Origin of the sequence: Haloferax sulfurifontis ATCC BAA-897 (genome assembly GCF_000337835.1) — an archaeon.
In the GTDB taxonomy this organism is placed as follows: Archaea; Halobacteriota; Halobacteria; order Halobacteriales; family Haloferacaceae; genus Haloferax; species Haloferax denitrificans.
Map to the genome: position 1 here is coordinate 1 of NZ_AOLM01000003.1, position 109,217 is coordinate 109,217.

The 109,217-nt window shown below is 68.0% G+C and carries 119 protein-coding genes, 1 tRNA gene, 1 other RNA gene and 1 pseudogene (1 of these 122 running past the window's edge); 50 read left to right on the forward strand and 72 right to left on the reverse strand.

All coding sequences use genetic code 11. The features are described from left to right. Both C441_RS00830 and C441_RS00835 read right to left on the reverse strand, forming a co-directional pair. A partial coding sequence (locus tag C441_RS00830; protein ID WP_007273353.1) for a phospholipase D-like domain-containing protein occupies positions 1-1,006 on the reverse strand: 1,006 nt, incomplete at its 3' end. A 123-nt stretch (positions 1,007-1,129) separates the two neighbouring features. Continuing rightward, complete coding sequence (locus C441_RS00835; RefSeq protein WP_007273354.1) at positions 1,130-2,389, reverse strand: HEAT repeat domain-containing protein; 1,260 nt, start codon at positions 2,387-2,389, stop codon at positions 1,130-1,132. A gap of 120 nt (positions 2,390-2,509) precedes the next feature. On the opposite strand from C441_RS00835, the gene C441_RS00840 reads away from it, so the two are divergent. The 3 genes from C441_RS00840 to C441_RS00850 all read left to right on the forward strand — a co-directional run bounded on the left by C441_RS00840 (position 2,510) and on the right by C441_RS00850 (position 5,307). After that, the gene (locus C441_RS00840; RefSeq protein WP_007273355.1) at positions 2,510-3,274 is read left to right on the forward strand and encodes a carbon-nitrogen hydrolase family protein; all 765 of its coding nucleotides are present in this window, start codon (positions 2,510-2,512) and stop codon (positions 3,272-3,274) included. A gap of 63 nt (positions 3,275-3,337) precedes the next feature. Beyond that, complete coding sequence (locus C441_RS00845; RefSeq protein ID WP_007273356.1) at positions 3,338-4,426, forward strand: NADH:flavin oxidoreductase/NADH oxidase; 1,089 nt, start codon at positions 3,338-3,340, stop codon at positions 4,424-4,426. Between the two features lie 74 nt (positions 4,427-4,500). Then, positions 4,501-5,307, forward strand: coding sequence for a DUF7547 family protein (locus tag C441_RS00850; RefSeq protein WP_007273357.1), 807 nt, complete (start codon positions 4,501-4,503; stop codon positions 5,305-5,307). Between the two features lie 29 nt (positions 5,308-5,336). Here the strand turns inward: C441_RS00850 and C441_RS00855 are convergent, their stop codons facing one another. The 3 genes from C441_RS00855 to C441_RS00865 are packed head-to-tail and all read right to left on the reverse strand — an operon-like array spanning position 5,337 to position 7,376. Continuing rightward, positions 5,337-5,810, reverse strand: coding sequence for a hypothetical protein (locus C441_RS00855; protein ID WP_007273358.1), 474 nt, complete (start codon positions 5,808-5,810; stop codon positions 5,337-5,339). Between the two features lie 40 nt (positions 5,811-5,850). Further along, positions 5,851-6,225 (reverse strand): OB-fold domain-containing protein, encoded by a 375-nt coding sequence (locus C441_RS00860; protein ID WP_049918202.1) that lies wholly within the window; start codon positions 6,223-6,225, stop codon positions 5,851-5,853. Next, positions 6,225-7,376, reverse strand: coding sequence for a thiolase family protein (locus C441_RS00865; protein WP_007273359.1), 1,152 nt, complete (start codon positions 7,374-7,376; stop codon positions 6,225-6,227). Before C441_RS00865 ends, C441_RS00860 begins: the two co-directional genes overlap by 1 nt. Positions 7,377-7,469: 93 nt before the next feature. Here C441_RS00865 and C441_RS00870 point away from each other — a divergent pair, with 93 nt between their 5' ends. Both C441_RS00870 and ffs read left to right on the forward strand, forming a co-directional pair. Continuing rightward, complete coding sequence (locus C441_RS00870) at positions 7,470-7,883, forward strand: DUF7548 family protein (RefSeq protein WP_007273360.1); 414 nt, start codon at positions 7,470-7,472, stop codon at positions 7,881-7,883. Positions 7,884-8,005: 122 nt separating this feature from the next. After that, an RNA gene (gene ffs, locus C441_RS18770) (signal recognition particle sRNA) lies at positions 8,006-8,317 on the forward strand. Between the two features lie 174 nt (positions 8,318-8,491). On the opposite strand, the gene tatA is transcribed toward ffs, so the two are convergent. The 10 genes from tatA to C441_RS00920 all read right to left on the reverse strand — a co-directional run bounded on the left by tatA (position 8,492) and on the right by C441_RS00920 (position 18,194). Then, a complete protein-coding gene (gene tatA, locus C441_RS00875) occupies positions 8,492-8,752 on the reverse strand; it encodes a twin-arginine translocase TatA/TatE family subunit (protein ID WP_007273361.1) in 261 nt (86 codons plus the stop codon). 109 nt (positions 8,753-8,861) lie between these two features. Next, on the reverse strand, positions 8,862-9,632 hold the full coding sequence (locus C441_RS00880) for an SDR family oxidoreductase (protein WP_007273362.1): 771 nt from the start codon (positions 9,630-9,632) through the stop codon (positions 8,862-8,864). A 113-nt stretch (positions 9,633-9,745) separates the two neighbouring features. Next, positions 9,746-9,816, reverse strand: a tRNA-Gly gene (locus C441_RS00885). A gap of 177 nt (positions 9,817-9,993) precedes the next feature. Further along, positions 9,994-11,241, reverse strand: a complete 1,248-nt coding sequence (locus C441_RS00890; protein ID WP_007273363.1) for a DUF4382 domain-containing protein — start codon at positions 11,239-11,241, stop codon at positions 9,994-9,996. 122 nt (positions 11,242-11,363) lie between these two features. Then, positions 11,364-12,392, reverse strand: coding sequence for an NAD(P)/FAD-dependent oxidoreductase (locus C441_RS00895; RefSeq protein WP_007273364.1), 1,029 nt, complete (start codon positions 12,390-12,392; stop codon positions 11,364-11,366). Between the two features lie 134 nt (positions 12,393-12,526). After that, positions 12,527-13,180, reverse strand: coding sequence for a class I SAM-dependent methyltransferase (locus tag C441_RS00900; RefSeq protein WP_007273365.1), 654 nt, complete (start codon positions 13,178-13,180; stop codon positions 12,527-12,529). Between the two features lie 129 nt (positions 13,181-13,309). Next, positions 13,310-15,436, reverse strand: coding sequence for a type II secretion system F family protein (locus tag C441_RS00905; protein ID WP_007273366.1), 2,127 nt, complete (start codon positions 15,434-15,436; stop codon positions 13,310-13,312). 1 nt (position 15,437) lies between these two features. Further along, a complete protein-coding gene (locus C441_RS00910) occupies positions 15,438-17,132 on the reverse strand; it encodes a type II/IV secretion system ATPase subunit (RefSeq protein ID WP_049920353.1) in 1,695 nt (564 codons plus the stop codon). Between the two features lie 101 nt (positions 17,133-17,233). Beyond that, positions 17,234-17,731: a DUF7549 family protein gene (locus C441_RS00915; RefSeq protein ID WP_007273368.1), complete on the reverse strand. Its 498-nt coding sequence runs from the start codon at positions 17,729-17,731 to the stop codon at positions 17,234-17,236. A 97-nt stretch (positions 17,732-17,828) separates the two neighbouring features. Next, positions 17,829-18,194: a cupin domain-containing protein gene (locus C441_RS00920; protein WP_007273369.1), complete on the reverse strand. Its 366-nt coding sequence runs from the start codon at positions 18,192-18,194 to the stop codon at positions 17,829-17,831. Positions 18,195-18,403: 209 nt separating this feature from the next. On the opposite strand from C441_RS00920, the gene C441_RS00925 reads away from it, so the two are divergent. Then, complete coding sequence (locus C441_RS00925) at positions 18,404-18,877, forward strand: DUF5793 family protein (protein WP_004970981.1); 474 nt, start codon at positions 18,404-18,406, stop codon at positions 18,875-18,877. 121 nt (positions 18,878-18,998) lie between these two features. Beyond that, positions 18,999-19,625, forward strand: a complete 627-nt coding sequence (locus C441_RS00930) for a uracil-DNA glycosylase family protein (RefSeq protein ID WP_049920354.1) — start codon at positions 18,999-19,001, stop codon at positions 19,623-19,625. Between the two features lie 412 nt (positions 19,626-20,037). Here the strand turns inward: C441_RS00930 and C441_RS00935 are convergent, their stop codons facing one another. Both C441_RS00935 and C441_RS00940 read right to left on the reverse strand, forming a co-directional pair. Beyond that, positions 20,038-20,712 carry an MBL fold metallo-hydrolase gene (locus C441_RS00935; protein WP_007273371.1) on the reverse strand — a complete coding sequence of 225 codons (675 nt, stop codon included), beginning with the start codon at positions 20,710-20,712 and terminating at the stop codon, positions 20,038-20,040. A 61-nt stretch (positions 20,713-20,773) separates the two neighbouring features. Beyond that, positions 20,774-21,886 carry a J domain-containing protein gene (locus C441_RS00940; protein WP_007273372.1) on the reverse strand — a complete coding sequence of 371 codons (1,113 nt, stop codon included), beginning with the start codon at positions 21,884-21,886 and terminating at the stop codon, positions 20,774-20,776. A 160-nt stretch (positions 21,887-22,046) separates the two neighbouring features. Here C441_RS00940 and C441_RS00945 point away from each other — a divergent pair, with 160 nt between their 5' ends. Both C441_RS00945 and C441_RS00950 read left to right on the forward strand, forming a co-directional pair. Continuing rightward, the gene (locus tag C441_RS00945) at positions 22,047-23,045 is read left to right on the forward strand and encodes an MBL fold metallo-hydrolase (RefSeq protein WP_007273373.1); all 999 of its coding nucleotides are present in this window, start codon (positions 22,047-22,049) and stop codon (positions 23,043-23,045) included. Between the two features lie 26 nt (positions 23,046-23,071). After that, positions 23,072-23,362, forward strand: a complete 291-nt coding sequence (locus tag C441_RS00950; RefSeq protein WP_004970976.1) for a DNA-directed RNA polymerase subunit L — start codon at positions 23,072-23,074, stop codon at positions 23,360-23,362. 51 nt (positions 23,363-23,413) lie between these two features. Here C441_RS00950 and C441_RS00955 read toward each other — a convergent pair whose 3' ends face one another. Together C441_RS00955 and hisF are read right to left on the reverse strand one after the other, a co-directional pair. Next, on the reverse strand, positions 23,414-23,974 hold the full coding sequence (locus C441_RS00955; protein WP_007273374.1) for a DUF1684 domain-containing protein: 561 nt from the start codon (positions 23,972-23,974) through the stop codon (positions 23,414-23,416). 157 nt (positions 23,975-24,131) lie between these two features. After that, entirely contained in the window at positions 24,132-24,944 is an 813-nt protein-coding gene (gene hisF / locus C441_RS00960) for an imidazole glycerol phosphate synthase subunit HisF (protein WP_007273375.1), read from the reverse strand. Between the two features lie 176 nt (positions 24,945-25,120). On the opposite strand from hisF, the gene C441_RS19760 reads away from it, so the two are divergent. From C441_RS19760 to C441_RS00965, 3 genes are all read left to right on the forward strand, one after another. Continuing rightward, a complete protein-coding gene (locus C441_RS19760) occupies positions 25,121-25,276 on the forward strand; it encodes a hypothetical protein (RefSeq protein ID WP_007273376.1) in 156 nt (51 codons plus the stop codon). 119 nt (positions 25,277-25,395) lie between these two features. Next, the gene (locus C441_RS19765; protein ID WP_007273377.1) at positions 25,396-25,563 is read left to right on the forward strand and encodes a DUF7550 family protein; all 168 of its coding nucleotides are present in this window, start codon (positions 25,396-25,398) and stop codon (positions 25,561-25,563) included. Between the two features lie 84 nt (positions 25,564-25,647). Then, entirely contained in the window at positions 25,648-26,619 is a 972-nt protein-coding gene (locus tag C441_RS00965; protein WP_007273378.1) for a quinone oxidoreductase family protein, read from the forward strand. Between the two features lie 45 nt (positions 26,620-26,664). Here C441_RS00965 and purL read toward each other — a convergent pair whose 3' ends face one another. Then, positions 26,665-28,773, reverse strand: a complete 2,109-nt coding sequence (gene purL / locus C441_RS00970) for a phosphoribosylformylglycinamidine synthase subunit PurL (RefSeq protein WP_007273379.1) — start codon at positions 28,771-28,773, stop codon at positions 26,665-26,667. Between the two features lie 97 nt (positions 28,774-28,870). After that, on the reverse strand, positions 28,871-29,305 hold the full coding sequence (locus C441_RS00975; protein WP_049920355.1) for a CBS domain-containing protein: 435 nt from the start codon (positions 29,303-29,305) through the stop codon (positions 28,871-28,873). Between the two features lie 304 nt (positions 29,306-29,609). Between C441_RS00975 and C441_RS00980 the strand changes: the two genes are divergently transcribed. Beyond that, positions 29,610-30,293 carry a PHP domain-containing protein gene (locus tag C441_RS00980; RefSeq protein ID WP_007273381.1) on the forward strand — a complete coding sequence of 228 codons (684 nt, stop codon included), beginning with the start codon at positions 29,610-29,612 and terminating at the stop codon, positions 30,291-30,293. Beyond that, positions 30,293-31,384, forward strand: coding sequence for an asparagine synthase-related protein (locus C441_RS00985; RefSeq protein ID WP_007273382.1), 1,092 nt, complete (start codon positions 30,293-30,295; stop codon positions 31,382-31,384). Before C441_RS00980 ends, C441_RS00985 begins: the two co-directional genes overlap by 1 nt. A 38-nt stretch (positions 31,385-31,422) precedes the next feature. Here C441_RS00985 and C441_RS00990 read toward each other — a convergent pair whose 3' ends face one another. Continuing rightward, on the reverse strand, positions 31,423-31,905 hold the full coding sequence (locus tag C441_RS00990; RefSeq protein WP_007273383.1) for an NUDIX hydrolase: 483 nt from the start codon (positions 31,903-31,905) through the stop codon (positions 31,423-31,425). Positions 31,906-32,036: 131 nt separating this feature from the next. Beyond that, positions 32,037-32,993 (reverse strand): transcription initiation factor IIB, encoded by a 957-nt coding sequence (locus tag C441_RS00995; RefSeq protein WP_004970965.1) that lies wholly within the window; start codon positions 32,991-32,993, stop codon positions 32,037-32,039. Positions 32,994-33,256: 263 nt separating this feature from the next. Between C441_RS00995 and gatC the strand changes: the two genes are divergently transcribed. Continuing rightward, positions 33,257-33,535 (forward strand): Asp-tRNA(Asn)/Glu-tRNA(Gln) amidotransferase subunit GatC, encoded by a 279-nt coding sequence (gatC, locus tag C441_RS01000; protein WP_004977559.1) that lies wholly within the window; start codon positions 33,257-33,259, stop codon positions 33,533-33,535. Then, positions 33,536-34,807, forward strand: a complete 1,272-nt coding sequence (gene gatA, locus C441_RS01005; protein ID WP_007273384.1) for an Asp-tRNA(Asn)/Glu-tRNA(Gln) amidotransferase subunit GatA — start codon at positions 33,536-33,538, stop codon at positions 34,805-34,807. A 78-nt stretch (positions 34,808-34,885) separates the two neighbouring features. Here gatA and C441_RS01010 read toward each other — a convergent pair whose 3' ends face one another. Both C441_RS01010 and C441_RS01015 read right to left on the reverse strand, forming a co-directional pair. Beyond that, positions 34,886-35,545 carry a potassium channel family protein gene (locus C441_RS01010; protein WP_007273385.1) on the reverse strand — a complete coding sequence of 220 codons (660 nt, stop codon included), beginning with the start codon at positions 35,543-35,545 and terminating at the stop codon, positions 34,886-34,888. An 89-nt stretch (positions 35,546-35,634) separates the two neighbouring features. Further along, the gene (locus C441_RS01015) at positions 35,635-37,020 is read right to left on the reverse strand and encodes an APC family permease (RefSeq protein ID WP_049920369.1); all 1,386 of its coding nucleotides are present in this window, start codon (positions 37,018-37,020) and stop codon (positions 35,635-35,637) included. A gap of 274 nt (positions 37,021-37,294) precedes the next feature. Here C441_RS01015 and C441_RS01020 point away from each other — a divergent pair, with 274 nt between their 5' ends. Both C441_RS01020 and C441_RS01025 read left to right on the forward strand, forming a co-directional pair. Continuing rightward, positions 37,295-37,975, forward strand: a complete 681-nt coding sequence (locus C441_RS01020; protein ID WP_004970962.1) for a potassium channel family protein — start codon at positions 37,295-37,297, stop codon at positions 37,973-37,975. Next, entirely contained in the window at positions 37,975-39,636 is a 1,662-nt protein-coding gene (locus tag C441_RS01025) for a TrkH family potassium uptake protein (RefSeq protein WP_007273387.1), read from the forward strand. The genes C441_RS01020 and C441_RS01025 overlap by 1 nt, the downstream gene beginning before the upstream one ends. A gap of 967 nt (positions 39,637-40,603) precedes the next feature. Here the strand turns inward: C441_RS01025 and C441_RS01030 are convergent. The 3 genes from C441_RS01030 to C441_RS01040 all read right to left on the reverse strand — a co-directional run bounded on the left by C441_RS01030 (position 40,604) and on the right by C441_RS01040 (position 44,314). Continuing rightward, entirely contained in the window at positions 40,604-42,208 is a 1,605-nt protein-coding gene (locus C441_RS01030) for a TrkH family potassium uptake protein (RefSeq protein WP_049920357.1), read from the reverse strand. A gap of 146 nt (positions 42,209-42,354) precedes the next feature. Continuing rightward, the gene (trkA, locus tag C441_RS01035) at positions 42,355-43,692 is read right to left on the reverse strand and encodes a Trk system potassium transporter TrkA (RefSeq protein WP_004970959.1); all 1,338 of its coding nucleotides are present in this window, start codon (positions 43,690-43,692) and stop codon (positions 42,355-42,357) included. Between the two features lie 85 nt (positions 43,693-43,777). Further along, entirely contained in the window at positions 43,778-44,314 is a 537-nt protein-coding gene (locus tag C441_RS01040) for a type II toxin-antitoxin system RatA family toxin (protein WP_007273389.1), read from the reverse strand. Between the two features lie 120 nt (positions 44,315-44,434). Between C441_RS01040 and C441_RS01045 the strand changes: the two genes are divergently transcribed. The 3 genes from C441_RS01045 (at position 44,435) to coaBC (ending at position 47,547) form a co-directional block, all read left to right on the forward strand. Beyond that, positions 44,435-45,418, forward strand: coding sequence for a DUF7551 domain-containing protein (locus tag C441_RS01045; protein ID WP_007273390.1), 984 nt, complete (start codon positions 44,435-44,437; stop codon positions 45,416-45,418). Between the two features lie 92 nt (positions 45,419-45,510). Then, positions 45,511-46,290 carry an FAD-dependent oxidoreductase gene (locus C441_RS01050; RefSeq protein ID WP_007273391.1) on the forward strand — a complete coding sequence of 260 codons (780 nt, stop codon included), beginning with the start codon at positions 45,511-45,513 and terminating at the stop codon, positions 46,288-46,290. 96 nt (positions 46,291-46,386) lie between these two features. Next, positions 46,387-47,547, forward strand: coding sequence for a bifunctional phosphopantothenoylcysteine decarboxylase/phosphopantothenate--cysteine ligase CoaBC (gene coaBC, locus C441_RS01055; RefSeq protein WP_007273392.1), 1,161 nt, complete (start codon positions 46,387-46,389; stop codon positions 47,545-47,547). Positions 47,548-47,562: 15 nt separating this feature from the next. On the opposite strand, the gene mnhG is transcribed toward coaBC, so the two are convergent. From mnhG to mbhE, 7 genes are read right to left on the reverse strand one after another with little or no spacing between them, the layout of a single operon-like run. Beyond that, on the reverse strand, positions 47,563-47,982 hold the full coding sequence (gene mnhG / locus C441_RS01060) for a monovalent cation/H(+) antiporter subunit G (RefSeq protein WP_007273393.1): 420 nt from the start codon (positions 47,980-47,982) through the stop codon (positions 47,563-47,565). Next, on the reverse strand, positions 47,979-48,272 hold the full coding sequence (locus C441_RS01065) for a monovalent cation/H+ antiporter complex subunit F (protein ID WP_007273394.1): 294 nt from the start codon (positions 48,270-48,272) through the stop codon (positions 47,979-47,981). The genes mnhG and C441_RS01065 overlap by 4 nt, the downstream gene beginning before the upstream one ends. Then, entirely contained in the window at positions 48,265-48,867 is a 603-nt protein-coding gene (locus C441_RS01070) for a Na+/H+ antiporter subunit E (protein ID WP_007273395.1), read from the reverse strand. Before C441_RS01070 ends, C441_RS01065 begins: the two co-directional genes overlap by 8 nt. Then, complete coding sequence (locus C441_RS01075) at positions 48,867-50,564, reverse strand: Na+/H+ antiporter subunit D (RefSeq protein WP_007273396.1); 1,698 nt, start codon at positions 50,562-50,564, stop codon at positions 48,867-48,869. The genes C441_RS01070 and C441_RS01075 overlap by 1 nt, the downstream gene beginning before the upstream one ends. Beyond that, positions 50,561-50,902, reverse strand: a complete 342-nt coding sequence (locus tag C441_RS01080; RefSeq protein WP_004970950.1) for a sodium:proton antiporter — start codon at positions 50,900-50,902, stop codon at positions 50,561-50,563. Before C441_RS01080 ends, C441_RS01075 begins: the two co-directional genes overlap by 4 nt. Next, positions 50,899-51,372, reverse strand: a complete 474-nt coding sequence (locus tag C441_RS01085; RefSeq protein ID WP_007273397.1) for an MnhB domain-containing protein — start codon at positions 51,370-51,372, stop codon at positions 50,899-50,901. The genes C441_RS01080 and C441_RS01085 overlap by 4 nt, the downstream gene beginning before the upstream one ends. After that, complete coding sequence (gene mbhE, locus C441_RS01090; RefSeq protein ID WP_007273398.1) at positions 51,369-53,774, reverse strand: hydrogen gas-evolving membrane-bound hydrogenase subunit E; 2,406 nt, start codon at positions 53,772-53,774, stop codon at positions 51,369-51,371. The genes C441_RS01085 and mbhE overlap by 4 nt, the downstream gene beginning before the upstream one ends. Before the next feature lie 471 nt (positions 53,775-54,245). Between mbhE and C441_RS01095 the strand changes: the two genes are divergently transcribed. From C441_RS01095 to C441_RS01115, 5 genes are all read left to right on the forward strand, one after another. After that, positions 54,246-54,584 (forward strand): winged helix-turn-helix domain-containing protein, encoded by a 339-nt coding sequence (locus tag C441_RS01095; RefSeq protein ID WP_007273399.1) that lies wholly within the window; start codon positions 54,246-54,248, stop codon positions 54,582-54,584. A gap of 265 nt (positions 54,585-54,849) precedes the next feature. Then, positions 54,850-55,251 (forward strand): hypothetical protein, encoded by a 402-nt coding sequence (locus C441_RS01100; protein ID WP_049920358.1) that lies wholly within the window; start codon positions 54,850-54,852, stop codon positions 55,249-55,251. Positions 55,252-55,418: 167 nt separating this feature from the next. Continuing rightward, positions 55,419-55,985, forward strand: a complete 567-nt coding sequence (hpt, locus tag C441_RS01105) for a hypoxanthine/guanine phosphoribosyltransferase (RefSeq protein ID WP_004970945.1) — start codon at positions 55,419-55,421, stop codon at positions 55,983-55,985. Positions 55,986-56,090: 105 nt separating this feature from the next. Further along, complete coding sequence (locus C441_RS01110; protein ID WP_007273401.1) at positions 56,091-56,765, forward strand: type 1 glutamine amidotransferase domain-containing protein; 675 nt, start codon at positions 56,091-56,093, stop codon at positions 56,763-56,765. 80 nt (positions 56,766-56,845) lie between these two features. Next, positions 56,846-57,691: an HNH endonuclease gene (locus tag C441_RS01115; protein ID WP_007273402.1), complete on the forward strand. Its 846-nt coding sequence runs from the start codon at positions 56,846-56,848 to the stop codon at positions 57,689-57,691. A gap of 9 nt (positions 57,692-57,700) precedes the next feature. Here the strand turns inward: C441_RS01115 and C441_RS01120 are convergent, their stop codons facing one another. Next, positions 57,701-58,000 carry a transcriptional regulator gene (locus tag C441_RS01120; RefSeq protein WP_007273403.1) on the reverse strand — a complete coding sequence of 100 codons (300 nt, stop codon included), beginning with the start codon at positions 57,998-58,000 and terminating at the stop codon, positions 57,701-57,703. 113 nt (positions 58,001-58,113) lie between these two features. Here C441_RS01120 and C441_RS01125 point away from each other — a divergent pair, with 113 nt between their 5' ends. Beyond that, a complete protein-coding gene (locus C441_RS01125) occupies positions 58,114-59,082 on the forward strand; it encodes a sugar phosphate nucleotidyltransferase (protein ID WP_007273404.1) in 969 nt (322 codons plus the stop codon). A gap of 24 nt (positions 59,083-59,106) precedes the next feature. On the opposite strand, the gene C441_RS01130 is transcribed toward C441_RS01125, so the two are convergent. The 12 genes from C441_RS01130 to C441_RS01185 form a co-directional block, all read right to left on the reverse strand. After that, positions 59,107-59,817, reverse strand: coding sequence for a diphthine--ammonia ligase (locus C441_RS01130; RefSeq protein WP_004970939.1), 711 nt, complete (start codon positions 59,815-59,817; stop codon positions 59,107-59,109). A gap of 78 nt (positions 59,818-59,895) precedes the next feature. Continuing rightward, entirely contained in the window at positions 59,896-60,849 is a 954-nt protein-coding gene (locus tag C441_RS01135) for a phosphoadenosine phosphosulfate reductase family protein (protein WP_007273405.1), read from the reverse strand. A 122-nt stretch (positions 60,850-60,971) separates the two neighbouring features. After that, positions 60,972-61,949 (reverse strand): phosphoadenosine phosphosulfate reductase family protein, encoded by a 978-nt coding sequence (locus C441_RS01140; RefSeq protein WP_004970937.1) that lies wholly within the window; start codon positions 61,947-61,949, stop codon positions 60,972-60,974. Between the two features lie 137 nt (positions 61,950-62,086). Next, complete coding sequence (locus C441_RS01145; protein WP_004043858.1) at positions 62,087-62,653, reverse strand: DUF7110 family protein; 567 nt, start codon at positions 62,651-62,653, stop codon at positions 62,087-62,089. Between the two features lie 168 nt (positions 62,654-62,821). Beyond that, the gene (locus C441_RS01150) at positions 62,822-63,166 is read right to left on the reverse strand and encodes a glutaredoxin family protein (protein WP_007273406.1); all 345 of its coding nucleotides are present in this window, start codon (positions 63,164-63,166) and stop codon (positions 62,822-62,824) included. A gap of 85 nt (positions 63,167-63,251) precedes the next feature. Next, entirely contained in the window at positions 63,252-63,884 is a 633-nt protein-coding gene (gene gfcR, locus C441_RS01155; protein ID WP_004970934.1) for a transcriptional regulator GfcR, read from the reverse strand. Continuing rightward, entirely contained in the window at positions 63,881-64,954 is a 1,074-nt protein-coding gene (locus C441_RS01160) for a glucose 1-dehydrogenase (RefSeq protein WP_007273407.1), read from the reverse strand. Before C441_RS01160 ends, gfcR begins: the two co-directional genes overlap by 4 nt. Positions 64,955-65,279: 325 nt before the next feature. Further along, on the reverse strand, positions 65,280-66,671 hold the full coding sequence (purB, locus tag C441_RS01165) for an adenylosuccinate lyase (protein ID WP_007273408.1): 1,392 nt from the start codon (positions 66,669-66,671) through the stop codon (positions 65,280-65,282). A gap of 198 nt (positions 66,672-66,869) precedes the next feature. Further along, a complete protein-coding gene (locus tag C441_RS01170; protein WP_007273409.1) occupies positions 66,870-68,003 on the reverse strand; it encodes a DUF5305 family protein in 1,134 nt (377 codons plus the stop codon). Continuing rightward, entirely contained in the window at positions 67,996-68,295 is a 300-nt protein-coding gene (locus tag C441_RS01175) for a hypothetical protein (RefSeq protein WP_007273410.1), read from the reverse strand. The genes C441_RS01170 and C441_RS01175 overlap by 8 nt, the downstream gene beginning before the upstream one ends. 39 nt (positions 68,296-68,334) lie before the next feature. Next, positions 68,335-68,961, reverse strand: a complete 627-nt coding sequence (locus C441_RS01180; protein ID WP_083874830.1) for a signal peptidase I — start codon at positions 68,959-68,961, stop codon at positions 68,335-68,337. 120 nt (positions 68,962-69,081) lie between these two features. Further along, entirely contained in the window at positions 69,082-69,744 is a 663-nt protein-coding gene (locus C441_RS01185; protein WP_007273412.1) for a hypothetical protein, read from the reverse strand. Between the two features lie 367 nt (positions 69,745-70,111). On the opposite strand from C441_RS01185, the gene C441_RS01190 reads away from it, so the two are divergent. The 6 genes from C441_RS01190 to C441_RS01215 all read left to right on the forward strand — a co-directional run bounded on the left by C441_RS01190 (position 70,112) and on the right by C441_RS01215 (position 77,064). Next, complete coding sequence (locus C441_RS01190; RefSeq protein WP_007273413.1) at positions 70,112-70,744, forward strand: DUF7344 domain-containing protein; 633 nt, start codon at positions 70,112-70,114, stop codon at positions 70,742-70,744. Between the two features lie 128 nt (positions 70,745-70,872). Beyond that, on the forward strand, positions 70,873-72,450 hold the full coding sequence (gene purH, locus C441_RS01195; RefSeq protein ID WP_007273414.1) for a bifunctional phosphoribosylaminoimidazolecarboxamide formyltransferase/IMP cyclohydrolase: 1,578 nt from the start codon (positions 70,873-70,875) through the stop codon (positions 72,448-72,450). 317 nt (positions 72,451-72,767) lie between these two features. Further along, positions 72,768-73,193, forward strand: coding sequence for a universal stress protein (locus C441_RS01200; protein ID WP_007273415.1), 426 nt, complete (start codon positions 72,768-72,770; stop codon positions 73,191-73,193). Positions 73,194-73,352: 159 nt separating this feature from the next. Beyond that, positions 73,353-75,866 carry a dihydropteroate synthase gene (gene folP, locus C441_RS01205; protein WP_007273416.1) on the forward strand — a complete coding sequence of 838 codons (2,514 nt, stop codon included), beginning with the start codon at positions 73,353-73,355 and terminating at the stop codon, positions 75,864-75,866. Positions 75,867-75,932: 66 nt separating this feature from the next. Next, positions 75,933-76,685 (forward strand): NRDE family protein, encoded by a 753-nt coding sequence (locus C441_RS01210; RefSeq protein ID WP_007273417.1) that lies wholly within the window; start codon positions 75,933-75,935, stop codon positions 76,683-76,685. Positions 76,686-76,710: 25 nt separating this feature from the next. Continuing rightward, positions 76,711-77,064, forward strand: a complete 354-nt coding sequence (locus C441_RS01215; RefSeq protein ID WP_004970927.1) for a helix-turn-helix transcriptional regulator — start codon at positions 76,711-76,713, stop codon at positions 77,062-77,064. Positions 77,065-77,232: 168 nt separating this feature from the next. Here the strand turns inward: C441_RS01215 and psmA are convergent, their stop codons facing one another. The 11 genes and pseudogenes from psmA to dapA all read right to left on the reverse strand — a co-directional run bounded on the left by psmA (position 77,233) and on the right by dapA (position 86,301). Further along, entirely contained in the window at positions 77,233-77,991 is a 759-nt protein-coding gene (gene psmA, locus C441_RS01220; protein ID WP_007273418.1) for an archaeal proteasome endopeptidase complex subunit alpha, read from the reverse strand. A 6-nt stretch (positions 77,992-77,997) separates the two neighbouring features. Then, a complete protein-coding gene (locus C441_RS01225) occupies positions 77,998-78,477 on the reverse strand; it encodes an Rpp14/Pop5 family protein (RefSeq protein WP_007273419.1) in 480 nt (159 codons plus the stop codon). A gap of 9 nt (positions 78,478-78,486) precedes the next feature. After that, positions 78,487-79,110, reverse strand: a complete 624-nt coding sequence (locus C441_RS01230; protein ID WP_007273420.1) for a class I SAM-dependent methyltransferase — start codon at positions 79,108-79,110, stop codon at positions 78,487-78,489. Continuing rightward, on the reverse strand, positions 79,094-79,789 hold the full coding sequence (locus C441_RS01235) for an RNase P subunit p30 family protein (protein WP_007273421.1): 696 nt from the start codon (positions 79,787-79,789) through the stop codon (positions 79,094-79,096). Before C441_RS01235 ends, C441_RS01230 begins: the two co-directional genes overlap by 17 nt. Before the next feature lie 153 nt (positions 79,790-79,942). After that, positions 79,943-80,500: a BGTF surface domain-containing protein gene (locus C441_RS01240; protein WP_007273422.1), complete on the reverse strand. Its 558-nt coding sequence runs from the start codon at positions 80,498-80,500 to the stop codon at positions 79,943-79,945. Positions 80,501-80,550: 50 nt separating this feature from the next. Further along, positions 80,551-81,660, reverse strand: a complete 1,110-nt coding sequence (locus tag C441_RS01245; RefSeq protein WP_007273423.1) for a M20 family metallopeptidase — start codon at positions 81,658-81,660, stop codon at positions 80,551-80,553. After that, positions 81,657-82,522, reverse strand: a pseudogene (gene dapF, locus C441_RS01250) (diaminopimelate epimerase). The gene C441_RS01245 and the pseudogene dapF overlap by 4 nt, the downstream one beginning before the upstream one ends. A gap of 20 nt (positions 82,523-82,542) precedes the next feature. Continuing rightward, positions 82,543-83,790, reverse strand: coding sequence for a diaminopimelate decarboxylase (gene lysA / locus C441_RS01255; RefSeq protein WP_007273424.1), 1,248 nt, complete (start codon positions 83,788-83,790; stop codon positions 82,543-82,545). Further along, positions 83,787-84,629: a 2,3,4,5-tetrahydropyridine-2,6-dicarboxylate N-succinyltransferase gene (locus C441_RS01260; protein WP_007273425.1), complete on the reverse strand. Its 843-nt coding sequence runs from the start codon at positions 84,627-84,629 to the stop codon at positions 83,787-83,789. The genes lysA and C441_RS01260 overlap by 4 nt, the downstream gene beginning before the upstream one ends. Further along, on the reverse strand, positions 84,626-85,387 hold the full coding sequence (dapB, locus tag C441_RS01265; RefSeq protein WP_007273426.1) for a 4-hydroxy-tetrahydrodipicolinate reductase: 762 nt from the start codon (positions 85,385-85,387) through the stop codon (positions 84,626-84,628). Before dapB ends, C441_RS01260 begins: the two co-directional genes overlap by 4 nt. Next, entirely contained in the window at positions 85,384-86,301 is a 918-nt protein-coding gene (dapA, locus tag C441_RS01270; protein ID WP_007273427.1) for a 4-hydroxy-tetrahydrodipicolinate synthase, read from the reverse strand. The genes dapB and dapA overlap by 4 nt, the downstream gene beginning before the upstream one ends. Before the next feature lie 389 nt (positions 86,302-86,690). Between dapA and C441_RS01275 the strand changes: the two genes are divergently transcribed. After that, positions 86,691-87,188 (forward strand): LabA-like NYN domain-containing protein, encoded by a 498-nt coding sequence (locus C441_RS01275; protein WP_007273428.1) that lies wholly within the window; start codon positions 86,691-86,693, stop codon positions 87,186-87,188. Between the two features lie 10 nt (positions 87,189-87,198). Here C441_RS01275 and C441_RS01280 read toward each other — a convergent pair whose 3' ends face one another. Together C441_RS01280 and C441_RS19770 are read right to left on the reverse strand one after the other, a co-directional pair. Continuing rightward, the gene (locus tag C441_RS01280; RefSeq protein WP_007273429.1) at positions 87,199-88,119 is read right to left on the reverse strand and encodes a DUF7847 domain-containing protein; all 921 of its coding nucleotides are present in this window, start codon (positions 88,117-88,119) and stop codon (positions 87,199-87,201) included. Positions 88,120-88,207: 88 nt separating this feature from the next. Beyond that, positions 88,208-88,375, reverse strand: coding sequence for a hypothetical protein (locus tag C441_RS19770; protein ID WP_167321005.1), 168 nt, complete (start codon positions 88,373-88,375; stop codon positions 88,208-88,210). A 119-nt stretch (positions 88,376-88,494) separates the two neighbouring features. On the opposite strand from C441_RS19770, the gene C441_RS01285 reads away from it, so the two are divergent. From C441_RS01285 to C441_RS20660, 3 genes are all read left to right on the forward strand, one after another. Further along, positions 88,495-88,974, forward strand: coding sequence for a PUA domain-containing protein (locus C441_RS01285; protein ID WP_007273431.1), 480 nt, complete (start codon positions 88,495-88,497; stop codon positions 88,972-88,974). A 179-nt stretch (positions 88,975-89,153) separates the two neighbouring features. Next, the gene (locus C441_RS01290; protein WP_049920370.1) at positions 89,154-89,414 is read left to right on the forward strand and encodes a type II toxin-antitoxin system HicB family antitoxin; all 261 of its coding nucleotides are present in this window, start codon (positions 89,154-89,156) and stop codon (positions 89,412-89,414) included. Positions 89,415-89,506: 92 nt separating this feature from the next. Continuing rightward, on the forward strand, positions 89,507-89,659 hold the full coding sequence (locus C441_RS20660; RefSeq protein WP_239640801.1) for a type II toxin-antitoxin system HicA family toxin: 153 nt from the start codon (positions 89,507-89,509) through the stop codon (positions 89,657-89,659). Between the two features lie 199 nt (positions 89,660-89,858). On the opposite strand, the gene C441_RS01295 is transcribed toward C441_RS20660, so the two are convergent. The 4 genes from C441_RS01295 to C441_RS01310 all read right to left on the reverse strand — a co-directional run bounded on the left by C441_RS01295 (position 89,859) and on the right by C441_RS01310 (position 92,671). Next, positions 89,859-90,872 (reverse strand): presenilin family intramembrane aspartyl protease PSH, encoded by a 1,014-nt coding sequence (locus tag C441_RS01295; protein WP_007273432.1) that lies wholly within the window; start codon positions 90,870-90,872, stop codon positions 89,859-89,861. Between the two features lie 48 nt (positions 90,873-90,920). Beyond that, complete coding sequence (locus C441_RS01300; RefSeq protein ID WP_007273433.1) at positions 90,921-91,145, reverse strand: H/ACA ribonucleoprotein complex subunit GAR1; 225 nt, start codon at positions 91,143-91,145, stop codon at positions 90,921-90,923. After that, the gene (srp19, locus tag C441_RS01305; protein ID WP_007273434.1) at positions 91,145-91,423 is read right to left on the reverse strand and encodes a signal recognition particle subunit SRP19; all 279 of its coding nucleotides are present in this window, start codon (positions 91,421-91,423) and stop codon (positions 91,145-91,147) included. Before srp19 ends, C441_RS01300 begins: the two co-directional genes overlap by 1 nt. A 96-nt stretch (positions 91,424-91,519) precedes the next feature. Beyond that, positions 91,520-92,671 carry a PGF-CTERM-anchored ABC transporter substrate-binding protein gene (locus C441_RS01310; protein WP_007273435.1) on the reverse strand — a complete coding sequence of 384 codons (1,152 nt, stop codon included), beginning with the start codon at positions 92,669-92,671 and terminating at the stop codon, positions 91,520-91,522. Positions 92,672-92,731: 60 nt separating this feature from the next. On the opposite strand from C441_RS01310, the gene btuC reads away from it, so the two are divergent. The 4 genes from btuC to C441_RS01330 all read left to right on the forward strand — a co-directional run bounded on the left by btuC (position 92,732) and on the right by C441_RS01330 (position 97,339). After that, positions 92,732-93,826, forward strand: a complete 1,095-nt coding sequence (btuC, locus tag C441_RS01315; RefSeq protein ID WP_007273436.1) for a vitamin B12 ABC transporter permease BtuC — start codon at positions 92,732-92,734, stop codon at positions 93,824-93,826. 83 nt (positions 93,827-93,909) lie between these two features. Then, the gene (locus C441_RS01320) at positions 93,910-95,313 is read left to right on the forward strand and encodes an ATP-binding cassette domain-containing protein (RefSeq protein WP_449271539.1); all 1,404 of its coding nucleotides are present in this window, start codon (positions 93,910-93,912) and stop codon (positions 95,311-95,313) included. An 83-nt stretch (positions 95,314-95,396) separates the two neighbouring features. Beyond that, positions 95,397-96,566, forward strand: a complete 1,170-nt coding sequence (gene cetZ3, locus C441_RS01325) for a tubulin-like protein CetZ3 (RefSeq protein WP_004970904.1) — start codon at positions 95,397-95,399, stop codon at positions 96,564-96,566. A gap of 74 nt (positions 96,567-96,640) precedes the next feature. Then, complete coding sequence (locus tag C441_RS01330) at positions 96,641-97,339, forward strand: RNA ligase partner protein (protein WP_007273438.1); 699 nt, start codon at positions 96,641-96,643, stop codon at positions 97,337-97,339. A gap of 27 nt (positions 97,340-97,366) precedes the next feature. On the opposite strand, the gene C441_RS01335 is transcribed toward C441_RS01330, so the two are convergent. After that, positions 97,367-97,567, reverse strand: coding sequence for a DUF7511 domain-containing protein (locus tag C441_RS01335; RefSeq protein ID WP_007273439.1), 201 nt, complete (start codon positions 97,565-97,567; stop codon positions 97,367-97,369). Then, entirely contained in the window at positions 97,567-97,914 is a 348-nt protein-coding gene (locus C441_RS01340; RefSeq protein ID WP_007273440.1) for a winged helix-turn-helix domain-containing protein, read from the reverse strand. The genes C441_RS01335 and C441_RS01340 overlap by 1 nt, the downstream gene beginning before the upstream one ends. Before the next feature lie 183 nt (positions 97,915-98,097). On the opposite strand from C441_RS01340, the gene C441_RS01345 reads away from it, so the two are divergent. Further along, complete coding sequence (locus tag C441_RS01345) at positions 98,098-98,739, forward strand: helix-turn-helix domain-containing protein (protein WP_007273441.1); 642 nt, start codon at positions 98,098-98,100, stop codon at positions 98,737-98,739. Positions 98,740-98,833: 94 nt separating this feature from the next. Beyond that, positions 98,834-98,968 (forward strand): DUF7560 family zinc ribbon protein, encoded by a 135-nt coding sequence (locus C441_RS20450; protein WP_004970899.1) that lies wholly within the window; start codon positions 98,834-98,836, stop codon positions 98,966-98,968. An 89-nt stretch (positions 98,969-99,057) separates the two neighbouring features. Here C441_RS20450 and C441_RS01350 read toward each other — a convergent pair whose 3' ends face one another. Continuing rightward, positions 99,058-99,579, reverse strand: a complete 522-nt coding sequence (locus tag C441_RS01350; RefSeq protein ID WP_007273442.1) for a halocyanin domain-containing protein — start codon at positions 99,577-99,579, stop codon at positions 99,058-99,060. Positions 99,580-99,652: 73 nt separating this feature from the next. Between C441_RS01350 and C441_RS01355 the strand changes: the two genes are divergently transcribed. The 3 genes from C441_RS01355 to C441_RS01365 all read left to right on the forward strand — a co-directional run bounded on the left by C441_RS01355 (position 99,653) and on the right by C441_RS01365 (position 101,481). Next, the gene (locus C441_RS01355) at positions 99,653-100,027 is read left to right on the forward strand and encodes an Htur_1727 family rSAM-partnered candidate RiPP (protein WP_394295360.1); all 375 of its coding nucleotides are present in this window, start codon (positions 99,653-99,655) and stop codon (positions 100,025-100,027) included. Next, the gene (locus C441_RS01360; protein ID WP_007273444.1) at positions 100,024-101,232 is read left to right on the forward strand and encodes a TIGR04347 family pseudo-SAM/SPASM protein; all 1,209 of its coding nucleotides are present in this window, start codon (positions 100,024-100,026) and stop codon (positions 101,230-101,232) included. Before C441_RS01355 ends, C441_RS01360 begins: the two co-directional genes overlap by 4 nt. Before the next feature lie 63 nt (positions 101,233-101,295). Further along, the gene (locus tag C441_RS01365; protein WP_004043815.1) at positions 101,296-101,481 is read left to right on the forward strand and encodes a hypothetical protein; all 186 of its coding nucleotides are present in this window, start codon (positions 101,296-101,298) and stop codon (positions 101,479-101,481) included. 59 nt (positions 101,482-101,540) lie between these two features. Here C441_RS01365 and C441_RS01370 read toward each other — a convergent pair whose 3' ends face one another. After that, entirely contained in the window at positions 101,541-102,590 is a 1,050-nt protein-coding gene (locus C441_RS01370; protein ID WP_007273445.1) for an NAD(P)/FAD-dependent oxidoreductase, read from the reverse strand. A gap of 141 nt (positions 102,591-102,731) precedes the next feature. Here C441_RS01370 and C441_RS01375 point away from each other — a divergent pair, with 141 nt between their 5' ends. After that, positions 102,732-103,016 carry a DUF357 domain-containing protein gene (locus tag C441_RS01375; protein ID WP_007273446.1) on the forward strand — a complete coding sequence of 95 codons (285 nt, stop codon included), beginning with the start codon at positions 102,732-102,734 and terminating at the stop codon, positions 103,014-103,016. A 66-nt stretch (positions 103,017-103,082) separates the two neighbouring features. Further along, positions 103,083-103,556 (forward strand): hypothetical protein, encoded by a 474-nt coding sequence (locus C441_RS01380; protein ID WP_007273447.1) that lies wholly within the window; start codon positions 103,083-103,085, stop codon positions 103,554-103,556. 9 nt (positions 103,557-103,565) lie between these two features. On the opposite strand, the gene cysS is transcribed toward C441_RS01380, so the two are convergent. The 3 genes from cysS to C441_RS01395 all read right to left on the reverse strand — a co-directional run bounded on the left by cysS (position 103,566) and on the right by C441_RS01395 (position 107,540). Further along, entirely contained in the window at positions 103,566-105,050 is a 1,485-nt protein-coding gene (gene cysS / locus C441_RS01385) for a cysteine--tRNA ligase (RefSeq protein WP_007273448.1), read from the reverse strand. Positions 105,051-105,167: 117 nt separating this feature from the next. Beyond that, positions 105,168-106,979, reverse strand: coding sequence for a globin-coupled sensor protein (locus tag C441_RS01390; protein WP_007273449.1), 1,812 nt, complete (start codon positions 106,977-106,979; stop codon positions 105,168-105,170). A gap of 66 nt (positions 106,980-107,045) precedes the next feature. Then, positions 107,046-107,540 carry a DUF7523 family protein gene (locus C441_RS01395; protein ID WP_007273450.1) on the reverse strand — a complete coding sequence of 165 codons (495 nt, stop codon included), beginning with the start codon at positions 107,538-107,540 and terminating at the stop codon, positions 107,046-107,048. 189 nt (positions 107,541-107,729) lie between these two features. Here C441_RS01395 and C441_RS01400 point away from each other — a divergent pair, with 189 nt between their 5' ends. After that, entirely contained in the window at positions 107,730-108,608 is an 879-nt protein-coding gene (locus C441_RS01400; protein ID WP_007273451.1) for a CbiX/SirB N-terminal domain-containing protein, read from the forward strand. Continuing rightward, on the forward strand, positions 108,608-109,217 hold the 5' portion of the coding sequence (locus tag C441_RS01405; protein WP_007273452.1) for a DR2241 family protein. 572 nt of this gene lie beyond the right edge of the window; the window shows 610 of its 1,182 coding nt (coding positions 1-610); it begins with the start codon at positions 108,608-108,610; its stop codon lies beyond the right edge, outside the window. The genes C441_RS01400 and C441_RS01405 overlap by 1 nt, the downstream gene beginning before the upstream one ends.

Genomic DNA, 109,217 nt, shown 5'->3' on the forward strand with positions numbered 1-109,217 from the left:
CGAACGTGGCCGCGAGGTCGGCCGCGACGGTCGGCGAGCGCGCGACGACGCCCCAGCCGCGGCTCTTTCGCCCGCCCGTCCCCGCGGGCTTCCAGTTTTCGGTCATGACGAGCGCCGCGTCGTCGACGACGGCGTACTTCGGGTGGTGAAACGAGTGGGGGTCGCCGACGACCCGGACCGAGACGCCGGCGTCGGCGAGACGGTCGAGGACGCGCGCGGACCGCCGCGGGAAGCCGCCGACCGGGCTGTCTTCGACCAGTACCGAGACGGCGACACCGCGTTCGCGCGCGGCGACGAGTTCGTCCGCGACGCGCGCGGAGGAGACGACGTAGCCCGCGAGCAGAATCCGCTCGTCGGCCGCCCGGAGCGTCGCTATCGGGCGGTCCGGCGAGTCGGGGAGGACGAACAGCGTCGCGTTCGCGGGGCCGTGGGTCGTGACGTTCCGCCGCGGGAGCGCCCGCGGCCACCACGACCACGCGCCGTCTCGCCGTTCGAGGAGCGCGCCCTCGCGGCTTCGCTCGTAGCTGAGGCGGTCGGCGACGACGCCGTTTCCGCCCTCGCCGTCGTCACCGACGACGCGGAGCGTGACCGTCTCGCCGCCGTTCGCGAGGTCGAGACCGGACGCGACGACGGGGCGGTCGGTCAGGTTCGACGCCGCGGCCGGGTCGGTGGCGACGGCGACCGTGCCGCCGGGCGCGACGAACGAGACGGTCTCCTCGCCGTCGGACAGCGAGAGTTCGGTTCCCGCGGGCGCGGCGACGGCGACGAACTCGCCGCGGTCGTCGGGCGTCGCCGGGTCGGGGAGCGCGGAGACGATGCGCGGTTCGCCCGATGCCGATGGGTCGGCGGTGGTGGTGGGGGCGGTAGAGGCGGTGGTGGGAGTGGCCGAGTCGGTCGCGTCCTCCGTTCCCGGCGCGGCCGCTATCGGCGCGGGGACGACGGCCGCGGCCGCGAGCAGGACGACGAGCGAGGCGGCGAACGCGGCGGTGAGTGGCCGGCGGGACACACCCCGCGGTGGTCGCGTTCGCCTACAAAAACGTTCGCGACCGGGGACTCAGCGCGGGTGACTGCGAGAGAAATGGAACTAAAGGGGACCGCAGAACCGCCGGGGTGCCGCGTCGGTCGCGTCTCAGACGGTCGCTTCGGCCTCGACGTCGTCGCCGAGGAACTCGGCGGCGAGCTCGGCCTCGCGCTGGACGAGGAACGAGCGGTCGTCGGTGTAGCCGGCGGCCGCTTCGAGCGCGTCTTGCGTGCCGATCTGCCGGAGCGCCCACGCGGCGCTGGCGCGGACGGAGTCCACGTCGTCGTCGCCGACGACGTCCGAGAGCGGCTCGACGGCGCGGGTGTCGCCGATGAGGCCGAGCGCGCGCGCGGCGGCCGAACGGACGTTGTCGTTCTCGGTGACGAGCTTGTTCGCGATGGGCTGGGTCGCCTCCTCGGAGCCGATTTCGCCGAGCGCCTTGAACACGACCTTCTGGAGCGCGGGGTCGCTGTCGGTGTCGACGTAGTCGACGAGCATCTCGACGCCCTCCTCGGCGGCCATCTTCCCGATGGCCTTGATGACGCCCTTGTCGCGGCGCTTGGCCTGCCCCTCGATGGTCTCGTAGGCGCGGTCGTCGTTCATCCGCGTGAACGCCTCGATGCAGTACTCCTGCATGAAGTCGGACTGGAAGCTCTCGAAGGCGAGGGCAATCATCTCGACGTTGCCGCGCTTTTCGTGTTCCTTCAGCGCCGACAGCTCCGGCGGGTAGTCCTTGTAGTGGCCGAGCACGTCGTAGAAGCCCTGCACTTGGAGCTTCTCTCGCGTTTCGAGGTCGTCCCACTCCTGGGCGTCGTCGAGGCCGTCCGCGAGGCCGTCGGCGACCCCGATGAGGTCCGCGATGGTCTCCGCGTCCTCGTCGGCGTCGAGGTCGGCGGCTTCGACGGCCGCGATGGCGTCGTCGACGGCGGCGGTCAGCGCGTCCTCGTCGTCGCCGTCGACCGAGACGCCCGCGTCGAGCACGCCGTTGAACTCGTCGGCGAACGTCTCGACCGCGGCGACGATTTCGCCTTCGCCCTGCTCGGTCCACCGGGTGTCCGTAATCGTGGACTTGGCTTCTTCGAGCGTCTCGACGGCGTCTTCGGCGTAGGGGCCGCGCTGGGATTCGAGGTCGTCGCGCAGGTCGGACAGGCGCGACTCGAGCTCCTCGGCGGGGTCCTCTTCGTCTTCGTCGTCCGGTTCGGGCAGGTCCGCGGCCTCCACGTCGGCCTCGATGCCGTCGAGCGTGGCCTCGACCTCGTCGAGGTCGGCTTCGGTCTCGGCCGCGTCGAGAGCCTCCTCGGCCTCGGTCAGGCGCTCGTCGAAGCTCTCGGGCGAGAGTTCTGTCGTATCGTCGTCCCCGTCACTCATATGCCGGAAGTCCGTTCGACTGTAAAAAGAGCGTTTCCCTTCGCTCCGCGTCTCCGGACCGGGGACCGACCGTCGATTCCATCCGGGTCACTTTTTCTCGACCCGCCCGTTCCACCGAGCGTGACCGGTCCAACCATCGCCGTGCCACAGCGCGCCGCGTTCGACCTCGACCCGGCGCGAAACGAGGCGGACGTGCGCGCCCGCGCCGCCGACCTCCCCGAGTCGGTCGATGTCGCGCTGTTCTCCGAGTACGCGCTCACGGGGTTCGTCGCCGACACTCGCGCGTTCAGCGGCGCGATACCTCGGGAGCGCGCGACCGACTTCCTCGCCTCGGTCGCCGCCGAAAACGCGTTCGACGTGCTCGCGGGCTACCTCGAACGCGACGGCGAGACGCTCTACAACGCGGCCGCCTACGTCCGCCCCGACGGCTCGGCGACCGTCTACCGCAAGCGACACCTCTGGGGCGGCGAGGCCGCGGTCGTCACGCCGGGCGACGAACTTGTCGTCGCGGACACGCCCGCGGGACGGACGGGACTCCTCACCTGCTACGACCTGAACTTCGTCGGCGACAGCGCCGCGCTGACCGACGAGCGAGTCGACGCCCTGTTCGTCGTCGGCGCGTGGCCCGCCGCCCACTCGACGAACTGGCGACTGCTCTGTCGCGCCCGCGCCCTCGACGGGGTCCGATGGCTCGTCGGCGCGAACCGGACGGGAAGCGGGTCGATTTCGGGGACTGCGGGCACGGAGTACGCGGGTCGCTCGCTCGTCGTCAGGCCCGACGGCGTCGTCGCGGCGGCGCTGAACCGCGGCGAGCGCGACCTCGTCTGGACGCTCGACCGCGACCTGCTCGCCGAACAGCGCGCGTTCGTCGGGTCGGTAGAGTAGCCGGAACCGGACTGCATCACCGGAACCGAGGGGGGTTTTTCCGCCCCCGCCCAATCGGGGTCGATGACGGACACGCTCTTTACGCCGCTTTCGCTCCGCGAGACGGAGGTCCGAAACCGAATCATGGTCTCGCCGATGTGCCAGTACTCCTCGACCGACGGCTTCGCCGAGGACTGGCATCTCGTCCACCTCGGCAGTCGCGCCGTCGGCGGCGCGGGCATCGTGATGTCCGAGGCGACGGCCGTCTCCCCCGAGGGGCGCATCACGCCGAACGACCTCGGCATCTGGTCGGACGACCACGTCGAGAAGCTCAGCCAGATAACCTCGTTCGTCTCGTCGATGGGAAGCACGCCGGCCGTCCAACTCGCCCACGCGGGCCGGAAGGCGAGCAAGTCCCGGCCGTGGGAGGGAAGCGAGCCGGTCGCGCCCGAAGGCGGCGGGTGGACAACCGTCGCACCCAGCGACGCGCCGTGGCCCTACGAGGGCGAGGCCCCGCCGACTCGAAAGCTATCGACCGACGGCATCGCGGGCGTCGTCGACGACTTCCGCGCCGCGGCCGAGCGCGCCCTCGACGCCGGCTTCGAAATCGCCGAGGTTCACGCGGCCCACGGCTACCTCCTCCACGAGTTCCTCTCGCCGGTCACGAACCGGCGCGACGACGAGTACGGCGGTTCGTTCGAGAACCGCACGCGGCTCGTCCGCGAGGTCACGGAAGCGGTCCGCGAGGTCTGGCCCGACGACAAGCCCGTCTTCGTCCGCATCTCGGCGACCGACTGGCTGGACGACCGCGAGTCGTGGGACATCGAGCAGTCGGTCCGCCTCGCGGCCGCCCTCGACGACCTCGGCGTCGACCTCGTCGACGTGAGCGCCGGCGGCATCCACCCCGACCAGCGGATTCCGAACACCGGCCCCGGCTATCAGATTCCCTTCGCGGAGGTCATCCGCGAGGAGACCGACGCGACGGTCGGCGCGGTCGGCGGCATCCGAACCGCGCGCCACGCCGACGAGGTCGTCCGAAACGGCCGGGCCGACCTCGCCATCGTCGGCCGCGAGCACCTCTACGACCCGTACTTCGCGCTCCACGCCGCGGACGAACTCGCCGCAGACGCGGAGTGGCCGCCGCAGTACCAGCGCGCCGTCCCGCGTCGGTAAGGAAGCGACTCTCGGACCGAACTGATTTTCCACTCCCTCGAACGCTTATCCCCGCGGCGGCCCAACCGTGGCCCATGAGCGACCGACGACGCGACGACGACATCCTCGACTTACTCGACGAACTCGGGGACACACTCGACGAACTCGGCGCGGAACTCCGCGAGGAGCGCGACCGCAACCGGGGCCGCGACCGCGGCCGACGCGTCACCGGCGACGACCGATTTCGGCCCCCGCGTCCCCCGACGTTCGGCGAGGTCCTGCGGTTCACCGAGTCGTACACCATCCCGACGGTCATCGCCGTCCTCGAAGCGACTATCGCCTCTCTCGAACTGCTCCGCCGCCTCATGCGGGTTTCCGACCCCGGCCGCGCGATGGAAGACGCCCGAGGCGAGACGGAGTCCCGGATGCGAAACGTCCCGAAGAGCGCCGTCTCCGGCGTCGACCGCGCCCTCGACGAACTCAGAAACGCGCTCTCGGAGGCCGACTTGCCCTCGAACCCCGAGGCTCGGGACGTGATGGACCGCGCCCGCTCGCTGGCCGACGAACTCGACGCCCGAATCACCGAGGCCGAACGCGAGCGGACCTCCCGCGAGCGCCGCTGGCGCGAGGACGAGCGCACGTTCGAATCCGAGTGGCAACGGCGCGACGAGAGCCGGCGCTCCCGCGACGAAACGCCCTCCCGCGACCCCGAACCGGTCGGCACGGGGCCGGTCCGAATCGACGTGACCGAGGAGGCCGACCCGGACGTCGACGACGGCGGGAGCGGCGAGCCGACCGTCGACGTCGACGCCGAACTGGAGTCGATTAAGCGCGAAGTGAAAGGCGACGACGAGGGCGACGGAACCGACGCGGACGCGGGCGACGAACCGAGCGACCGCTGAGCGCGGCACCCCCGAGCTCTGCGTTCGACTCAGCGCGTCGGTCGCACGGCCACGCGGACCACGTCGCCGACCCACGCCGAAAGCCCGAGGAGCGCGCCGCCCGCGCCGCCGGCCACGAGGACGGGCGTGAACTGCACGCCGCTGACGAGGACGAAAAGCGCGAACAGAAGCGAGATGACGCCGACGAGCGCCAGCGCCGCCGCCGCGCCGAGTCGCCACCACGCGAGGTCGGTCGCCTTCGAAGTCTCGCGGACGACTCGGGCCACGCCCGCGGCGACGACGCCGAGGCCGACGAGATAGGCGGCGAACAGCACGTCGTAGCCCGCACCCGCGGACCCGAACGCGACTTCGAGGGCGTCGAAGCCGACGACGAGCAGGTACGTCGGCAGTTGGAGCGGTTGGAACTGGACGCCGTAGCCGAGGCCGTACAGCCCGGCCAGTACCGCCGTGGCGACCGCCGCGTCGCGCGCGAAGGAGACGGAGACGCCGCTGGTGCGGTTCATACCCGAGATAGAAGGTGTAGTTATATCAACACTCGCCCGCTCAGAGCGGTTCGAAGCGGTAGCCGTCCCACTCTTGACTCGCGGGCTCGCGGATGCCCGCGCCGGGCTCGCGGAGTTCCTCGCAGTAGACCGGTCGCACCTCGTCGCCGATGTCGACCTCGTCCTCACCAGTGACCTGCCCGATTGCGCGGACGGGTTCGCCGTCCACGTCGAACTCGACGATGGCGAGCGTGTTGGGCTGGCGGACGCCCGGCGGCGTCGCCGTCGATTTCGTCCACGTCAGCACCGTCGCCGTGTAGTCGCTGAGGTCGACCGTGCCGACCGGCTCCTCGCCGCCGGGGCCGACCGGGTGGCCGGGGTAGGTGATGCTCCCGTCGGGGTAGCGGTACGCCTCCATTGGGGGATTGTCGGACATTATCGGGACTCCATGATGGTCGTGGTCACGCAGTTGCCGAAGCCGCCGACGTTGCACGCGAGGCCCACGTCGGCGTCGACCTGCCGCTCGCCTGCGTCACCGATGAGCTGTTTGTAAATCTCGTACACCTGCGCGACGCCCGAGGCCCCGAGGGGGTGGCCCTTCGACTTCAGGCCGCCGGACGTGTTGATGGGGAGGTCGCCGTCGCGGTCGGTGACGCCCTCGTCGACGGCCTTCCAGCCCTCGCCCTTCTCGAAGAAGCCGAGGTCCTCCGACTGGAGGAACTCGAGGATGGTGAACATGTCGTGGAGTTCGGCCACCTCGATGTCGTCGGGTTCGAGGTCGGCCATCTCGTAGGCGATTTCCGAGGAGTTGACGACGCCGCCCATCGTGGTCGGGTCGGCGCGCTCGTGGACGACGTGGGTGTCGGTCGCGCCGCCGATGCCGGAGATGACGGCGTAGTCGTCGGTGTACTCGCGGGCGACCGACTCGGGGCAGAAGACGAGCGCCGCCGAGCCGTCGGTGATGGGACAGAAGTCGTAGAGGCGAAGCGGGTCGGCGACGACCGGCGAGTCGAGGACGGTGTCGAGGTCGACCTCCTTGCGGAACTGGGCGTGGGGGTTGTCCACGCCGTTTTTGTGGTTCTTGACGGCGACCTTTCCGAGCGACTCCCGGGGGGCGTCGTAGGTGTCGAGGTAGAGCCGGGCGGTCAGCCCCGCGAAGGAGGGAAGCGTCACGCCGTGTTTGTACTCCACCGGGTGGGTCAGCGAGGCGATGACGTCCGTCGCCTCGGCGGTCGAGCGGTGGGTCATCTTCTCGCCGCCGACGAGCATCGTCATGTCGGACGCGCCGGAGGCGACGGACTGCCACGCGGCGTAGACGCCCGCGCCGCCGGACGAGGAGGTCTGGTCGATTCGGGCGGTGTAGGCGGGCATCGCCGCGAGGTCGTGGGCGAGGGCGTTCGGCACGCCCGTCTGGCCCTCGAACTCGCCGCTCGCCATGTTCGAGACGTAGAGGTGCTCGATTTCGTCGGGCGAGACGTCGGCGTCCGCGAGCGCGGCCTGCCCCGCCTCCGCGAGCAGTTCGCGAATCCACGCGTCCCGCTGGCCGAACTGGGTCATCGATGCACCGATAATCGCTACGCGGTCCATACGCGCACGTCGTCGCACCGCGATTTAAAACCGGACAATCCCTCGCCGACACGTCTCAAACCGTTTATCAGGCGGTCGCCCGAACGACCGGCCATGGACGCCGAACGCCTCGCGCCGACGGTCGGAATCGTCGGCGCGCTGCTGCTCGCACTCGCCATCGCGATTCCCGCCGTCACCGTCGAGGCCGGGGACGGACAGGTGGCCGCCTACTACGCCGCGGGCCCGGTCGGCATCTCGTTCGTCGGGATGCTCGCGCTCCTCGAAACCGTCGTCTTCCTCTCGGGCAGACAGGAGCGGACCGACCCGGCGACGGCCGCCGGACTCGCCTTCGTGCTCTCGCTTTCGATGCTCGGCGTCGCCGCGCTGTGGTCGTTCTCCATCGACCAGACGCTCCTGTTCAGCTTCGACCAGCAGTACTCGTGGCTCACCTACCACCGCTGGTCCGTCGTGGCCGCCGCGTTCGTCACGTTCCTCGGCGGCGCGTGGTACGCCCGCGGCGTGTTGTAAGCCGACCCGACGGAACGGAAACCGACTTCTCGCGGGCGCGCCGCGTCGAAGCACCCCGACGGTGTCCCCCGATTTTCCCGCCTCCGAGTCGAAAGGCCCTTAACAGTCGGTGGACAATGAGGGAGTGGACTAGGTCGGGCAGTTAGGCCCTGCTCTCTACCCGCGAAATAGGTCTTCAGCGGGGACCGAACACGGGCGCGTCCGGTCAGACCGGCGCGGGCCCCGGAAGCCAACGTAGAAACCTCGTCCTTCGGGGACAGCGGCTCCGCGTACCCCTTCCGCAGGGAAGGGTTCGCGCGGTTCATCGGTGGTACCCCGCCAGGCGCGGAAGCGAGCAGCGGACCATCGGACGTGCGTCGCTCGAGGGATCGCGGGGTGGAGGAGGCAACCGGGATTCCCCACGTCGGAACGCCGGGCAACCTCGCTGTCCACCCATTCATACCTCATTCGGTTACTCGCCGACCGACCGGTCTCTCGGTCGCGGACTCGACGCTCCGAGTCACCGAAGTCGTGTTCTCGCCGACATCGAGCGCGCGCGAGCGACCGCCGACTGTCGGCACTCGCCGGGCGTGAAATAGCATAAGGGGTCTGTTTCCCCGGAGAGGCGTTTACTGTTTGTTCTCGGCTTCCGTCTCGGTCGCCTCGGCCTCGTCTTCTTCCTCGTCGTCGCTCTCGCCCCCTTCTGCGCCCTTCTTTAGTTCCTCTTCGATTTCCTCGCGGCCGCGGCGGAACTCGCCCATCGCCTGCCCCGACGACCGGGCCAGTTGGGGGAGTTTGTTCGCGCCGAACAGGAGGACGACGATGAGCAGGACGATGAGCAGTTCTGGGCCGCCCGGGAGTCCGGGGAACAGCGGAATGGAATCCAGCATTACGTTCGGTTACGTTCGGGGGGAAGATAAGACAGACGGTCCGCGGTGGTTCGTCGAATCCGTCGCAGTCCGCGTGTTTCGCTCGGACCACCACGACGTCACGCCCGCGTCACCGCCAACTGGTCCAGCCGCCGTCGACGACGATGGACTCGCCGGTGACGTACTTCGAGAGGTCGCTGGCGAGGAACACCGCCACGCCGGCCACGTCGTCCGGTTCGCCCTGCCGACCGAGCGGAATCATCGCGGTCAACTGCGCCATCTGCTCCTCGCTGGTCTCTTCGGCCCCCTCGGGACCGATTTTCGTCTTGATAGCGCCGGGGTGAATCGCGTTCACCCGGACGCCGTCGCCGCCGAGGCCGTGGGCGAGCGAGTACGAGAGCGTCCGAACGGCCCCCTTCGACGCGCTGTACGACGGGTAGTTGCCGTTGCCGAAGATGCCGTTGACGCTGGAGACGTTGATGATGCTCCCTCCGCCGGACTCGACCATCCGCGTCGCGGCCGCCTGCGCCCCGAAGTACACGCCCTTCAGGTTGATGTCCATCATCTGTTGGAACTCGGCTTCGGTGACTTCGAGGAACTCCTCGGGTCGCCAGATGCCGGCGTTGTTCACCATCACGTCCACGCCGCCGAACGCCTCGGCGGCGTCCATCGCCGCCTCGAACGCGGCCGGGTCGGTCACGTCGAGTTCGACGTACGTCGCCGACGAGTCGGTGTCCGACTCGATTTGCTCGTGGGTCGGCGCGCCGCCCTCCTTCGGGTCTTCGCGGATGTCGCAGACCACCACGTCAGCGCCCTCCTCGGCGTAGGCCAGCGCGATTCCCCGTCCGATTCCTGAGCTACCGCCGGTTACGACCGCGACGCGGCCGTCGAGCAGACTCATGTGTGACACACCTCACACGAATATGGTGGGAACGATAGTTAAGGATAGCCGCCGATTCCGACGGGGTGAGAGTCGCTGAATGCTCTCCGCGGCGAGTAGCGGTTCGGAGAAGATGCACCGGCTGGGAATCGAACCCAGATAATTGGCTTGGAAGGCCAATGTCTTACCATTAGACCACCGGTGCTCGTTTCATTCGCACCGTGCATCGACGGACTCCGTCCGTCTCAACACCTGTGCTCGCTCGCTTCGCTCGCTCGCACCGAGCCTCGGCCTCGCTTCGCTCGGCCGAGATACCGGTGCGCGCGAACGCCGCGTCTATCCCTTCATTCTCGACGCCCCAATAAGGATGTTACCTTTTCGGTCAGGCGGCGAGGGAGGTCGATTCGCCGCCCTCGGCGGGGTTGTCGGGGGCGCTCCCGACGACTTCGAACTCGAACTCGGTCTCGGTTTCCGCCTCCCCGTCGACGGCGACCACCGTCACGTCCCGCTCGCCGGGGATGGCGACGCCTAACTCGCCGTCGGCGTCGGTGGTTCCGGCGGTCTCGCCGTTTATCGTCACCGTCGCGTTCTCCACGGGCGTCCCGTTCCGCGTGACGACGACCGTCGCGTTCTCGCCGGCGGAGACGTTCCCGTCGAAGCTCACGGTGAGGTTGCCCTCGGCGTCGGTTTCGGCGCGCTCGCCGTCGTCGCCGGTCTCGTTCTCGGCCGCTTCGACCCCGGCGTTCGCGTCTGCCTCGGCCTCTGCCTCAGCTTCGGCGTCCGCGTCGGCCGTCTCCTCCGCGCCGACCGTCGTAATCGGGACGTTCGTCCCCGACTCGCTCACGACGGGCTTGAGGACGTACTTCCCGCTCCCTCCCGCCTCGAACGCGGTGATGTCGAAGACGAAGTCCACGGACTCGCCGTTGCCGACTTCGAAGTCCGTGTTGAGCTGGAGCTTGTTGCTCGGGAGCTTCACGTCGACCTGTTCGCCGGTCTTCAGCGTCCCGTTCACGTCGCTCACCTGCACGAAGACCTTCGTGTAGTTCCCTTCGGGGACGTCGTACTCGCCGACGAGACTCGCGTTCTCGCCCTGTAGCTCGGTCAGGTCGACGGTCGCGTCGTCGACCTCGTAGGTGACGCTCGACTCGCCTTCGGCCGCGTCGGTGTCGTTCGCGTCGGCCGGTTCTTCGGTCTCAGCGTCGGCGTCGGCATCAGCGTCGGCGCCGACCGACCCGTTGGTCGAGGCGGACCCGTTCGTCGTGTTCGCCGTCGCGTTGGCTTCGATTTCTACCTCGACACTCGCGTTCGCCTCCGCGTCGGCGTCGGTCGCGGCGTCGGTATCAGTTTCGGCGTCGGTTTCTGTCTCAGTCTCGGTTTCCGCGTCGCCGCCGTCGGCTTCGGCTTCCGCGTCACCGTCCGCGCGGACGAGCGTCACGCGCTCGATGGTGACGTTGAGGTGTTCGAAGTCCGCGATGGCGTTCTGCTCGTCGCTCACGTAGAAGTTCACGGTCCCGGTCCGGGCCGCGTCGCCGCCGTCGGACGACGCGGTCGTCGTCGCGTCGGCGCTCCCGTCTGTCTGCGTCTCGGTCATCGTGCCGGCCCCGCCCGCACAGCCGGCCAGTACGACCATGAGCGCGAGCAGGACAGTCGCAAGTCCAGTACGTTTCATCGTGGGAGACCGTACTGGCCGAGAGAACTTTAGAAGGGTGTTCGTACGCTTCGGTTTTCACCGAATTTCGCCGAATTACGGCCTCAGTCGTCCGCGTGCGACTCGTTGAACCGTTTCGCCTTGTCGAGCAGGCCGGGCGAGATGCCGGGCACGTCGTCGACGCTCACCGCGCCCTCGGCGCGAATCTCGTCGAGGCTCTTGGGGAACTCGCGGAGTTCCATGTGGACGGCGATGCCCGCTTTCGCGCCCTTGCCCATCGCCACCGGAATCTGGTTGTGACCGGGGGTGATGTCTCCGACCGCGAACACGCCGTCGACGCTGGTCCGGCCGTGGTCGTCCACGGGGACCGTCCCGTCGTCGTCGAGGTCCACGTCGAGCGCCTCGAACAGCGTCGTGTTGTAGTTCGAGCCGTACATGGCGAAGCCGCCTTTGTACTCGCGGACGCTCCCGTCTTCGAACTCGAAGCTCTCCAGCCAGCCGTCGTCGCGCTTCGTCATGCCCGAAATCTCCTCCTCGACGATGTCGACGGGGTGCGCGCGGACGAGTTCGTCCGTCTCCTCGGACCACGTCGGCTCGTCGCCGCGAAGTAGCAGGTCCACCTCGTCGGTGAAGTTGAGCATTATCATGGCGACGTAGGCCGCCGAGTCGGAGTGGCCCATCACGTACACCGACTCGTCGACGAACATGTAGGCGTCGCAGTGGAGGCAGTAGTGCAGGCCCTTGCCGGTGCGGGGAAGCGGCGGGTCGGGCCGCTCGTCGTTGAAGCCGACGCCGAGGACAACGCGGTCGGCGACGAACTCGCCCTCGTTACCGACGAGGCGGAACCGACCGTCGTCCAACCGCTCCGCGTCGGTCACGAAGTCGCGGTGGATGTCGGTCCCGTAGTCTTCGAGCTGGCCGCGCGCGGTTTCGAGGAACTCGTTGCCGGAGACGTCCTCGGTGACGCCGATGACGTTGTGCGTGTCGAGCATCATGGCCGCGCGGCCGCCGCCGCGGTCAACGAGCGCGGTGTCGTGGCCCAGTCGCGTCGTGTAGAGCGCGGTCTGAAGCCCCGCCGGGCCGCCCCCCACGACGACAACCTCGTACTCCCGTGGTTCGTTGGTCTCGGTCATACACGGGCATTCGTCGCGGCGCTCTTAAGCCCACATCACCTGTGCGCGGCCGGCATCCACCCGAACCGTGATAGCAAGCGGCACGATTCCGTCCGGCGTCCGAAACCGTCCGCACCTCTCAGCGCCCGCGCCCTTCAGTTTCCGGCGACGACGGCGTAGCAGTTCCCGCTCGAAACCGTCGATTCGACCACCGAGAGGTCGCTCGCGTCGAGGTCGGCGTCGAACTCGTCGGGCGCGTAGATGTGGTAAAATCGGGGGACCGTCTCGCCGCCGGGGAGCGTCCAATCGACCGTCGTGTCGAACCCGTCCTCGCGGTCGAACGTGTCGTGGGCGGTGCTCCACGCGCTGACGACCGCGCGGCCGTCGGCGCCGAGCACGCGCGCGAGTTCGTTCAGGCTGGCGACGCGCGCCGCCCGCGGCGCGAGGTGGTGAATCGTCGCCACGTACACCGCGAGGTCGAAGGCGTCGTCGTCGAAGGGGAGCCGCGAGGCGTCGCCCTGCACGAGTCCGGCGTCGAAGCCGCGTTCGGCCGCCCGCGCGACCGCCTCGTCGAGGAGGCCGCGGCTCACGTCGAGACCGACGACGTCCTCGGCGTGCCCGGAGAGGAGTTCGACGTGCCGGCCGTTTCCACAGCCGAGGTCGAGCGCGCGGTCGGCCGGCCCCAACTCGGTCGCGTCGGCGACGAACGACTCGACTTCGGGCCACGGGTACTCGCGGGTCGACGCGAAGTGCGACGCGATGCGGTCGTACGTCTCGCGGACCCCGTCTCGGGGTTCGTCTCCGTCCATGCCGGTCGGTCGGGGCGGCGGGACAAAGACCGCACGGGTCGCGGGCGACCAGCGCCGGCGGCGGAACGCGGCTTCGACCCGGCGACTGCGGGGGGCGCGGGAGACGCGAGAGGCACAGGAGCCGGGGCGTCAGATGAACATGAACATCACGTAGGTGATGACGAGCAGGACGACGGCGTGTTTGACGCCGTCGGCGACCTGTCCCTCACCGAGCTGTCCGGCGACGAGGCCGGAGCAGAGCCCCTGAATCGCCGTGACGTGGAAGAACAACAGCGTGTACGAGGCCGTGTTTACGTCCCGGAGACCGGAGAACGTGCCCGAGCTGACGCCCGCGACGTCGCCGGAGCCGACGGCACCGGCGCTGGCCTGCTCGACCGCGGGGATGAACGACACCGTCAGCGCGGCGACGATACCGAGGAAGACGAGAAACGAGATGTAGATGACGAGGAGGTAGGTGACCATCTCCTGGTTCCGCTCGCGGGCGAGGCGGCGGCTGTCTTGGGCCTCGTTGGCCGCGATGCGGAGCACGGGCGCGAGGTCGCCGCTGGCGCTCATCGCGTTGGCGATGAGCGTCACCGACCGCGACACCATCGGGCTGGCCGTCCGGCGGTCCATCCGCCGGAGCGCGGTCTGGGCGTCGGCCCCCCAGTCGATGTCGCGGACGACGCGCTCGACCTCGTCGCCGAGCGGTCCGAGGTCCGACGCCGACACCCGGCGGAGGCTCTGGACGACCGTCAGGCCGGCCTCGTTGACGCTGGCGAGGCGGTCGAGGAAGTCGGGCATACTCTGCTCGATGGTGCGAATCCGGCGCTTACGCACCTCGTACAGCGCCGCGACGACGACGAGCGCGCCGACTGCGGCCTCGACGACGTGTTGGTCCGCCGCGCCGGCGACGTCGAGTATCGTGGGGTCCGCGGGGAGCGTGGTCCGGAGCGCGACCCAGACCAGCCCCAGCGGGACGGTGAGCGCGAGCGTGGCGAGCGGCTTGCGTCCGAGGCTATCGAGCGGGCGCTCGAACCAGTCGCGAACCGCGCGGAAGCGGTCGTAGGCGGCGAGTCGCTCGCGGTTCGCGCCCCACGGGTCGCCTCGGAGGTCGGTCTCGCCGCCGTCGGTCTCAGCCGGCCCCTCGCCGCCGGCGATTGCGCCGATGCGGCGAGCCGAGTCGCTCGCGGTGTCAGCCCCGTCGTCCGCGACCGTCGCGCCCCGGAGCGACTCGGTGATGCTGTCGATGTAGACGACGAACCCGAAACTCGCCAGCGGGATGCCGACGTAGCCGACGATGCGGATGAGCGTCAGCGTGTCCGCGAGGACGAGGCCGATGACGACGAGGACGGTGATGAAAAACAGCGGGCCGGCGACGAGGACGGTGACGTACACCTCCGCGAACGTCGAAAGCAGGTCGAGGTACTGCTGTTGTTGGGCCTCCGCCTCCGCCTGAAACCGCTCGTACTGCTCTTGGAGGAACGACGAGAGGTTGCGGCCGCTCCCGAGGACGCTCGCGAGGTTCTCGGCGAACTCTTCGAGGCTCGGACTCGGCGTCCGCGTGGCCATCGACTGGAGGGCCGTGAGCACGTCGGTGCCGAAGGCGTCCATGTCGCGGACGACGATGCCGACCTCGCGCGCCGCCTCGCCGTAGATGGCCTCGTTTCGGGCCAGCGTCTCCAGCACCTTCGGGAACGGCATCCCCGACCGCGACAGCGCGAAGACGAACGCGACCGTCCGCGGGAGCGTCGCCTCGATCTCCGACGAGCGGGTCCGCGCCCGCTCGGTGAGGACGTACCACCGACCCCAGTAGACGCCGAGCGCGAGGAGCGTCCCGAGCGTCGCGCTCGAAAGCAGGAGCGCGAGAAACAGGTCGCGGAGCGGGAGCGCCTGAATGCTCGTGAGGCCGCCGAGGAAGCCGAGCGGGGCGGGGAGGACCTCACGAATCGTCTCGGACTGGACGGCGAGGGTGTCGAGCGTCGCGGCGGCGAGGTAGACGCCGAAGACGCTCCCGGTGACGCCGAAGACGCTCGCCATGAGGAGCGTCCGCGAGGCGTACACCCGGTGCGTGACGCTCACGTGCGCCGCCCGCAGTTGGTTTCGTTGTCCCCTGCGCCGGGGGTTCTCGTTGGCGACGTAGAACCCGAAGACGGAGAGCGCGACCCGCGAGACGAGGAGGTCGGCGGCGCGGCTCACCGGCGACAGGACGACGGGGAGGACGAGGAGGACGGCGAGGAAGAGCGGAAGCAGGAACAGCGACTGCGCGGCGGCCATCTCAGGCCTCCGGGCCGGCGTCGACGATGTCCTCGTCGGCCTCGACGCGCCGCATCACGTCGTCGGCGTCCGCGTAGTACTCGTTGATGAGCGCGGTGAAACGCCGGTAGTCGGAGACGCCCTTGTCGAGGAGGTACCGGAGGAACGTCTCGCGTCGCCGGAGCTCGCGCCGGAGCTCGGTCCGCGACCAGCCGTTCTCGCGCTGGATTTCGGTGAGAAGCGAGCTGTCGTTCTGGCTGAACGTGTCGGTCTCGGGCTCCCACGCGAACGCAGACGAGTAGTCGAGTTCGCCGGTCCGCTGGTCGATGTCGCCGATTTCGCCGATAGTCTGCGAGCGGCGGACGCGCTCGCCGTCGTGTCGGGTGAGCGTCTGGACGCACAGCAGGTCGAGCGACTGCACCATCGCGCGCGGGACGTTGATGGGCTCGTTTTCGAGGCGGTTGATGACCGTCTCGACGCTGTCGGCGTGCATCGTCGAGAACGTCGTGTGGCCGGTGTTCATCGCCTGAAACAGCGTCACGGCCTCGTCGCCGCGCACCTCGCCGACGATGATGTACTCGGGGCGGTGCCGGAGCGCGGACCGAAGCAGGTCGTACATCGAGATGTCGGTCCCCTCGTGGAGCCGCTCGCGGGTGACGGACGACAGCCAGTTGTCGTGGTAGAGCGCGAGTTCGCGGGTGTCCTCGATGGAAAGCACCTTCGACCGCGGCGGGACGAACATCGACACCGCGTTCATCGAGGTGGTCTTGCCCGAGGCCGTCCCGCCCGCGAAGATGAGGCTCTTGTTGTGTTCGATACAGAGCCACAGGTAGGCCATCTGCTCGATGGAGAACGTGCCGTAGCGCACGAGGTCGATGGGCGTGAACGGCTCTTCGGCGTAGAGGCGGATGGTGAACGCCGACCCCCGCGGCGTGACCTCCTCGCCGAGTGCTAGCTCTGCGCGCGCGCCGTTCGGAAGCGTCGTCCCGAGGACGGGGTCGCCGACGCTGATGTGCTGACCCGAGCGCTGGGCGAGTCGGATGACGTAGTTGTCGAGCTCCTCGGCCTCGAACGAGACGTTGGTGGCGATGTCGGTGTACTCGTCGTGGTAGACGAAAAGCGGCAGGTCGTAGCCGTCACACGAGATGTCCTCGATGTGCGGGTCCTTCATCAGCGGGTCCAGCGGTCCGTAGCCGTGGAAGTCGCGCCGGAGGTAGTACAGAAGCGTGTAGAAGGTGTTCATGTCGAGTTCCAGCCCGTACTGTTCGAGAATCGACTGGAGCTCCTCGACGAGCGCCGTCTCGGTCCGCGGGTCCGCCTCGCGGCGGTACAAAAGCGGGTCGCGGACGTCGGTGCGGACGCGTTCGAGTAGCGCCGCTTCGAACTCGTCGAGGTCGGGCTCGACGGTGTGGTACTGGTGGGCGGTCGCGTCCGTGTCGTAGGTGACGACGACGTAGGCGAACGGGGCGTTCACCCAGTAGCGGTCGACCTCCTCGTGGCCCTCGGGAATCTCGTAGGTCCCGAGCGGCGTGTCGTCGGGCGAAAGCGGGTGCACGTCGAGGTCCGATCCCCGCAACATCTCCGCGGTCCGGCGCAGGAGCCGCCGAGCCTCGGCGGTCGCGGCGTCGAACTCCCCGCCGGCGAGGAGTCTCAACACCCCTCTGTCGGCCGGCGAGTCGCGTATCGCCTTCGTCTCAGTGGTCGTATCTCGTGGCATCGTCACCCGGTCAGTTGGTCGGGAGGTATGGCGGGTCAGTACTTAAAAGGTCCGCGCGGGAGACTGTCACTCGGTGTGAACGACCGGCTCGCGGCTTCGGCTCAGGTGCGGTCGACGGTCAGGAGGACGCCGGCGAGGACGAGCGAGATGACGACGCCGAGGGGGAGCGGAATCCCCGGAAGCCCGCGCGTCACGAGGAGGTACGTCGCCGCGGCGAGGACGACGCCGACGACGCCGAGGAGGCCGCCGAGGACCCGAACGGGGTCGACCGGCCCGGCTTCGACCCGCTCGTCGCGCAGGTAGTAGACGAGGGAGAACAGCACCGCGAGCGCGAGGACGGCCGCGCCGACGACCCACGCCTGATACGCGACGGCGACGGTCTGTCCCGACTGGAGCGACAGCGCGGAAAGCGGGCTTCTGATTGCGACGCGGCTGGACAGCCCCCACGCGAACTGAATCTCTGCGAAGGGGAACCGGACGAAAAGCAGGCTCACACCCGAGACGTTCGGCGTGTACGTGACGTTCCACGGGAGGAGCGCGCAGAGCCACGTCGAGACGACCGCCAGCGCACCCGCGTGTTCGGAGCGAACCCAGACCATAGGACAATCGCACGGTCTGACAGGTAAAAACTACCGACGGCGCGGGCACGTCGGCGGGGCGGCGCGGTCGCAGGCGGTCCCCGGTCCGGTCGACTCCTCAGGAGAGTCGTTCGGGGTCGTGAGTCAGGTCGCTCTCCGCGGCGTCGCCGGTGTTGAGCGTCTCGGTCGGCTCGACGAGGAGCACCTCGGTCGGTTCGAGTGCCACGGGCCGGTGTTCGACGCCGCGGGGGACCACGAGGAGGTCGCCCGGCCCGAGGTCCGCGTCGTCGCGGTCGCGGAACTCGATTCGGAGCCGCCCGTCGCAAACGAGAAACAGCTCGTCTGTCTCGTCGTGGGCGTGCCAGACGAACTCGCCGTCGAGCTTCGCGACCTTCACCGCGTAGTCGTTCAGCTCCGCGGCGATTCTCGGGGCCCACGTCTCGTCGAACGACGCGAAGCTCTCGTCGAGGTTGACGGGTTCCATACGCGGTTCGCTCGCGGCGGCGACCGATAACGGTTGTGACCGACGCGGTGGCGGTCGTTCGCTCGACGCGTCCTGACTCCGGCGGCGGCAGGAACCGGCGAGAGCGGCGTTTTCGCGTCGAATCGGCCCATTCGGTCGGTTTCGACCCCGGAACCACGGTTCGGGTGGCGTCACGTTAATAGGCCGCGCAGTCCAACGAAGGGTACGGAATGCGGCGTGACTACTTCGAACTCGATGTCCGCGACGTCGACTGGTACGAGGACGACGGCGACCCCCGCCAACCCACCGTATCTATCGACTTCTACGGCCCGGCCGAGGAGCTCCGGTCTCGGTTCCTCTCGACCAGCGGCGACGTGCTCGCCGCGGAGGAACTGGACGTCTCCTTTCGGTTGCAAGACTCCGTCGACGCCGACGACGCCCGCGGCGTCGTGAGCGTGACGGACCGACTCACCGGCGACTACGTCCTCGAACTCAACGCTCGGGCGGAGGACGTCCTCGACTTCATCCGCGCGGCCCGCGAGTACGGGCGCGCCGCGGGCGACGACGAGGGGCGCTACCGCGTCGACGTGGCCATCGAGGGCGACCACTTCGAGACCTTCGAGAAATCGACGTTCCTCGTCTACGACGGCGACGGGAGGCTCCTGCGGAGCCAGAGCCTCATCCCGTCGGGCGTCGAACTCTGAGGGCGCTCACCGAGTCGACGGCGCGGACGACGTTCTCTCTCGATGCGTTCCTCACGCTCGTTCGTGTACGACATCGGGTCGAACCACGTCTTCTTTACTCCCCGCTCCCACAGAGAGTACCGTGAGAAACGTAACCGACCGCACGAGAAACCCGTTCGACATGCGACCGTCGTGTGACCGGTACGTCCCCGGCTACGGCGACGCCAACGCCGACTTCCACGTCATCGGCGACCACCCCGGCGTCCACGGAGGCGTCGAGACCGGCATCCCCTTTTCGGGGGAGGCGGGCGAGCGGCTGTTCCCGGCGCTCGAAGACGGCGAGTTGCTGGCCGAGACGGGCGACGAACCGACGGTGAACCGCACGTTCCTCTCGTACCTGCACATGTGCGTGCCGGACGGGACGCCGTCGGCGGCCGACTACACCGACATGGAGCGGTTTTTCGACGCGGAGCTCCGCGCTATCGCCGCCCACGTCCTCCTGCCGGTCGGCGCGGTGGCGACGAAGCACGTCCTGAACAACTACACGTCCGTCGGCTGGAAGACCGACGTGGACATGGAGACGCTCCACGGGAAAGAACTCCGCGGGAGCGGCTTCCTCGTGTTGCCCATCAAGGACCCCGCCGAGTGGGACGACGGCGACCACGACGAACTCGTCGCCGGCCTGCTGGAGCTCCAGTCGACCGACTTCCGCCGCGAATCCGACCTCGGCCGCTTCATGCCCGGCGCGGACCCGTATCTGGTCAGATAACCTGTTTTCGGCCGTATTCGACCCTCGTCCGCCGATTCGATAGATTCTTCACGATTCTACCGTTCGTTCGTCCAGTAACAACCATGAAGGTTACTGAATGTCCAGTTGAATCGGCTAAATGGCTCACATAAGAGCATATTTATCCAGTCGTTCTGGAGGCCGTGGTTCTAATTGGCGATAACAAAGGACTTTTTACAACTAGTGTCCAACGTGGTGTTGACGCGCGTGGTTCGATTCACTTCCGCCGGGCGCGTCAGGCAGCTGTGAGACTGGTGCTCCTCACAGTGGCTTGGTCAGTCCGGGGACCTGCGCTCGGCCGCGGTCCCCGCTCTTAACTCAGACGCGAGCGACAGCTCGGTGTCTCGCCGTCACGTAACCGCGTCCTCACGCTCCGAGAGCGTCTTCTCTCCGCTCAGAGCTTGTCCGCGAGTCGCTTGAGCGCGCCGTATCCGTACTTCGTGACCGGCTCGCCGTGGCCCACCGCGACCACGTCGACCGGCGGACAGCGCGCCGCGAACTCGCGGACGCTCCGCCTGTTTTCCGCGGCGTCGGTCGCGATGAATCCCGGCAGTAGCCCGAGACGCCCGTTCGACTCGCGGACCATGTCGCCGACGAACGCGACGCCGTGGCCCTCGTGGACGAACGCGGTGTGACCGGGGGTGTGTCCCGGCGTCCGGTACGCGACGAAGCCGCCGAGTTCGTCGCCGTCGCGGACGACCTCCACGGGGTTCGTCGGCCGCTCGACGAACGACGCGAGCGCGCGCTGTGCGAGGCCTTTCAGCGAGCGGGGCGACGGCTTCGACGCGCCGGTCAGGTGCGAGGCGTCGGGTTCGGCGAGATGAATCGGCACGTCGTCGCGGAGGCTGAGCGAGGCGAGCGTCCCGACGTGGTCGAGGTCGAAGTGCGTCACGAGCACCCGGTCGATAGCGCCGGGGTCGAGGTCGGAGCGGGCGAGGCCCCGGAGCAGTCGGTCGCGGTCCCACGGCGTCCCGGCGTCGACGAGCACCGTCTCCGAGCCGTCGGAGACGAGGTACGCGTTCACGCCGCGGAGTCGGAACCGCCGGACCGAGTCGGTCGGGATGGGCATACCGACCTGTCGGGCGCGGACGACAAAAATCGTGGGCGAGGACGACCCGCGCGCCGCGAAGTTAGCGTGAGGCGAAGAGATACCACCCGGCGTCGACGACGAAGCCGCCGGCCCCGAGGAGCGGGCAGACGACGAAGCCGAGGAGGTCGACCGCGACGGGGCGTCCGACGCCGACCGCGCCGGCCGCCACGAGCGCCAGCGGGACGGCCGCCGCGAGCGCGTAGCCCCACGTCGTCCACGCGTGGCCGAACCGGGCGATGACCGCGGCGAGCGAGACGGCGAGAAGCGCCGCCGCGACCGGGAAGACGAACGTCGTCGGCGTCGTCGCCGCGGCGGCCTGCAGGGCCGCGAGCCTCGGCACCGAAAGCGGCGACGACGCGAGGAGTCCCGCGGCGGGCGCGGCCGTGTCGAGCGACGCGAGCGCGGCCGCGAACGCCGCGCCGTCGCCCGCGAGATGCCACGCGAAGCCGCCGAGATACGCCACCAGCGCGACGAGCGAGACGCCCCAGCCGTACCAAAGCGGGTTCGTCGCGCCCGACCGGGACGCGGTCGTAGTCGCCGACTCGGAGCCGTCGCGTCCGCGTTCGAACCGGCCGGTTGTCCCAGTCCGACCGGACTCCGAACTTCGGGTGCGGCCGCGCGACGACCCGCCCGCGGCCGACGACTGCGATGCGCCCGCGGTCCGCGACGACGAGGACGACCCGGAGGCGCGCGACCGACCCGACCGCGACGAACTCGATGCGGACGACGACCGCCGAGAGGACGACGACGACGCGCGCTGAGAGGACGACCGAGAAGACGAGGACGACGACGTTGTGGACGACGACGAAGCCGACCGCCCGGCCGACGACCGACCCGAAGCCGACCGACCGCCGGTGTCAGACTCGCCGCGTCCGCCGTTCTTGCCGGCTTTTCCGGGGTACTTGAACTTCGTCAGGCCGTCGAGGCGTTTCTCGACGTACGGGCCGTGACCCATCCGGTCGTAGTCGGCGCGCTCGGCGTCGTCGGTGAGGACTTCGTAGGCCTTCCGGACGACGGTGAACTGCGCTGTGGCTCGCTCGTCGTCGTTGACGTCGGGATGGTACTCCCGCGCGCGCCGACGAAAGGCCTGTTTTATCTCCGCCGTCTCGGCGTCGCGTTCGACCCCGAGGAGCTCGTAGAAGTCCACCGGCATTCGACGTGCGATTCGATGCGCGGCCGGCTTTTGAATGTGTCGGGCGTCGGGCCGGCGTGCGGGTCGCCGACTCGCCGCTGACCGACCGACGCTCGGCCGCCCCGAGGGACGCCGCCGCGGCAGTCGGAATAATCATGCACCTCGACGGCCAGGTGGTCGCATGGAACGAATACGGCTCGGGAACACCGTCTTCGAGGGGCGGAACAACGCCTACTTCCTCCCCGGCGACCGGCCGACGCTCGTCGACGCCGGCGTGGCGACCGACTCGGTCCGGCGGGACCTCCGCGAGGGACTCGCGGCGGCCGGCCACGAGGTCGCCGACCTCGAAGCCATCGTCCTCACCCACTGGCACGCCGACCACGCCGGGCTCGCGGCCGAACTACAGGCCGAAAGCGGCGCGCCGGTCTACGTCCACGCCGACGACGCGGGCATCGTCGCTGGCGACCCCGACGCGATTGCGGCCGAGCGCTCGATTCGCGAGCGCCGCTTCGACGAGTGGCGCATCCCCGGCGAACCGCGCGCCGAGGTGACCGACTACCTCGACGGCCACGACGACCTCCGAGGCGGGCGCGTCGACGTGACGCCCGTCGAGGACGGCGACCGCATCGCCGCCGGTGACGGCGAACTCGAAGTCGTCCACCTCCCCGGCCACGCCGCCGGACTGAGCGCCTTCGCGTTCGACGGCGAGCGCGGCGCGGGCCGCGAGGCGTACGTCGGCGACGTCATCCTCCCGAAGTACACCCCGAACGTCGGCGGCGCTGACCTGCGGGTCGACCGCCCGCTCGAAACCTATCTCGACAGCCTCGCGCGCCTCGCCGACCTCGACTTCGAGCGGGCGTGGCCCGGCCACCGCGACCCCATCTCCGACCCCGCCGGCCGGGCGCGCGTCATCGCCGAACACCACCGCGAGCGCACCGAGCGCGTCGTCTCCGTTCTCGACGAACACGGCCCCACGGACGCGTGGACCGTAAGCGCGCACCTGTTCGGCGACCTCTCGGGCATCCACATCCTCCACGGCCCCGGGGAGGCGTTCGCCCACCTCGACCACCTCGTCGCCGAGGGCGTCGTTTCGCCCCCGGACGGCGAGGGACGATACGAACTCCTCGACGCGGACCCCGATTTCGACGAGCTGGTCGCGGTTCCCGAGACGAAACGTTAAAACGCCGCTGGAGGGAACGGAGAGCCATGGAACTGCGGGTCATCGACAAGACCGACGAGGAACTCCGCATCGAAATCGGCGGCGAGGACCACACCTTCATGAACGTCCTGAAGGGCGAACTCCTCCAGACCGACACCGTCACGGCCGCGACCTACGACGTGAACCCCGAGCAGTCCGGCGGACAGACGGACCCCGTCCTCTCTATCAAGACGGAGCCCGGCGTCGACCCCCTCGACGCGCTCGCGGAGGCCGCCCGCGGCGTCCAGCGCACCGCCGACGACTTCACCGACGCCTACCGCGCCGGTATCGACGCGTAATCTGCGGGTTCTCTCTCGTTTCCGCTCGTCCCCGAGCGACGCGTCTCTCCGTTACGCGTCCGCGTCGCCCGGTCCCTCGTAGTCCTTCTCGCCGGCCTCGATGCGGACTTCGAGCCAGTTCTCCATCGGGACGAGCGGGCACTCGTAGCGCGGCGAGTAGGCGCAAAACGGGTTGTACGCGTAGTTGAAATCGACGACCCACCGCCCGTCGTCGCCCCGGTCCGCGGCTTCGAGGTCGAGGTAGCGGCCCGCTCCGTAGGTCTCCTCGGTGTTCGTCTCGTCGCGGAACGGCACCCACAGGCGATCCTCGTCGGCGTCGGCGCGGTAGGCGTCGAGCGCGTACGACTCGCCGTCGACCTCGAACCCGAAGCGCCCCCACGCGAGGTACTCGCGCTCGCCGTCGGTCGAGGTGCCGATGGTGATGCGCTCGGGGTCGTCGTACTCGCGGAGTTCGAGTTCGAATCGGAGGTCGGGGTCCGGCTCGAAGTAGTCGAGACCGTCGAAAAAGCTCCGTTGGTCCGGCGGAATCGGCGAGTTGCGGTCGGCGGCGAGATAGCGGTCCTTCTGTTCACGGTGCGTGCGGAGGGCGTCGAGCCACGCGTCGTCTGTCATCTCGGGTCGAGATACGACGCGGCGGCGGGTTAAGATTGGTTTCGACTGCGCGGGGGGCGCACGACCGGCCGAGGGGTCGGCGACGGGGCGCACGGGGATGGCGACGGGGCGCACAGGGACAAGAGAGGCAGAGCAGAACGGCTGTGAGGGCGCTGGTTTACAGTCGAACCGGCACGTCGCGCTCGTCGAGGTACTCCTTGACGTCCCGAATCGTGTACTCGTCGAAGTGGAAGATGGATGCGGCGAGACCGGCGTCCGCGCCGGCCTCGGTGAAAACCTCGTACATGTCCTCGGGGCCGCCACAGCCGGAGGAGGCGATGACGGGCGTCGAGACGCTGTCGCAGACGGCCTTCGTCAGCGGGATGTCGTAGCCGTCTTTCGTCCCGTCGGCGTCGATGGAGTTGATGAACAGCTCGCCCGCGCCGCGCGATTCGGCCTCGTTGGCCCACTCGACCACGTCGACGCCGGTGCCCTCGCGGCCGCCCTTGACGGTGCACTCGAACCAACAGGACTCGCCGTCGACCTCGGCGTAGTGCTCGCCCGCCTCGTCGTAGCGCCGGCGGGCGTCCACCGAGATGACGATACACTGGCTCCCGAAGGAGCGCGCGCCCTCCTCGATGAGGTCGGGGTTCTGGAGCGCCGCGGTGTTGATAGAGACCTTGTCCGCACCGGCGCGGAGCGTCTCTTTGATGTCGTCGCGGGTGCGGATACCGCCGCCGACCGTCAGCGGGATGAACACCTCGTCCGCGACCTTCGAGACGGTGTCGAGCATCGTCGCCCGCCCCTCGGCGGAGGCGGTGATGTCGAGGAAGACGAACTCGTCCGCGCCCGCCTCGTTGTATCGTTTGGCCATCTCGACGGGGTCGCCCGTGTACTTCAGGTCCTCGAAGTTGACGCCGGTGTAGACGGCCGGGTTCCCGTCCTCGTCGAGGTCGACGTCGATACAGGGGATGATTCGCTTCGTGAGCATTCGCTACCGAAACGTTGGCGAAAGAGCCGTTTCACCGTTTCGACTACGGCAGGCGGTGGCCGAAATCCGAACACCTCGGCGAGTCCCGGCGACGAGGACGCCGATTCGGCCCCTCGCCCAGCGGGTGGTTTGATGACTCGGCGGCGAAAAGTCCGACGCGAGTCCCAGTCCGACCGATGACGGATTCAGCCGAACTCCTCAGTCTGCTCGTCGTCGTCGAGTTCGCGGTGACGGCCGCGATAGTGGCGCTTTTGGTCCCGCTCGACGCCGCGATTCCGTTCCTCCCGCTCGCGATCGTGTTTCTGGTCGCGCTGTTCCTGTATCGGTCCTGAACCGCCGGGGCGACGCCCGCCCGCGAGACCGAGTGCCGCCGAGTCGGTCCCGCCGCCCGCGGAGGATGTGCGGACGACGGTTAGGTGGGTTTTTGTACCGCGAACCCGTCGCCTCGCGTATGAGCGACGACCACGACCACGGACACGACGAGCACCACGAAGGCGAACAGGAAGGGCGCGTCACCTCCCCGATGCAGGAGTTCTCGATGAGTCAGGTCACGACCGGACTCCTCGTCTTCGTCGTCGGCCTCGTCGTCACGTTCGGCATCCCGCTGGCGCTGGCGTAGGGCGCACGACACTCCCGGAACCGGCAACTCGTACGAACTTCCGCGTTCTCTTTCCTTTTCAGGCCGCCGCGGCTACGACCCTGCGTGAAATCTATCGTCGTCACCGAGTACGGGAGTTCCGACAGCCTCGAACTGTGTGAGACGGAGACGCCGGAGCCGGCCCCGGGCGAGGTCCGCATCGCCGTCGAGGCCGCCGGCATCAACTTCGCCGACATCATGCAACGCCGGGGAACCTACCGAGACGGCCCGGAGCCGCCGTACACGCCGGGGATGGAGGCCGCGGGAACCATCGACGCGGTGGGTGAGGGCGTCGACCGCGAGGTCGGCGAGCGCGTCGTCGCCATGACCGGCGGCGGGGCGTACGCCGAGTCCGTCACCACGCCGGCCCCGACGCTGTTCGACGTGCCCGAGTCGATGTCGTTCGCCGAGGCCGCCGGCTTCCCCGTCCAGTTCCTCACCGCCTACAACTGCCTCCACGGGTGGGGCGACCTCGAAGACGACGACCGCGTGCTGATTCAGGCGGCCGCCGGCGGCGTCGGCACCGCGGCGGTCCAACTCGCCGCCCACGCCGGCGTCGAGACGTTCGGCACGGCCAGCACCGAGGAGAAACTCGACCTCGCGGCCGACCTCGGTCTCGACCACGGCATCCAGTACACAGAAGGGGACTTCCGCGAGGTCGTCGCCGACGAGACCGACGGCGCGGGCGTCGACCTCGTTCTCGACGGCGTCGGCGGCGAGACGTTCGAGCGCAGTCTGGACGCCCTCGCCGACTTCGGCCGACTCGTCACCTACGGCGCGGCCTCCGGCGACGCGGCCGCGGCGGACCCGACGCGCCTGCTGTTCGAGAACAAGTCCGTCATCGGCTTCCACCTCGGAAGCGCCATGCAACAGCGCCCCGAGTCGATTCTCGGCGCGGTGCCGGAGCTGTCCGAACTGCTCGCCGCGGGCGAACTCGACGTGGTCGTCGGCGAGACGTTCGACCTCGAAGACGCCGCGGCGGCCCACGAGTACATCGAAGCCAGAAAGAGTCGCGGGAAAGTCGTCCTCGAACCGTAGCGGAGGGGGTTCGACGCGGTGCGACGCGGACGGGTTTTTTGCAGTTCAGTCGAGTTCGCGGGCGAGCACGTCGCGCAGGTCGGCGATGTCGGCCGCGCCGTAGGCGGCCTCGTCGCCGTCGACCGCGAGCGAGAGCGTCGCGTCGTCGGTCGTCGTTCCGAGTTCTACGACGGGCACGTCGCCCGCGAGGTCGCGCAGTGCGGCCTCGTCGGTCGTCTCGACGACGACGCGACCGGGCGTCTCCTCGAACAGCGAGACGTAGTCGGAGACGGACACGTCCGCGCCGACCTCGTCTGTGACCATCTCGGCCAGCGCGACCGCGAGGCCGCCGTGGCTCACGTCGTGGACGGCGACCGTGGACTCGTCGGCCGCGACGGCCCGAATCGTCTCGACCGCGGTCGCGGCGTCGGCGTCTTCAGGGAGCGCCGGGAAGGCGTCGGAGCCGCCGAGGTGTTCGAGGACCGTCGAGCCGCCGAGCGCGCCGCCGTCGAAGCCGACGAGGAACAGGTCTCCCTCGCCCGAAAGCGAGAGGCCGGGCGAGGAGCCGTCGGCCTTGCCGACCATCGCCAGCGTCGGCGTCGGCGGAATCGGGCCGGAGACGGAGTCGTTGTACAGCGAGACGTTGCCGCCGACGACCGGGACCGAGAGCGCCCGGCACATGTCGGCGAGGCCGTCGACGATGCCCTTGAAGCCGCCGTACACGTCGGGCTTCTCGGGGTTGCCGCCGTTGAGGCAGTCGACGGTCGCGAGGGGCGACGCGCCCTTCGCGGCGAGGTTAGTCGCGTTCTCGAAGGCGACGGCGCGCGCGCCGTCGTACGGTGCGGCGGTCGTCCAGTTGGGGTCCGCGCCGCCGGTGAACGCGAGTTTCGTGTCGGCCTCGGGCACGTCGAGGAGCGCCGCGTCGTCGCCGGGGCGGCGGGCGGTCCGCAGGCCGACCTCGTGGTCGTACTGGCGGTAGACCCAGCGCTTCGAGGCCGTGTTGGGGTCGGAGACGACCGCTTCGACCGCCTCGGCGAGGTCGAACGCGGGCAGGTCGCGCGTCGCCGACTCGGGTTCGACCGAGTCGAGGTCGTTCATCGGCGCGCCCTCCGCGAGGAACTCCGGGGGCACGTCGACGACGGGTTCGCCGTCGAAGGTACAGACGTAGTTGCCCTCGGCGACCTCGCCGATGACGGCGCTCCCGAGGTCGAAGCGCGCGGCGAGTTCCCGCACGCGCTCGACGTTCTCGGGGGTCACCTCGTAGCACATGCGCTCTTGGGACTCCGAGAGGAGAATCTCGAAGGCGTTCATGTTCGGCTCGCGCTGGTGGACCTTTTCGAGGTCGATTTCGGCGCCGAAGCCGCCCTTGGCGACGAGTTCGGAGGACGCGCCGCCGAGGCCGGCGGCCCCGAGGTCGCGGGCGGACTCGACGAGCTCCTCGTCGATGAGCGCCTCGTTGCACTCGATGAGCAGTTTCTCCGTGTAGGGGTCGCCGACCTGCACCGCGGGCCGGTCTTCGGTCTCGGCGTCCTCCGCGAGGTCCTCGCTGGCGAACGAGGCACCGCCGAGGCCGTCGCGGCCGGTCGAACTGCCGACGAGGACGAGCTTGTTACCCGATTTCTGCGCTTCGGCCGTGACGAGGCGGTCGGCCGAAAGCAGGCCGACGCAGGCGACGTTGACCAGTGGGTTGCCCTCGTAGTTCTCGTGGAACGAAGTCGAGCCGGTCACGGTCGGGACGCCGATGGCGTTGCCGTAGTCGGCGATGCCCTCGACGACGCCGTCGAGGAGGTACCGCGAGTGCTCGCGGTCGAAGTCGCCGAAGTAGAGGCAGTCGGCGAGCGCGATGGGGTACGCGCCCATCGAGAGGGTGTCGCGGACGATGCCGCCGACGCCCGTGGCCGCGCCGTCGTAGGGGTCGACGTAGGAGGGGTGGTTGTGGCTCTCGATACCGAGCGTGATGTAGGTGTCGTCGTCCAGAGCGACGACCGCCGCGTCGTCACCGGGGCCGATGACGACCTGGTCGCCCTCCGAGTCGAACGCCGACAGAAGCGGGCGAGACGACCGGTAGGCGCAGTGTTCGCTCCAGAGGTTCTCGAAGAGTATCTCCTCGGCCGGCGTCGGGTCTCGACCGAGCTCGGCGACGACGAGGTCGCGGTCCGCGTCGGAAAGCGTCATTCACTGGTATGGTCAGAACGCACATTGTAAACCCTTTCTATGTGCACGAATGTGCCCAAAATGTGGCCGGGGTCGCCGTCGCCGTCCGCGATCCGACTCACGCGGGCGTGTACGGCGGCGACTCGGCGCGGATAATCTCCGTCAGCTCGTGCATCTCGTCTTGGAGCAACACGAGTAGGTCGTCCATCGTGACGATGCCCGTGAGCTTGCCGCCGTCGGTTATCGGCGCGCGCCGGACGCCGTGTTCCCGCATCTGCCGGAACAGGTCGAAGACCCCCACGCCGGCGTCGACGGTGAACGGTTTCTCGGTCATCACGTCTCTCGCCGTCATCCCGCTCGTGTCGCCGCCGGCGGCGACGCAGTTGAGCGCGATGTCGCGGTCCGTCACGATGCCTCGGATGTCGTCACCGTCCGCGATGACGACTGAACCGACGTTTCGGTCCTCCATCAGCGTCGCCAGCTCTCGAATCGGCGTGTCTTCCCTCGCTGTCACCAGTTCGTCTTTCGGCCGTGCGATGTCTCGTACAGTCATCTCTCTCACCCGGTGGACCCACGCGGTGGGTACGCCACCGTGCGAACGGTTCGTCCCCCGCGATATTATTTCTGTATTCTTACACTTCGTCCAGTTTCGGCGGTCTGTCGGCACGCGCGGACTGTCTGCGGACGCTGACGGTCTCTCGGGTCGACCGCGTTCTCGCGCCGGTCGCGCGCTCACCGCAAGCGGCGAGGCGACGGAGTGTGCCGATTCGCCAGTCCGCCGACACCGTGCGTGAGGGACACACGCCAATCACACCGGGACCGGGGCGCTTTTTTAGCCTCCATCGTTAGGAGACGGTGTGTTATCGGTCGAGTTGCACTCGCATTCGTCTCTGTCCTACGACGGGCGGGACCCAATCGAGTACCTCCTCGAACAGGCGGTCGCGGTCGGCTTGGACGCCCTCGCCGTGACCGACCACGACGAGATAGACGCCAGCCTCGAAGCCGCGGAGCTCGCGGCCGACTACGGGCTGGTCGGCATCCCGGGGATGGAAGTCACCTGCGCCGCGGGCCACGTCCTCGCCTTGGGCGTCGAGGAACTGATTCCGGCTGGGCTGTCGTACGACGAGACGCTCGACCGCATCCGCGACGCGGGCGGCATCGCGGTCATCCCGCACCCGTTCCAGAAGTCGCGTCACGGCGTCGCCCCCCACATCACGAGCGCGCAACTCGCCAGCGCCGACGCCATCGAAATCTACAACTCGCGGCTCCTCACCGGCATCGCCAACCAGCGCGCCGAGCGGTTCGCCAAGCGCCGGAACCTCCCGATGACCGCCGGGAGCGACGCCCACATCGCGGAGATGGTCGGCCAGGCGGTCACCGAGGTCGGCACCGACACCCGAAGCGCCGACGCCATCCTCTCGGCGGTCGCCGACGGTCGGACCAGCGTCGTCGGCAACAAGACCCCGTGGCGCATCTCGTTCCGGCAGGCCGCCGGCGGCGCGACCCGGCGACTGAAACACGCCCTGACGGACCTGTTCTGATGCGCGGCGCGTCTCCCGACCTCGTCCGGCAGGCCCTCGCCGACCGCGACTCGCTCCCCGGCACCGCGGGCTTCGCGGGCGAACTCGACGGCCGACTCGTCCGCGACGTGCTCGGTCGCCAGCCGCTTTTCTCCGACCGCGCCGACCCCGCGACGTGGTCGTTCGACCACCGCGACCTCGACGACCCGGTCGCCGTCCCCGCGGGCCACGCCCGCGAGACGGCCGGTGAAGCCGCCGGCGACGACGAACGCGTCTGGTCGCTTCCCGACCCGCCGGCCGCGACCGACCGCGACGCCGCGCTCGACCGCGTCCGCGACGCCGTGCTCGACTCGGTCCGGTCGGTCAGCGACGACGGCCTCGCCGTGGCCTTCTCCGGCGGCGTCGACTCCGCGGTCGTCGCGTCGGGCGTCCCCGACGCCCCCTGTTACGTCGCCGGCTTCGAGGGCTCCCACGACGTCGCCGCCGCCCGCGAGGCCGCCGCCGCGATGGACCGCGACCTCGCCGTGGTCGAACTCACCCACGAGGCGCTCGAACGCGCCGTGCCGGAAATCGTCGCCGCGCTCGGGCGGACGAACCCGATGGACGTGCAAATCGTCCTGCCGCTGTACCTGCTCGCCGAGCGAGTCGCCGCAGACGGCCACGACCGCCTCGCGGTCGGGCAGGGCGCTGACGAACTGTTCGGCGGCTACGCGAAGGTCCAGAAAGCGCCCGACGACCCCCGCGTCGAGGCCGAGACGGTCCGCGGGGCCGCCCGCGAGATGATTCTCACGCTCCCCGACCAGCTCGAACGCGACCTGCTCGTGCTCCGCGCCGCCGGGGTCGAACCCGTCGCGCCGCTCCTCCGCGACCGCGTGGTCGAGGCGGCGCTCCCGCTCCCCGGCGCGTTACTCGTCGACGGCGACCGGCGGAAGGTCGCACTCAGGGAGGCCGCCAGCGGCGTGCTCCCCGAATCGGTCGCCGAGGCGGACAAGAAGGCGGTCCAGTACGGGACCTACGCCTCGCGCGAACTCGACCGACTCGCGCGGCAGGCGGGGTTCAAACGACGGATGGAGAACCACGTCGAGCGGTACGTCGAATCGCTCGTCGAGTAGGCCGGTTCCGCGCGGTTTCGGGCGTCAGTCCGTTCGGCTCAGTTCTCCGTTTCGTCGTCGCGCACGACCTCGATTGCCTCCAGCGCGAACTGCACCGTGTCGGGGTCGAGGTCGCTCTCGCGGAGGTCGGACTCGTCGTACCACGCCCAGACCTCGGGGTCGGCCTCGCCCGCCGCGGGGTCGATGTCGCGGGAGTCCACGCGGGCGTAGAAGACGTGGTCGATGTGCTGGTGGCCGACCGAGCCGTCGCCGTGGACGTTGATGTCGTAGAGCATCTGCTGGCGAGGCTGTGGGAGCGTTTGGCCGGCGGGCGCGGGGACGGAGTCGGTGTCGTCGACGAGTTCCGGGTCGAGACCCGTCTCCTCGCGGACCTCGCGGAGGCCGGCCTCGTGAGGGAGTTCGTCGCGGTCGACGTGACCGCCCGGCGGGATGCGGATGCCGAGGCGCTCGTGTCTGTGGAGCGCCACCGCGCCGTCGTTGACGATGTACACGGTCGAGGTGAAATGTCGGGTCGTCTCCATGGCTGTGGCTCCGGAGCGAGCGCCATGGCTGTTGCGGAACGAGGCGGGACAGGGCGAGACGGAGCGGAGTGGAACGAAACGAGGCGAGGCGAGCCGAGACGCGACGGCGCGAAACGAACGGACCGACCGGGTTAGGGCAGTTGGACCTGCTCTTCGGCTTCGAGCAGTTCGTGGTAGCGGTTGCGGATGGTGACCTCGGAGATGTTGGCGACCTCGGAGACCTCGTTTTGGGTCACCTTCTCGTTGGTGAGAAGCGAGGCCGCGTAGACGGCGGCGGCGGCGAGGCCGACCGGCGACTTGCCGGAGTGAACGCCCTGTTCTTTGGCGTTCTTCAAGAGCTGTCGGGCGCGCCGCTCGGACTCGTCGGAGAGACCGAGATCGCTGGCGAACCGCGGGACGTACTGCTCGGGGTCGGCGGGCTTGATTTCGAGCTTCAGCTCGCGGACGACGTACCGATAGGTGCGGGCGATTTCGTCCTTCTCGACGCGCGAGACGCTCGTAATCTCGTCGAGCGAGCGCGGGGTGTCGGCCATGCGGGCGGCGGCGTACAGCGCCGACGTGGCGACGCCCTCGATGGAGCGACCGGGAAGCAGGTCGTCGTCGAGCGCGCGGCGATAGATGACCGAGGCGGTCTCGCGGACGTTGTCCGGGAGGCCGAGCGCCGACGCCATGCGGTCGATTTCGCCGAGCGCCTGCTTGAGGTTGCGCTCTTTCGAGTCGCGGGTGCGGAACCGCTCGTTCCACGTGCGAAGCCGTTGCATCTTCTCGCGCTGGCGGGACGACAGCGAGCGACCGTAGGCGTCTTTGTTCTGCCAGCCGATGTTGGTCGACAGCCCCTTGTCGTGCATCATGTTCGTCGTGGGCGCGCCGACGCGGGACTTCTGGTCCTTCTCCGAGGAGTTGAACGCGCGCCACTCGGGGCCGTGGTCGATTTCGTTTTCCTCCACGACGAGGCCGCAGTCGTCACAGACCGTCTCGCCGTGTTCGGTGTCGGAGACGAGGCTCTCCGAGCCGCACTCGGGACACGAGGGCGTCTGCTCCCGCTCGGTGTCGGTCTGTTCGGTATCGTTCGTATTCTCTTTGCGCACGCGCGCGTTGCCGGTCGTGAAACGTCGGACACTGTCTGTCATTTGTGTGCGAGAGAAGCAACTGGGAACGGTCGTTCTCCGTCTATTCGTATCGGCCCTCGTTACTTATATCTGACGGCGGTAGAAGGACGGAATAACGGCGGGTTCGCACGGTCGGACCCGGCCGCCTCGCCGGTGGTCTCGACCGGCCGGGGTCGCGCCGGGGACCGGACGAAACGACCCACACCGAAACCCTTACTCCCGGTCTCCGTTTCCTCCGATACATGAGCGATACGCCCGTCGACGCCGACGAGGTTCGACACGTCGCCGAGTTGGCGCGGGTCGACCTCGACGAGGACGAGGTCGAGGAGTTCGCGGCGCAGTTCGCGGACATCCTCGGCTACTTCGACGCCCTCGACGAGGTCCCCGAAGTCGACCGCGAGGACGAACTGGTGAACGTGATGCGCCCCGACGAGGTCCGCGAGGGCCTCACCCAAGAGGAGGCGCTCTCGAACGCCGCAGAGACCGAAGACGGCTTCTTCAAGGGTCCGCGGGTGTCGTAGATGTCGCTGAACGCCTTCATCACGAAAGAGACGCTCGACGGCTCCGACGACGGCCCGCTTTCGGGCAAGACCGTCGCCGTCAAGGACAACATCTCCACGGAGGGACTGCGGACGACCTGCGGCTCCGCGATGCTCGAAGACTACGTCCCGCCGTACGACGCGACCGTCGTCGAACTCCTGAAGGACGCCGGCGCGACCATCGTCGGCAAGGCCAACATGGACGAGTTCGGCATGGGCACGACGACCGAGACCTCGGCGTTCGGCCCGACGAAGAACCCCGTCGACGAGTCCCGCGTCCCCGGCGGCTCCTCCGGCGGCTCCGCGGCCGCCGTCGCCGCCGGCGAGGCCGACCTCGCGCTCGGCACCGACACGGGCGGCTCCATCCGCTGTCCCGCCGCGTTCTGCGGCGTCGTCGGCATCAAGCCGACTTACGGCCTCGTCTCGCGCTACGGCCTCGTCGCCTACGCGAACTCCCTCGAACAGATCGGCCCCATCGCCCCGACCGTCGAGGACGCCGCCGCGCTCCTCGACGTCATCGCCGGCCCCGACGACCGCGACGGCACGACCCGCGACGCCGGCGCCGACTCGAACTACGCCGCGGCCGCCGACGGCGACGTCGAAGGGCTCACCATCGGCGTCCCGACCGAGTTCGTCGAGGGCGCGGACGACGGCGTCGAAGCGGCGTTCTGGGACGCGCTCGACGAACTCGAAGCGCAGGGCGCGGAGTACCGCGAGGTCAGCATGCCCTCCGTCGAGAAGGCCGTCGCCGCCTACTACGTCATCGCCATGTCCGAGGCGTCGTCGAACCTCGCTCGCTTCGACGGCGTCCGCTACGGCAAGTCCGGCGGCTACGACGGCAACTGGAACGAGGCGTTCGCCCGCGCCCGCGAGGAGGGCTTCGGCTCCGAGGTCAAACGCCGCATCCTCCTCGGCACCTACGCCCTCTCCGCGGGCTACCACGACAAGTACTACGCGAAGGCCCAGGACGCCCGCGCGTGGGTCAAACAGGACTTCGACGAGGCGTTCGAGGACGTCGACGTCGTCGCCTCGCCGACGATGCCCGTCCCGCCGTTCGAACTCGGCGAGAGCCTCGACGACCCGCTCCAGATGTACCTCGCCGACGCCAACACCGTGCCGGTGAACCTCGCGAACCTCCCCGCCATCTCGGTTCCGGCGGGCGAGACCGACGGCCTCCCCGTCGGCCTCCAACTCATCGGCCCCAAGTTCGGCGAGGAGACCATCGTCCGCGCGGCGTCCGCGGTCGAGAACTAACGCGAGAACTCCTTTTCGCGGCACCGAGCGGCGACCGAGACGCTCGGTCCCGCGTCGTCGGTCGCCGTCAGGGTTCAACTAGCCCCGAAACAGGTTCATCACTTCGTCGGCCACGTCCGACTCGACGCCGAGGACGTAGCGGTGGCCGGCTTCGAGGACGGTGTCGGGGCCGCCGATTCGGTTCCCCTGATAGTCGACGATGATGAGGCACCCCTGTGGGAGTCGAACTTCGTCGAGTCGCTTGCCGGCGACGGGGGCGCGTTCGGCGACTTCGACCTCCACGATTTCGACGTTGCCGCCGACGTCTTCGATAGTCCGAACGCCGCCGTCGGCGATTTCGTTGGTCGCCGCCCGTGCGCCGAGTCGCTCGGGAAAGACGAGTCCGTCCACGAACTCCTCGTAGAGTTCGTCCGGCGTCCCGGTGATTCGCATGACGGTTCGGACGTCCGACATCCGCTGAGCGGCCAGACAGACGGCGAAGTTAGTGGACTCGTCGCCGGTGAGCGCGGCGACCACGTCGCTCCGCTCCGGTTGTGCCTGTCTGAGTATCTCCGGACGGGAGGCGTCTCCCTCGATGACGGTGGCGATGTACCTGTCGGCGACGTCCGGGATTCGGTCGGGGTCCGCTTCGACGATGACCACGTCGTGGCCGCGGTCGGAGAGGAGTTCGGCCGTCCGAAGGCCCAACTCCCCACCGCCGGCGACGACGACGCGCAAGTGTGTCTCTGGGTCGGGCATGCGTGTGAATTGGTGTCGGCGTGTAGTAGTCGTCTCGGTGCGGCGTCTCGGCGGCGAGGGGGTCTCGGACCCCGCTGTCGGTTCGTTGGTCAGTCGCTGGCCCCTTCCGTCGACTCAATCGGTTCCGGTTCCTGAATCTCGGTCGGTCCCGCCGGGCCGACGTCGCCGCGCCTCGACAGGAGGAGGTAGACGCCGCCGCCGACGACGAGCCAGCCGATTGCCAGCGCCCAGGTGAACGGGTCGATAAAGAGGCCCAAAAGCACGTTACAGACGATACCGAGAATCGGCGTAACGGGGTACAGCGGCACCTCGAAGGGTCGCTGTAGGTTCGGCTGTCGCCGTCGAAGCCGAATCAACGCGTAGTTGACGATGATAAAGCCCAGAAGCGAAAACAGGCTCGCCAGGTTCCCGACGATGCGGATTGGCACGACGAGGACGGCGACGAGCATCACCACGGCGGACGCGAGAATAGCGACGAGCGGCGTCCCGTACCGGTGGTGGAACCGACCGAGGCGGGCGGGCAACTGTCGCTCGCGTCCCATGGCGAACGCGACCCTCGACGAGCCGATGACGACCGCGTTGAGCGCCGAGACGGTCGAAAAGACCGCCCCGAAGGCGATGAGCGCCGCGCCCGTCCCGAGTATCGGGAACGTCGGCATGAAGCCCTCCGCCGCCTGCGCGATTGCCGTCTCGCCCGCGCCAGCCAGCCCGTCCGCGCCGAGCGTCCCGATAGCGACGAAGACGACGAACAGGTAGACGACCACGGTGACGGCGACGGACAGGAGGATAGCCCGCGGGATGTTAATCTGTGGGTTCTCGACCTCCTCGGTGACGGTGGCGATGAGGTCGTACCCCTGAAACGCGATGAACGTCAGCCCCATCGCGGGGAGGACCGACAGCGGTCCCTCGGTGAAAAGCGGGTCGAACTCCCCGGCGTCGGCGGCCGTGAGACCGAACGCGACGAACACGCCGAGAATGGCGATTTTGAGTAGCGTGATTGCCGTTTCACCCCGTCCCGAGGCCTCCGTCGAGAGGGCGTTGAGCGCCACGAGCGTCACGACGGCTCCGAGCGCGTACAGGACCGGTGGCCCCGGAAGGGCGTACCCGTAGATGTGGCCGAACTCGACGAAGTTCGACGCGAATCCGAGCGCGTACAGCGACCCCGCAATCATGTACGTGAACCACCGCGTCCACCCCATGACGAAGGCGACGGGCGCGGAAAACACCTCGCGGACGTACGCGTAGCCGCCGCCGTTTCGCGGGATCGCGGCCGCGAGTTCGGCGTACGAAAGCGCCGTGAAGGTCGTCACGCCGCCGTTGAGGGCGAACGCGACGATGGCCGCCGGACCGGAGATATCGACTGCGAGTCCCGTCAAGACGAAGATTCCCGCACCGACCATCGCACCGATTCCGACCATCGTCGCGTCGAGCAGACCGAGACTCACGGCCGGCTCGCGCCCGCCCGAGTGACTCACGGGCGGGCCCTCGTTTGGCCGTGAGACCGAGTGGTCGAAAATGGCATGTGCACACATATACCATATCCGTCGATAAATATCCGGTCCATCAAGCCGACCGAGACACCGTGAGCGCTCGCTCGGGGGTGGACAGATTCGCGGTTATTCCCAATTTTAACGACCGAACACGCGTTTAATCCGTACTCACTGCCCGTTTGTGCTGGAAATTCCATCCCGAACAACGAAACGACATGCCGATAGTTTTTCCACTGCCCGATACGCACGCCGGAACGTCATGTACATCATCGTCGTCGGCGCGGGCAACATCGGCACGCCGCTCATCGAAATCGCCACCGAGGGCGGCAACGAGGTCGTCGTCGTCGAGCGCGACGAGGCGAAAGCCGAGGCGGCCGCCGCGACGTTCGACTGCCTCGTCCTCAACGACGACGCCACGATCAAACAGACGCTCGACGAGGCCGGCGCGGACCGGGCGGACGCCATCATCACGACGACCGACAAGGACGCGACCAACATCATGGTCTGTCTGTTGGCGAAGGAGCTCAACATCCCCGACATCGTCTCGGTCGTCCACAACCCAGAGCACATGAGCCTCTACCGCCAAATCGGCGTCAACACGATGGAGAACCCCCAACGGCTCATCGCGGAGTACCTCTACCGGGCGGTCAAGCGGCCCTCCATCGTCGACTACATGCGCATCGGCGAGCACGCCGAGGTGTTCGAAATCCGCGTCGACGAGGACGCGCCCATAGCGGGGATGACGATTCAGGGGGCCGCACAGGAGAACCTCCTCGACGGGGACACACTCATCGTCGCCGTCGAGCGCGAGGGCGACGACGACCCCGTGACCCCCCGCGGGAACACCACTATCGGGTCGGGAGACCTCCTGACGGTCTACTCCGCGAAGGGTGCGACGCCCGATGTGACTGACGTGTTCGGCCACTACGAGGACCACTGATGCCCCGCCGCGGACGAACCGTCTCGGGGTGGCCCGCAGACCTCGCGGTCATCGGCCGCGACGTGGGGTCGCTTCTCGTCATGGAGGCCGCCCTGATGAGCGCCACGGTCCTCGTCGCGGTCGGCTTCCGCGAGTGGTACGCCGCGCTCGCGTTCCTCACCGCCGGCGGCGCGACGGCGTTCGTCGGACTGGGCGCGCGAAAGGCGTTCGCGAACGCCCCCGCGCCCCGGATGAAACACGGGATGATAATCGCCGCCGCGGGCTGGTTCGCCACCGCCGCGTTCGGGTCGCTTCCCTTCTTCCTCACGGCGCAGTTCGCCCCCCAGAGCGTCCTCACGGCGCTCGTCCCCGCCGGCGTCGACTACGCCCAGTCGAGTCTCGTCTACTTCCGCGACCCGCTCCACGCCCTGTTCGAGAGCATGAGCGGCTGGACCGGAAGCGGCCTGACGATGGGCATCCACGAGCCGTCGCTCCCGCGGACGATTCAGTGGTGGCGCTCGCTCATCCAGTGGGTCGGCGGCGTGGGCGTCATCGTCCTCACCGTCTCCATCCTCTCGCGGCCCGGGAGCGGGAGCTACGCCCTGTACCGCGGCGAGGCCAGAGAGGAGAAGATTCACCCGAGCGTCGTCTCGACGGTCCGAACGGTCTGGAAGATTTTCGTCGGCTACACGCTCCTGTCGGTGGCCGTCCTCTTCGTCGCCATCCGCGCCAGCGACTACGGGGCCGCGCTCCCGCTGTGGGAGGTCGCGTGGCAGGCGCTCAACCACGCGATGACGGGGCTTTCGACCGGCGGGTTCGCCGTCACTGACGGCTCTATCGGCACGTACGACTCGCCGCTCATCGAGACGGTGTTGCTCCCCGTCATGGCGCTGGGCGCAATCGCCTTCCCCGTCCACTACGCCATCCTGAAGAACCGCGATATCGACCGTCTCTGGGGCGACCTCCAGACGCGCTGGCTCCTCGTCATCTTCGCGGTCGGCGGGGTCGCGCTCGCCGTCCAGAACCTCGTCAGCCTCCCGGCGACCGCGGGTTCGGCGTTCGTCGAGACCGCCGACTACTTCGGACTCGCCGGCGTCGTGGGCGGACCGGAGTCGGACGCCGTCCGCGACGCCGCGTTCCACTGGGTGAGCGCGCTCACCTGCACCGGCTTTCAGGCCGCGCCGCTCGGCGAGTGGTCCGACGGCGGGAAGGTGCTCCTGTCGGGGGCGATGACCCTCGGCGGGGCCGCGGGGTCCACCGTCGGCGGCATCAAAATCATCCGCGGCTACACCATCTCCCGCGGCATCCGCTGGCAGTTCTCCCGCGTCTTCCTCCCCGAGAGCGCGGTCGTCAACATCGAGATGAACGGCCGCCGACTCTCGCGGACCGAGATGGACCGCGAGTTCTCCGAGGCGGCCATCGTCTCGATGCTCTGGCTGTTGCTTCTCGTCGGGTCGAGCGTCCTCCTCGTGAACCTCGCCGGGCCGGAGTTCACCTACGCCGACGCGCTGTTCGAAGTCGCGTCCGCACAGGGGAACGTCGGCATCTCGACGGGCATCACCGGCCCGTGGATGAACCCGTGGGCCGAGGCGATGTTCCTGTTTAACATGTGGGTCGGCCGCCTCGAAATCATCCCGGTGTTGGTGTTCGCCCGGTCGGCCATCTACGGGCTGAACCCCTGAGGGGAAACGAAAACCGGCGTTTGATTCTCCGGCTCTGTTGAAGTCCTCTGAGCCTGACAGAAAGTGCGTGCTGAATATCGAGGGTGTCTGTGTCACGTCACACAAATCGCGGACTCATCTCAAAGCACGCTAGTACCGGCAGAAGTATGGTTGATTCGCACCTGTTCAGGCAGAGAATTGTAGGTGACTGGGACGAGAACAAGCAATTCCCCTTGTCGTGTCTCTACCCACTCCTCCATAGAGTTCGAGTTCCAGCAACAGGGCGTCCATGCTCCGGATTCGAGGTGGTTCCACACGTCCACATCACCGTAATAACGACCGTCACTGCATCGATAAACTGTCCCCCCGCCTTCTGATTTAGTCATCTGTTTTCTTCATCTGCATCCATCTCCGGGTGGCCGAAGTACTGGTAACAGGCACTCTGCGAGGAGAATGTAATTCTTTGACACGGTGTCCGTCCTCGCACTCCCGATAACAGAGGTCGTACCCACTCTCTTCTCGTAGGTGGGACGATCTACATTCTCGTCACCATCGAGCCAGTCAGGTTTCTCTGTTACCATTATCTGAATCTGAGTAGTCGCTCTTACCTAATGGCGACTCGACTGTCACTTCGGTGTCTTCGACGAATTGATTCGAGGGAATGTCAATCGAACCCATAATCTCAATCAAATATGACTCTGTAAGGGAATAAGGCTTCCTTGATATCCAATAAAAACACAATTAAAAAGACAATTGTCTAATCTAGAGTGGCATTTAATAGGTTTTGTTTGTTCCAATCATTGAGTGCAGATTCACTGGGCGGACTCCAATATACCGTTGGTACTTCGGTGGTATCGGCAGTTCTCATTCCTAGCTTCTCGTGAGAACGTCATAACCTTTTTCTATTCTGACACATTCGCGCGCTCTCTTCAGCACGGACACCGAAACCTATCATCGTCTGAGGATTTCAACGGAGCCGTTCTCCGCGCTACCGCCGCCAGTACTCCGGCGTGAAGATGACTAACACGGGGAGAATCTCCAGTCGGCCCACCCACATGAGAACCACCATGTACAGCTTCGAGCCGTTGGAGAAGTCGAGGTAACTCCCCATCGGGCCGGCGACGCCGAAGCCCGGCCCGACGTTCCCGAGGGTCGCGGCGACGGCGCTCATGGTTTCGAGGATGCTCACGTCGAAGCCGATGCGCGCGGCGTCGAGGTGGAGCAGGCCGGTCGAGACGAAAAACAACACGAGATACAGGAGCGTGAAGGCGTAGATGCCGCGGATGGCGCGCTCGTCGACCGCGCGCCCCGCGAGCCTGACGGGGCGGACCGCCTCGGGGTGGGCCGTCGTGAACAGCTCCCGGCGGAGCGACTTCACGATGACGTACCAGCGGACGATTTTGACCGCGCCGCCGGTCGAGCCGCCGGAGCCGCCGATGAACATCGCAAACAGCAGGGCGTACTGCGCCGGCGCGCTCCACGCGTTGAAGTCGATGCTGGCGTATCCCGTCGTCGTGACGATAGAGACGACCTGAAACACCGACTGGCGAACCGCCGGCTCGACGTTGCCGATGATGGCCGTGCGGATGCCTTCGAGGTAGAGCTGGTCGTAGGTCTCGCCCGCGGGCGCGACGGACATGAGCCCGTCACCGAGGAACAGAATCCCCGCGAGAATGGCCGAGACGACGCCGATGACGCCGAGGTAGGACTTGAACTCGGTGTCGCGGAACAGCCGCTTCGGGTCGCCCGTGAGGACGTGCCAAAACAGCGCGAAGTTGGTCCCGGCGGCGACCATGAAGGGGATAATGACCCACTGCGCGGCCGCCGAAAAGGCCTCGATACTCCGGGCTTCCGGCGAGAACCCGCCGGTCGGCATCGTCGTCAGCCCGTGGGCGATGGCGTTGTACACGTCCATGTTCGGGGCGTTGCCGGTGACGTGCAGGCCGTAGAGGAGGACGATTTCGAGGACGGTGAGACCGAGGTACGCGCCCCAGAGCGCGCGGGCCGTCTCGGCGATGCGCGGGGTGAGCTTCTCGATGCCGGGGCCGGGCGCTTCGGCGTCCATCAGCTGTGCGCCGCCGACGGAGAGCTCGGGGAGGATGGCGACCGCGAGGACGACGATACCCATCCCGCCGAGCCACTGGGTGAGCTGTCGCCACATCATGATGCCGCGGGTGTGGGAGTTAAACGAGATGTCGCCGAGCACCGTCGCCCCGGTCGTGGTGAAGCCGCTCATCGTCTCGAACAGCGCGTTCACCGGGTTGCCGAGGGTCGATTCGGGGTGGACGGGCGCCGCGATGAAAGGGATGCCGTGGGCCTCGATGAGAAACGGTATCGCGCCGACGATAGTGACCGCTAACCACGTCACTGCGACCATCAAAAAGCCCTCGCGGGCACCGATGTCCGGCTCGTCGGCGAGCCGTTCGAGCCCCGTGCCGACGAGGACCGTGACGGCCATCGTGACGACGAACGGGAGTACTGACTCGCCGTAGTACAGCGCGACCACGAGCGGGAAGCAAAGCGGGACCGCGAGATACTTCAGGACGGTCCCCACGAGACGCAGGCTGGCTCTGTAATCGACCCGCAATTTCATCCGTGGACTAACGTACCGAGCGCCGGGTTCTTCCGTGTTCGGGTTCGCAGTCGGGCGCGCGACAGCGTGACGCGGGGCGTTCGGCGGCCGAACGGAGTCGAGCGGAGTCGGACGGAGCTAACGGGACCGTGCGGCGGCCGCCCGGCTCACAGATTCGGGGCCACGTCGTCGATGACACAGCTATCGACGAAGACGACGACGTGGTCGCCGGGTTCGATGACGGTGTCGCCGCGGGGGGTGATGAACTCGCGGCGGCGGGTTATCGCGCCGATGACGACGCCCTCGGGGAGCGACGCGACCGACTCCCGAATCGGCTTGCCGGCGAGGACGCTGTCGGCGTCGACCTCGATTTCCAGCACCTCGGCCTTGTTCGACTCGATGAGCGCGACGTTCTCCGCGCCGCCCTCGCGGGTAAAGCGGGTTATCTCCTCTGCGACGACCTCGCGGGGGCTGACGCCAACGTCGACGCCGACGGCCTCGAACAGGTCCACGTACGGCGTGGTGTCGATGACGGCGACGGTGCGCTCGACGCCGAGCCGGGCGGCCAGAAGCGACACGAGCAGGTTCTTCTCGTCGGAGTCGAGCGCCGACACGAGCAGGTCGGCGTCGCCGATGTACTCGCGTTCGAGGAAGTCCACGTCGGTCGCGTCGCTCTCCATCACGATGGTCCCGGGGAGCATCTCCGCGAGCTCGCGGGCGCGTTCCGCGTCGTGCTCGATGAGTCTGGGCTTGAAGCCACGTTCTTCGAGCAGGCGGGCGACGTGGTAGCCGATTTCGCTCCCGCCGACGATGACGACCTCCTCGGCGGTGCCCGGTGGCTCGTCCGGCGAGACGGAGCTTGCGAACCCCTGAACGCTCTTGGGACTGCCGATGACGACGACGCGGTCGCCCGGCCCGATGACGGAGTCGCCGCGGGGAATCGTCACCTCGCCGTCGCGGAGGATGGCCGCGAACGTCAGCGAGTCGAAGCGGTCGGCCTCGCTCACGGTCTGGTTGGCGACGGGGCTCTCCTCGTCGACTTCGAACTCCGCCATCTGGACCTGCCCGCCGGCGAAGGGGTCCACGTCGCGCGCGGCGGGGAGGCCGACGACGCGGACGATGGACTCCGCGGCGAGCAGGTTCGTACAGACCATGAAGTCGATACCGAACGCCTTCTCGGAGCGTTGCCACGTCCGGAGGTACTCCGTGTTCTTGACGCGGGCGATAGTGAAGGCGTTCGAGATGGCCTTGGCGGTTGCGCAGGCGACGATGTTCGTCTCGTCGTCGTCGGTCGAGGCGATGACCATGTCGGCGCGCTCAACGCCGGCCTCTTCGAGCGTGTCCACGGACGTGCCGTCGCCGTGGAGCGCGAGCACGTCGAGCGAGTAGTTCAGTTCGTCGACGCGCTCGGGGTCGCAGTCGATGACGACGACCTCGTGGGTCTCGTCGAGGTCGGCCGCGATGGACGACCCGACCTGCCCGGCACCGATGATTATCACGCGCACCAGAGACCAGCCCCTGTCATACCCCTGTGTTGGTCCGCGGGCGCGTATGTGCATTTCCCTTCACGAATACACCGTGCATCGGCGGTCACGCCCCCGGTTTGGCGTGAATCGTCAGTTCCACGCGCCGCGGCCGTCCCTCGATGTCGGCGACGATGCGCTCGACGATGCGCTCCGCCTCCTTCTGGAGCACCGGCCGGAGCTTGTCGATGACCCACCCCAGCGAGACGAACCGCGGGAGGTCGATATCGCCGGCGGAGACGCTGTCCGGGTCGTACTCGACCTCGAAGAAGACGCGGCAGGCGGTGTCGGCGTCGGCGGGGGCCTCGGCCGGCAGGTCGTCGAGTTCCTCGACTCGCCAGCGGCCGACGGCGTGTACGTCCTTGGTGATGGTCCAGTCGATTCGCGCCGGCGGGGTGACGTCGGTCACCTTCGACTCGGCGGTGTAGGTGAGCTTCCACCACGAGAAGTACAGGGCGTACCGCGTCCCCGGCGACCCGTCGCCCGACTGTCGCACGTCCCGCAGGTGCTTCGAGTAGTCGGCGTACCGCGGGAAATCGACGAGGAACTCGTATATCTCCTCGGGCGGCAGGTAGACGACGGTGCTGACGGCTATCTCGTCCACGAGCGTCGAATGGGGTCGGCGGGACCAAAGCCTTGTGGGCCGCGTCGGGCCCGCCCGCGGTGCCGACCCGGCGTCGCAATCGCAACCTATAATCGGTCGGTGGGCCGACATACAGCCGAGATGGTGGGGGGGACGCTTCGGGACATCAGAGCCGAGATTCGGTCTCTGGCGCGTTCCGACGGCGACTACGCAGTTGTGTGCGGCCGCACGGGCGCTGAGCCCCCGGCCGCGACGGGCCAACGGTTCCCGGACCGGCGCGCCGCCGGGGAGGCCGCGGAACTGACGCGGGACTACCGGGCGGCGCTCCGGCGATACGACCCGAACATCCCGTACGACGACCCGCTCGTCTACGAGGTGGCCGAGGGGCCGCCGCGGGCGGCCACCGAGGCGTCGGACGACTACGCCCGCTACAGCGCGTTCTGCCACGACACCGCGGGCGCGCTGTTCGAGTCGCTGTCGGAACTCGGCTACAGAGAGGCCGAGACCGCCGCGATGGAGACGTACCTCACGCTGGCCGAGGTCGTCGGCGACCGCGACGACTTCTGTCTGACGCTGGTGTGGAGCCTGATGAGCGAACTGGACGTCCGCCTCTCGGCGGCCGAGCGGCGGGCGGTCGTCGAGGCGGCCGCGGACCTGTTTTCACCGACCGCGACGCCGAACCCCGTGGACGCGACGCTCCGACAGCTCGAAGCCGTCGGCTTCGTCGAGGGCTTTTCGGTGCGTCCGATTCCCGACGCCGAGGCGGCCGGCACGCGCGATGTCGACGCCGGGCCCGACGTTCGGACTGACGCCCGAAAGGACGCCCGGACCGACGGCGACGACAGCTCTCGGACGTGGGAACTCACCTTCGGCGACTACGCGCTCGCGGAGCGCACCGGCCGGATTCCGACGCTTCCGATTTCCGTGGCCCTCCTCCGCCGGACGCCGGAGCGAACCGTGCGCTTTCTCGACGGCGAGGCGCTCTCCAACGGCCGCTGGCGGCTCCGGCTCCGGATGTCGCCGAACGGCGAAGGCGGGCGAGAGCGCGGCCCAGCGGGGCTCGTCAGCGTCGAGGCAATCGAGAACCGCTGGCTCAACGACCCGAGCGCGTCGCTGGGCCGGTAGCGCACCCGGTTCGCCGAGCGCGAGACACGCGGGACTCGGCAGAGTTCGGCGACATCCGTACGGTTTTACTCGCCGCTGAGCTATCGCACGACATGAGCGAGACGACTCCACGAGACGCGCTCGTCGTCGGCGGCGGCGTCGCCGGCCTCACCGCCGCGACGTTCCTCGCGCGCGCCGACCTCGACACCTTCGTCGTCAACGAGGACGAACCAATCGTTCGCCGGAACGCCCACCTCGAAAACGTCCCCGGCTTCCCGGCGGGGGTCAACAGTCGGCTCTTTACCGACCTCCTCTCCGAACAGGCCGACCGGAGCGGCGCGGACCGACTGGCGGGCCGCGTGACCGACCTCGACGTGCTCGGCGACGACGACGAGCCGCTGTTCCGCGCGACCGTCGAGACCGACGACGGCGAGGAGCGTATCGAGGCGTCGCGGGTCGTCGCGGCGTCGTGGTCCGACGCGTCGTACCTCGAAGACACGGGCGTCGACCTCCGCGCCGCCGGGTCGAAGACGTATGTCGGCGTGGACGACCTCGGGCGGACCGCCGTCCCCGGCATCTACGCCGCGGGGCGACTGACCGAGATTTACCATCAGGCGGTCGTCGCCGCCGGCGACGCCGCGGAGACGGCCATCACGCTCGTCCACGACTCGGGGACGGCGTTCTACAACGACTGGGTCGCGCCGACCGGCTACTTCACCGACCGCGGCCGCGAGGTGCCGCCGGCCTGCGAGGAGATAGACGCCGACGAGCGCGACCGCCGCGAGAACGAGTCCCGCGAGGTCATGCGCGAGTTCTTCGCCGAGCCGCACGACGAACCCCAGCGCACCCACCCGAGCCTCGTCGACGACGAACTCGGGCGACTCGACGAGTAACCGACCCGACCACACCGCGGGCGGGCCACCTCGTGGTCCTGCGCTCGCCCGCGGACGCGAATCCTTTTAGCGGGTAGCGGGCGCAGAGGCGAGTGAATGCTCGAAGGTGTGAACGTCGCGCTCGGGGTGACGGGAAGTATCGCGGCCGTGAAAGTCGTCGAGTTGGCGCACGAACTCCGCCGCCGGGGCGCGTCGGTCCGCGCGGTGATGACCGACGCCGCGACGGGAATCATCCACCCGTGGGCGGTCGAGTTCGCCACCGACGACGACGTGGTGACCGAAATAACCGGCCGCGTCGAACACGTCGAGCTCTGCGGCCGCGACGGCTGGGCAGACGTGTTCCTCGTCGCGCCCGCGACGGCCAACACGGTCGGCAAGATAGCCGCCGCCATCGACGACTCCCCGGTGACGACCACCGCGACCACCGCCCTCGGCGCGGGCGTCCCGGTCGTCGTCGCGCCCGCGATGCACGAACCCATGTACGACCATCCCGGCGTCCTCGACGCCATCGAGCGGGTGCGGTCGTGGGGCGTCGAGTTCGTCGACCCGCGAATCGAGGAGGGGAAGGCGAAACTCGCCACCGAGGAGGCCATCGTCACCGGCGTGGCGAAAGCGACGACCGAACAGACCCTCGCCGGGAAGTCGGTCGTCGTCACCGCCGGCGCGACGACCGAGTCAATCGACCCCATCCGCACCCTCTCGAACCGCGCCTCCGGTCGCACGGGCCGCGCCGTCGCCCGCGCGCTCGCCGTCCGCGGCGCGGACGTGACGCTCGTCCACGACGGCGACGACGTGCACTACGCCGACGCGCTCGCCGTCGAGTCGGCCGCCGAGATGCTGGAGGCCGTCGAGGCCGCGGTCGACGCCGACGCCGACGCGCTCGTCTCGGCGGCCGCCATCTCCGATTTCACTGTCGAGGCGGCCGACGAGAAGATTCGCTCCGGCGAGGCGCGCACGCTCGACCTCGAACCCGCGCCGAAGCTCATCGACGCCGTCCGCGAGTCGCACCCCGACCTCACCATCGTCGGCTTCAAGGCCGAGACGACCGGCGACGACGAGGCGATGGTCGGCGAGGCCCGCCGCATCATGGACCGCGTCGGCCTCTCCTTCGTCGTCGCCAACGACGCCTCCGTGATGGGTGCCGACGAGACCCGCGCGCTCGTCGTCCGCGCCGACGAGGCGAGCGAGTACGTCGGGTCGAAAGACGGACTCGGCGCTCGCGTCGCTGTCGAACTGGCCGGCGAGTTCGAAAAATAGCCCCTCGGTGGGTCGTCAGTCGTCGCCGTTCGCGGCGTCGGCGTCGGTGCCGTCCGCACCGTCGGCGTCGCCCGGCGCGGCGTCCTGTCTGGGCCACGTGACCCCGTCGAGGAACGGGACGCCCATGCGCTGGGCGGCCTGCGAAATCATGTGCGCGCCCGTCGGCGCGGTGAGGAACAGGAACAACACCGTGACGAGCGCCATCAGTCCGTCGCCGTTGGGCAGGTAGTACACTGTCGCGGCGAGCGCGATGGAGGCCGCCCCCAGCGTGGTCGCCTTCGAGGTGGCGTGCATCCGGTTGTAGACGTTGGGGAACCGGAGCAGGCCGATGGTCCCGACGACGAGGAAGAAGCTCCCCAAGAGCGTCAGGAGGATGACGAGCGCCGCGCGAACGGGACCGGCCGTCGCGGCGGCCGCGGTCTCTGCGGCGGTCATTCGATGATGTCCCCCTCCGTGACGTACCGAGCCACGGTAATCGTGCTGATGAAGCCGATGATGGCGAGCACGAGGCTCACGCCGACGAAGTAGCCCTGTTGGCTCCAGATGGCGTACAGCGCCGCGATGGCGACGACGTTCGTCCCGATGGTGTCGAGCGCGACGACGCGGTCGGGCACCGTCGGCCCGCGGATGACGCGGTAGCTCACGAGGAGCGTCAGCCCCGCGGCGAGCGCGAGGCCGGCGAAGAGGACGGTGTCCATCCACGCGAGGTACGTGGGCTCAGCCATGTTGCTCACCTCCCGGTGCGGCGGCGGGCGCGTCGCCGCCGTCCGCGGGGCGAACCCCGGCCTGCGGCGCGGGGTCGCCCGGTTTCAGTTCCTCGTCGAAGATGACGAGCGCGTAGTCCTCCCAGCGGCGGATGGGTTCGAGGATGCCGTCGGGGTCGCTCCCGTCGATGCTGTGCACGTACAGCGAGTTGGTTTCGTCGTCGTAGTCCATGGTCAGCGTCCCCGGAGTGAGGGTGATACTGTTCGCGATAGTCGTGATGGCGAGCGGCGTCCGCACGCGGAGCGGCACCTCGACCACGGCGGGGTCGATTGGCATCGACGGCGACAGCGTCCGCACCGCCACGTCGACGTTGGCCGTGAGGAGTTCCCAGAGGAACGTCGCGAGGTACAGCGCCGCGTAGGGCGCGACGCGGAGGCTCCGCGCGATGGGCGCTTCGTCGCCGTAGAACCGCCGGAAGAAGAAGGCGATGCCCATCCCGACGCCGAGGCCGATGACGAACTCCTCCAGCAGGCGCTGGGGAGTCAGTTCGACGCCCCGGACGAACAGCCAGAGGACGGCCATGACGAGCCCCGAGACCGGCCAGCGGCGGCTCATCAGTGGCCACCCCCGCCGGATTCGAGGCCGACGCCCGGACCGTGCATCACGGCGTCGACGTAGCCGTTCGTGTCGAGGGCGGCGTGGGCCGCGGCGTCCGCGGCACCGAACAGCGCCTCGAAGCCGATACCGAAGCCGATGGCGGCGACGGCGAGCGCGACGACGACGGTCACCTGCGCGGTGAGTTCGAGCCGTTTGAGGCCGTCGTCACCGCCGTCGGTCATCGCCACGTCGCCCGTGCCGACGGCCCAGCGCTCGGGGAGCGCGGCGTCGACGAGGTCGCTCGGGCGACCCCAGAACACCGCGTTCCACGCGCGGGTGTAGTAGGCGATAGTCAAGATAGCGCCGGCGAGCGCGACGGCGAGCGCGAGTCCCGCGCCGGCCGCGCCCGCGGCGAACGCCTCCGCGGCCGCCTGGAAGACGAGGTACTTCCCGAAGAAGCCCGAAAGCGGCGGGACGCCGATGAGCGTCAGCGCGCCGAGCAGGAAGCCCGCCGCGAGCACCGGCGCTCTGTCGGCGAGGCCGCCGAGGTCGGAGAGCCGGTCGCTACCGACGGCGTCTTTGAGCGTGCCGCTCGCGAGGAAAAGCAGGCTCTTGGCGATGCCGTGGTTGAACGCGTAGACCAGCGCGGCGGTCACGCCGAGCGCCCGAACCGCCTCGGACGGCGCGGTCGCGGCCACCGCCAGCGGGAGGACGATAAAGCCCACCTGACTGATAGAAGAGTACGCGAGGATGCCGTCCACGTCGTCGCGGCCGACGGCGCCGATGCCGCCGAGGACGATGCTGACCGCGGCCATGGCGAACATGACCGGGCCGAAGAAGCCGAGGAACGAGTCCCCGGTGATGCCGAGGAAGCCGATGTCGATGGACGCCGCGGCGAAGACGGTGAAGTAGAGCCGAACGATGGCGTAGACCCCGACCTTCTTCACGACGCCGGCGAGCATCGCGGTCACCGGCGACGGCGCGGCGCGGTAGGCCGCGGGCACCCAGAACTGGAAGGGCGCGAGGCCGGCCTTCAGCGCGAACACCGAGAACAGCACCGCCGACAGGCCGAGCGTCGGCAGGAGTGCGATGTCGTAGGCGGCCGGTTCGGCCAGTCGCCGGGCGATGTCGGCCATGTTGAGCGTCCCGGTCGTGCTGTAGAGACCGCCGATGGCGACGAGCATCACCGCGCTCCCGATGAGGTTGAGCACGACGTAGTTGAGCGCCGCGCGGGTGTGCTCGCGGCCGGAGTAAAACAGCACGAGGATGTAGCTCGACATGAGCATCACCTCGAACCAGACGAACAGGTTGAAGATGTCGCCGGTGAGGAACGAGCCGGTGACGCCGACCACCATGAAGTGGAACAGCGTGTGATAGCTGAGGCGCTGGCCGAACGAGCCGACCGACGCGACGGAGTAGCCGAGCGTCAGGAGCGACACGAAGCCGGTGAGCGCCAGCATGAACACCGACAGGGCGTCGGCGACGAGCGTGATGCCGAACGGCGCGGCCCAGTTGGACACCTGATAGACGAGCGTGGTCGACTCGCCGCCGAGCGGCAGGATCACGGCGTCGAACAGGGCGGCGACGGCGACGAGGTAGGCGACGCCGCCGAGCAGGCTGACCGTCCGTTGGAGTATGTCGCTCGGGCGCGTGAGAAGCGTCAAGATCGCCGTCACGAGCGCCACGAGGAGCGGTGCGATGACGAGCGTGCTCATCTGCTCCCTCCGAGTTCGTACATGTCGATCGTTCCGTGTTCCTCGTACACCCGGTAGGTCAAGACGAGCGCGAGCGCGGTCGTCCCGAAGCCGATGACGATGGCGGTGAGGACGAGCGCCTGCACGATGGGGTCCGAGGGTGCGGGACCGCTCGCGCCGTGGCCCGAGAGGATGGGCGCGAGCCCGTCGAACCCACCCATGGTGACGAGGTAGACGTTGGCCGATTGGCTGATGATGCTGATACCCCAGACGACGCGAACCACGTCGCGCCGGAGCACGAGGTACGTGCCGATGCTGAACAGGACGCCGAGCGTGGCGGCGAGGAAGAACTGAATCATTCGTTACCGACCTCCGCGACGATGGTGAGCAGGCCGCCGACGACGGCGAAGAAGACGCCGAGGTCGAAGGCGAACGCGCTCGCGACCTCGAGTTCGCCGTAGAGGGGCAGGTGCTCCAAGAAGAGCACGCCCTGGGTCAGGAACGGCGCGCCGAACGCGAGCGGGGCGAGGCTGGACGCCACGGCGATTGCGAGGCCGAGCGAGGCCATCCAGCGGTAGGTCTCGACGAGCCGGTGTCGCTCCGAGCCGTCGGGTTTGATGGCGAGAATCTCGCGCTGGATGAACTCCAGCCCGAAGATGATGTAGACGAGCGCGAAGGCGGCGGCCGCGAGGACGGCCCCGATGAAGCCGCCGCCGGGGAGGTTGTGCCCGCGGAACAACAGCGCGATGGCCGTCACCAGGATGATGGGGACGACGATGCGCGCGACGGTCCGCGAGATGACGGTCGTCCGGCCGGACGAGCCGTTCATTGGGTCTCACCCCGCGTTCGCATGCGAATCAGCGTCAGGATGGCGATCGACGCCATCACGACGACCGAAATCTCGCCCATGGTGTCGATTCCACGGAAGTCGACGAGGATGACGTTGACGACGTTCGACCCGCCGCCGTAGTCCGCGAAAAAGGGCCCGTGTTCCGCCGGAACGCCCGCCCGCGCCACGATGAACTCCCGGAGGAGTGGGTCGGGCGAGGCGTTCGTCGACAGCAACACGGTGAGGAACACCGTGCCGCCGACGGCGAGCGATAGCAGGCCGTCGCGGACGGAGACGAGTCGGTCCGGCGCGTCGCCGTAGAACGCCGGCAGGCGGTCCAAGACGAGCAGGAAGATGACCAACACCAGCGTCTCGACGACCAACTGGGTCAGCGCGAGGTCGGGCGCGTCCGCGAGGATGTAGAAGATGGCGACCATGAAGCCGACGATAGACAGCGTCAGGACGCCGGCCACGTGCGACGGCGCGATGTCGACCGCGAACGCGGCGACGAGCGCGACGAGGAGCACGAGCACGATGGGTATCGACACGCTGAGTCCGTCGAAGCCGGGGAGAGAGACGCCGGCGGCCGCGTAGCCGCCGAGCGCGAGCGCGACGAAGCCGAAGAGGCCCCACGTCGTGTAGGTGCGCAGGAGGCCGGTCTGAATCTTCGGCGTGACGGCGACGCTCGTCGTCGTCAGCCCCTCGACGAAGTTATCGTACCACCAGTTCGCGCGGACGGGGCCGCGCAGGACCGCGTTGATGGCGTCGTGGATGCGGTCGTAGAACGGGAAAGCGGCCGCGCCGACGACGATGGTGACGATACTCATAATCACGTACGGGGTCAGTTCGGTCGGGAAGTGGACCGAAAACGAGTGCGCCTCGCCGGGGACGACGCTCCCGTACACGTCGCCGATGAGCCCCTCGATGAAGAGGTTCGGCTGGGCGGAGATGGCGAGGACGAGCGCGCCGAGAATCGCCGGCGGAACGAGCATGGCCACCGGCGGGCGGTGGACGTGGCCCAGTCCGTCGGGTTCGTCGCCGAAGAACAGCGAGGCGAACTTGATGGAGTAGAGGAACGTGAAGACGCTCCCGAACACCGCGACGACCGGGAAGACCCACGCGACGCCGCCCATGTGCTCGGCGGCGTAGTACGTCGACTCGAACAGCAGTTCCTTCGAGTAGAAGCCGTTGAACGGCGGGAAGCCGGCCATCGACAGCGACGCGACGGCCGCGATGACGGCCGTCACGGGCAGGTGTTTTCTGAGCCCGCCGAGACGGTCTATCTTCCGCGTCCCGGCCTCGTGGGCGATGATGCCCGCGACCATGAACAGCGCGGCCTTGAAGCTCGCGTGGTTCAGGATGTGGAACGCGCCGGCCTCCGCGCCGTAGCTGTTGGCGAAGCCGAAGGCGGCGATGATGAGGCCGAGGTGCGAGGCCGTCGAGTACGCGAGCAGTTCCTTGATGTCGGTCGCGCTCACCGCGAGCATGGCCGCGACGGTCATCGTCAGCAGGCCGAGCACGGCGAAGACGAGCGTCCACTCGCCGAGGACCGCCGCGTCCTCGGGGAGGAAAAGCGGGCGGAATCGGCCGACGAGGTAGACGCCGGCTTTGACCATCGTCGCGGAGTGGAGGAACGCCGAGACCGGCGTCGGAGCCTCCATCGCGTTGGGAAGCCACACGTGGAACGGGACCTGCGCGGACTTCGTCGCCGCGCCGAGGCCGACGAGGACGAGCACGGGGACGAGCAGACCGGAGGCCGTCAGGACCTCGCGAATCGCGTCCGCGTGTTCGACCAGAAGCGGGATGCTGTAGGTCGTCCCCTCGATGGTTCCCGTCTGGCCGGACGCCCAGACGAGAAGCAGGAAGCCGACCAGCATGAACAGGCCGCCGGAGACGGTGATGAGCATCGACTTCCGGGCGGCGTACTGGGAGGCCTCCTCGCCGGTGTAGTGGCCGATGAGGATGAACGACGAGAGGCTCGTCAGCTCCCAGAAGACGAACAGGGCGACGAGGTCGCCCGCGAGGGCGACGCCGAGCATCGAGCCCATGAACGCCAACAGGGTCGCGTAGTATTTCGCCTGGCCCGGTTCGCCGTGCATGTATCCTCCGGAGTACGTGAGGATGAGCACGCCGACCCCGCTGGCGAGGAAGGCGATGAGAAGCGCCAACCCGTCTACGTGAAACGCCAGCGAGACTCCGAGCGAGGGAATCCAATCGAACGACACGGTTCCGTGCGCCCCCGCGAGATACTGGTCCGTCACGAGGCCGAGCGTGACCAGCGCGACGGCGGCCGCGAAGTACGCCGTGCGCTCACCCAAGATCCGGTAGACTACCGGGGTGAACGCCGCGGCGAGAAACGGCAAGAAGACGACCGCGAGGACGACTTCCGGTGTGGGTTGCACGGGGGAAATTGCGGGAAGCGCCGACTTAGGTGTTGTCAAACCCGTTGGCTATTCGGCACCGAAATGTGACGGTCGGTCGATTTCTTCGGCGTTTTTCTGAGCTTCATGATTTCCACGGGAGGGCGAAATTTATATCCTCAGACGACCATACTACGTCTTAGAGTACATTCAGCCGTTCGAGAATATTTGTCGCGCCGGCGGGTGATTCGTCCGCGCGCGACTCGGTCGGCGCTGTGCTCGCGCGTCGCGGCGGTCGTCTCACCGACGAACGTCGCGACTCCACCGCGTCGTCTGTGAGGGAGGCGGTCCCGCTGTCAGCCGTCTTCGTCCGCACGCGAGGTGTCCAATTGTCATAGTGTTACTGGAGTCCCCCGATTCGGCCCTCTGGTACCCCGCTTGCCCGCGCTGAAGGCGGTCACTGCCGCAGGGGCGCAACTACTTTATACGCTCATTCGGAGGCTTTCATCAGAGATGGACGGACGTGCGTCGAGCGACGAACTCCTCGATATACTCGGAGACACCGAGTCCAGGGCACTGCTCGTGGCGCTCCGCCGTGAGTCCCGCACTGCCAAGGAGCTCGGTGAGACGCTCGACCTCTCGCTTCCGACCGTGTACCGACGGCTCGACCGGCTGTGCGAGTGCGGGCTCGTCAGTTCGGCGACCGAGGTCCGCGACGACGGCACGCACCGCCGCCGCTACGACTGCGACTTCGACGAGACGGTCGTCTCGCTTTCTACCGAGGGGTTCCGGACCGAGGTCCGCTCGACCCCCACGTTATCGAGCGAGCGAGCCGAGACCGGAACCGACTGACGACCGACCGTCCGCGTCCGTGGCTGTCGCGTCCGTTGCGGCCCGTCGAGCCTCGCTTCGCTGTCGTGTCTCTCAGCGTATCGGGTGCTAAACGGCGTCTCACCCGGACTGAGAACCGGTTTTTCAGCGAGAGAAACTACACCTCTACATTTATAGCGACAACTGACAATCTGAGATTCATGATACGTCCAGGCGCGCGCTCCGGGCAGGGAGACGCGCAGCGTCAGGGCAGGGGGGGAAACGAATGATAATCGACCCGTCACGGATGGCATCCGTCAACGGACCGGGACCAGACAGCGAAGTCGCGATGGACGCGCTCCGGGGGACTGCGAAGGGGGCAGTCTCGCTGGTCGCCGTCTACGGTGCGACGGCGTTCGACCTGTTCCACGTCGGCGAGACCGTCCGAGAGGACTTTCGGAGCCGAGACGAACTCGTGGCGCACCTGAGTTCGCTCGCCGAGGAGACTCGGCGCGAGTTCATGGAACGCGGGCTGTTCTCCGGGCTGAGCCCGGTGCAAAACAGCGTCGAGTACCGCTTCGAGGAACGCGACGGTTACGGCGTGTTGCAGGTCTACTGCGGCGGCCGCGGCATGTTGCTTTTCGTCGAACCCGACGAGAACGTCGAGCCGCTCGTGAAGACCGCGTCACAGCTTCTCGGCGGGATGTAACCGCCGCTCCGGAGCGCCGCGCTCCGGACCGAGAATCAGGGTCGGACCGAGAGCGGTCGCGCTCGTCGCCGTCCCCTCCACGAGAGGCGATACCGCACGGCGTGGGTCAGCGTGTCCGAGAGCCTTCGAACCGCCACATTTTATGCCTAACCGGGGAAACGAGCGCCATGGACCAGTTGCGGCAGTCCCTTCTCGACGCGCCGATCATCGAAAAAGGAGACTACGAGTACTTCGTTCATCCCATCAGCGACGGCGTTCCGATGCTGAAGCCGGGGCTCCTCCGCGAGATCGTCATCAAGATAATCCGCAAGGCGAACCTCGAAAACGTCGACAAAATCGTCACGCCCGCGGCGATGGGCATCCACATCTCGACGGCCGTCTCGCTGATGACGGACATCCCGCTCGTCGTCATCCGCAAGCGCGAGTACGGCCTCGACGGCGAGGTGTCGCTCCACCAGCAGACGGGCTACTCCGAGGGCGACATGTTCATCAACGACGTCAACGAGGGCGACCGCGTGCTCGTCCTCGACGACGTGCTCTCGACCGGCGGCACGATGAAGGCCGTTCTCGACGCCCTCGACCACATCGGCGCGGACGTCGTCGACACCGTCGCCATCATCAAGAAGGCCGGCCCGAACGAGCTCGACGACTCCGAACACCACGTCAAGACGCTCATCAACGTGACCGTCGAAGACGGTGAAGTCGTCATCGTCGACGAGCACGGCGACGACTGACCCGACACGACACCGACGCGGCCGCGGCGTCACAGCCGCGTCGCCTTCTCTCGCGGATTTCCGCCTCCGCGGGGCCTTTTTGTGACCGGTCCGTACCCGGGAGCGATGACATCGGCGCTTTTCATCGTCAGCGAAGACGGTTACTGGGGCGAAGAGTGCATCGAGCCGCTTACGAGCTTGACCGACGCCGGCGTCGACGTGACCGTTGCGACGCCGACCGGCGGCGCGCCGGTCGTCGACGAGCGCTCTGTCGACCCCGAGGAGGTCGGCGAGGAACTCGCCGAGCGCGTCGTCGAGGTCCACGAGAACGACGAGCGACTGCAGAATCCGGAGCCGATTGCACGGGTCGACGCCGACGAGTACGACGCCGTGGTGTTCCCCGGCGGCCACGGGACCGCGTGGGACGTCAATCAGGACCGACACGCCCGGCAGGCGCTCCTGCAGGCGGTCGCCGGCGACGACTCGAAGGCGCTCGTCGTCTGCCACGCGGTCGGCATCCTCGGGTTCACCCGCGAGGCCGACGGCTCGTTCCTCGTCGAGGGCCGCGAGGTCACCGGCTTCCCCAACGAGTGGGAAGAGGGCATCGTCGACGACGACGACCTGATGCCGGACGGCCGGAAGCTTCCCTACTGGGTCGAAGACGAGGTGAAGGCCGCCGGCGGCGTCTGGGACGCCGAACTCGACAGCGACACCAGCGTCACCGTCGACGGCGACCTCATCACCGCGCGCGGCCCCGGCTCGTCGGCCGCGGCGGCCCAGACGCTCTTGGACGAACTGTAAGACGCGAACTAGTCGGTCCCATCGGGGCGGCATCCCCGCGCAGGAGAACGTTTTTTCGTCGGTCGGTCGTCCGAACTGGTGTGGAACTCGCAACGCTCTCGCTCGAACCCGGTGAACGGTTGAGCGGGTCAGAACTCAACTCGCGGTTCGACCGCGGAATGACGGGACGGGGCATCGAAATCTGTTACGACGACGACGACCAACGATATCTCCGTCTCTTTTCGAGCGACACCGGGCCGTACGGCGACGACGTGACCGGCGGCGAGTTCACGTACATCGGAGAGGGACGGACCGGTGACCAGACGCTCACCGGCGGAAACAAGTTTCTCGCGCGGGCGAAACACCACCCGTTACCGATATTCTTCTTCCACCGAAAATCGGGTGAAGCCGACTGGGTGTACCAAGGTCAAGTCGAAGTCGTCGATTACGCGTGCGGCCCGTTCGAAGGCGACGACAGGGACGTCTATCGATTCGTGCTCCGCCGCCGTCACGAAACGCGGGAGCGAGTCGATGAGGAGGAAGCCGCGACAGACCTCGCGCCCGCGGAACGCACCGAGACGACGCGGAGCCGAATCATTCGGAACACGGCGCTCGCGACCGAGTTGAAAGCGCGGTACTCCCACACGTGCCAAGTCTGTGGAGAGCGCCGTCGCCGGGGGGTTCACGACGGGTACGCCGAAGCGCATCACCTCAGACCGCTCGGTCGACCTCACGACGGTCCGGACGTCGAGGCGAACCTCCTCGTCCTCTGTCCCGACCACCACGCGGACTTCGACTACGGCATGATTGCGGTCGACCCCGAGACGCACACCATCTCCCACGCCTACGAGCGCGAGTTAGACGGCGATTCGCTCTCTGTCCGCGAGGACCACGACCTCGGTTCCGCGTTTCTCGACTACCACAACCGAACCATCGCGTCGTTTTGACCGGTCTCGTTATTCGATTTTGAACACGGCCTCTTCGATGCCCTCGCTTCGGCACTCCGGACACCGCGAGGGGTAGTTCACGGGGTCGTCGAAGGCGTTGAACCCGCAGTGTTTGCACTCCGGCGGCGCGACGAGGAACTGCTCGCCTTCTTCCCCGTGGACCGTTCGGGCGACGTGTTGGAGGTGGCCGTACACCGACGACACCGAGACGCCGACGCTCGCCGAGAGTTCGGAGGCCGTCGCGGGGTCGTCGCGGAGGGCGTCGGCGATGCGCTGGCGGGCCGTCGTGTCGGACTCCCGGGCTGTCATATCGCTGGGTTGGGAGCCGAAGGGAAAATCCCTTGCGCCGCCGCCCGCCCAGAAATGTCAGCAATATAGAGAGGATGCAAAAAGGCCTTGTCCACGTGGCGGGATTTGAGGATATGAAGGCTGTCGTCCTTGCCGGTGGGTACGCGACGCGTCTGTGGCCGATTACCAAACACCGACCCAAGATGTTCTTGCCGGTCGGTGACCAGACGGTCATCGACACCATCTTCGAAGACCTGGAGGCCGACGACCGGGTCTCCGAGGTGTTCGTGAGCACGAACGAGCGCTTCGCCGACGCGTTCGAGGAGTACATCGACGAGTCGCCGTTCGAAAAACCGACGCTGTCGGTCGAAGACACGAGCGAAGAAGACGAGAAGTTCGGCGTCGTCGGCGCGCTCGCCCAACTCATCGACCGCGAGGAGGTCGACGAGGACCTCGTCGTCATCGCGGGCGACAACCTCATCAGCTTCGACGTGGCCGACTTCGTGGACTTCTTCTACGAGAAGAACGCGCCGTGTCTCGCCGCCTACGACGTGGGCGACAAAGAGCTCGCGAAGGCCTACGGCCTCGTCGAACTCGACGGCGACCGCGTCATCAACTTCCAGGAGAAGCCCGAAGATCCCAAGAGCACGCTCGTCTCCATCGCCTGCTACGCCATCCCGGCGGGCGACCTCCCCAAGTTCGACGAGTATCTCTCCGGCGACAACAACCCCGACGAGCCCGGCTGGTTCATGCAGTGGCTCCAGCAGAACGGCGACCTGTTCGCCTACACGTTCGACGAGGCGTGGTTCGACATCGGGACGCCCCAGAGCTACCTCGACGCCGTGGCGTGGTACCTCGGCGGCGAGAACTACATCCACGAGTCGGCGACGCTCACGAACACGGAGGTCGGAACCAACGTCCACGTCATGGCCGACGCGGTGGTCGAAGACTCCGTCCTCGAAGAGTCCGTGGTGTTCCCCGGGGCGGTCATCCGAAACGCGGAGCTCAAAAGCTCCATCGTCGACGAGGAGACCCACATCGATAGCCTCGACCTCTCGAACGCCCTCATCGGGGCGCACTCGCGGTTGACGAACGGGCAGTAACGCGGTCGCGCGGTTTCGTATTTCTTAGCCGAGGTACGCGTCGGTGATGCGGAGCCTGCCGTGGGTCCCCTCCCACTCCGTCTCGTACTCCAGTTCGATGGGTCGGTCCATGTGCGGACCGTCGGTGACGAGCGTCTCGAACTCGCCGCCCTCGCCGAGGATGTGGACGCCGTACCGCTCGTTGAGCGCCTCCAGTTCGTCGAGCGCGTCGGCGTCGAGCGTCCGGCCGAGCCACGACTCGTCGAGGCCGTGGGCCGCGACCTGAATGATGGTGATTTCGAAGCCCGCCGCGAGCATGGCGTCGCCGAGTTCGCGGGGGTCTTCCTGCCACAGCGGGGCGAACAGGTCGATTCCGAGGCGGTCGCACATCGCCTGAATCCGGTCGGTCTGGAACTCGCTTTCGATGGCCCCGGCGGTGACGCCCGCGAGGTCGATGTCGGACTGGAGGTCCGACAGCGCCGCTTCGAGGGGTTCGAGTTCGGCGTCGCCCTGCGCGCCGGAGTCGGCGGCGTCGGTCGCTTCGAGGTCGCCGGGGTGGACCTCCACGAGCTCGATGCCGGTGCTCTCGGCGGCGAGCGCGGCGAGGTCCGTCGCCGGCACGTGGTACATGTACGAGTCGTCGCTGGGGTGGACGGTCAGGAGGCGGGTGACGTTCAACCCCTCTTCGAGCGCGCGGTAGAGCGCCCACGAGGAGTCCTTTCCGCCGGAGAAGAGGCTGACCCACTCGGCTGTCATGGAGGCGATAACGTGTTGGGGGAGATAGGCGCTACGGTGTTCGCGCGGCGGCCCCGCGTCTGCGTGACTCGCGTGAGACTACATATACCCCAAATCGCGGAGCCGACCCATCAGGTCCTCTTTGTCCTGCGCGCGCCCCTCGCGTTCCGCGCTCGCGCCGAGGTCCTGCACCCACGCGGGGCGGTCGTCGGACTTCGCCGAGCCGGATTCGGTGCCGAGCGAGCGGTAGCCCTCGAAGTACTTCGGCGAGACGGGGAGGTCGGCGGGTTCGACACCGTCGGGAAGGTCGTCGATGGACGCGGGGACGTGACCGGCGGGGTAGCCCTCGACCGAGTCGGGGACGATGCACTCCCAGAACGCCGCCCACACGTCGGCTTCTTCGAACTGGAGGATGGAGTGGACGCGGTCGTGCGGCGGGTATTTCTCGGAATCGTGGCGGGGGCTGAAGAACGTCTCGTCGGCGCGAGACTCCTGTTCGTCCCAGCGGACGCCCGAGAAGACGCCGTCGAAACCGCGGTCTTCGAGGGTGTCGTTGAGCGCGACGGTCTTCAGCAAGTGGTTGCCCTCGAAGCTGTCGGCGTCGAGGACGACAGTCTCGCCCTCGTAGCCGAGGCGGGCGAGTTCGCGTCGGGTGTCGTCGCCGAGGTTCGAGACGGGAATCTCGTCGCCGGGTGACGCGCCGAGACGTGCGATGTCCTCGTTGCGGGCGACGACGAGGTCGAGGCCCCAGCGGTCGGCCCACTCGCGGACGAACGCCTCGGTCTCGTCGAAGTGCTCGAAGTGGTCGATGAAGACGACCGGCGGCACGGCGACGCCGGTGTCGTCGGCGACCTCGCGGACGACGTAGAGGACGAGCGTGGAGTCCTTCCCGCCGGTCCACATGACGGCCGGGCGCTCGTACTGTTCGAGCGCGGTCGCGGTCACCGCGGCCGCCTTCTCGAGTTTGTCCGCCAGCGTCGGGTAGTCCGCGGCGGTCTCCTCGCGGCCGTCGTCGTAGTCGACGTGGAGGTAGTCGGGAAACGAGAGGCTCATACGACAGGTGTCGCTCGCAGAGCATATCGCTGTTTCCGCTGTGGGACGGTCGCAGTCGCTCTCGAAGCGGGGCCGCGAAAAAGTGACCGCGTGGCGACGTTCGCGTTAGATATCGACCGTCGTCACATGTAGCCGAGGTCGCGCAGGCGCTCCATCAGGTCCTCTTTGTCCTGGGCGCGGCCCGCGCGCTCGGTCGTGTTCTCCATGTCCTGTAGCCACGCCGGTTCCTCGGCGGACTTGTCGGTCGAAACCTCGCTTCCGAGGCTCCGGAAGCCGGCGAAGTACTTCGGCGAGACGGGCACGTCCTCCTGCGTGACGCCCTCGGGGAGGTCGGTGTCGCTCGTCGGGACGTAGCCGTCTTCGGGGTAGTTCTCGACGGTGTCCGGGACCGCGAAGTACCAGAAGGCGTCCCAGACGGCGCTCTCCTCGAACTGGAGGATGGGTTGAATGCGGTCGTGCGGGGGGTAGATGTCGGGGTCGTGACGGGGGCTGAAGAACGTCTCGTCGGCGCGGGCCTCCTGTTCGTCCCAGCGGACGCCGGAGATGACGCCGTCGATGTCGTACTCCTCGAGGGTGTCGTTGAGCGCGACGGTCTTCAGCAGGTGGTTGCCGACGTAGGTGTCGAGCAGGAAGGGGAACGTGTCCTCCTCGTACTCGAGGATGTTGCGGATGTGGTGCTGGTTGTGCTCGGAGAGTTCGGAAACCGGGATGTCGTCGCCGGGTTCGAGGCCGTTCTCGTCGACGTACGCGCCGACGTCCTCGTTGCGCGCCCAGATGACGTCGAGGTCCCACTCGTCGGCCCAGTGCTCGACGAAGTCCATGATCTCGTCGAAGTGCTGGTAGTGGTCGATGAAGACCGCCGGCGGGACGTCGAGGTCGTAGCGCTCCGCGACCTCCTTGATGAAGTAGAGCGTGAGCGTCGAGTCCTTGCCGCCAGTCCACATCACGGCGGGGTTCTCGTACTGTTCGAGGCCCTGCTTCGTGACCTCGATGGCCTTCTCGATTTTGTCCTCGATACTCGGGTAGTCCTCCGGCGTCTCTCCCTCGCCGTCGGTGTAGTCGACGTCGAGGTAATCCGGGAAGGCTTCGGCTTCCGACATGGTGTGTAATTACATCTAATTAGGCAGTGTAAATGCTTTTTGCCCGAGAAGTCGCGTGCGCCGTGATACCGCCGAACACGATTTGGGCCGCTGGCTCACGTGATTCGGCGGTGACGAGATGGGGAGATACGACGCGGTTAGGAGATGAACTTGTTGTCGCGCCAGTTGATTCCGCTGTCCGAGGAACCGTTCTGCTGTGGGTTCTCGACGACTTCGACGGAGGCGGCACGCACCTCGCCCTCGACGATGCGCGTCGCCTGCAGTTCGTCGCTCTCCTCGGTGATTGCGGTCAGCGTTCCCTTCTCCGAGAGCATCGCGATCTCCCGGAGGACGAGGAACATCGGGTACTGGAGCGCCGTGTTCTGGAGCACGGTTTCGAGGTCGCCTTTGAAGCAGGCGAACTCGACGAGCTCGGAGGGAATCTCCTCTTCTTCTTCATCTCCCCAGTTGGGCGCTCCCGCTCGGGGGGGCTCTTCTTCGTAGACGCGGTTTTCCGTCACGCTCGCTTTCAACTGGGCCGTCGGCGTGTACTTGCTGAGGTTGTCGTCGGCGGAGACGGCTTTGATGATGAGGGTGTTGTTTCGGCGGGTGATGTCTACGTTCTCGACCTCAGGCGGCAGTTCTGGGTCGTTTTCGAAGTAGTCCATCACGTCTTCGAGTGGCAGTTCCAACGTCGAATGGAGTCGATATACGCGGCCTGACATTGTTGGCTTCGGTATCGACGAGAGCCACGGTGCGGGCGCACCCGGATGGCGATACCTGTGTGCATGTACGAGTTCGAGGCTTATATGGCCTCCCCTTCTCGTTAGCCGAAAGATACAAAGTCGCCGTCCGGCCGCGGTCGGGCGGTCTGTCGGGGGCGCTCCCGGCGGTCAGTTCGCGCCGGTCAGCGTCGCTTCGAGTTCGCCGCGCTCGTCGAGCTCTTCGAGGATGTCACTGCCGCCGACGAACTCGCCGTCGACGAACGTCTGCGGGATGGTCTCCCAGTCGCTTTTCTCCTTGAGCGCCTCGCGGTAGTGCGGGAGCGCGGGCAGTACGTCCACGGTCTCGAACTCGTCGACGTACTGGGAGATGAGGTCGACCGCCTTCGCGGAGTAGCCGCACTGCGGCATCAGGCGGTTGCCCTTCATGAACAGGACGACGCGGTTGTCCGCGACGGCCTCGTCGACGCGGGTCTGCACTTCTTCGGGGTCCAAACTCTCCGGTTGGAACGTCATGCACCCAGCTAGCGGCCGGGCGGACAAAGGAGTTGCGTCGCGGTCGGGTCGGGAACCGACGACCCGCGCCGACCGAGACGGCGGGTTACTGCTCGCCGACGCGGACGACGTTGATGAGCGAGTGGACGGGGACGCCGTCTATCTCTTCGACGCCCTGCTTGTCGACGATGACCACGCACGCGAGCGGCTCGCCGCCCTCGGAGCGGATGGCGTCGATGGTCTCGCGGAGGGTCGTGCCGCTCGTCACCGTGTCGTCGACGATGAAGCAGTCGCGGCCCTCGACGGGCGAGAAGTTCCGGGAGAAGCCGCCGCCGAGGTCTTCGAGGTCGCCTTCGTCCCACTGGTGTTTCGCGGGCGAGTACGCGCCGAGCGTCGTTTCGAGTTCGCGCGAGACGGAGGTGGCGAGGGGGACGCCCGCCTTCTCGATGCCGACGGTCACGTCGGCCTCGCCGTTCGTCTCCATGAGCAGATCGGCGAGCGCGCGCCCGACGTAGGTGAGGCGCTTGCCGCCGCTCCCGATGGCGTTCCAGTCGACGTGGATGTCGTCGGGGCCGTCGGGCTCCGCACGGGGCTCGGGTTCGGTCGCCGCGCCGCTTCGTTCGACAAGCCAGCTGGCCGTCTCGCGGGAGACGTTCAACTCGTCGGCAATCTCGCCTTTCGAGAGGCCGCGGTCCGCGAGCTCAGCCGCGCTGGCGATGAGGTCGTCGACGTTCTTCATACAGTACCGAATTCGATGGCGGTTTTTATAGTGGTGTCGTCGTCTTCGAATGCTGCTTCGAACTCCGAAAGCGGGTGGACGCCGGTGACCAAATCGCGGAGGAACCACCGGGGAAGCTTGGTGAACGTCACGGTCGCGGCCTCGAAGTGCTTGACGTGGGAGTTGACGCTTCCGACGAGCGCCTTGTTGTGGAGCACCATCTCGCGGTGGAACGCGCCGGCGTCGACCTCGAACTTCCAGTCGCTCGGGACGCCGAGGAGCGCGGCGACGCCGTTGGGCGCGAGCGCCTGCACCGACTGGATGGCGTGTTTGGGGAAGCCGGTCGCCTCGTAGATGAAGTCCATGCCCTCGTGTGCGGTCGGAACCTCCCCGACCGGCGTCTCGCGGGAGTCGACGTACGTCGCGCCGAGTCTCTCGATGATGTCGATAGTCGGGTCGGGGCGGTCGCGCCGACCGAGGCAGTAGAGGTTCTCGTAGCCCTTGTCGTCGGCTCTCAGCATGGCGAGCGTCAGGAGCCCGAGGCTCCCGTTGCCGAGGACGAGCGCCGACGAGGGGTTCCAGTCGAACGCGGACCGACTCGCGTAGGCGTGCTCGCGCGCCTTCTCGGTGATGGAGATGGGTTCGATGAGGAAGCCGAGGTCGGCCTGCGAGCGCGGGATGCGAACGAGGTAGTTCGAGGGGCTGGTGAAGTACTCGGACATGAAGCCGTGCGCGCCGACGATACCGCGTTCGGCGTACATCCCGTCGGGAGCCATGTCGGGTTGATTCTTCTCGAAGTACTCGTTGGTCCCCGACGCCGGCGGGCGGCGGACCGTCGGCACGACGATGTCGCCTTCCTCCAGTTCGGTGTCGTTCGGGTCGACGACGACGCCGACCGCCTCGTGGCCGAGCACGAGGTGGTCTTCGCCCTCGGGGAACCCGCCGTGACCGCCGGCGATGACCTCGTGGTCCGTCCCGTCCACGCCGACCCGAAGCGTCCGGACGAGCGCCTCCCCGGCGTCGGGTTCCGGTCGCGGCTTCTCGATGACGACCGGCTTGTCTTCCCCGCGCTCGACGGCGATTGCTTTCATACACCCACCAACGCACCACCCCACCAAAAGACTTATTCTATGATGAGTAAATAATTTAGCCACGGTGAGCGCCCAGCGTCGTCACACCAGCCCATGACGCACCGCATCGCGCGGACCAGCCTGTCCAGCCCACCCGTGCCGGCGCTCTCCGAACCCGTGCCCGAACCGCGCCGAGGCCGATATCCCGTGCCCGTCGGCCTCTGAGGCGGATTCGGGTTTCTCCTGACGGTCGCTCCGCTCAGCGACGCGTTCGACCGACTCCGAAAAGAAAGCGTGTCGATTCGGCAGATGGATGGCCCGACGGCTCGACGGCCCGGCCGACCGCTCAGTTGTCGATGTCGTCGACGAGTTCGTCCGCGAGGCCGACGTACGTCGCGGGCGTGAGCGCGAGCAGTTCCTCGCGGGTGTCCTCGTCCACGTCGAGGTCCGCAAACAGGTCGTGGAAGTCGCCGAGGGTCACCTCGCGGCCGCGGGTGAGCTCCTTCACCCGCTCGTAGGCCTGCGTATCGCCCTCGCGGCGGAGAATCGTCTGGACGGCCTCGCCGATGATGGCGGGCGTGTCGTCGAGTTCGTCGCGCATGACCTGCTCGTTCGGGACGACCTTGCCGAGGCCGGTCTGGGTCTTCTTGTAGCCGATGAGGCAGTGGGCGAACGCCGCGCCGACGTTGCGCTTGACCGTGGAGTCCGAGAGGTCGCGCTGGAGGCGCGAGGTCGTCACGTAGTCGGCGAGGAACGTCAGGTCGGCGTTCGCCTTCGAGAGGTTGCCCTCGGAGTTCTCGAAGTCGATGGGGTTGACCTTGTGCGGCATCGTCGACGAGCCGGTCTCGCCCTCGACGGCCTCCTGTCCGAGGTAGCGGTCGGAGACGTACAGCCACGCGTCGCGGTCGAGGTCGACGAGGACGTTGTTGACGCCGCGGACGGCGTCGAACAGCGCCGCGAGGTCGTCGCAGGGGTTGACCTGCGTGGCGAGCGCGGTGTGGTCGAGGCCGAGCGACCCGACGAACTCGCGGGAGAACGCCCGCCAGTCCACGTCGGGGTAGGCGGCGACGTGGGCCGCGTAGACGCCCGACGCGCCCGCGAGCTTGCCGGCGAGGTCGTCGGTCGCGGCCTCGACGCGGGCGAGCGTCCGGCCGAGGCGGGCGGCGTAGACGGCCATCTCCTTGCCGAACGTCGTCGGCGTCGCGGGCTGACCGTGGGTGCGCGCGAGCATGGGAACGTCGCGGAACTCCCGCGCGAGCGAGACGAGTTCGTCGCGGGTGTCACGGAGTTCGGGCACGAGCACCTCCTCGACCGCGCCTTTCACCATGAGGCGCTGGGCGAGGTTGTTCACGTCCTCGGAGGTGAGGCCGAAGTGAATCCACGGGTGGACCGACTCGTCGGTCTCGGTGCGGATGAAGTACTCGACGGCCTTCACGTCGTGGTTCGTCGCCGAGAAGCCTTCCGCGCCCTCGACTTCGAGCCGCTTCACGAGGTCGGCGTCGTCGGCGTCGAACTCCTCGTAGAGCGCCCGGAGGTCGGCGCGCTCGTCCTCGTCGAACGAAAGCGGCGTCGCGTCGAGGTCGGCGAGCGCGAGGAGGTACTCCACTTCGACTTCCACGCGGGCGCGCATGAGCGCGGCCTCGCTCACGTGCGGCGCGAGAGGTGCGGTTCGAGAGGCGTATCGCCCGTCGAGCGGGGACACCGCGTACAGCGGGTCGTGCCGGTCGGCGTCGGTCATGTCTGAGCCGTCACGATGGGGGAGGTTAAACGCCGGGGGTTCGTCTCTTGAGAAGATACACGGACGTGAGCATCACACGGGCGATTTTCGGATAACTGCCGCGATGATGTACACGTACACGGTTATCTTGGTGTGACGTGCTGTACCGTGGTCGCAGTGATGGGTGCGGAGGGTTTCCGCCCCTCCGTCAGCTATCGGTCAGGGACCGCTGTCGGCTTCTTCGGTGTCGTCGTCGTCAGCGTCGTCAACGTCCTCGCCCGCCCCAGCGTGAGGTTGTTCGGGAACATGGCTGTAGATGATGTCTCCGTCGACGACGTGGAACCCACCGCACACGTCGTCTTCGATGACTCTCGAATTCGAATCGACGGCGACGTCGACGAGTCCGTCGAGAGTTTCGACTTCGATTACCGGGTTCTCTCGAATCGTCTCGGGTATCCTCCCGCGGGAAATCCACTCGTCGTTGGCGGCTCTCTTCTCGATACTGTCCAGCCGGTCTCGTTCGCTGGCGGTCAGCGGTGGGAAGCGCATCAGCCGCCCGACAGCTACTGAAAGCAGACCGAGTCCACCGAACGCCAGTAACGCGACACTTCCGACTCGACGGAGTAGTCCGCGTTGCGGTTCTGTCTCGATGGTCCCGACGAAGTCGAACTGTTTCGGAGGCGTCTCACCCGTTATCCTGAACGTCTTGTCACCCGGATACTCCCCGAATAGTTTGTAGTCTATCGTCTCGTCGACTCTCTTTCCATCGACAGTCCCGCTGACGTGTGTTCTGACGATGATAGTCGCCTCGACCCGTCCGGGGGCAGTGCCGAGGTCGTCCTGCACACGAGCGGCGTGCCGGGCGGTCTCGTTGACGTCGAACGGGAATCTGAGCTGTGCGGATTCACCGGGGTTGAGCGACGTCACACGTTTTTCGCCGAGTGACTCCGTCTGACTCCAGTACTCGATGCGCCCCTGCTCGACGCGTCCCGTCTGGTTGAGTCGGATGAAGGCGTTCATCTCCACGTCCACGTCCCCCTCGGTCGCGTCTCGATAGCGGTACGTGAACGTCTGGCCGATGTCGTCGATGATGTGGGGAAAGTACACCGACCGGTTCTCTAATACCGTTCCGTTATCGTAGAGCGTACTGCTGTTCGTCACGATGGCGGTATGAGAAAAATCGCCACTGGACGTCCACGAATCGACGACTGCCTCTTGTGTCTGCACCGGTGGCGAAACGTGGGTCGTATACGTGGTCCACCCGCCGACCACCGTGAGGACGACGAACCCGATAATCAAGACCGTCTGCCACTTGTCGAGGAACGCGCGACGCCGAAGGTTCGTTTCAGACATCTATCCCGATGCTCCACTGTAGCTTCGTTTCGGTCGAATCCGGCGCAGGCGTGCAGTCTGTGTCCGTCTGTTCTTCCGCCGTCGCGGTCGTTTGACTCTCTGAGTCCGTGTCCGCGGAGTCACACGTTTCGAGAGTTTCGGCATCGGTCTCGGTGACACCGAAATCGCTTCCGGCGCTCACCGTGCCGGTTATCTCCTCTGTATCTTCTAACGTCGCCCCCGTGAACTGTCCCCCAACGGCGACTGCCCCGAGGAGGACGACCCCCACTATGAATATCCGTCTCATTTTCATGGTTTTCCCTCACAGATTTGACCGACCTCTATCGCGTTCTCATCGGTTCCGATTCCGTTCGCCACGTTCGAGACGGGCGGCTCTGTCCGTTTGTCCGGTCACCGCGACGAGTTCTCTGACCTCTGAGAGGACGAGCACCGACGCCGGGAGTACGACGACAATCGCCACCCACATTCGACTCGATCGCTCGGCAAAGAGGAAGACCTGTCCGACTACTGGAACAGCAAAGACCACGCGCCCGACCACGTCGTCGCCTTGCACCGGGACGACGTCCGGCTCTTCGTTCGCGTCGCCTTTGGTCGTGAACGTCGTGGATTCCCCCGCGTGGTTCACGCCGACGACTCGGTGCGTCGTTCTGCCCGCCGCGTTTCTCATCCCCGCTTGACCAGTGTCGTTGAACGTGATGACGTCTCCTTCCTCGATGTGTTCTGGCCGGACAGATTCGACCACGACGACGTCACCGGGGTTGTACGTCGGAACCATGCTCGAAGAGAGGACGACGAAGTTGTGGAGTCCACCGGCGATAGCCGTGGTCCCGATCACGACGAACGGCAGTGTGACGAGGAGGACGGCGACAGCGACAGCGACCCTAGTCTTTTTCGACCCGGAGGTCTGTCTGTCACGTCTCCGGTCCGTTCGCCCACGATTCCGTCGCTTAGGACGCATCACGTCACCACCTTCGACGTCTCCGGTCAGACACTTGGTTATAGTATGTGTAACGCCCGGGACAGGATCCGTCTGCAGAGAGTTTCATTAGGAAAAATATGAGTCGCGGTCGCCGCCCGATTAGCTCGACGCGTCGGTCTCGCCTTTGACCTGAATCTTGAGATTCAGCTGGTCGAGCATCGCCTGGTTGTTCTGGGGGTGGTTCTGGAACGTGAATCTGAGCGTGAACTCGTACTCGTTGTCGCCTGGGCGGAGGTGCGGGTCGATGCGCCGGCACTTCCAGCCCTGGTTTTGAATGTCGCGAATGTTCCCCTTGAACCATCTGTACTCTGGTCCGCCGCCGACCGGGTTCAGACGGCCTTCGACCACGAGGAACTTGTCGAGCTCACCACCGTTACCACTGTCTTTGTCAGTCTCCGGTTCTGGAACTCCGTCTTCGAGGTCGTCCATGATGTCGATATTGTAACAGAGCGCCTCGATGTCGATGGCGGAGTCCAGCTGATTCGGCGGGTCGTTCTTGAGCGTGTACGTCTTAGCTCGCGTCTCACCGGGCTCCATCCCTTTGAGCGTGAAATCGTCAGGAACCGGAGAGCCAGATGCGACTAAGTCGATCTGGCCGGACTTGACGCGCCCCGGGTTGTCTTCGTTCGTCAGGTCTTCGACGTCCGTGAATTCGGCCATCGTCCCCATCCCTGCGACGGCGCTGACTGCGCCGATAGTCGTGAGTCCACTGAGCACCTTGCGGCGCGTCAGGTCGAGCTTGCCTCGGTCTTTCTTTGGCATGTTTTCGTTTGTCGTCTTGTGGTCTGCGTTGGTTTGCTTCCGATGCCCCGTACACGCCTTCTCTCGTCGAATTCTGCCTTTGCATCCTCCGACGCGATTCTGAGCGAGTGTACACCTCGACCCATTACCTATCACTTTGTAGTTATGTACTAATCAACATGTTTGGGTGACTGTATTGTAGATCAAAAGAGACATATTCGGAGTTTAGAACGTCGTTAATCCGGGATTCTCGGGGGTACCTCGTCTCAATCTGCCGATTACTGCCGTGGCTAGTCGTCACGTCGCTGACGACCCCGTTCGTAAGGGCATAACTAATGAGACATCTCTCGAATGCCGCTCTGCGAGTACATACCGACACTATCTGAAAATGGATCGGATCATGAAGTTGCGAAACATCTCCCGACGCGGCAGAGGCGAGAGGGCTCGAGAGCCGAGTTTGTCGCGGAGCGAGGCGTTCGACGTGCTCAGCAATCAACGTCGACGGTTCGTCCTTCACATACTGAAGCAACGAGAGAACTCGGTGTATCTCAGGGAGATCGCGGAGCAAGTCGCCGCGTGGGAGTCCGGTAAACAGGTCGAAGCGGTCACTGCAACGGAGCGAAACCGGGTCCAGACCGCACTGTTGCAGTTTCACCTTCCCAGGATGGAAGACATCGACGTCGTGGAGTACGACCCGAGGCGGAAACGAGTCGGACTGGCTGAACGGGGCAGAGACGTCGACATCTATCTCTCGGTGGTTCAGAAAGACGACATTCCCTGGGGACCAGTGTATCTGTGGGTCACTGGAATCACGGTTGGTGTGCTCCTCACGTCGAGTGTCGGTATTCCTCCCGGCACGTTCGTGCCGTACGACGTTTGGCTCGTGATGTTCGTACTGGCGATTGGGTTGGTGTCGACCGTACACACTTACCAGAATTACTTTCAGATGCGTCTCGGTACGACAGAGAGACCTCCCGAACTCGAGAGAGAACACACGGAGGAGCGAGACCGGCTCACGTGACGTAATGCACAAACGAGCCCAAATAACCGGTTATCGGGGAGTCGATACGACAATATAATACACGTACCTGTCTATTTTCCCGACCAAGGACCGCAACCACTTTGAGGGCCGCGGGTCGCCATTCTCACATGGTCACCATCGCCGGTCTCGCGAGCAACCGCGGACGAAACCTGCGCAACGTCGCCGACCGCGCCCCCGGCGGGGCGGAACTCGGCGTCGTCGTCTCGAACCGCGCCGACGCGCCCGTCGTCGACTGGGCTGACGAACACGGCATCCCCAGCGAGGTCGTCGAACGCGGCGACGACGAGTCCCGCGAGTCCCACGAGGAGCGCATCCTCGACGCTCTCGCGGACTACGACTTCGATATCGTCTGTCTCGACGGCTACATGCGCGTGCTCACCTCGACGTTCCTCGACGCCGCGCCGACGACGCTCAACGTCCACCCGTCGCTCCTTCCCGCGTTCCCCGGCATGGACGCCCACGAGCAGGTCCTCGACGCCGGCGTCAAGACGACCGGCTGTACGGTCCACGTCGTCAACGAGGAGGTCGACGCCGGCCCCATCGTGACGCAGGAGGCCGTCCCGGTGTACACCGACGACGACGCGGACGACCTCAAATCGCGCGTCCTCTACGACGCCGAGTTCAAGGCCTACCCGCGCGCAGTCCGCTGGTTCGCCGAGGGCCGCGTGACGGTCGAAGACGATTCCGTCACCGTCGAGGGCGACGTGGACGCCGGCCTCCCCGAGCGCCGCGTCACCTCCGAGGACCGCTACGACGAACTCCGCTACGGCGAGAACCCCCATCAGGACGCCGCCGTCTACGTGGACGAGACGTGCGACGAGGCGTCGGTCGTCGGCGCGCCCCAGCTCAACGAGGGCGCGAAGGGCCTGTCGTACAACAACTACAACGACGCCGACGGTGCACTCAACATCATCAAGGAGTTCGACGAACCCGCCGCGGCGGTCATCAAGCACACGAACCCCGCCGGCTGTGCCACCGCCGACACGCTCGCTGAAGCCTACGCCGACGCCCTCGCCACCGACCCGATGAGCGCCTTCGGCGGCATCGTCGCGCTCAACCGCGAGTGCGACGCCGAGACGGCCGAACTCATCGTCGACTCGTTCAAGGAAGTCGTCGTCGCGCCCGGCTACACCGACGACGCGCTCGACGTGCTCACCGAGAAGAAGAACCTCCGCGTCCTCGACGTGGGCGAACTCGGCGAGCGCACCGAAACCTACACCGAGAAGGCGCTCGTCGGCGGCCGGCTCGTTCAGGAGCGCGACCTCTGGACGCCGACGCTCGACGACCTCGAAGTCGTCACCGAGACCGAACCGACCGACGAGCAGTTGGAGACGATGCTGTTCGCGTGGAAGGTCCTGAAGCACGTGAAGTCCAACGGGATTCTCTTCGCCAAGGGAACCGAGACGGTCGGCGTCGGCATGGGGCAGGTCTCCCGCGTCGACGCGGTCGAACTCGCCGCGATGAAGGCCGAGGAACACGCCGAGGGAAAGGACGCGCAGGGTGCCGTCATGGCCTCCGACGCGTTCTTCCCGTTCCCGGACGGCGTGGAGAAGGCGGCCGACGCGGGCATCGAGGCGGTCATCCAGCCCGGCGGGTCGGTGAACGACGAGGAAGTCATCGAGGCGTGCGACGAGCGCGGGATTGCGATGGTCTTCACCGGCCAGCGGTGTTTCCGTCACGATTAGTGACGGAAACTCGTGGCCGCGCGTAGCGCGGACACGGTGCTTTAGGCACGACTGAGCGAAGCGAAAGAGAGCCTAAAGCTCGAAGCACGACCGAAGGGAGTGCTTCGGTGCTTCCGCCACGACTGAACAGCGTGAAGAAGTGACGGAAGTCAGCGAGACGAGCGGTGCGAGTCTCGCGCGATTTGAGACACGACTGAACGAAGCGAGGGAACGTCCGTCTCCTGTTCTCAGAACCTCGCTTTCTTCACGGCCCGTCCGTTCCCACGACCTAACACCGACGGTGTCCCTTCAAGTGTCGGCGAGGCGAACACAGAGATATGTACGAACACATCCTAGTGCCGACCGACGGGAGCGAGGGGACGATGCAGGCAATCGAGCACGCGCTCGAACTCGCCGGGGCGGAGTCGACGATTCACGTGCTGTCGGTCGTCGACCAGCGGGTGTACCTCGCCGCCGGCGGCGACCAACAGGACGCCGTCATCCAGTCGCTCCGCGACGACGCGGTCGATGCGGTCGAGCGGTGCGCCGCGAAGTGCGAGGGCAAGACCGCGGCGACGACGGCGGTTCGAGACGGCGTCCCGCACAAGGTCATCCTCGACTACGCCGACGAACACGGCGTCGACGTGGTCGTGATGGGGACCCACGGGCGGACCGGCCGCGACAAGCTCACCTCGCTCGGGAGCGTCACCGAGCGCGTCATCGAGAACGCCAAGCGCCCGGTGCTCGTCGTCCACATCGACTGAACTGGGCGCGTCAGAGGCGCTTCGATGACGGACTGCGGCGCTCGCGGAGCGTCGCCGACAACTCCCGCCGCCGCGGTTGGTCTGCCCAGCGACCGCCGACCTGTCGCAGGCGTGACGTCGAGCGTTAGGCCTAAGCCCACCGTCCGGTTTCTCACGCGTATGGAGTACCACGAGGCGGTGAACTTCCTTTTCGACCTCCGGCGGTTTCAGGTCAAGCCGGGGACCGAGTCGATTCGGCGGTTGCTCTCTCACCTCGGCAACCCCCACGAAGACGTGTCGTTCGTGCAGGTCGCGGGGTCGAACGGCAAAGGAAGCACCGCCCGGATGGTCGACGCGATACTGCGCGAGTCGGGCGCGCACGTCGGCCTGTACACCTCGCCGCACTTCGACGACGTGCGGGAGCGAATCCGCGTCGACGGCCGGAAGGTTCCGAAGTCCGCGCTGTCGGCGTTCGTGGCCGAAGCCAAGCCGTTCCTCGTCGAGCGCGCCGCCGACGGCGAGCCGCTGACCTTCTTCGAGACCGTCACCGCCCTGGCGCTGTGGTACTTCGACCGCGCGGGCGTCGACGTGGCGGTCCTCGAAGTCGGGATGGGCGGCGAACTCGACGCGACGAGCGCCGTCGACCCGGTCGCGAGCGCCGTCACCAACGTCTCGCTCGAACACACCGCCGTCCTCGGCGACACCGTCGCGGAAATCGCGAAGACGAAAGCCGCCGTCGCGCCCGCCGACGCGCCGCTCGTGACCGGGGCGACCGGCGAGGCGCTGTCGGTCATCCGCGAGGAGGCCGGCGACGTGCTGACCGTCGGCGACGCCGACTCAGACGCCGACGTTCGCGCCTCCTACGGCGGCCGCGTCAACCACCAAGAGGCCGCCGTCACCGTCGAGACCGACGCCGAGACGCTCGACGTTCGAATCCCGCTTTTGGGCGCGTATCAGGCGCGAAACGCCGGCATCGCCGTCTCGCTCGCCCGGCAGGTCCGCCCCGACATCGGCGCGGAGGCGATTCACCGCGGCCTCCGAAACGCCCACTGGCCGGGTCGGTTCGAGGTCATGGGCACGGAGCCGACGGTCGTCCTCGACGGCGCGCACAACCCCGACGCCTGCGCGCAGGTCGCCACCGTCCTCGACGAGTTCGACTACGACGACCTCCACCTCGTCTACGGCGCGATGCACGACAAGGACCACCGCGAGATGGTCGGGGCGCTCCCGGAGGTGGCGTCGGTCGTCACCTGCAAGGCGGACATCTCGCGGGGCGAGGCCCCCGAGATTCTGTCGTCCGTCTTCGAGCGACTCGACGGCCCCGAAGTTGAGACCGGCGGCGCGGTCGCCTCGGCGCTCGACCGGGCGCGCGCCCGCGCCGACCCCGACGACTGCGTGCTCGTCGTCGGCTCGCTGTACGTCGTCGCCGAGGCCCGCACGACGTGGACGCGGGCGGTCGTCCCGAAGGCCCACCGCACGCTCGACGACGCCCGCCGGACGCTCGAACGCGCGAACGTCGCGGACGCCGCCGAACGGAGCGAGCGCGCGAAGCGGGCGGTCAACCGAACGGTCCACACCCGCGTCCAGCGCCGGCAGGCCCGGATACTCCGCGAGGAACTGCTGTCGGTCGGCGGCGACTGCGCCGTCTCGGGCCACGAGTTCGGCGGGGAACTCGTCGACGTGGTTCTGACCGGGACGCTCAACCAGTTCGAGCGCCTGACGGCGGGCCTCGAAGCCCGGCCGTACGCGCTCGCGGGCGTCGCCGAGGAGATTCGCGGGACGCTCGACATCGGGGCGGCCGACGCCGGCGAAGACGACGAGGGCGGCGACGCGAGCGACGCCGGCCGCGACGAAGCCGGCGACTACCCGTGGGACGACGGCACGGCCGTCATGGGCATCCTGAACGTGACGCCGAACAGCTTCCACGACGGCGGGGAGTTCTACGACATCGACGACGCCGTCGAGCAGGCGCGGGCGATGGTCGACGCCGGCGTGGACATCATCGACGTGGGCGGCGAGAGCACCCGCCCCGGCGCGGCCGAGGTGCCCGTCGACGAGGAGATTCGCCGCGTCGCGCCCGTCATCGAGGCCATCGCCGACCTCAACGTGCTCGTGTCGGTAGACACCCGGAAGGCCGCGGTCGGCGAGGCCGCTCTCGACGCCGGCGCGGACATCCTCAACGACGTGACCGGCCTCGAAGACCCCGAGATGCGCTTCCTCGCGGCCGAGCGCGACGCGCCGGTAATCGTGATGCACAGCATCGACGCGCCGGTCGACCCGTCCCGCGAGGTCGACTACGACGACGTGGTCGAGGACGTCATCGACGAGCTGACCGAACTGGTGTTGCTCGCCGAGAAGGCGGGCATCCCGCGGCGGAACATAATCGTCGACCCCGGCCTCGGCTTCGGGAAGTCGAAGGCCGAGAACTTCGAACTCCTCGGGCGCACCGACGAGTTCGCCGCGCTCGGCTGTCCGATTCTCGTCGGCCACTCCCACAAGTCGATGTTCTCGCTCGTCGGCGAGAAGCCGGGCGACAACCTCGCGGCGACCGTCGCGGGCACGGCCATCGCCGCCGACCGCGGGGCCGACATCGTCCGCGTCCACGACGTGCCGGAGAACGTCGCCGCCGTGAACGTCGCGCTCGCCTCGCGCGACCCGAGTCGGTTCGAAGACGACGCGGAACGCGAAGACTGAGACCCGACGCGCCGGGCGTCGGGGTGAGACCGATGTTTTTCTGCGCCGGGCGTCTACTCTCTCCTCGTGTGCACACTCATCCTCGCGTGGCAGGTGTTCGAAGCCGCGCCGGTCGTCGTCGCCGCCAACCGCGACGAACTCCTCGGCAGGCCCGCCGAACCGCCCCGGCGGTGGGAAAACGGCGACGGTCCCGCAGTCGTCGCTCCGCGAGATGCCGAGGCTGGCGGCACGTGGGTCGGTTACAACGACGCGGGCGTCTTCGTCGGCATCACCAACCGCTGGGTCGAGGTTTCGGGCGGCGGCGAGCGCTCTCGCGGTTACCTCGTCCGCGACGCGCTCCGTCGCGAGACCGCCGAGGACGCCGCCCGGTTCGTCGAGCGCGCGGTCGACGAGCACGTCTACGACGGCTTCAATCTCGTCGTCGCCGACGAGAACGCCGCGCTGTTCTTCGAGTGGGACGGCAGTCTGTCGGTTCGGAACTTCGACCCCGGCGTCCGCGTCGTCGTCAACGTCGGGACGCCCGACTCGTGGTTCGTCCCCGAGCGACGCCCCGAGGTGGGCGAACGGCAGGCCGACAACGCCCGGCGGCTAGAGGAGGCGCTTCAGCCCGAGCCGAGCGAGTCGGTGGGCGCGTGGCGCGAGCGGGCGAAGGCCGCGCTCGGCGACCACGACTTCGGCGTCTGCGTCCACGACTCGGAGGGTCGGTTCGGCACGCGCTCGTCGTCGGTCATCACGCTCGGCGAGGCGGAATTCGCGTACGAATTCGCCGACGGCCCGCCGTGTCAGACCGCCTTCGAACCGGTCGAACGTCAGGATTAAACCGCTCGCACGACGTGTACGTGGTATGAGCGCGAGCGAAGCCGAGCAAGACCTTTCTTCCGACGAGCGCGCGGGACTGGAACTCATCCGCGAGTCGGGCGGCATCCACCAGAGCGACTTCTGGAAAGAACTCGACATCTCCTCCCGGAAGGGGAGTCGCATCGCCGAGGTGCTGGAGTCGCTCGGTCTCATCAAGCGGACCGAGACGGTCTACAACGGCCACACCACCTACTACCTCGAACCGGCCGCGCGCGACCTCGACTTCGCGATGCTGATGGCGGGCGACATGCTCTCGCCGCTCATCGGCGAAGAGGAGATTAACGCCAACAGCAACGCCTTCTCGCAGTGGCTCATGAACCTCGCCTACGAGGAGTACTGAGCCGCCTGCGGTCTCTCTCCGCGGCCCGATAGCCGACCGTTTTCCAGATTCTGTTTCCGTTTTCCGTTCCCGCCTCGTCGTTCCGACCGCGAGCGACGCGGTCGCTCGCCGGACGGGGGTCGGAGAAGAACGCGCGGGAACCGAGAACCGAGAACCGCGGGACGCGGCTTACTCTTCGGTCTGTTCGTCGTCCTCGGTCGCCAGCAGGTCGTTGGCTTCGAGGTAGCTCTCGATTTCGTCGTTAGACAGTTCGACGAAGCGCTCGAACTCCGCGGAGACGGTCGCCACGTCGACGCCGTCGGGGGCGGTGCCCTCGTCGCTGGTCGAGGCGATGGCTTCGAGCGCGAGTTCGATGCCCTCGTCGAGGCTCAGGTCGTCGCGGAAGTTCTCTTCGAGGTGCTCTTGGTGGTCGCCGCGGTCCGCCCCGATGGAGACGGCCTTCCACTCGTAGGGGGTCCCCGAGGGGTCCGTCTCGTAGAGGCGGGGCGTGCCGTTTTCGACGCCGCCGATGAGGAGTGCGACGCCGAACGGGCGCGCGCCGCCGACCTGCGTGTACTGCTGGATGTGGTCGGTGACTTCCTTGGTCAGCGTCTCGATGCCGATGGGTTCGCCGTAGCGGAGGCGGTTGACCTGCGACTGGCGGCGGGCGAAGTCGATGAGCTGGCGGGCGTCGGCGACGTGGCCGGCGCTCGCGATGCCGATGTGGTCGTCCGCCTTGTGAATCTTCTCGACGCTCGTCGGTTCCATCAGCGGCGAGCGAGAGCGCTTGTCCGCCGCGAGGACGACGCCCTCGGGCGTTCGCACGCCGATGCTCGCGGTGCCGCGCTTGACGGCCTCGCGAGCGTATTCGACCTGATAGAGTCGACCATCCGGCGAGAAGATCGTAATCCCGCGGTCGTACGCCTGTTGTTGCGCTTGTCCCTGCATGGAATATCACTCGAAATCGAGTTGCGTCGCGCCCGTGAACCCGTCCGAACCGCGAACGTCGAAGAGGGAGTCGCGGACGACGGCGGTTCGGGATTCGTTCTCGAACACGACGGTTCTCTCCTCGGAAATTCCGGCCCGGCCGTGTAAATACCTTTCCGAACAGGCACGCACTGTCCCCGAGACGCCTCGCACTCTCACCCCCACTGGGTCGCCGCCGACGGCGTCGATGCAGGCGAGCGCGGCCCGGGCGTCTTCGACGTGACCGCGTCGGGCGCGGACGACGGTCTCGGCGACGCCGTCGGCGTAGTCGAACCCGAGGACGGTCAGGTCGGCGTCGGCGCTCCCGGCGTCGCCGTAGAGGTTCTGGGCGGCGTACCAGAGTTCGCGCTGGAACGGCCCGCGGCCGAGGTCGGCGTCGGGCCACGTCTCGATTTCGACGGCGAGGTATCGCCGCCGCGGCCGGAGGTGTTTGGGCAGGTGTTTCATCGGCTCAGCTCACTCGTCGGCGGTCGGCGCTCGCTCTGCGACGAGGACGCCCACCTGCTCGTGGACCGATTCGACGGCCGTCAGGACGAAGCCGGCGTCCGTGAGCGCGTCGGCGAGGAAGCCGACGGTCGCGGGGTCGTCCACCTCGGGCGAGTAGAACGGCTCGTCGGGGTCGGGCGTCCCGAAGAACATCACGTCGCCGAGGACGAACCGCCGCGGTTCGAGGTCGGCGATGACGTCGATGGCCTCGCGCTTTTCCTCGTCCGAGAGGTGGTGCATGGCGAAGTTCGTGACCACGATATCGACCTGTTCGTCGCCGACGTTGGGGTCGCGGAACCGGCCCTCGCCGAACTCGACGTTCTCGATGCCGACTTCGGCGGCCTTGGTGCGGGCCTGTTCGAGCATTCCCTCGCTGATGTCGCGGCCGACGACGCGCTTCGCGTCGGGGGCGAGTGCGAGGGCGATAGCGCCCGTGCCGGTTCCGAGGTCGAGCACCACGTCCTCGGGGGAGGGGTCGACGTAGTGGATGACGAGCGAGACGCACGCGCGGTACTCGTCGCTGTCTTGGGAGTCGTCGTACTCCGCGGCGATGTGGGAAAAGCGGGCGGCGTGTTCCTCAATCGTCTTCTTCATACCGTCCCCGTTTGACGCCGGGGGCTATGAACGACTCGGACGTGCGCTCGCGGTTGCGCGCCGCGAGGCGGCCCCACTCGCGGAGGCCGTCGAGCACCTGCTCGCGGTCGAAGCCGATGACCTCGCCCAGCCCCGCCAACTCGCGGGGGCTCCGCAGTTGGAGGTGCGACGACGGGGTCGCGGAGACGACGTAGGGCGCGTCGTAGTACTCGACGAGTTCGCGGAGTTTCCGGAGCGCCGAGATGGCCTGCACGCGGGTTCCCCCGTCGCTTCGGAGCACCGGCCCGAAGTCGAACTCGACGCGGACGCCGTTGTCGCGGGCGGCCTTGGCGAGGACGTGGTTGAAGTTGCCCTCGCCCGCCATCGGCCGGGAGAGCACGTCTATTCGCGGCTGTTCGACGGCGAATCGGTTGAGCGCGTTCGTCCCCCCGCGGAGGACGAGCAGTTCGCGCTGTGGCCGGTAGTTGCCGACCGCGCCGCTGGCTTGTTCCGGGTTCGAGGCGTCGATTTCGACGGCGTCGACGAGGTCAACGTCGAGCGCCTCGCGGAGACGGTCGTAGTCGGGGCGGGCGTCGAGCGCGCGGACGACGACGCCGTCGTAGTCGTACCGCCCGGCGGCGACGGCGACGCGACTGACCGTGCTCTCGCCGTCGGGGTGTGCGTAGACCGCCTCGTACATACGCCGACTCAGGTGCGGGTGGGAAAAGGGCGTTGCGTTCCGGAGCCGCGGGGCGGTCGGCGCGAGCGAACGGGTGAGTAGGCGAGCGAACGGTCGAACGGGCGAGCGGGTGAACAGGCGAACGGGCGAGCGGGTGAACGCGGGACCGTGCGCTCAGACGCCGCGGGCGGCGACGAGCGACGCGACGAGGAGCGCGGCGACACCGACGCCCACGCCGAAGCCGGGGATTTCGATTCCGGACGGCGAATCGCTCGTCGTCGCGGGCGACGAGGCCGCCGTCTCGGCCGTCGCGTCGGCCTCTCCGATATCGGGCGTGAGCGTCGAGTTCTCGGGCATGTCGTACGTCACGAGCGTGGCGTTTTCCTCGTAGGTGGTCTGTTGGTCGCGGCGAACCGAGACCTTGACCGGCCCGCCGCGGAGTCGCGCCAGTTCCGAGAGGTCGAACGTCACGTCGAAGCTTCCGTTTTCGCCGACGCGGACGGCCTTCGAGACGAGGAACGGGTGGGTGTCGCCGACGGACTGCACGCGGACGCCGATGAGCGTCCCGGTCGCGTACGGGGTCGTTCCGTGGACGTGCTCGCCGTCGACCGCGTCGAGCGTGAGTTCGTCGCCCGGGTGGTCGATGACGGTGCCGCTGTCGGCCGCGGCGACGCCGGACAGCGACAGCGCGACCACGACGAGGAGAGCGACGCTGAGGTGGGGAGGGCGCATCGTCCGAAACGTATCGTTCGGATAACAAGTACGTTGTGATTAGCCGACACTTAGGCGACGATTGCGGCGACCGCGGCTTCGAGCGCGGCGGCCGCGGTCCGCACGTCCTCGGTGCGCACGTACTCTCTGTCGGCGTGCGCGACCGCGCCCTCGTCGTCGGCGAGGTGGCCGGGTCCGAAGACGACGACGGGCGCGGGAGAGAAGTAGGAGGCCTCGGTCGCGGCGGTGAAGGGGCGGACGTCCGCCCGCCCGCCGGCGTCTCGGGAGGCCGCCGCGAGCGTCGTCACGAGCTCGTGGTCGGGGTCGGTCGCGAACGCTTCGAGGAACGGCGTCGGGCGCTCGGTGAGCGCGAAATCGACGCTCACGTCGTCGGACACGCCGTCCGACACCGCCGCCCGGAGCGTCGACTGGAGTTCTTCGCGAAAGCCGTCGGCCGTCTCCGGCGGGACGCTCCGGCGGTCCACCACGAGTCGGCAGTCGGCGGGGACCTGATTCGAGTTCGCGCCGCCGTCGACCATCGTCGGCGTCAGCGTCGCCGGGCCGAGTTCGGGGTGGGCCTCGCGGCCGTCGTCGAACGACCGGAGGGCGTCGAGCACCGGCGCGAGCGCGTCCACGGCGTTGGCGCCCGACTGCGGCTCGGCCGCGTGCGCGGCGACGCCCGACAGCGACACCGTTCCCTCGAACCGGCCCTTCGCGGCCGTACAGACGTCGAGGCCGGTCGGCTCGCCGACGATGTACATGTCGCCGTCGAGGTCGAGTTCGGCCGCGCCGGTCGAGAGGAGTTCCTCGTCGGGCGTAACCGCCAGCGTGACTCGGCTGTCGGGGCCGGGGTCGACGGCGAAAAAGGCCGATAGCAGGGCCGCGAGCGGCCCTTTCGCGTCGCAGGAGCCGCGGCCGCGGATGACGCCCTCGTCGCGTTCGTACGGGACGTGCGGCGAGACGGTGTCGATGTGCGTGTTGAGGACGAGGTGCGTCGCCGGCTCCGCCGCTCCCTTCGAGGCGACGGTGTTGCCGGCGTCGTCCACGGTCGGCGAGACGCCCTCGGTTTCGAGCGTCTCGACCAGCAGGTCGCGCATCTCGCCCACGTCGTCGTTCGACGCGACGGGGACGGCGCGTTCGAGGAACGCGACGGGGTCGAACCCGTCGGCGTCGCCGCTCATCGCTCGCGGAAGACGATGTCGGCTTCGCCGTCGCCCTCGTAGACGGCCGGTCCGCCGAGGAGTGCCGACCCCTCGTCGGGGACGGTCACGGAGAGCGCGCCGCCCGGCGGAGAGACGGTCACGGACTCGTCGCCGGAGACGCGACCGAGTCGCTTCGCGGCCGCGACGACGGCGACCGCGCCGGTGCCGCAGGACTGCGTCTCGCCTTCGACGCCGCGCTCGAAGGTGCGCTGGCGGAAGCCGCCCTCGCCGTCGGGGGAGGCGAGCGTGACGTTCGCGCCGTCCGGGAACACCGGGGCGTGGCGGACCGCGGGTGCGACCGATTCGAGGTCAACGTCGTCCACGTCGTCGACGAACGCGACGGCGTGGGGAACGCCCGTGTTGACGGCCGTGACCGTCAGGCCCTCGACCTCGGTCTCGACGAGTTCGTCGTCGGCCGAAAGCGGCACGTCGCGGGGCGAAAGGAGGGCGCGCCCATCTCGACGGTCACGTCGGTGCCGTCGAGGTTCGCGCGGCGGGTGCCGGCGGGCGTGTCTATCATGACTTCGTCCGTGCCGGTTCGCTCGGCGGCCCACGCGGCCGCGACGCGAGCGCCGTTGCCGCACATGGCGGCGACCGAGCCGTCGGGTTGGACGAGCGTCATGACGACCCGCGGCGGGTCGTAACGCGATTCGAGCGCGAGAAACAGGACGCCGTCTGCGCCGCGTCGCTCGCTCTCGCTCATGGTGATTCCGGCCTCGCGGTCGCAGTGGGTGCGCGCGAAGGCGGGGCGGTCCGGGACCGGGTCGTCTGCGTCGACGACGAAGAAGTCGTTTCCAGTGCCGTGGAACTTTTCGAAGGGAACGGTGTTGAGTACGCTCATGATTCTGTGTTGGTGCTTGGTCAGTTGGGGATGTGCTCGGATGCGGTTCGTTCGAGTGCGGTGACGTCGTCGAGGGTCTCGCGCCGGCGGGCCAGTCGGGGGCCGTCGGCGTCGAGGACGACTTCCGGGGGGCGCGGTCGAGAGTTGTAGGTGCTGGCCATCTCGTAGCCGTACGCCCCCGCGTTGCCGAGCGCGAGACAGTCGCCGCGCTCGGGTTCGGGGAGGTCGCGGCCGTCGGCGAACACGTCGCTCGTCTCGCAGACGGGGCCCGCGACGATGGTCGAAACCGGGTCGGCGTCGGGCCGAGAGAGATTGGAAATCGCGTGGTACGCGTCGTACATCGCCGGTCGGAGCAGAGTCGTCATACCAGCGTCGATGCCGACGACGGTCGTCTCGGGGGTCTCTTTCACCGTGTTGACTTCCGAGAGGAGGACGCCCGCGTCGGCGACGACGTAGCGGCCGGGTTCGACTGCGAGTCGCGCGTCGACTTCGCCGAGCGCCTCGCGGGTCGCGTCGGCGACGGCGGCGAGGTCGAGCGGCGGTTCGTCCTCGCGGTAGGGGACGCCGAAGCCGCCGCCGACGTCGACGAATTCGAGGTCGCCGACCTCGCGGGCGAGGTCGCCCATCCGGCGGACCAACTCGCGGTGCGCCGAGAGGTCGTCGCCGGAGATGCCGCTTCCGGCGTGGGCGTGGACGCCGACGAGGTCGAACTCCTCGCGCACGTCGGTGGCGAGGTCGGGGACGCGGTCGATGGGGATGCCGAACTTCGCGTGCCCGCCGGTCGTGACCTTCTCGTGGTGACCCGCGCCGACGCCGGGGTTCGCCCGGAGGCAGAGCCGCCCGTCGAAGCCGCGCTCGCGCAGGCGGTCGATAGTGTCCGCCGCGCCGACCGTGACGGTCATCTCGGGGTTCGACTCCCAGCGCGAGACGACGTGGTCGAGGTCGGCGTCCGGCGGGTTGACCGCCGTGTAGCGGACGCGCTCGCCGGGGAAGCCCGCGTCGAGGGCGCGCTCGACCTCGCCCGCGGAGGCGCACTCGGCGTCGACGCCGGCCTCGCGGACGGCTTCGAGCACCGCTCGCCCGGCGTGGGCCTTGACGGCGTAGCTGACGTGCGCCTCGGGGAACGCCTCGCGGAGTCGGAAACAGTTCTCGCGGACGCGACGGAGGTCGGTCACGTACAGCGGCGAGCCGAACTCGTCGGCGAGCGACAGCAGGTGCTCGCGGTCCCAGTCCGAGAGCCGCCGGACGGCCGGCCCGCCGCCGCTCATTCGCGCAGTGCCTCCTCCCGACGGGTCGCGTCGAGGGTGTCGTCCTCGATGTCGAGGGCGACGACCGCGGGCTTGTACGCGCCGCCGGCAAAGAGGTCGTGGTCGCCGAGCGACGACTCTACGAACCGCGTGAAGGCGCGGCGGTTCGCGGGCAGGTGGCCGTAGTAAATCTCCTCGTCCACGAGGTCGTAGACGGGGATGCGGGGCGTCAGAAGCGTGTTCTCACCGACGATGGAGTTCTCGCCGACGACGAAGCCGGAGGTGACCCGACAGCCCGCGCCGAGCGCCGCGCCGTCTTCGACGACGACCGGGGCGTCCTCGACGGGTTCGAGCACGCCGCCGATGAGCGTGTTCGCGCCGAGCTTGACGTTCGCGCCGATTTGCGCGCAGGAGCCGACGGTGTCACAGGAGTCCACGAGCGTGCCGTCGCCGACGTGCGCGCCGACGTTCACGAACGAGGGGCTCATCATGATGCAGTCGGAGCCGAGGTACGCGCCGCGGCGGATGGCGGTGCCGTCCGGGGTGTTGCGCGTGCCGCGCTCGCCGAGGTCCTCGGTGTCGCGCAGGGGGAGCACGTCGTGATAGCGGACGTCGCCGTACTCGCGGGCGAGCGTCTCGCGCAGGCCGAAGTTGAGCAGGATGCCCCGCTTGACCCACTCGTTTGCCTCCCAGGAGGTCACGTCGGAGCCGGTCTTCTCGGCGGCGCGCACCTCGCCCGCTTCGAGGGCGTCGAGGAACGCGTCGAGCGTGTCGAGCTCGTCGACGGTCGCCGATTCGGCGTCGACGTCGCCGTCGTCGTATCGCTGCCACAGGTCTCGTACGTCGGATTCCAGATTCATTCGAGTACCTCGGTGAAGTCGTACCACCCGGCGTCGCGGTCGGCGAGCCACGCCGCGGCGTCGAGCGCGCCGGCGGCGAACACTCCCCGCGACCCCGCGCGGTGCGTGAGTGAAAGAGACTCGTGATTTCCAGCCAGTAATACCTCGTGCTCTCCGGCAATATCCCCCGCCCGGCGAGCGTGGACGCCCACCTCGCCTTCGGACCGGGGCGCTTCGCCCTCGCGGCCGTGGACGCGCTCGGACTCGCCGCGCACGTCGTCGATATCGTCCAAGAGGGTCAGCGCCGTCCCGCTCGGGGCGTCGCGCTTGGCGTTGTGGTGCGTCTCGGTGAGTTCGATGTCGTAGCCGTCGAGGGCCGGGACCGCCTCGCGGACGGCCCGGCGGAGCGCCGCGATGCCCCGCGAGAAGTTCGACGCGTACAGCACCGGGACTTCCGATGCGGCCTCGCGGAGCGCGTCGAAGCCGCCCTCGCTCAGCCCGGTCGTGCCGGTGACGAAGGCGACGCCCGCCTCGCCGCAGGCCGACGCGTACTCGATGCAGGACGCCGGACCGGTGAAATCGACGACGACGTCGGGCTGGTTCGAGGCGAGCAGGTCGGCGAAGTCGGCCGCGTCCTCGACGGCGACCCCTTCGACTGACTCGCCGGGCGAGCGACTGACCGCGAAGGCGACCGAGAGGTCGTCGCGGTCGGCGGCCGCGGCGAGGACTTCCCCGCCCATGCGGCCGGTCGCGCCGGTGACGCCGACGGAGACCGTCACTCGTCGCTCCCCCCGTCCGGAATCGCCTGCCCCGCTTCGAGGTCGGACAGCAGGCGGCGCAGTTCCTCGGTGTTGTCCTCCGTGAGTCGGGTGAGCGGCGGGCGCAGGCGCGCCGGGCCGTAGCCCCGAATCTCCATGGCCTCCTTGACCGGGATGGGGTTCGTCTCGGAGAACAGGTGGCGGTTCAGCGGGGCGAGGTCGTGGTGGATGTCGCGGGCGCGCTCGTAGTCGCCCTGTAGCGCCGAGTGGACCATCGCGCCGACGCGCGCGGGTTCGACGTTCGCCGTGACCGAGATGGCGCCGACGCCGCCGACCGAGAGAATCGGGAGCGTGAGCGCGTCGTCGCCCGACAGCACCGCGAACTGCTCGTCTCGGGTCCGCTCGACGACCTCCGAAATCTGGCCGAGGTCGCCGCTGGCGGCCTTGTAGGCGGTGATGTTCGGGTGCTCGGCGAGCGTCGCGGCCGTCTCGGGCAGGATGTTGCTTCCGGTCCGGCTGGGGACGTTGTAGACGATCTGCGGCAGGTCGATTTCGTCGGCGATGGTCCGGTAGTGGTCGACGAGGCCGGCCTGCTCGGGCTTGTTGTAGTACGGCGAGATGAGGAGCAACGCGTCGGCCCCGGCGTCGGCGGAGCGCCGGGAGAGTTCGAGCGCCTCGCGGGTCGAGTTCGACCCGGAGCCGGCGATGACGGGCACGTCCTCGACGGCCTCGACGGCCGCCTCGACGACTTCGACGTGTTCGTCGTGGGAGAGCGTCGCGGACTCGCCGGTCGAACCGACGGGCACGACGCCGTCGACGCCGGCTTCTTCGAGGCGTCGCACGTCGGCTTGGAACTGTTCGAAGTCGATACTGCCGTCCTCGTGGAACGGCGTGGTCATCGCGGGATAGACGCCGCGGAAGTCGAGTGATGTCATTGTGGTTGGTGGGTGTGGTGACGGTCGTGGGAGCGTCGATATCGGTCGTGTGACCGGAACGTGCGTCAGCCGAAGGCCGCCCGAGACGGGGTCGCTACTCCCGCAACGAGCGATTCAGTACGCACGTTTTTTCGAAAAGAAAGCGGCACGCGACGCTGTCGAAGGTGTGGTGACCTGCGAGGGCCGCGTCGCGTCGTTCACACCGGATGCAGGTGCCGGAAGCGTAATATAACTTGCGTCGTCTGCAGGTCCTGCCGGAGCGAGTGGGCGGGCTGAAGGGCGTCTCGGGACGCCTTCCGCCGGTTCTCGGTCGCCGAGGTGGACGTCCGTCCGCCGCGTTCCCGTCTCCCCGGACGGTTATTAGTCCGCGCCGTCCAAGCGTCGTACGAATGACCGAGATTCACCCCGACCAGCGCGTCGCCATCCTGGCCGACGCACAGAACCTCTACCATACGGCACAGAGCCTGTACTCGCGGAACATCGACTACTCGTCGCTCCTCCAGAAGGGGACGGCGGGCCGCGCGCTCACCCGCGCCATCGCCTACGTCATCCGGGCGGATTCGCCCGACGAGGTGAGCTTTTTCGATGCACTCGTCGACATCGGTTTCGAGACGAAAATCAAGGACATCAAGACGTTCGGCGACGGCTCGAAGAAGGCCGACTGGGACCTCGGCATCGCGCTCGACGCGGTTAGCCTCGCCGACCACGTGGACACGGTCGTCCTCTGTTCGGGCGACGGCGACTTCGAGCGGCTCTGTACCCACCTCCGCCACGAGGGCGTCCGCGTCGAGGTGATGGCGTTCAGGGAGTCTACCGCCGAGGAACTCGTCGCGGCGGCGGACACGTTCATCGACCTCTCGGAGCGAAAAGAGACGTTCCTGCTGTAATCCCCGCCGACTACTCGAACTGCGGAATCGCCGAGTCGCCGTCGATGTCGGGGCCGGCGGTCCCGGTCGGGCCGTCGCTCCCGGCGTCGTGAGCCTCGAAGAAGGCGACCGCGTAGGTGTACTGGAACGCCGCGAGAACCGTCTGCGTCGCTATCGAGAGGACGGCGATGGCGGCGATTTCCGTCGGCGAGAAGCCGAGGCCGGCCTGCACCGCCGCCGGGTCAGCCGCGTTCTGTGCCTGCTGGACGTTCTGTATCGTCCGAAAGACGATGAGGCCCGTCGCGGGGACGCTAACCAGAATCCCGACCACGAACCGGATGGCGGAGTAGCCGAGCGAGGGGACGACGTTGTGCCGGACGAGCCGATAGCTCTCGCCGAACGCCTCGATTGCGCCCGCGTCGCCGACGACGACCGCGACGGGGTAGAACTGGACGAGGAAGATGACGACGAGGTACGCCAGTCCGAGGAGGCCGAGGACGGCGATGCCGACGAGGAAGCCGCCGCCGAGGGCGAGGTTGGGGACGCCGCCACCGCCCGTTGCGAGGCCGCCGAGGCCGAGCGAGACGGCCATGGCGACCATGATGATGACGAACACGATACCGAAGACGAGGACGATGCCGAGTTGGACGATGTTCGCGAGGAGCATGGGGACGTACTTCTCGCGGCCGACCGCCGTGAGCGTCGACAGCGAGGTCGAGCCTCCGCCCCCGCGGTCGACCGCCTCGTCGGCCATCCCGTAGAGACCGGCGGCGACGAACGGCGTGACGAAGAACGTCACCGCCGTGAGGACGGTCGGGACGAACGGTATCTGCGCCAACTGCGTGGCGAGTTGCGGGAGCGTGACGAGGCCCAAGGCGAGGCCGCCGAGGAACAGTACCGGGTTCGACCGGATGCCTCGGAGGGCGGTCTGGAGGGAGCTAATCGCGGCCATACCTCGACCTGTCGGTGCGGTAATACGTAAAACGGGAGGGTCGAGACGCCGGCGTGGTCGGGGCCGTATCCGGGCCCGCGAGTGGGAATCAGGCCGTCGGCGTCGCCAGCCGAGCGGCGGTGGCGACCGCGCCGACCCCCGCGATGGCGGCGAGCACCGTCGGGAGCCGCCAGTCGAGCGCCGTCTGCGTGAGAAGCGCACTGCTCGCGAGCAGTAGCGCGGTTCCCACGGCGGCGAGTCGAACGTCCACAGACATACTCCGAGGGCGGTCGGTCCCGTACTTAGGACTTTCCGTCTCGGGCGTGCGTGGTAGCTCGGCGCACGCGGTCGAACGGGACCGCGACCCACTTTAGCCGGCGGGGCAAAGGGCGGGGTATGACCGAAGGCCACGCGACCGATTTGGACGACCTCCGGGTCGTCGCCGACTACCAGTTCGGGGCCGGCGCGGGCGACGCGCTGTTCCCGGCCGACGCGGACATCGAACTCTCGCGCTCGCGGAGCGGCCGCCCGCGACAGGTGTACGTCGAGGGCGACCGCGTCACCTCCTACGGCACCGACGGCCGGTTCACCCTCGGCGTCGCCGGCGGCCGCCGCCTCTACGACGACCTCGGCGGCGACGCCTACGTCGTCCGCGTCGGCGACGAGTCGGTCCCGTTCGTCCGCGACGGCAAGAACGCCTTCGCCAAGTTCGTCACCGACGCCGACCCGGCGGTCCGCTCGGGCGACGAGGTGTGCGTCGTCGGCCCCGACGGCGACCTGCTGGGCGTCGGTCGCGCGGAGCTCTCCGCGGACGCGATGCTCGACTTCGAGGCGGGGATGGCGGTTCGCGTCCGCGAGGGCGCGGACGAGGAGTGAGGTGAAGCCGGGGAACTCGGGCGGTACGTCGCTGTTGAGATTCTAGAGGGGTGAGAGAAACGGCGTGCGAGACTGAGGGGTGCGTTCAGCAAGATGTCTCCGATGGTCGTGGTGGTCGGAGTTTCACACAAAGCCCGTCCGAACGCTTATTTGCAGTCATCGACTCGATTCTCATAGAGATAGCCAGCACGACTCGTGACAACCGTAACGGGGGCGTCGAGTTCGTCCACGAGGATGATGGACGGGTCACCGCGAAGGACATCGAGACGGGTGTCGCTTCCTTCGGCGACGACCGCGCGGAGGCACTGCGGATGCTCGCTGACGCTCTCGATGCCTACCACGGAACGGGCGAACCCGTCGACGATGACGGGCTGGCCGCCGAACTCGGTCTCGACGAAGACGAACTCGGAAGCGAAGGCCGCCCGCCGTGGGACGAGTAACGTGGGCCGGACGGCAGTTACAGGCAGAGAAGTCGCGAAGGTGCTGATGAATCGGTTACGAGCCGAAGTCACGGACGGGGAGTCATCTCACGCTGGAGTACGTCAACCCCGACACCGGCGAGGCTCGACGGCCGACCGTTCCACTTCACGGAGAGATACCTCGTGGAACGCTCGGGAGTATCGCGGAGCAGTGCGGTGCAGACGATTTCCACTCGTTCTGTGAGTGGATTGACGACCACTGTTAGGATTCACTGTGTAGACCGGGACGTTGCTGGCGTGATTCGGAGCCTGATGGGCTTTCACATCATATGGCTATTTTCAGACAGATTGGGAGTGTGCCCACCAATACCGCTCAGCGAAACATCTCTTTTGCTCGCCCTCTATCGGGGGATGAACGTTCGCATCGACAGCGAGTACGGCCAAGAAATCCGACGGAGCCGCGTTTCAGAGGTACGGCGCGAGTCCGAGCGCGGAGACGAGCGGGACGCCCGCGACGACCGAGCCGACGAGGTAGCCGCCGATTGCGCCGCCGTTGAGAAGCGGCAGGCCGGCGTGCGCCCGCCCCTTCATCACGGCCCACATCAGCCCGCTGAACCCGGCGAACGTCCCGACCATGGCGAGGAGCGCCGGGACGTTGAGCGCCGGGAGCGCGCCGAGGCCGAGCGACGGCGCTTCGGAGAAGAACGCGCCCGAGGCGACCATCACGGTCGGCATGACCGCGTCGCCGAGGCCGATGAAGAAGGCGTCTCGCTCGCCGGAATCTGACTCGTTGTCGGCCGTCTCGGCGTCAGCCACCTCCGAATCGACCGCGCCCGTCGATTCGCCCCCGTCGGTCGCGTTCCCGCCGTCGCCGACGTCGTTGGCGTCGCTGGCGAAGTCGTCGCCGAGAATCGAGTACGACAGCGTCGTCGGGATGACGAGCACGACCGGGATGCGGAGGTCCATCACGCCCTCCGCGAGGTCGAGCATGTGTTTGGTCTTGTAGACGCTGATGGCGTCGTAGACGGCGAGGACCGAGAGGAGGACGATGGCGGGCAACAGGCCGAAGCTGATGCCGAACAGGGCGGCCGCGCCCGCGCCCATGAGCGTCCCGGCGGCGTCGATGACGTACCACTCGGGGTAGACGAGAAGCGCGAGCGCGACGGCCGCCGAGAGGCCGACGGCGACGAGCGCGCTGGGAATGAGCGCGGCGAAGACGTACCACGCGAGCAGGCCGCTCGTGAAGACGATGACGAGGCGGATGAGCTGGTCGAGGTCGTACTTGAACGCCGCGAGCATGAACGCGGTCATGACGATAATCGCGCCGATGTAGAGGAGGCTGTTCGTCGGGTCGGTGGGGTCTTCGACCGTCTGGTACCCCTGTTCGAAGAACGTCGGCACGAGGGCGAGCGCACCCACCTGCACGACGAGGAAGATGAGGGCGGCGAGGGCGACACCCCGATAGGCGCGGCGTGACATGCAGGGGCGTTCCCACCCGAGGGGTATGGGGGTTGCGCTCTGGCGTCGTCAGCGAGCGTAGAGCTTGCTCCCGACGAGCCGGGCGGGCGAGCCGTCGTCGGCCGTGACGGCGACGTAGGGACGGTCGACCGGACCGAACACGTCCACGATGCGGCCCACCGTCGACAGCGACTCGTCGAGGACCATCGTGCCGATGTCCGGCGCGTCGTCGTCGTCGAGGCGGACGATAGCGAGGCCCTGCGCCGTCCGGGAGACCGTGCCGATTCGCCGCATCAGTCGCGGAGGATTCCGACGTAGGCGGCGACCGCCTGCACGATGTCGTTTTTCGTGGCGTCGTCGGCGTTGTTCACGAGGACGCGCCCGCGGGTTTCGAACTCGCGGGAGTATCGCTTGCCCCGTTCGATGACGGCGTCGTAGCCGACCTGCTGGACGGCCTTCGCGATTTCGTCGACGGTCGGTTCTTCGACCGCCGCGGACTGGGCGACCCGCCGACCCTCGCTACGCGAGAGAGAGGCGTCGAGGTAGGCGGGGTAGATGACGTTCTCGACCATACCCGTGTGTCCGCCATCCGACGGTAATACGGTTGTGGTCTCACGGAGCCGAGCGCGTGCGGTGGAGAAACAGAGACGGCGCGGGTGTCTGTGCAGTTATCGCCGGCGCGCGAGCAGGGCGACCGCGCCGACGGCCGCGAGGCCGACGACGGCGCCGAACCCGGGCGCGTCGCTCTCGGTGGTCGATTCCGAGGACTCGGCCGTCGCGGTTGCCTCGGTGGCGTCGGTTGCAGTCGCGGCGGTCGCAGTCGCGTCCGCGACCGTGGTCGTCGCGGTCGCGGTCGAGTCCGACTCCGTCGCCGACTCGGTTTCGAGTTGCCGGTAGCGCTCGTAGGCGTCGGGGTGGACCGCTTCGAGAATCACCTCGCTCGCCTCGATTGCTCGCGGGGCGGGCTGTTGGAGCTTGTGCGCCTCGATGACGATGACGTTGCCCTCCTGCATCGCGGTCGTGCTGTTGTACGCCGGACTGCTCGGGACGGGCGCGTGGTCGGGGACGACGATGTACTCGGGGTTCATCTCGACGACGAGCTCTTCGTTAATCTGTGCGAAGCCGGTGAGGTTCGCCTCTGCCGCGCCGTTGCGCAGGCCGGCGGTCGTCATGATGTCGGAGATGAACGTGCCCGACCCGGAGGAGTAGCCGAAAAAGGAGTTGAGACCGACCGGGCGCTCCGCGCCGTCGAGGGCCTGCCGCATGTGCCGAATCGACTCGCGCATCTCGGCCGCGCGCTCGACGCCGGCCTCGCAGTTGCCGGTCATGCGGCCGACGCGCTCGGTCTTGTCGGCGACGGCGTCGAGCGACTTCCCGGACTCGAAGACGACGACCGAGATGTCCGCCGAGCGAAGCTGTTCGATGCGGTCGGGCTCGGCGTTGTACGAGGAGTTCGGGACCAACACGAGGTCGGGTTCGAGACCGATGACCGCCTCGACGTTGAGCCCGCCGGAGCCGGAGACGTTCCCCTTTTCGGCCGCGCCGTCGAGGTACGTGGCGTACTGCGAGACGCCGACGACCTCGTCGCGCGCGCCGAGTTCCCACATGGTCTGGGCGGCGCTCGGGTTGGTCGTGACGACCCGCTCGGGGTCCTCGGCGATGGTGACGTCGGTCCCCGTGGCGTCGGTGACCGTCACCGGGAACGTACACGTCGCGGTCTGGTGCGGTGCCGCTTGCCCTACCGCGGCCGCGGCCGGTGCCGGAACCCCGGCGAACACGGTCGCGAACGCGAGCAGGGCGACGACGAGTTGTCGGTTCACGGTAGTGGCCTCAGCGGCTGTTCAATAAATATTTACCTACTGAAAGCGCGGTTGTGCTCAATGAGCGTTCGAACGCGGGCGACCACGTGGTCGCTCGGTCTCTCCGGGCTCCTGCTTTTGGTCGTCGTCGCGAGCGCCGGAATCGGGGCCGTGACCATCCCGCCGCGGACCGTCGCCGCCATCCTCGCGGACGCGTTGCCCGTCCCCGTCGGCGTCTCTCTCGGCGGCGCGACGGCCCTCCCCGTCGTCGGGCCGGTTCCGACGCCGACGCTGGAGTTCGCCTCGCCGTTCGAGTTCGCCGTCCCCAGACCCGCCCGCATCATCGTGCTCTCGGTCCGCCTGCCCCGCATCCTCCTCGCGGCGCTCGTCGGCTTCGCGCTCGCCACCGCGGGAACCGTGATGCAGGGCTTCTTCCGCAACCCGATGGCCGACCCCTCCATCGTCGGCGTCTCCTCCGGGGCCGCCGTCGGCGCGGTCGCGACCATCGTGCTGTCGCTTTCGATTCCGTTCGGGATGGAGGGCGCGGCGTTCGTCAGCGCCGTCGTCACCGCCTTCGTCGTCTACCTCATCGCCACCGAGAGCGGTCGGACGCCCGTGGCGACCCTGCTTCTCGCGGGGGTCGCCGTCCAGACGTTCCTCGGCGCGGTCATCTCGTTTCTCCTCCTCCAGAGCGGCGAGAGCCTCCGGCAGGTCGTCTTCTGGCTCATGGGCCACCTCGCGGGCGCGACGTGGAGCGAGGTCGGCATGCTCGCCCTCGTCCTGCCGCTTCCCTTCGTGCTCCTCGTGGCCCACGCCCGCGACCTGAACGTCCTGCTCCTCGGCGAGGAGGACGCCCACGCTCTCGGCATCGAAGTCGAGCGGACGAAACAGCTCCTCCTCGCCACCGCGAGCGTCGTCACCGCCGCGGCCGTCTCGGTCTCCGGCGTCATCGGCTTCGTCGGCCTCGTCGTCCCCCACATGCTCCGGCTCCTCGTCGGCCCCGACCACCGGGTGTTGCTCCCGGCGTCGGCGCTGGCGGGCGCGTCGTTCCTCGTCGCCACCGACACCGTCGCCCGCTCCGGCGGCGCGGAGATTCCGGTCGGCGTCGTCACCGCGGCCGTCGGCGCGCCCTTCTTCCTCTACCTGCTCCGCACGCGGGAGGTGCGCTCGCCGTGAGCGACCGCGACCCCGCCGCCGACGCGGATTCACCGGACTCAGACCCCTTCGGCGACGCCGACCCGGCGATTCGCCTCGACGACGTGTCGGTCTCCCTCGGCGGCACCCGGATTCTCGACGCCGTCTCGGTCGACGTGGGCGAAGGCACGTTCGTCGGCCTCATCGGTCCCAACGGCGCGGGGAAGACGACGCTCCTCCGGGTCCTCAACGGCGCGCTCGCACCCGACGAGGGAGCGGTCCGCGTCGCCGGCGAGGACGTCCACGCCCTGTCGTCGAAGGCGGCGAGCAGGGTCGTGGCGACGGTCCCCCAGACCACGAGCGTCACCTTCGACTTCCCCGTCCGCGACGTCGTCGAGATGGGCCGCACGCCACACCGCGGGCGCTTCGAGGGTTGGCGCGAGCGCGACGAGACCGCCGTCGAGGCCGCCATGCGCCGGACCGCCGTCGAATCGCTCGCCGAGCGCCCCGTCACGGAAGTCAGCGGCGGCGAGCGCCAGCGCGTCCTCATCGCTCGCGCGCTGGCACAGGAGACGCCCGTCCTGCTCCTCGACGAGCCGACCGCCAGCCTCGACATCAACCACCAGGTCCGCACGCTCGAACTCGTCTCCGACCTCGTCGCCGACGGGACGACCGCGGTCGCGGCCATCCACGACCTCAACCTCGCGGCCCACTACTGCGACGCGCTGGTCCTCCTGTCGGGCGGGCGCGTCCTCTCGGCGGGCGACCCCGCGGCGGTGCTCTCCGAGGAGAACCTCCGCGAGGCGTTCGACGCCGAGGCGGTCGTCTCGCGGCACCCCGTCACCGGTTCGGTGTACGTGACCGCCCTCCCACCGCCTTCGGACGACGCCAACGGCCGGGTCCACGTCGTCGGCGGGGGCGGCACCGGCGCGCGGGCGCTCCACCTGCTGTCGGCGGCCGGCTACGCGCTGTCCGCCGGCGCGCTCAACGAGGGCGACACAGACGCCGAGGCCGCCCGCGGGGTCGGCGCGGACCTCGTGACCGTGCCGCCGTACTCGCCGGTCGACGACGCCGCGCGGGCCGCGGTCGAGTCGCGGGTCGAAGCCGCCGACGTGACCGTCGTCGCCGACGTGGAGGTCGGCGGCGGCAACCTCGCCAACCTCGAAGCCGCGGCCGAGGCCGACCGCCTCGTCCTCGTCGAACAGCGACCGTTCTCGGAGCGGAACTACGCCGGCGACGACGGCTTCGCGGTCTACGAGCGCCTGCGGGAGCGCGGCCGAGTCGTCGAACCGGGCGACCTCCTGTCTGTCGTCGGCGAACTCGCCTGTGACTCGTTCCGGGAGCGCGACGGCGGACCCACCGACTCCGACGACGGTGAAGGCGGTTCCGACGACGGTGCAACCGGCCCCGAGGACCGCGAGACGCCCGCGAGCGCCGACTCCACCGACTCCACCGACTCCACCGACCGCGAATCGACCGACTCCGACACTGTCACCGACGGCCGAGCGTCGGACTTATTTTCCAGTTAAGCTGTCGTTGCGCGGTGCTACGGGCAGTATATTCAAGCCCTGAGCGCGCGTCTAGTAGTACGATTTCTGAGAGGAACACGGCCATGAAACTCGCACTCATCGGTATCGGACAGGCTGGCGGCAAGGTAGTCGACGCCATCGTCGACTACGAGCGACGGACGAACACGGGGTTCGTCGTCGACGCAATCGCCGTCAACACGGCCCGCTCGGACCTCCGGGGGCTCCGAAACATCCCCGAGTCGCGGCAGGTGCTCGTCGGCCTGACCCGCGTCAAGGGCCACGGCGTCGGCGCGGACAACGAACTCGGCGCGGAGGTGACCGCAGAAGACGTCGGCGAGGTGCTCTCGATGGTCGACGACCTCCCGGTCCACGAGATAGACGCCTTCCTCGTCGTCGCCGGCCTCGGCGGCGGCACCGGCTCCGGCGGCGCGCCCGTCGTCGCGCGCGAACTGAAGCACATCTACACCGAGCCGGTCTACGGGCTCGGCGTCCTCCCCGCGCGGGACGAAGGCGGTATCTACACGCTCAACGCCGCGCGCTCCTTCCAGACGTTCGTCCGCGAGGTCGACAACCTCATCGTCTTCGACAACGACGCCTGGCGGAAGACCGGTGAGTCGCTCGAAGCGGGCTACGGCAGTATCAACGCCGAACTCGCCCGCCGCCTCGGCGTGCTGTTCAGCGCCGGCGAGGGCGACGGCTCCGGCGCGGTGGCGGAGTCCGTCGTGGACGCCTCCGAGATAATCAACACGCTCGCCAGCGGCGGCATCTCGACTATCGGCTACGCCTCCGTCGAACTCGACCGCCCGAAGCGCGGGCTTCTCTCCCGGCTCTCCGGCGGGGCGGCCGACGCCGAGGACGGCGGCGACTCGACGAACCGAATCACCAGCCTCGTGCGCCGCGCCGCGCTCGGCCGGCTCACGCTCCCCTGCGAGATTTCCGGCGCGGAGCGCGGCCTCGTCGTCGTCGCCGGGCCGCCGGACGTGCTCTCGCGCCGCGGCATCGAGCGCGCGCGGACGTGGCTCGAAGACGAGACCGGGACGATGGAGATTCGCGGCGGCGACTACCCCGTCGGGTCGAACTTCGTCGCCGCGGTCGTGCTCCTGTCGGGCGTCTACGACGTGCCGCGGGTGAAAGAACTGCAGGCGGTCGCCATCGAGACCCAACGCGACATGCTCGCCAAGCGCGAGTCGAGCGCGGCGTCGCTCGACGACCTCATCTCGACCGGCGACGACCGCATCGAACCGCTGTTCTGAGCCGCCTCCGCACGGTTTCTGTCACCTTCGTCCACGGGGAAGGGTCATAGTGCCGCGGTACCAACTGACGAACGATGGCCGAGTATCCGCTGAAACAACGTTTCGTGCTCGACACCTCGCTGTTTCTCTCCGAGGAGATTCGAGACGACGACGAGACGTTCGAGGAGGGAATCGAACGGCTCCTCGACACCATCGCCGCCGCGCGACTGGACCTGAACATCTCGTGTTACATGCCGCCGTCTATCGCCGCGGAGTTGGAACACATCCTGCGCGACCGCGGCGTCTCGGAGGACGTGCTCGGCAAACTCGACACGTGGGTCATCAAGAAACACCCCGACCGCTACGAGGTGTACATCCCCGCCGAGGTCGTCTACCGCTTCATCGACGAGATGTCCGACCGCGTCAACCGCGGCCTCCGGGTCTCCGAGAAGGCCGTCCGCAAGGCCGAGGAGTCGAAACAGCGCTCCAACGGCGGGTCGAAGCTCTCCGACGTGGACAAGGTCATCTCCGACCTCCGGGAGGACTACCGCGGCGCGCTCAGACAGGGCGTCCTCGACTCCCGCGAGGACTTCGACCTCCTCATCCTCGCGCGCGAACTGAACGCCGGCGTCGTCACGGAAGACACCGGCATCATCAGTTGGGCCGCCGACTTCGGCCTGCGAAACCTCCGCGGACGGGCGTTTCCGACCCTCTTAGAAGAGTACCTCATGGCGCTCGACAGCCCGCGCCCGTGGAGCAGGGGCGACGACGGCGTCGACGCCGACCGACTGTAACCCGGCTGTCACGCTCACTGCAGACTGCTACTCCATCGAGTCGAGGTCGACGTAGCTCCCCTCGAACGCCGATAGCCACTGCGTCAGTTGGTCTTCGGGCGTCGCGTCAGCCGGGTAAATCGTACACTCCTCGCGCCCGTCGGGATGGGTGGTCAGCCGCGACGCGAGCCGCGGGCGGACGGGGTGTTCGCCCCCCGAGTCCGGCGGATGCACCGGCTCCGACCCCATCAGCGGTCTCCTCCGAGGGCGACTTCGAGCCCCCGGTCGTCGTTCAGCGACACCGTGACCGACTCGACGCTCGACCGGTACTGGTGGGTGTGGGTCCCGTTGGCCCGCAGTTGAAGCGTCTCTTCGAGCAGGCTCGCCTCCGAGAGCTGTTCGACCTTCCGGTAGGTCGTCGACAGCGGGACGTTGCACGCCTCGGAGAGGTCCTGTGCGGTCATCGGCTCGGTCGCACCCTGAAGCGTGGTGAGGATTCGCCGGCACGCGCGGTCCGACAGCGCTTCCAGCACCTGTTCCGCCTCCAGCTCGGCGGGCTTCGGTCCGGTCGGCTTGCGTCTGAGGCCGGTCTGCATGCTCACCCGTAGATTCGCCCGCGTCGCCCGTCGAAGGGCACCCAGAATATGCAGGGCGCTTTATACCTCACACGAGCGGCCGCGCCCCGTTCGACGGGGGCGACGACTGGAAACGGACCACGATATAAAGGCCCGGTGTATCGGGGGTGTTTATATCAGGGGCTGGGGCGACTTCGTACTCTTATGACGAGCGCAGCGGGCATCAGAGCGGAGTTGAAAGTGACGGGGCCGGACGGCTGTCCCGTCGCGACGGTCTCCGAGGGCGATACCTCGGGCTACGCGCTCTCGCGGAGCATGGCTCCCAACGAGCGCGGGTCGGTCGTCGAGGAGTTCGTCTTCGACGACGACACCGAGGTCCCCGAAGAGATGGAGCGGCTGTTCGAGTACGGCGACGGGAGCGTCTACCGGTTCGACCGCGAGGGCGGCGTCGGCTGTCCCTGCGAGCGCGTCGAGGCGTTCGACTGCCCGGTCGTGGACGTCCAGACGCGCGACGGCGCGCTGTTTCTGACGTTCCACGCCCCCGACATCGACACGCTCCGCGACGTGGTCGCCTCCCTCCGGGAGTCGTCGGGGTCGGTGGACGTGCGCCGACTGCTCCAGTCGTCGGTCGACGAGTCGCGGGACCTCGTGTTGGTCGAGCGGGGCCAGCTCACCGACCGCCAGCGCGAGGTGCTGGAGACGGCCCACGAGATGGGCTACTTCGACCACCCGCGGCGCGCGAACAAAGGCGAGGTCGCGACCGAACTCGGCATCACGACCTCGACGTTCTCCGAGCACCTCGCCATGGCACAGAAGAAGCTCATGGGTGCCATCCTTCAGGGGTGACGAGATGAGACGTGTCGACGGGATATCAGTCCCCCGCGAATGCAGGGTGCGCCCCCTCGGGTCCCCGCGGCGTACCACTAGTCGGTGAGAAACGATGCGCGAGTTCGACGTGACCTGTCCCGAGTGCGGCGAGCGCTACCGGGTCAACGAGCCGATGATGCGGACGCTCCGGGAGACCGGCTGTGTCCTCTGTACCGCGCCGCTGAACGACGCCCCGAAGTCCGCGTGACGCCGACGCCGGACGACCTGCCCGCGGACTGAGGTGGTCGCTCGTCCGGAACGGCGCGAGGGCAGTGCCGACGCCGCGGCCGCTGACGCTTACTCGACGACGACGACGCCGACCATGCCGAGCGTCTCGTGGGGGACACAGACGTACCTGTACTCGCCGGACTCCTCGAACGTGTACTCGAAAGTGTGGCCCTCGGAGACGGTGAGTTCCGACTCGAACAGGCCGTCTTCGCGGTTGACGACGTTGTGGGTGCCGCCGTTTCCGGTCCACTCCCAGACGACCGTCGTTCCCGGCGAAACTTCTATCGCGGCCGGAGCGAACGCGTAGCCGCCGCCGTTACCGCCCGCGCCGACCGCGACCGTGACGCTGTCCTGTCCCGTCAGGTCGTGGACGCCGTCGTAGTTCCCCGTCCGGTCGAACCAGCCGCCGAAGTCCCGCATCTCGTGTTCGGCGGTGCTCTCCCCACCGGACGAGTCGCCGCCGGCCCCGCCACCGTCGCCCGCGCCGCCGGAGCCGCCGCCGGACGAACTCGAACAGCCCGCCAGGAGCGCGATACCTGTCGACGCCGCCGTTGCGTGGAGAAACGACCGCCGGGAAACCCGTTGCGTCATTAGCTGGCGCTAGTGAGTGGCCGAACAAGTCGAAAGCTTCGATTCCCACGCGCTGAAAACGGGCGAAACGAGCGTGGCCGTCCCGCCCGAAGGCGACGGCATGGACGACGACGACCCGAGGCGACGACCGCGAATCGACGGCACCCGCCAGTGGGAAGTGTTCTACCGCGACACGCCGACCGAGCCGATGCGCCACGTCGGGAGCGTCACCGCCCCCTCCGAGGACCTCGCGACCGAGCAGGCGCGGACGCTGTTCGGCGACGGCGGCGGCGGCGGCGACGGCGACGCGGACCTCTGGCTCGCGCCGGCCGACGAGTTCCTCCGACTCGGCGGCAACGACCTCGCGGCGAAAGGCGAGGAGTCGACCGACGGGACGGAACACCGCGGGATGGAGCACGACGGCGCGGGAGACGCCCGCGGTGTCGAAAACGGGGTGTCCGTCGAGTGATTTCCATCAGCAAGCTCCTGTGCGGACAGGGAGCCGAGGGCGACGGGCTCCGCTACGACGACCCCGACGCGGACATCGAACAGATACGCGAGGAGAAACAGAAGCGCCCGGTCGTGGTCTGGAACACGACGCGGCGCTGTAACCTCTACTGCGAACACTGTTACGCCGGGGCCGACCTCGACCCCGCGCAGGGCGAACTGTCGACCGCCGAGGCGAAGGGCCTCATCGACGACCTCGCGGCCTACGACGTGCCCGTGCTCCTGTTTTCGGGCGGCGAGCCGCTCGTCCGCGAAGACCTCGTCGAACTCGTCGACTACGCCACCGACGCCGGCATCCGGGCGGTGCTTTCGACCAACGGGACGCTCATCACCGAGGAGAAGGCGCGGGCGCTCCGCGACGCGGGGCTCTCGTATGCGGGCGTCTCCGTCGACGGCCTGAAGGAGCGCAACGACCGCTTCCGCGGGAAAGACGGCGCGTTCGACGCCGCCGTCCGCGGCATCGAAAACTGCCTGTCGGTGGGCCTCAAGACCGGCCTCCGGTACACCATCACCGAGCACAACGCCGCCGACATGGAGGACGTGGTGGACCTGCTGTACGACGTGGGCGTCGACCGCTTCTGTTTCTACCACCTCGACTACGGCGGCCGCGGCGGCGACATCGCCGACGCCGACCTCGACGACGAGGCCCAGCGCCGCGCCGTCCGCCGGCTGTTCGACATGACCCGCGAGTACCACGCCGAGGGCGAGGAGATAGAGACGCTTCTGGTCGGCAACTACGCCGACTCCGCCTACGTGGTCGAGTACGCCCGCGACGAACTCGACGCCAACCACGCCGACCGGATTCACCGGTATCTCTGCGTCAACGGCGGCGACCCGACCGGCGAGCGCGTCGCCGACGTGGACTACCGCGGCGACGTGCACCTGACGCAGTTCTGGCAGGGCTACAGCCTCGGCAACGTCCGGGACCGCCCGTTCGGCGACATCTGGGACGACGAGTCGAACCCGCTTCTCACCAAGCTCCGCGAGCGGGAAGAGCATCTGACCGGCAAGTGTGCTTCGTGCCAGTATCGGGACGTCTGCCGCGGCTCCTCGCGGCTTCGGTCGCTCGCGGCAACGGGCGAACTGTTCGGCCCCGACCCGCAGTGTTACCTGACGGCCGACGAGCGCGGCGCGGGTGCCGACGCGAGTCCGGGCGCGGCCGACTGAAGTTCCCTTTCACCCGCTGGGAACGCACCCTACGCTTATTTTTCGGCGAGTCCAACCGCGGCTATGGAAACCAAACGAGGAGTCCCGAACATCCTCGGGAACGGGCTCGTCGGCGTCGGTCTCGTCATCTTCGCCGTCGCGGTCGCGGACGCGGTCGGCGTCGTGGACGCGCGATTCTCGCCGGGCGTCTACCTGATTTTCGTGGCGATTAGCTTCGTCCTCGCGTGGCTGTTGCGGTCTTTGACGTAGGGCGCATCGAAAAGAAATCGAGAGAATACGGAACGCCGAGCGCGGGCCGTGTATGCCGCCTATTCGGCCGCGCCCGCGGCCGCCCGCTTCTCCTCGCGTTCGAGCTCTTCGAGGTAGTCGTCGGCGTCGAGGGCGGCCTTCACGCCCATGCCGCCGGCCGTCGCGGCCTGCTGGTAGTGGTAGTCGACCACGTCGCCCGCGGCGAAGATGCCGGGCACGTCGGTCGCGGTCTGGCCGCCGCCGGAGCCGCCCTTGGCGACGATGTAGCCGTCGTCGTCGCGCTGGACGCCCGTGCCGTCGAGGTAGTCGGCGTTCGGCGTGTGGCCGATGGCGTAGAACACCGCGCCCACGTCGAAGTCGAACTCCTCGGTCTCGGGGTCGTCGAGCTTGTCGCTCGGGTGGCCCTCGGGGTTGCGGACGAGCGTCACGTGGTCGACGCCCTCCTCGGGCGAGCCGTGAAGCTCCGTCGCCTCGGTGTTGAGCATGAGTTCGATTTCGCCCTCGTCGACCTTCTCCATCAGGCGGTCGACCCAGTAGTCCTCGGCGCGGAACTCCTCGCGGCGGTGGACGAGGTACACCGTCGAGGCGAACTTGGTGAGGAAGTTGGCCTCCTCGACGGCGGCGTCGCCCCCGCCGATGACCATGATCTTCTCGTCGCGGAAGAACGCGCCGTCGCAGGTCGCACACGTCGAGAGGCCGTAGCCCATCAGGTTCTCCTCGCCGGGGATGCCGAGGGTGCGGGCCGACGCGCCCGACGCCGCGATGAGGGCGTCCGCGGTGTAGACGTCGCCGTTCTTGAGCGTGACCGTGAAGGGGCGCTCGGAGGCGTCGACGTCCTCGATGATGCCGTGGCGAATCTCCGTGCCGAAGCGCTCTGCCTGCTCTTTCATGTTGTTGATGAGCTCCGGCCCGGAGATGCCCTCGGGGAAGCCGGGGTAGTTGTCCACCTCGGTCGTGAGCGTGAGCTGTCCGCCCGGCTCGTCGCCCTCCAGCACCAGCGGCTCGTTGTTGGACCGGGCCGCGTAGATGGCCGACGAGAGCCCGGAGATGCCCGAGCCGGCGATGATGAGTTTCCTGTGTTCCACGAACGAATCGGCGTCCTCTGTCATGTGCGATAGTTCGCTACACCGGCGTCTTAAGGTTTCGCTGTATTGCGAGGAGTGCTACACCACCGCCACGACAACGCATGCCACGGCGCTCGCGGCCCGCGGAGCGAAAGACCGGTATCCGTCGCCGACGCATCACTCCGCATGGCCGCCGACCTACAGGAAAAGACGAACCGCTACGAGGGGATGCTCGCCGACGCGCTCGACGAGGCGGTGCAGGCCGTCCCCGACGAGACGCCGCTCGGCGACGCCGCCGCCGACTGTCTGGAGATGGCCGAGTCATACCTCGACGACGGCCGACACTTCAAGGAGGCAGACGACTGGGTGAACGCGCTGGCGTCGTTTTCGTACGGCTACGGCTGGCTCGACGCGGGCGTCAGGATGGGGCTGTTCGACGTGCCCGACGACTCGCACCTGTTTACGATGTGACCGGCGTCGTACCTGTTCGCCGTGTGACTGATTTTTCTCCGACGGGCGCGTACGACACGCGAACAGATGTCCCCGACCGTCGTCACCGACCACGTTTCGGACGCACAGCGAACGCTCGAACAGCGGTTCGCCAACCCGTTTCTGCGTCGCGTGCTCCGCTCGCCGCTCCACCGACTCGCCAGTCGCTGGTTCGTGCTCGTCTCCTACGTCGGCCCCAAGAGCGGCCGACGGTACACGTTCCCCGTCGCCTACGCCGTCGCGGGCGGCGGCATCGTCGCCGTCACGCCGAAGGCGGAGAGCAACTGGTGGAAGAACTTCCGCCGGCCGATGGCGTGCCGCCTGTGGTACCGCGGCCAGCGACGCGAGGCGACCGGCGAGGTCGTCACGGGCGAGTTCGCCGTGGATCTCCTCGACCGCTACGCCGCGGCCCACGGCCTGTTGGCTCGCGAACTCGGACTTTCGGAGAACGGCGGCGGTCGCACCGGGGTCGACGAGACGGCGCGAGACGACTTCGCGGTCGTGCTGTTTCGGTTCGACTGACTACTCGAACTACTCGAACCGGAACGTCGCGCCGTCGGGGCCGTCTTCGACGTCGACGCCGAGCGCCGTCAGGTCGTCGCGCAGGTCGTCGGCGCGCTCGTAGTTGCCGGCCTCGCGCTCGGCCTCGCGGACGTCCAAGACGAGTTGGACGAGGTCCTCGGCGACCGACACGTCGCCGCCCTCGCCCGCGTCGCCGAACGAGAGGCCGAACACCTCGCCGCCGAGGTCCTCGAACGCCTCGACTGCGCGCCGGAGCGCGCGGTAGTCGTACTCGTCGGCGTCGGCGACGTGGCGGTTGACCGCGCCGGCGAGGCCGAGCAGTTCGGCCATCGCCTCGCGGACGTTGAAGTCGTCGTTCATCGCCTCGCGGAAGTTCTCGCGGGTCGCGGTCACCGTCTCGCGGAGAGCCTCGGCCTCGACTTTCGTCCGGGCGTCGGGGCTGTCGACCGCGTCGACGGCCGACTCGTAGGCGCGTTCGAGGCGCTCCCAGCGCTCCTCGGCCTCGGCGATGGTCTCCTCGGAGTACGTCTGCTCGGAGCCGTAGGCCGTCGAGAGGTAGAACGTCCGAATCACGTCCGCGCCGAACTCGTCGAGCGCGTCGCCGACGGTGAAGAAGTTGCCGAGGCTCGAACTCATCTTGTCGCCCTCCGTCTGGAGCAGGCCGACGTGGAGCCAGTAGCGAGCGAACTGCTGGCCGGTCGCCGCCTCCGACTGGGCGATTTCGTTCTCGTGGTGCGGGAACACGAGGTCGCGGCCGCCGACGTGGATGTCGAGGGTGTCGCCGAGGTGCGTCATCGACATCGCCGAGCACTCGATGTGCCAGCCGGGGCGGCCCTCGCCCCACGGCGACTCCCACGTCTCGCCGCACGGCTCGTGGAGCGGTTCGAGGTCGGGGTTCCGGTGTTCGGCGGCCGTCTTGGGGTCGACCGCGCCGGCCTTCCAGAGCGCGAAGTCGGTCGGGTTGCGCTTCTCGGAGCGCTCGTCTTTCGTCGCCCGCGACTCCAGTTCTTCGAGCTTCTGGTTCGAGAGCTTCCCGTAGTCGTCGAACGTGGACACGTCGAAGTAGACAGAGCCGTTGGACTCGTAGGCGTGGCCGCGGTCGACGAGCGTCCGAATGAGGTCGATAATCTCGGGGATGTGCTCGGAGACGCGCGGGTAGACCTCGGCGCGCTTCAGATTCAGCCCGCGCATGTCGCGAATCACGTCGCCGACGAAGTGCTCGGCGACGCCCGCCTCGTCGTCGCCGAGGTCGTCCTCGCCGATGCGGGCGGCTATCTTCTCGTTCACGTCGGTGAAGTTCTCGACGTGGCGCACGTCGTAGCCCTCGTAGGCCAGCCAGCGGTGCATCAGGTCGGCGTGCATCCACAGGCGGGCGTGGCCGAGGTGCGCGTGGTCCGAGACCGTCAGTCCGCAGACGTAGAGCAACACTTCGTCGCCGTGCGACTCGAACTCCTCGCGCTCTCCCGTCAGGGTGTTGGTCACGGACAGGGTCATCGGACTCGGCTACTCCCGGCACCACTTTCAACCCGTCGGAAACACGGTCGGTTCGGAGCCGATACGAAGTCGGCCCGGCGGGGCGACCGCCGCGCCGTCGTCACCCCCTCGCGGCGGCTACTTCGTCCAGTCCGGTCGGTCGGCCTCGCCGCGGCGAATCTTCGCCAGCGTCTCCTCCGAGAGGAGTCGCTTGACGAACGCCGGAATCCGGTCTGTCGGGTCGCCGTCGGCTGGGTTGCCGTCGATCGAGTCGCCACCGGTCGAATCGCCACCAGTCACGCTCGACCCCGCGCCGCCGACTCGGTCGCCGGTCGCGCCCGTCGGCGCTGTCTCTCCGCCGAGCGCGCGGTCGGCGTTCGCCGCCGACGCGAGCGCGTAGTGCCCGCCTCTGGTGGCGACGCCGCCGTCGGTCGTCGTCTCCGCGCGCCGGCGGAACGATTCGAGGTCGGCCTCGCGGTCCAGGTCCTCGACCGCCGTGTCGAGGTCGGCGGCCTGTTCGGCCTGCTCGGAGACGCTCTCGGAGATGCGGTCTATCTCCGCTGTCACCTCGTCGACCTGCGTCGCCGCGTCGTCGACGAAGGTGGCGATGTCGGAGGTGAGCGTCGCCTGCTCGTCGGTCGCCCGCGCCACCTCGTCGATGCCGTCGGTCACGTCGGCGACCGAGTCGGTTATCTCGTCGAGGCTCTCGACGGTCGACTCGACCCGCTCGATGCCGTGGTCGATGTTCTCGTCGGCCGACGACAGCGCCTCCGCGGTGTCCTCGATGTGGTCGGTCACGTCCTCTATCATCTGGCCGATGCGCTCGGCCTGCGACTTCGACTCGTTGGCGAGCGACTTCACCTCGTCCGCGACGACGGCGAAGCCGGAGCCGGCCTCGCCGGCGCGGGCGGCCTCGATGGAGGCGTTGAGCGCGAGCAGGTTCGTCCGGTCGGCCACCTCGTCGATGACCTCGACGATGTCCTGAATCTCGTCGATGGCGGCCACGAGCGCCTCGACGTTCACGGTTATCTCGTCGCGGTCGTCGCCGACCTGCCGCATCGCGCCGATTGCCTCGCCGGCCTCGGCGCGGCCCTCCTCGGCCCGCGTGGTGGCCTCGTCGCTCCGGGAGGAGACGTCGTCGGCGGTGGCGGCGACCTCCTCGACGGTCGCGCTGAGGTTCGACAGCTCGGCGGCGATTTCCTCGGTCATGTCGGCCTGCCGGCCCGCCAACGCCTCGATTTCCGCGATGCTCTCGCTCGTGCCGGCGGTCTCCTCGTGGAGCTGGGACGCGACCGACTCTAGATTCCCGCGGCTCTCTCTGGCCCGGCGGACCTCCTCGCGGACGTCCAGCGAGTACGAGTAGAGGTAGGTGGCGTTGACGACCTGTCGGTCGAGGTTGAGCCCGCGGACGACCGCCATCATGTCCGCGAACGCCTCGTCGACGGCGTTTTCGACGCGGTCGGCGTCCTCGCCCGACAGCGACTCGGTGGCGTCGGCGACGGCGCGCCCGCGGAGTTCGTCCGCGAAGATGCCGGTGACGTTGGCGAACATCCCGCCGAAGTAGTGCAACGGCATGTCGAGTTTGTCGTGGAGCAGGCCGATTCGCGTGCGCGCCGCGTAGTGGTTCTGGTCGTAGTTCCCGTCGGTGAACGAGCGGTAGTAGCCGGAGACGACCGCGCGGAGGCCGTCGAGGTCGCTCTTCGAGCGGTCGACGACGTCCGCCGTCCGCTCGTTGGCGAGAATCGGTTCGACGAAGCCGTCGACGAGCGCCTCGTCGCGGGCCTCGACGACGCTCCGGAGGTCGGCGAGACGCGCGGCGTCCTCGTCGCCGAAGCCGACGAACGACTGCCGCCAGCCCAACTCGTCGGCGTCGAGGTCGAGTTCGGTGAGGAGTTCCGTGGATGAAAGCGAGATGTTGCCGTCGTCGTCGCGGGGGCTGGGCGAAACCATTGACCGATTCAGCGACTCCGTGGTAATAAGCGCCGTCCGCCGGCTATCACGGTTGATAGCCGGAAATCAGACGTATAAATCGCTGACGGCCGCTTCGACCACGCGGAGGGCGGCGGCCCCCTGTCGGCGCGGCACGACCACGGCGAGCGCGTCGCCCGTGACGCCCGCGGCGTCGACGACGACGGATTCGGCGTCCAGTCGGGAGAGGACGGCGGTGAGGACGGCCGGGTCCACCTCGCCCTCAGCGATGATAGCCGTGAGCGGGCCGCCGCTCGCGAGGTCGACGCCGGCGACCGAGAGCACGGGGTCGTCGTCGGATTCGTCGACGTCCTCGCCGACGAGGCCGACGCCGCTCCGCATCGTCACGGAAGCGTCTCGGGGGTCGGCTTCCAGCGGCGGGAGGTCGTCGGCGAACCGGCGGAGCGCGGCCGCGACCGCCTCGTCGTCGCCGAGGTCGAGTTCGGCCGCGGCGGCGGCGTAGTTGACGACGCCCGCGCGGAGCGCGGCGAGGAGATACGGTCGTTCGCGGACTGCGTCGCGCGCGTCGGCGGCGAGGGACATGGCTCAGCCGTGGTCGGGCGCGCGCAAAAAACCGCCGCTCGGCGGGCGCTGTCGCGGTCGTCGTGGGTCGCGACTCCCCGCGCCCCGTCTCGAGTTTCCTGAACGGGTGGCGAACGCGAGTTGTCCGAACCCGAAGATTCCTTTCCCCGATGCGAAGTTCATAAGACACTCCCCTCGTAACCCCCGGACATGCAAGCTCTGGTCATCGTGGCGCACGGGTCCCACCTGAACCCGGATTCGAGCGCCCCCACCTACGACCACGCGGACACGGTCCGCGAGGTGGGCGCGTTCGACGAGGTGCGGACCGGCTTCTGGAAGGAAGAGCCGTCAATCCGCGAGGTGCTCCGGACCGTGGAGGCCGACGAGGTGTACGTCGTCCCGCTTTTCATCAGCGAGGGCTACTTCACGGAGCAGGTCATCCCGCGGGAACTCCGCCTCGACGGGTGGGACGTGGCCGACTGGGACTCCGACGGCCTGTCGGCGTCGCACGTCACGCTCACCGCGACGGACGTGCCCGAGAAGACGATTCACTACTGCGGGCCGGTCGGGACGCACGCGGCGATGACCGACGTGTTGGTCCGCCGCGCCGAGACGGTCACCGGCGACCCGAACGTCGGCGAGGGCTTCGGCCTCGCCGTCGTCGGCCACGGGACCGAGCGCAACGAGAACTCCGCGAAGGCCATCGAGTACCACGCCGACCGCATCCGTGAGATGGACCGCTTCGACGAGGTGCAGGCGCTCTACATGGACGAGGAACCAGAAGTGGACGACGTGACCGACTACTTCGACTCCGAGGACGTGGTCGTCGTCCCGCTGTTTATCGCCGACGGCTTCCACACCCAAGAGGACATCCCGGAGGACATGGGCCTGACCGACGACTACCGCACGGGCTACGACGTGCCCGCCGAGGTCGACGGCCACCGCATCTGGTACGCCGGCGCGGTCGGCACCGAGGGCCTCATGGCCGACGTGGTGCTCGAACGCGCCGCCGACGCGGGCGCCGACATCGGCGACGCGCTCGAAGTCGTGCGCGAACGCACTCGGAAGACGCCGCAGGAGGCGAACTGATGGGGCACCACCTCGACGCCCTCGTCGACGCCGCGGCGACCGGCGACGGCGTCTCCCTCGACGGACTCACCGTCGTCCACGACGACGCCGGCTTCCGCCTCGAAACGCCCGATTCGACGCTTTCGGGACTCACGGAAGACGGCCTCCGCGAGGCGCTCGAAGACGCCGACGACGCCGACTACGCGACGAACTGGTACTTCTGGTCCGAGGTCCTCGGCGAGGTCAGCCCCCAGCGGCGGGCGTTCCTCCGCTGGGTCGAGGGCGCGCCAGTCGATGCGGGCGACGACGGCGATGGCGACGGAGATGACAACGGTAACGACGCCGACGCCGATGCCGACGTCGCTTCCGTCTCCGTCCCCGAGCGCTACGACGCCCTCAGAGACGGCGTCAGTCGCGAGTGGGGCCAACTGCTCGTCACGGTCACGGTCGACGACCACGGCGAGCGGTCCTACGAACTCCGCCACGCCGACGAGGCCGACGCCGACCGCGACTACCTCGACGCCTACCGCGAACCGCTCGCGGCCCGGCAGTTGGCGACCTACGACGAGAAGGGTCGGTACCGCCCGCTGAAGTCCGGCAACAACCTCGCCGGCGGCTGGGTGTTCCCCG

Bases quoted from the DNA above. Each gene is read 5' to 3' on its own strand.
- C441_RS00900 (WP_007273365.1), bottom strand. From the start codon at position 13,180: ATGGACGGAGACGAACCCCGAGACGGGGTCCGCGAGACGTACGACCGC.
- C441_RS01345 (WP_007273441.1), top strand. From the start codon at position 98,098: ATGACGAGCGCAGCGGGCATCAGAGCGGAGTTGAAAGTGACGGGGCCG.
- hisF (WP_007273375.1), bottom strand. From the start codon at position 24,944: ATGCTCACGAAGCGAATCATCCCCTGTATCGACGTCGACCTCGACGAG.
- btuC (WP_007273436.1), top strand. From the start codon at position 92,732: ATGAGCGTTCGAACGCGGGCGACCACGTGGTCGCTCGGTCTCTCCGGG.
- C441_RS01025 (WP_007273387.1), top strand. From the start codon at position 37,975: ATGCCCCGCCGCGGACGAACCGTCTCGGGGTGGCCCGCAGACCTCGCG.
- purL (WP_007273379.1), bottom strand. From the start codon at position 28,773: ATGACGCTTTCCGACGCGGACCGCGACCTCGTCGTCGCCGAGCTCGGT.
- C441_RS00945 (WP_007273373.1), top strand. From the start codon at position 22,047: ATGGAACGAATACGGCTCGGGAACACCGTCTTCGAGGGGCGGAACAAC.
- C441_RS01365 (WP_004043815.1), top strand. From the start codon at position 101,296: ATGGAAACCAAACGAGGAGTCCCGAACATCCTCGGGAACGGGCTCGTC.
- C441_RS00905 (WP_007273366.1), bottom strand. From the start codon at position 15,436: ATGGCCGCCGCGCAGTCGCTGTTCCTGCTTCCGCTCTTCCTCGCCGTC.
- C441_RS00975 (WP_049920355.1), bottom strand. From the start codon at position 29,305: ATGACTGTACGAGACATCGCACGGCCGAAAGACGAACTGGTGACAGCG.
- C441_RS01275 (WP_007273428.1), top strand. From the start codon at position 86,691: ATGACCGAGATTCACCCCGACCAGCGCGTCGCCATCCTGGCCGACGCA.
- C441_RS01375 (WP_007273446.1), top strand. From the start codon at position 102,732: ATGGCCGCCGACCTACAGGAAAAGACGAACCGCTACGAGGGGATGCTC.
- gatA (WP_007273384.1), top strand. From the start codon at position 33,536: ATGTCGCTGAACGCCTTCATCACGAAAGAGACGCTCGACGGCTCCGAC.
- C441_RS00985 (WP_007273382.1), top strand. From the start codon at position 30,293: ATGCGCGGCGCGTCTCCCGACCTCGTCCGGCAGGCCCTCGCCGACCGC.
- C441_RS01225 (WP_007273419.1), bottom strand. From the start codon at position 78,477: ATGAAACACCTGCCCAAACACCTCCGGCCGCGGCGGCGATACCTCGCC.
- C441_RS00890 (WP_007273363.1), bottom strand. From the start codon at position 11,241: ATGGTCGTACTGGCCGGCTGTGCGGGCGGGGCCGGCACGATGACCGAG.
- C441_RS01350 (WP_007273442.1), bottom strand. From the start codon at position 99,579: ATGACGCAACGGGTTTCCCGGCGGTCGTTTCTCCACGCAACGGCGGCG.
- C441_RS00915 (WP_007273368.1), bottom strand. From the start codon at position 17,731: ATGGTCTGGGTTCGCTCCGAACACGCGGGTGCGCTGGCGGTCGTCTCG.
- C441_RS01075 (WP_007273396.1), bottom strand. From the start codon at position 50,564: ATGAGCACGCTCGTCATCGCACCGCTCCTCGTGGCGCTCGTGACGGCG.
- C441_RS01295 (WP_007273432.1), bottom strand. From the start codon at position 90,872: ATGTCACGCCGCGCCTATCGGGGTGTCGCCCTCGCCGCCCTCATCTTC.
- C441_RS01145 (WP_004043858.1), bottom strand. From the start codon at position 62,653: ATGTCAGGCCGCGTATATCGACTCCATTCGACGTTGGAACTGCCACTC.
- C441_RS01085 (WP_007273397.1), bottom strand. From the start codon at position 51,372: ATGAACGGCTCGTCCGGCCGGACGACCGTCATCTCGCGGACCGTCGCG.
- C441_RS01390 (WP_007273449.1), bottom strand. From the start codon at position 106,979: ATGGTTTCGCCCAGCCCCCGCGACGACGACGGCAACATCTCGCTTTCA.
- C441_RS01235 (WP_007273421.1), bottom strand. From the start codon at position 79,789: ATGTACGAGGCGGTCTACGCACACCCCGACGGCGAGAGCACGGTCAGT.
- C441_RS01245 (WP_007273423.1), bottom strand. From the start codon at position 81,660: ATGAGCGGCGACGCCGACGGGTTCGACCCCGTCGCGTTCCTCGAACGC.
- C441_RS01080 (WP_004970950.1), bottom strand. From the start codon at position 50,902: ATGATTCAGTTCTTCCTCGCCGCCACGCTCGGCGTCCTGTTCAGCATC.
- C441_RS00865 (WP_007273359.1), bottom strand. From the start codon at position 7,376: ATGGACCGCGTAGCGATTATCGGTGCATCGATGACCCAGTTCGGCCAG.
- C441_RS01230 (WP_007273420.1), bottom strand. From the start codon at position 79,110: ATGAAGAAGACGATTGAGGAACACGCCGCCCGCTTTTCCCACATCGCC.
- C441_RS01200 (WP_007273415.1), top strand. From the start codon at position 72,768: ATGTACGAACACATCCTAGTGCCGACCGACGGGAGCGAGGGGACGATG.
- C441_RS01280 (WP_007273429.1), bottom strand. From the start codon at position 88,119: ATGGCCGCGATTAGCTCCCTCCAGACCGCCCTCCGAGGCATCCGGTCG.
- C441_RS00910 (WP_049920353.1), bottom strand. From the start codon at position 17,132: ATGCCACGAGATACGACCACTGAGACGAAGGCGATACGCGACTCGCCG.
- C441_RS01100 (WP_049920358.1), top strand. From the start codon at position 54,850: ATGGCATCCGTCAACGGACCGGGACCAGACAGCGAAGTCGCGATGGAC.
- C441_RS01045 (WP_007273390.1), top strand. From the start codon at position 44,435: ATGGTGGGGGGGACGCTTCGGGACATCAGAGCCGAGATTCGGTCTCTG.
- C441_RS01065 (WP_007273394.1), bottom strand. From the start codon at position 48,272: ATGGCTGAGCCCACGTACCTCGCGTGGATGGACACCGTCCTCTTCGCC.
- C441_RS01190 (WP_007273413.1), top strand. From the start codon at position 70,112: ATGGATCGGATCATGAAGTTGCGAAACATCTCCCGACGCGGCAGAGGC.
- C441_RS00850 (WP_007273357.1), top strand. From the start codon at position 4,501: ATGAGCGACCGACGACGCGACGACGACATCCTCGACTTACTCGACGAA.
- C441_RS01070 (WP_007273395.1), bottom strand. From the start codon at position 48,867: ATGAGCCGCCGCTGGCCGGTCTCGGGGCTCGTCATGGCCGTCCTCTGG.
- mnhG (WP_007273393.1), bottom strand. From the start codon at position 47,982: ATGACCGCCGCAGAGACCGCGGCCGCCGCGACGGCCGGTCCCGTTCGC.
- C441_RS01335 (WP_007273439.1), bottom strand. From the start codon at position 97,567: ATGGGGTCGGAGCCGGTGCATCCGCCGGACTCGGGGGGCGAACACCCC.
- C441_RS01340 (WP_007273440.1), bottom strand. From the start codon at position 97,914: ATGCAGACCGGCCTCAGACGCAAGCCGACCGGACCGAAGCCCGCCGAG.
- C441_RS19765 (WP_007273377.1), top strand. From the start codon at position 25,396: ATGAGCGACGACCACGACCACGGACACGACGAGCACCACGAAGGCGAA.
- coaBC (WP_007273392.1), top strand. From the start codon at position 46,387: ATGCTCGAAGGTGTGAACGTCGCGCTCGGGGTGACGGGAAGTATCGCG.
- C441_RS01175 (WP_007273410.1), bottom strand. From the start codon at position 68,295: ATGAAAATGAGACGGATATTCATAGTGGGGGTCGTCCTCCTCGGGGCA.
- C441_RS00925 (WP_004970981.1), top strand. From the start codon at position 18,404: ATGCGGCGTGACTACTTCGAACTCGATGTCCGCGACGTCGACTGGTAC.
- C441_RS00990 (WP_007273383.1), bottom strand. From the start codon at position 31,905: ATGGAGACGACCCGACATTTCACCTCGACCGTGTACATCGTCAACGAC.
- C441_RS00895 (WP_007273364.1), bottom strand. From the start codon at position 12,392: ATGACCGAGACCAACGAACCACGGGAGTACGAGGTTGTCGTCGTGGGG.
- purH (WP_007273414.1), top strand. From the start codon at position 70,873: ATGGTCACCATCGCCGGTCTCGCGAGCAACCGCGGACGAAACCTGCGC.
- tatA (WP_007273361.1), bottom strand. From the start codon at position 8,752: ATGCTGGATTCCATTCCGCTGTTCCCCGGACTCCCGGGCGGCCCAGAA.
- C441_RS00870 (WP_007273360.1), top strand. From the start codon at position 7,470: ATGGACGCCGAACGCCTCGCGCCGACGGTCGGAATCGTCGGCGCGCTG.
- srp19 (WP_007273434.1), bottom strand. From the start codon at position 91,423: ATGGTCGAGAACGTCATCTACCCCGCCTACCTCGACGCCTCTCTCTCG.
- C441_RS01400 (WP_007273451.1), top strand. From the start codon at position 107,730: ATGCAAGCTCTGGTCATCGTGGCGCACGGGTCCCACCTGAACCCGGAT.
- C441_RS01130 (WP_004970939.1), bottom strand. From the start codon at position 59,817: ATGACAGCCGAGTGGGTCAGCCTCTTCTCCGGCGGAAAGGACTCCTCG.
- C441_RS01160 (WP_007273407.1), bottom strand. From the start codon at position 64,954: ATGAAAGCAATCGCCGTCGAGCGCGGGGAAGACAAGCCGGTCGTCATC.
- C441_RS01030 (WP_049920357.1), bottom strand. From the start codon at position 42,208: ATGAAATTGCGGGTCGATTACAGAGCCAGCCTGCGTCTCGTGGGGACC.
- C441_RS20450 (WP_004970899.1), top strand. From the start codon at position 98,834: ATGCGCGAGTTCGACGTGACCTGTCCCGAGTGCGGCGAGCGCTACCGG.
- C441_RS00920 (WP_007273369.1), bottom strand. From the start codon at position 18,194: ATGGAACCCGTCAACCTCGACGAGAGCTTCGCGTCGTTCGACGAGACG.
- folP (WP_007273416.1), top strand. From the start codon at position 73,353: ATGGAGTACCACGAGGCGGTGAACTTCCTTTTCGACCTCCGGCGGTTT.
- C441_RS01240 (WP_007273422.1), bottom strand. From the start codon at position 80,500: ATGCGCCCTCCCCACCTCAGCGTCGCTCTCCTCGTCGTGGTCGCGCTG.
- cetZ3 (WP_004970904.1), top strand. From the start codon at position 95,397: ATGAAACTCGCACTCATCGGTATCGGACAGGCTGGCGGCAAGGTAGTC.
- C441_RS01370 (WP_007273445.1), bottom strand. From the start codon at position 102,590: ATGACAGAGGACGCCGATTCGTTCGTGGAACACAGGAAACTCATCATC.
- C441_RS00935 (WP_007273371.1), bottom strand. From the start codon at position 20,712: ATGCCCATCCCGACCGACTCGGTCCGGCGGTTCCGACTCCGCGGCGTG.
- C441_RS01260 (WP_007273425.1), bottom strand. From the start codon at position 84,629: ATGAATCTGGAATCCGACGTACGAGACCTGTGGCAGCGATACGACGAC.
- C441_RS01125 (WP_007273404.1), top strand. From the start codon at position 58,114: ATGAAGGCTGTCGTCCTTGCCGGTGGGTACGCGACGCGTCTGTGGCCG.
- C441_RS01120 (WP_007273403.1), bottom strand. From the start codon at position 58,000: ATGACAGCCCGGGAGTCCGACACGACGGCCCGCCAGCGCATCGCCGAC.
- C441_RS19760 (WP_007273376.1), top strand. From the start codon at position 25,121: ATGACGGATTCAGCCGAACTCCTCAGTCTGCTCGTCGTCGTCGAGTTC.
- C441_RS00860 (WP_049918202.1), bottom strand. From the start codon at position 6,225: ATGTCCGACAATCCCCCAATGGAGGCGTACCGCTACCCCGACGGGAGC.
- dapA (WP_007273427.1), bottom strand. From the start codon at position 86,301: ATGACATCACTCGACTTCCGCGGCGTCTATCCCGCGATGACCACGCCG.
- C441_RS00835 (WP_007273354.1), bottom strand. From the start codon at position 2,389: ATGAGTGACGGGGACGACGATACGACAGAACTCTCGCCCGAGAGCTTC.
- C441_RS01215 (WP_004970927.1), top strand. From the start codon at position 76,711: ATGAGCGCGAGCGAAGCCGAGCAAGACCTTTCTTCCGACGAGCGCGCG.
- C441_RS01330 (WP_007273438.1), top strand. From the start codon at position 96,641: ATGGCCGAGTATCCGCTGAAACAACGTTTCGTGCTCGACACCTCGCTG.
- C441_RS01180 (WP_083874830.1), bottom strand. From the start codon at position 68,961: ATGCGTCCTAAGCGACGGAATCGTGGGCGAACGGACCGGAGACGTGAC.
- C441_RS00845 (WP_007273356.1), top strand. From the start codon at position 3,338: ATGACGGACACGCTCTTTACGCCGCTTTCGCTCCGCGAGACGGAGGTC.
- C441_RS01380 (WP_007273447.1), top strand. From the start codon at position 103,083: ATGTCCCCGACCGTCGTCACCGACCACGTTTCGGACGCACAGCGAACG.
- C441_RS01095 (WP_007273399.1), top strand. From the start codon at position 54,246: ATGGACGGACGTGCGTCGAGCGACGAACTCCTCGATATACTCGGAGAC.
- C441_RS01140 (WP_004970937.1), bottom strand. From the start codon at position 61,949: ATGTCGGAAGCCGAAGCCTTCCCGGATTACCTCGACGTCGACTACACC.
- C441_RS01050 (WP_007273391.1), top strand. From the start codon at position 45,511: ATGAGCGAGACGACTCCACGAGACGCGCTCGTCGTCGGCGGCGGCGTC.
- C441_RS01010 (WP_007273385.1), bottom strand. From the start codon at position 35,545: ATGCCCGACCCAGAGACACACTTGCGCGTCGTCGTCGCCGGCGGTGGG.
- lysA (WP_007273424.1), bottom strand. From the start codon at position 83,790: ATGAGCGGCGGCGGGCCGGCCGTCCGGCGGCTCTCGGACTGGGACCGC.
- gatC (WP_004977559.1), top strand. From the start codon at position 33,257: ATGAGCGATACGCCCGTCGACGCCGACGAGGTTCGACACGTCGCCGAG.
- C441_RS01135 (WP_007273405.1), bottom strand. From the start codon at position 60,849: ATGAGCCTCTCGTTTCCCGACTACCTCCACGTCGACTACGACGACGGC.
- C441_RS01150 (WP_007273406.1), bottom strand. From the start codon at position 63,166: ATGACGTTCCAACCGGAGAGTTTGGACCCCGAAGAAGTGCAGACCCGC.
- C441_RS00940 (WP_007273372.1), bottom strand. From the start codon at position 21,886: ATGCCGGTGGACTTCTACGAGCTCCTCGGGGTCGAACGCGACGCCGAG.
- hpt (WP_004970945.1), top strand. From the start codon at position 55,419: ATGGACCAGTTGCGGCAGTCCCTTCTCGACGCGCCGATCATCGAAAAA.
- C441_RS00880 (WP_007273362.1), bottom strand. From the start codon at position 9,632: ATGAGTCTGCTCGACGGCCGCGTCGCGGTCGTAACCGGCGGTAGCTCA.
- C441_RS01395 (WP_007273450.1), bottom strand. From the start codon at position 107,540: ATGTCCCTCGCCGCCGACGCGCGCGACGCAGTCCGCGAACGACCGTAT.
- C441_RS01285 (WP_007273431.1), top strand. From the start codon at position 88,495: ATGACCGAAGGCCACGCGACCGATTTGGACGACCTCCGGGTCGTCGCC.
- psmA (WP_007273418.1), bottom strand. From the start codon at position 77,991: ATGCAGGGACAAGCGCAACAACAGGCGTACGACCGCGGGATTACGATC.
- gfcR (WP_004970934.1), bottom strand. From the start codon at position 63,884: ATGAAGAACGTCGACGACCTCATCGCCAGCGCGGCTGAGCTCGCGGAC.
- C441_RS01020 (WP_004970962.1), top strand. From the start codon at position 37,295: ATGTACATCATCGTCGTCGGCGCGGGCAACATCGGCACGCCGCTCATC.
- C441_RS01170 (WP_007273409.1), bottom strand. From the start codon at position 68,003: ATGTCTGAAACGAACCTTCGGCGTCGCGCGTTCCTCGACAAGTGGCAG.
- purB (WP_007273408.1), bottom strand. From the start codon at position 66,671: ATGACCGACGCCGACCGGCACGACCCGCTGTACGCGGTGTCCCCGCTC.
- C441_RS01185 (WP_007273412.1), bottom strand. From the start codon at position 69,744: ATGCCAAAGAAAGACCGAGGCAAGCTCGACCTGACGCGCCGCAAGGTG.
- cysS (WP_007273448.1), bottom strand. From the start codon at position 105,050: ATGACCCTGTCCGTGACCAACACCCTGACGGGAGAGCGCGAGGAGTTC.
- C441_RS19770 (WP_167321005.1), bottom strand. From the start codon at position 88,375: ATGTCTGTGGACGTTCGACTCGCCGCCGTGGGAACCGCGCTACTGCTC.
- C441_RS00950 (WP_004970976.1), top strand. From the start codon at position 23,072: ATGGAACTGCGGGTCATCGACAAGACCGACGAGGAACTCCGCATCGAA.
- C441_RS01300 (WP_007273433.1), bottom strand. From the start codon at position 91,145: ATGCGGCGAATCGGCACGGTCTCCCGGACGGCGCAGGGCCTCGCTATC.
- C441_RS00855 (WP_007273358.1), bottom strand. From the start codon at position 5,810: ATGAACCGCACCAGCGGCGTCTCCGTCTCCTTCGCGCGCGACGCGGCG.
- C441_RS01110 (WP_007273401.1), top strand. From the start codon at position 56,091: ATGACATCGGCGCTTTTCATCGTCAGCGAAGACGGTTACTGGGGCGAA.
- C441_RS00955 (WP_007273374.1), bottom strand. From the start codon at position 23,974: ATGACAGACGACGCGTGGCTCGACGCCCTCCGCACGCACCGTGAACAG.